Genomic DNA, 115343 nt, shown 5'->3' on the forward strand with positions numbered 1-115343 from the left:
GAGCTTCGTACGACCTACGTCGGCGACGGCTTGCAGAGCCTTCTCCAGGCTGCGCTCGATCTCCGTATCGGATCGAGTGCCACACTTGCCTGGCTGCCCACCGAACCTGGTGCTCACGTCTTTGTCTTCGGCGGAGCGGCCGAAGAGGTCAATGTCCAGATCCTCTTCCTTCGAGACGAGTATGCGAAGGATCCGTGGCAGGGAGCGCGGCGGCGCTGGGTCGGCAGGATCCGGGTGGACGCCTTTACAGCGGCGACGGCGAAGATGGCGCAGACGGTGCTGGAGCAGCATGGTGAGGTTGGATATCGGCGGGCGTGGGGCGACATACCGTTCCCGAGTCAGCAGCTAACCCTGCTCCAGCAGGCCATCACGAGCAGCTCAAACTGACGAGCGACTCTCAGCATGGCTTTCACCGGTCGAGCCATGCACTCTATTGCCGCAGACAAGACGAGGAGCGTACTTGTGTGCTGGTGGCGCGTTTCCCGTCGGTTGTCGTGGCGGCACCCGTGTAGGAGCACCTCGACGCTGACGAGATCAGCACTCAGCCGTCGCTGAGGTCGCTGCGGCAGAGGGAGCCGTCACCGGTCTTTGGGCGTGACCGGTCCATGCACGATGATCTGCGGCAGCGTGTGCGGTCCGGAAATGGGCCGGCGCCGCACCGTGCTGTCAGCGATTCGGGGTGCGCAGCACGGTGTCAAGCTTCCCGTCGTGGTCGGTGTCGAGGTAGGTGAGGTCGGGCACCCCGTCACCGTCGAGGTCGAGCTGCACCACGTCGGCGATGCCGTCACCGTCAAGGTCGGTGACCACCTCAATCGATCCGTCCGGGCGCCGACTGACAATCGAGTTAGCGGCGGTGGCGACCCGGCCTGCCGGTCCGGGGATGGGCGGCGATCCAGGCGCGGAGGCTGGTAGCGGGCCGGGCCGGCTGGCGTACGCCCCAACCGGGCCGTCGGTGCCGGCCGGATCGATCTCCTCTTCAGAAGGGTAGACATCGCCGTGCAAGGCCGGATCAGGATAGGTACTCATCTCCTTAAGATTCCCTGACGGAGCCAGCGGTAACCGTCGGCGCAGGAAGAAGCACAGCACCGCACCAAGCGCGGCAGCCGGCGGTGAGCAAGTCACGCGGCGTGACGCTCGCCGGAGGGGCCCGAGGCGCGCTCGTGCCGAGAAGAGGGCGTTAAAGGCGGGTTGATCCGTCGTGTCATTGCCGGCTTCGGACCGAATCTGCTGGGCTGGCGGGGCGTGTGAGCCCGGCCGGTTAGGTTGTGGCGGTGGTTCTCACCGCTGGCGCTGCGCGGGGCTGGCGCATCGCCCGCCGCTACGCGGTGCCCGCCCCGATGATCCGCCGGGCGACGGAGCGTCGCCTCGCCGGCGATTGGCGGGGCGCCTGCGCCGCCGCCGACGTCGCGGTTGATTTCAACCTTTCCCTGGGTACGGCCACCACCGACCGCATCGAGGAGGATCTCCGGCACCTCGCCCCCGAACTGCTGCGCTGGCATCTGCCTCGACGCCCGAGTACCGGCCACACCGCGTTGACGCCGAGGCGCCTGTCGGTGCTCGCCCGCTACGACGACGACCTGGTCCTCGCGGTCGGCAGCCCGCGCACCGGCTACGGCCGTCAGCAGCTACGCCTGGTCCTGACGTCCGGGCCTCCGCGGACGTCCGGCCCGCCGATGGTCTATCGCGGCGACGCCGACCACGAGCCCTGCACGTGGCACAGGTACGTGGACCCCGACCTGCCCCGCCACGTGTGGGACACCCGCCACACCGGCGAGCTGCTGACCTGGTACGGCCTGGGCCCGGCCCCACATGACCATCTGATCTGGGACCTGCACGACACCGACCGTTTCCGGCAGGCGTGGGCGGACCTGGGAGCCGATGTCCCCGAGCAGCATCTGCAGGTCAATCGAAGGCTGGTCGCCGGCTACTGGTACCGGCTGCCGGAGATCGTGCACGCGGTCCGCGAAACCGCCGCGACCACCTCCGGCCGGATCGCCGCCGGCCCGAATCTGGCGTTCACCCCGGCCGGGGACGGGCGGTTCGCCGTGGACTTCCGGGACTACCCCGGCCCGCCGTATATCTGCCTCTGAACCGTCTCGGGCTGCCGCTCGACGCCGTACTGATCGGTCTCGGACTGCTCGACCCGGACCATCTGCATCCCCTGATCCACGCGGCGCTGTTCCCGTCCGCGACCGAACCACCGGCCGGCCCACCGCGTCCCGCTCCCCCGGCGGCGCGACCGGTCCGGGTGCGCTGCGGCGGGGTGTGGCACGAGGTCCGCTGGCGGGACGGACGGGTCCACATTCCGCACACCGAGCAGGAGGAACAGCGCGAGGCCACACTGGCCGCCCTCGGTGGCGGCCGGAGTGGCTGCTTCGCCGCCAAGGTCGCCATGGAGAACGGTCCCGCTGGGCGGCCCCCTCGGTCGCGGGACCACATCACCTTCGACGACCCGTGGGCACCGGTGCCCACGGCACCGGTCGTGGCCCCGGCCCCGGCCGCCCGTCAGGCCCGGCTACCGCGACGCCTGCACGAGCAGCGCCGCGAACTGATGCGGCTCGCCTTGCACGGCGACACCGAGGGTGTGGTGTCGCTGCTCGACGCCGGTGTCTCCGCACACACCCGCGACCATCGGGGCCGCACCCTCCTGCACTTCCTGGCCCACCTGCGTGATCTCACCCTGCTGCAACGGCTGCTCGCCGAGGGCCTCGACATCGACGGCGCCGACGTGGCTGGGGTGACCCCGCTGGTCGCCGCCGCCTACGGGATGGGCGACATCGAGTTGATCCGAGCCCTGATCACGGCCGGCGCCCGCCTGGACGCGACGTTGGAACGCACTCGCGAACCGATCACGGCCTGGCTGGAGAAGGCCCGGCCGGACGTCTTCGCCGCGATCAGCGACCTGGAGGACACCGCAGCGATCACGGCCCGTCTCGGCTGGCGGCGCCTCTGGGAGCAGTGGCCCCGCGAGCAGGCCGAATTAGACGGCCGCAACCCTTAACCGGTTGTCCCCAGGTGATCACCTTGATCTGATGACGACGATGTCCTCCACACCCCGTGCCGCGATGTCACCGTCACTGCGCACGCCTCGCCTGAACCTGCACACCTTCACCGCCGACGACACCGGCGAGCTGCATGCCCTCTTCGCCGACCCGGAGACGAACACCGTCGGGGCCGGGCCCTTCGCCGCCCGTCGAGCAACCGAGCGCTGGATTGCCCATCGGGTTGCCGCAGAGCGGGACCACGGCCTGTGCTGGTACGCGTTGCGGTGCTCCAGGACCGGCCTGCTGATCGGCAACTGCGGAATGTTCAAGGGCCGAACCGGTGCGGAGGAGCCCGAGATCGGTTACATGATCCGGGCTGCGCAGAGAGGCCGCGGTTACGCCGCCGAGGCAGCCGCCGCGGTGCTGCAGGAGGGCCGCGCGGCCGGTCTGCGTCGTGTGTGGGCCACCATCCGCCAGCACAACATCGCATCCCGCCACATCGTCACCCGGTTGGGTATGCATGTAGACCACACGGAAAACGACGAGAAGGGCGAGCTGCTCTTCTATCTCATCGACGTGCGCACCCGCTGACATCGCCTCCGCCTTCCAGACGGTGTGATGGATGTCAGTTGTTCTTCGTCAACGAAGTCCGTCCACGCCAGCGAAGAACGTGCGACGTGAGGTTGCCGCCAGAGAACGCCGTCCGTCGCGGGGCCGCAGAGGTCCGCGCAGAGCGCAAGCCGGCACCACAGACCTGCTCTGAGTACATGCTGGCCGTGCCGCCGCCCTCACATGCCGAGTTGAGTGCAACGGCTCCGTAGGCTCAGCACCCGCTGAACCTGACGCGTTTGGGGCGAAACTTGCTCTGCTGACGGCTACGTTGCAGCAGTGAGTCCCGGAACTGTAGTGCTCTATGGCGATGTCTTCACCGCCTACGGCCAGATCTACGTCAACAGGGCGGACGGCTCGGATATCGGCGCCTACCTCGGCGGACCCGACGGTACGGGCTTGATCGGTGCAGTCGGCAATGGGGCAGTCCTCGGCACCAGCCTGCACACCGGATACGTGCTGCTGACAGTGACCATGGACCGGCGAGATCCCGGTCCGGCGTCAAGCGACTTCGAGGACATCGCCGAGATCAGCATGACGACCGAAAATGAGCGGTTCATGCTGTTCTGCTGGGGCGGCGAGGAAAGCCACAACCTCTCGCCGCTACCGATGGGCGCGGCGACCTACCGCCTTCGTTACCACGCTCGCGGCATGGACCGCGCATCGAAGGAGAGCGGGCGCAGCATTGATGACCCGCCGCTCGACGAATATCTCCTCCAAGTCTGGCCCGCCCCGTACGAACCGCCGGCCCTTCCCAAGCTGACCAGCCGAGCGGCGCAGGCCCAGCAGAGCATGTGGCGGCGTTGAGCATCCGATTCTGCCGCGATCCGCGCTCGCGCCGGGCGCCGCCGGCACGGCTGGCAGCTGCTGTGCCGGGCCTGGCGTCTTGTCTTGTCTATGAGTGCGAACCGGGTCTTGTTGAGTTTGAAAACGTCGGTGCGGGTTCCATGTGCCCGGCCCTCGCCGTCGCTGACCGCCATGCTGGTGGCGTTCTCGATCTCGTGATGGTGTCGGACTGTAGGCCGAATTCCTGCGGTTCGACGTCGATCCGGCGTGCCACAGCGGCGCGGATCGTCCCGGCGTCGTCCCCGAACGGCCCCGAGTACTCGTGGTACAGCGCGCCCAGTCGCCACTCATAGTCTGGGTCCGAGTCGGTGTGAATCCGGCGGATCACGGCCGCGAGATCCGGCAGGCCGAGGTACTCGGCGCCGGCAGCCCCCGCTGCGACCAACTGCGGGGGCTGGTCCAAACGGACCCAGTCAACGCCGCCGGACATCACCGCGTTATGCAGCAGCGTGAGATTGCCGAGGTGGCGCAGCCCCGCCGGCCCGCCTTCAACGCCCGCCAGCACCAGCTCGTAGGCCTTGTCGATCGCCTCCTCGACGACATCACCAAGTCGCTCATGCAGTGGGTCATCGCGCCACTCCGGCAGCTTTCGCCACGCACTTACCGCTTGCAGCCGCTCCACGTCACCCACGCTCCGCAGTGCCTCGAGACCATGCCCACGAGGCAGCACAGCGCCGCGTGGCATGGCAACCCGCGCGCCCCGCATCGTCACGACCACATCGCCGTCCACACCGGGCTGAACAAGAAACTGGCTCGGTCCCCGCTTGCGCAGGACGACCAAGCATCGGTCCTCACCGATGATCGACACGACGACCCCCACATACGGCAGGGCCTCCGATCGGCGCTCCCAGCGAAACACACTGTCCGGACCGGCCTCCGGCGAGTTGTAGACGGTCTCAAGTTCGTCCATGCGCAGAAATCGTTGCCGCCCGGGGTTGCCGAGCGGACGGAAGGTGAACGATGAACTTCCGCCTGACATGCAGCACAGCTTTCCACTCGGCATCCTCATTTGTCGCTGAGACCCGCTCGGTCCGCCGTCATGCGGGTGCCGCGATGGTAAGTCAGTGGGGAGGCCATTCCTTGTAGATCCGACGGTGCCACCAAGGCAGCGGTTCGCCTGCCCAGCTCGTCCTGGAGACGGGGTCAGCAAGTGTGCGGCGTCGAAAGTCGGCGTCGAGGCGGTTGAGTAGCTGGCGCATCTCGGCGCGGGCCGGCGGCGGCAAGGACCGGGTGACCGCCTCCAAGGCGTCTCGCACCTCGGCTACGTCCTCATATTGACAGCCAGGACACGCGGGGCAGCCCGACGCTTCGAGGCGAAGCTGCCGTCCGGGTTGGCGTAGGAACTTTCGATATTCCAGAAGGAAGGCGGCAGTACGCCCGGGCCGGACGTGTTCATGGAACGGGTCAGGGTCGTAGCACTCTGCGCTACGGTGATGCCGACCGAGATTGCCGCTGTGTTCGACGGCTCGGACAACCGCGGTTGTAGCGGGAGAGAGACGGTCAATCGGCTCTCCGCCCTCACGGAGCCACTGGCGGACGGTGTGGCCGGCGGCGTGCTGAGTGGCGCGGATAGCGCCTGGCCGGTTACGCGGCATGAGCCTTTCTGTTGATCATCATGGCGCCATGCTGGCATTTCCGCGTCGGCCGCGCAAGGAGTCGGCCGTGACGGTACGTGGCCATCACTTACGGCGTACTGTTCTGCTGCGATCCGATCGTCGCCGTCATCGGCGCGGCTGTCAGCCGCCGGACGGCGACCGCTTGTGCCGATGACAGTGCACGCGCTCGGGCCGTCGGTGATGCGCCATGATCATGCCCGTCACACGGGGTAAACGCGGTACCGCAGCTCTTCGTCGTACTGGAGACCGGTGACTGCTGTGATGATCGACCAGAGGAAGTCCTCGTCTGGGCCCCAGGACGGCAGGGCGATCTCGGCCTCGACCGGTAGCGGCGTTCCCTCGTCCTCGACGGCCACACCATCGGCGTAGACGTAATGCCGGGTTCGTTCGCCATTCGTGAACAGCGTGAAGCCGTATGTGCTCGAAACGCTGCTGAAGAAGACCACCAGAGCGTCGGCCGGGTCGGTCGGCTCCCAGCCCATGACCACATCCATCATCGGGTTCCAGACCTGCACCCAGCCACCGGACTCGGCGGCATAGAGGGCGTCGGGCTTGAGGCCGCTTGTGGCCTGGTCGGCTCCGACCAGTTCGCCGCTGAAATCCGTGATGGCGAGGTCGTCCACAGCCTCGTCCGCCGTCACGCCCTGACGGAAGAGCACCGAGGTGTTCCAACCCATGATCGAACCTTTCCTTGTACGGCGGGGCCGCCGCCCATTGTTCACGACCGCAAACCGGCGCCCTCACATGCCGCCGATTGCGGTTTGGCGCTGACGGAGGCTCGAACGAGCAGCCGGGTGACGGACTTGCCGATTCGCGTGTGTCTTCACCGGGCAGTGTCGGGTGGAGTTGTCGGCGTGCTCCGAGCGGATGGCCGAAGCGCGATGCCGAAAAGAGTGATCCACAGCGGGATGAAGGCCATCAACCACGTCCAGGACAGGCGCGAGCTCACCACCACGGTGACCTCCATGGCCTTGGTGGCGCTGGAATCGGCGGACAAGGGCGCGACCGCGGCGTCGATGATCGGGGCGACCATGATGCAGAGGAGCAACGCGCCGACCGCGGCTACCGAGGCCGCCTCGTAGAGGGCGTCACGCCAGTTGATCGAGGGCGGAATGCGGTAGAAGGAGATGAGCAGAATGGCTAGGACGACGCCGGAGATGGCATCGAAAGGCTCGTAGCGACCCTCGGCTGAGCTGATCGCGATGATTCCCGCGACGGCTACGCCGGCCAACGCGACCAGGTCGGTTCTTCGGCTCATGGACATAAGTTACTGGCCATCATCGATTGGCTGCTCCCGTGGCACGCTCGGGCTCGGCTGAGGACCAAGCTGGAGGGGCTCGTCCGCCCCGTCGCCAAAGACGACGGGGCGGATTCGCCGGGCGAGGCCACCGAGAGGTGGCCGTGCCGGTGTCAGCCGTAGACCTCGTTCTCGATGGTCTCCAGCGTGACCCGCTGGGCGGTTCCCCACGGGGTCTGGCGGATGCTCGCGGCGATCGAAGCCGGTGCCGGGCCGCCGGTCACCGCCGCCGACAGGGCGTCGGCCAGGGCGATCGGGGTCGGGCGCGTCCACTGGATGTACGGGTTGTCGATGCTCGCCTGCGCGTGTTCGGACTCGCCGACGATCGGGATGACACCGCACGCCAGCATCTCGTCGGGCACCAGCGACAGGTTCGTGAACGACATCGCCAGGCCGGCGGCGCATTCGTTGTACATCTCGCTGAGCTGCGCGGGGCGTACCGTGCCGTGGTTGGTGGCCGGGAACGGCGCCCGCACCGTGGCGTCGCCGAACAGGTGGATCTCGTGGTCCGGGTGGCGCCGGTGGAACTCGCGCAGCGCGACCAGCCCGAGCGCGAAGCCACGACGGGCGTAGTCGCGCTTGGTGTAGAAGACCACGCCGCGCCGCTTCTCCTGGTTGGTCAGCTGGTAGACGGCGGTGTCCACCCCGAACTCGGCGACCGCGCATGCCGTGCCGTACTTGTCGCCGAGCAGGTCGGCGAGCATCGGGCCGACCGTGATGGTGCGGAAGCCGAAGCGGTAGGTGTCCTCGGCGAGCACGTACTGCGAGCCGGCCGGGTAGAACCAGGGCTCGTAGTCCTGCACGAAGTACAGCCGGCGGGTCGGCAGGTCCGGGTAGCAGGCGAGGACGTGCGCCGACTCCCAGCCGGACGCCACGTACGCGTCCAGCGGCCCCAGACCGTCGGAGACCGACCGGATCTCGGCCTTCATGCCCGGCCAGCCCTCCCGGATGACGGCCTCGTGCCGGGCCAGCTCACCATGGAAGACGTCGTGGATGTAGAGCACACACTTGTGCCCGGCCGCTTCGAGGCCCTCCACCATCCGGAACAGGGTGGTGTGGCCGCCCGAGCCGGGTCGCGGCGGGGTGCACAGCCAGCCGACGGTGAGTGGGGTGCCGCGGGCCGGCCGCTGGGCGGGTGCGGTGAGCCGCAGGCCCTGCGAGTCGGCGATGTGGTCGAAGTCGAGCGGCGCTTCCAGGTCGGACGCGCTCAGCCGGTGGTAGGCGACGCGCACCATCCGCTGGGCGAGACCGCGGGGGCCGGCTTCGCGCAGCACCTTGAGGGCTTCGCGCTGCCGTGCCGATCCGAGCAGATTCATGACTTCCCCGCCGTCCTTCTCAGTTCGCCGACTCGACGAGCTTGCCGTCGTCCCACTTGTTGTTCGCCCAGCGGTTGCCGGGCTTGGCCGGGTCGAAGCTGGTCACCGGCCCGTACTGCCCGCACTTGGAGTTCTTGCCCCGCTGGATGACATTGCCGGTGAAGACGATGTCGCGGACCCCGCTGACGTGTTCCTTGTCCGACGTGGACCCGCCGTAGACGCAGTACGAGATGTCCTCGTTCGCCCCGAGCAGGTTGTCGGTGACCGTGATGTTGGAGACCGGCCCGAAGTCGGGGAACAGGTTGACGTTGCCGGAGCAGCCGCCGCCCGCCGAGTTGGACGGACTGTCGCAGACGATCGTGTTGTGGTCGAGGACGACCTTGGTGGTGCCGTCGGCGCCGGTGTCGTTGGCCAGGAAGCCGCCGAGGTGCCAGTCGGAGCCGGCGGGGAGCTCCTGGCCGTGCAGCCAGGAGTCCCGGATCGTGCAGTTGTACGAGCAGACGACCGCGGTCTGACCGCCCTGGATGTCCGAGCGCAGGATCGTCATGTTGGTGCTGCCGACGGCCGCGCCCTGGTAGACCCCGGCGTTCACCTCGGAGTCGGTGAGCGTGTACGAGTAGTTCGACTTCTCGGTGGTGACCAGCCGGCCGTTGATGCGGCTGTTGCTGATCTTCACGTCGGTGGCGCGGATCTCCAGGGCGTCACAGCCGACGATCTTGCCGTCGATGACCGTCCCGCTCTTGGAGATGGTGCACGGCCCCTTGTAGGTGGCGAGGGTGACACCGGACGGGACGCCCGTGTTGCCGGCGTTGGGGTGGCCGCCGCTGCGCCTCGGGGTCTCCGGCTTCTTGGACGCCGACGGTGACGGCGAGGGCGCCGACGCCGACGGGCTCACCGGCAGGCTGGCCGACGGCAGCACCGACCCGGACGGGGCGGGCGCCGGGAGCGTCGCGCTCTCCGGTGTCGCGGAGGCGGTGCCGGCGACGGCTTCGGCGTCAGGTGACGTCCGGTAGGCATTGATCAGGTATCCGGCGGCGGCGAGCGTGGCCACACCCAGGACGGCAATCACTGCCACACGGGCACGCCGGGGCGCTTTCCGGTGGGTGGTGATGGGACCCGTACTCGGATCGGTCAACGTTCTTGCCCTTCTACTAAGGAGGCCCAGGTCTACCAAGGAGGCTCAGGGACGGACGATTGCGGGCGACCAGGCGTCGCGGATGAGGATCCGCGGTTGCCCGGTGCCGTCGGCGGGGACCTGCCACACGTCACTGGAGGCCGAACCGGCGGTCTCCCGCGGCAGGCCGTAGACGATGGTGTCGTCGTCGAGCCATTCGACCTGGTCGTCGACGCTGTTGGTCTCGGCGAGCAGGGTCTCGGCGCCGGTCTTCAGGTCGTGGACCGCGAGCCGCCACCTGCCGGAGGGCAGATCTCCGTGCTTCTTGAAAGCGACGCGTGTGCCGTCCGGGGAGAGGGACGGACACTCGACGTCACCGCGCAGCGCGGTCACAGTACGCGCGGACAGACTACCGCGGACCAGCCAGGTCCTACCGCCCGAGGCGGCGGTGGCGTAGAACCCGTCGTCATCGACGAAAGTGACTCCCCACATGTTCTTGTCGGAGGCCGTGACCACCTTGCCCTCGACGGTGAGGGTGAACTTCTCGATGTCGCCGATCACCTCGCCGGTGGTCCGCGACACCACGGTCCGGGTGGAGAACTGGCCGGGGTTGGCATACGAGTCGCCGAAGACGAACGTGGTGGTGGCCACCAGCGTGCCGTCCCGGGACAGCCGGGTGCGGCTGGGCAGGCCGGTCAGCGGCAGCTCGTTCGTCCGGTTCCACGAGGCGTCCAGCAGCAGCGCCTGGTAGGTGGTGACGAGGCCCCGGCTCGCGGCCAGGCAGATGGCGTCGGTGGCGGTGGCGTGGACACGGTCGCAGGAGGCCGGGGTGAACGCCCGGGGGCCGTCCGGCGCGGACAGCGGAACCACGGCCACACGGCCGTACTCGGCGCCCAGGGCGGTGCTGCGGAAGACGACGTGCGGCTGGTTGCGCAGTCCGGCCAGGTCACCGGCGGTGGCCACCGGGACGGCCTCGGCGATCGTACGGGCCTGGCTCGCCCGGGTCTGCCAGACGTATCCACCGGCGCCCAGCACGGCGACGAGGAGGATCACGACGAGCGCGATCACGCGTGACCGCAGGGTCACGGGGCGACCTCCGCCCGGTCGATGCCGCGCAGCAGCAGCCCGGCCACGGGGATGGCCACGGCCAGCACCGCCGCGAAGATGACGAGCGACGTGCCCGGCCCCTGCAGCGTCCACAACACGCCGAACATCAGCGACGACGCGAACCGGGTCAGGGCCACGGCGGTCTGCGCGGCGGCGATCCCGCTGCCCCGCGCCTCGGCCGGGACCAGACGGCTGATCAGCGCGGGCAGCACGCCGTCGGTCGCCGCGTAGAAGACGCCGAGCAGCAGCAGCGTGCCGACGGTCAGGCCGAGCCCGCCGGCCGGCAGAGCCGCCAGCAGATAGCAGGTGAGCAGCGCGCCGTGCCCGGCGATCAGGACCCGGCCGCGGCCGACCCGGTCGGCGAGCCGGCCCAGCGGCACGGCGAGCAGGAGGTACGCGACGTTGGTGCCGACGTACAGCAGGGGGAACCAGGTGGCCGCGAAGTCGTCGCGCTCCTGCAGAGCCAGGTAGACGAAGCCGTCCCCGACGGTCAGCAGGCCCAGGACCGACGCCGCCAGCAGCGGCTTGCGCAGCCGTTTCCCACTGATCTCCCGGAACATCCGGCGCAGCCCGATCCGGGCCTTCCCGGCGCTCGACTTGAGGTTGGGGACGAACAGGACGAGCACCGCCACGCCGACGATCGCGAACGCGAACGACACCACGAAGATCGAGTCGTAGCTGCCGGGCACCGCGGCGAGCAGCGCGAACGCGACCAGCGGGCCGATCGCGGCGCCGATCGTGTCGAGGGTGCGGTGTACGCCGTACGCCCGCCCCAGGTCTGCGGGGTCGGACGCCTCGGCGATCAGCGCGTCCCGGGGCGCGGTGCGCAGCCCCTTGCCGAGCCGGTCGGCCGTCACCACCGCGGAGATCGCCGCGAACCCGGCCGCCGGAAGCATGGCCAGCCGGCTGAGGGCCGACGCGCCGTACCCGGCCACGGCCACCCACTTGGGGTGGCCGCCGCGGTCGCCGGCATAACCGCCGGCGATCCGCACGAACGCGCTGACGCCCTGGTAGAGCCCGTCCATGAAGCCGTACGCCACCGGACTGAGCCCGACCACGGCGGTCAGGTAGAGCGGAAGGATCGACGCCACGCTCTCCGACGAGATGTCGGTGAGCATGCTGACCACTCCCAGGAGCACCACCGTCGACGAGATCCGCCGGGTGGCGCGCCCCCGCCCCGGAGCCGAGCCGGCTCCGGGGCGGTCACGTAACGACACGTACACGTGCTGCCTTTCAGCCTGCCGGGGTGAAGTAGACGTCGACCCAGTAGTTCGCCGTCGACGTCCCCTGCGGGAACCCGCCGCCGTACTGGTACCGGGCGCCGCCCGCGACCGTCCGCAGCGGCGAGTTCTCCGTCGCCGAGGCCAGACCGCCGCCGGTGACCGCGTAGTGGCCGTGCGGCGCGTAGTAGGAGACCACGTACTCGGTGCCCGCGGTGATGGTGACCGGCGAGTCGAAGACCAGGGTCTGCCAGCCCTCGGTGGTCTCGTTCACGAACGTTCCGGTACGCATGACTGACCCATCGGCCGACCAGAGCGTTCCGGTATGGGTTCCGGTGTTGCCGCTGCCCTTGTAGAAGCGGACACCGTGCACCTTGCCGGCCACATCCGAGCTGAACCGGGCGCCGACCTCGACGCCGTTGCTGTCGTCCCAGCTCGCGTGGGCCGGGACCGGAGCGCCCGGGAACAGGTTCACGGTGTTCGCCGGCAGTTGAGGGGTCTGCGGCTCCTCGGGCGCTTCGGCGGTGCTCGCGAAGAGCGGGTCGACCCAGTAGTTGCCACTGGACCAGGAGCTCTGCGGGAAGCCCTCGGCACCGTACAGGAAGACGCCGTTGTTGCCGGCCGGCGCGGTCAGCAGGCCGCGCTGACGTTCGGCCGAGAAGTAGCTGCCGGTCACCGCGTAGTCGCCCTGGGGCGCGTGGTACGAGACGGTGTAGGTGGTGCCCGCGGTCACGGTCAGCGCCTCCGAGAAGTAGACGTACTGCCAGCCGGTAGCAGTCTCGTTCACGAAGGTGGCGTTCCGCAGCCGGGAACCCGACGCCGACCAGACCGAGCCGGTGTGCGTGCCGGTGTTGCCCGGGCCCTTGAAGAACCGCATGCCGACCACCTTGCCGTCGGCCTGCGGCACGAACTTGACACCCAGGTTGACCGCGGCCGGCTCGTCGACCGCGGCGACCGCCGGGAGGTCGGTCTCGCCGAACAGGGTGTGCATCTCGACGTTGCCCGGGTTGGTGGTGAACGACCACGTGTACGGGCTGGCCATGGCGTTGCCGTTGGGGTCGGCGGCGGTCACCGCGACGGTGATCCGCTTTCCGGCCGGCAGTGCCGACGACGGGGTGAAGGTCGCCCGGCGGGTGTCGGCGTCGTAGTCGGCCGTGCCCGCGGCCGTGCCACCGGTCCAGGTCACGTCGAAGTCGACCGAGTCCGGGTCGACCGCCTTGTTGAAGGTGACCGCGGGCTTGGTGGAGGTCACCTGGTAGGCGGCGTTCGGCAGCGGGGCCATCGCGGTGACCGAGGGCGGGGTCACGTTGCCCACGTTGAAGAGCACGTCGACGTAGTAGTTGGTCGAGCTGTGCGACTTGGTGGGGAAGTGACCGGCGATCTCGTACACCCCGTTGCCGCCGGCCTCGTGGGTGCTCGGCGCGACCAGCGGGTCCGCCTCGTGCGGGCCGTAGATGAACGCCCACTTGTCACCGGCGTAGTGCCCGTTGGGGGCGGTGTACGACGCGATGTAGGTGACGTCCGCGGTGACCGGGACGGGCGAGGCGAAGACCAGCTCCTGCCAGCCGGTCGGGGTCTCGTCCTGGAACGTGCCGCGGGCCAGGACGTCGCCGTCGGCCGACCACAGCGTGCCGACGTGGGTGCCGGTGTTGCCCTCGCCCTTGTAGAAGCGGACGCCCTTGATGAAGCCGCTGGTCTGCGGGATCACCTTGACGCCCAGCTCGACGGCGTCGGAGTCGCTGATCGACGGGTTCTCCGGGACGGTCTTGCCGAACAGCGAGGTGGAGCCGCTCAGGGTCAGCACCCGCGACTTGACGGCGCCGATGTTGACGCTGTCGTCGGTGGCGCGCACCTTGATCGTCGCGGTCCCGTTGCCGGTCACCGCGCCCTTGTACGACCACTCGTCGGTGCCCTCGGCGGGGTGCCAGGTCTTGCCGCCGTTGAGCGACACCTCGACGCCGGCGACCCGGCCGCCGTCGTTGTCCTCGGCGGTGCCGGAGACGGTCACCAGCTTGCCGTTGGCGACCGTGCTGTCGGCGGCCGGCGTGGTGATGGTGGTGGTCGGCCCGACGGTGTCGGTCGACTTCGAGGCCGGCTCCAGCGTGCCCATCAGGGTGGCCGGCTGGACGCCCATGTCGGCGAGCAGGTTCACGGTCGCCTGCTGGAGCTGCTTGTCGGCGGGCTCCTGGGCGAACTCGGTGTCGTGCTCGGCGTCCAGGCCCCACCCGTACTGCACGGTGCCGGCGCCGAAGACCAGCGCGCCGCTCGCCGCCTTGTAGAGGGTGAGGTGGTGGGTGGTGGTGCCGGGGGAGACGGTGTTGCCGAAGTCGCGCACGTACTCGGGGGTCTCGCCGACGGTCGTCGACAGGCGGATCAGGCCGGCCGGGCGGAAGCCGTTGTCGAGGTCCTCGTCGGACTCGTAGCCGACGGTGTGCGGCGACAGCGTCATCTTGGTGCCGGCGGCCTGCCCAGCCACGTCGGAGTTGCGCCAGAAGCGGTTCCTACCCTGCGCCGCCGGAACCTGGATGGCCAGGTCGTCGTGGTTGGCCATGAAGATCGTGCCGGTCAGCGCGTTCTCCGGCTTACCACCGTCGGACGGCGGCGAGAAGCGCGGGTCGCGCCAGGTGCCGGTCCATTCGTCGGACGGGTCGCTCTTGTCGTTGTCCCAGGTCTCCTTGTAGCAGACCAGGGTCCGGTGCGAGGTGTTCGAGCCGTCCTGGCTGGTCTCCCAGCGGGTCTTCCAGTAGACCTCGTTGCCGCTGAGGAAGGCGAGGCTGGTGCCGGCGTCCCGGGCCGCCTCGACGGCGGCGCGCTGCGGGCCGGACCAGTACTCGTCGTGGCCGACGGAGAGGAACACGTCGTGGTTCTTCAGCAGCGCGCCGTTGCGGTCGGCGTCGACGTCGGTGGTGTACGTGACGTCGTAGCCGTTGCGCTCCATGAAGCGGATCGTCGGGTACTCGTTGCTGAACAGGAAGTCACGCCCGTTGTTCCAGCCGCGGGTGGCGAACGGCCGGTTGTAGCTCAGCTTCGTGGCGCGCCCGTTGGGGCCGTCGTTGTAGAAGTCGGCGCCACCGTAGACGTTGTACGCCTGCCAGGTCGCATCCGAGGTCTTGAAGATCACGTCGGAGTGGCTGGAGTCCTTGCGCACGATGAACGTGACGTGGCTCTTGCCGCCGGTGTCGGTCCGCTTGAGCAGCGCGAAGTAGACGCCGGAGACCGCGGTGGCGGGCACCTCCCAGCTCGCCGACTGCGCCCAGGTGCCGCAGTCGTAGATGAGCGTGCTGGAGTCGGTGACGCAGGCGGTGTCCTGGTTCTGGGCGGGGAAGGTGCCTTCCAGCGACTGGATCTTGCGGGCGCCGTCGCCGTCGTAATAGCCGAGACGGTAGATGTCGATGGTGTACGCGTGCTCGGCCCGCACCTTGAACTTGACGGTCTCGCCCACGTCGACGCTCATGTCGGTGGCGAAGCCCTGCACGGTCTCGTCGCCGGCCTTGTAGATGTCCCACTCGCCGGACGGGCTGCCGTCCAGAGCGTTCTCGCACACGACCGGGTTCGGCTGGCAGTCGGCGACGGCGGCGTCCGACGAGTAGAGCGACCCGACGAGAGCGGCGGCGATCAGGATGCCGGCTGACCCGGCCGAGGTGATGATCCGCGTCTTCCGGTCACGGAAGCGCGGCAGGAATGCGAGCGCCCGTCGTCTGTCCATCTGGTGCAGGTGCCTCTCCGCCAAGAGTGATGTGCCCTCCAGGGACGAGGGCATCCGAGATCATCTGTGACTTTGCGCCGGACGTTAACGAAACGGGGGCGTCCTGTCCATCCACTGTCGAAATCATCTCGCCGACCGACCGAACGATGCGAATCAGCCGTTCAGGGGAATGGTGATCGCCCTGTTACGCAGGGCATATGTGCCCGCCCACAGTTTGCGTGGACGGGCACATTGAACAATTCGAGGAATTCGATTTAATTGATCAGCCGAGTGCGTCGGTAAGGGCCCGGACGACCCTTTCCTGCTGGTCCGGCGTGATCTGCGGGTAGATAGGGAGGGATAGGATCTCCGGCGCGGTGGCCTCCGCGTTCGGGAACGATCCGCCGAGCGACGCGAACGCGCCCGTCCGGTGCACCGGGATCGGGTAGTGGATGGCCGCACCGACACCCGCGGCGTTCAGCTTCGCCAGCACCTCGTCCCGGTTCGGCACCCGGACGCAGTAGATGTGCCACACGTGCACGTTGCCGTCCAGCGTCACCGGGCGCACCACCCGCTCCAGACCGGCCAGCAGCTCGTGGTAGCGGGCGGCGGCGGCGCGGCGCTGCTCGTTCCAGCCGGCCAGGCGGGCCAGCTTGGCGCGCAGCACGACCGCCTGCAGGCCGTCCAGGCGGCTGTTCACACCGACCAGGTCGTGGTGGTACTTGCGCAGACCACCGTGGCTGCCCAGGGTGCGGACCGTGGTCGCCCACTCCTCGACGGCGGTGGTCACGGCGCCGGCGTCACCATAGGCCCCCAGGTTCTTGCCCGGGTAGAAGCTGGTCGCGGCGATGCCGTCCACGCCGGAGCCGAGCCCGTGCCGGGTGGCGCCCTGCGACTGCGCGGCGTCCTCGACGATCACGATGTCCCGCCCGGCGAGACCGGCCTTCAGCTGGTCGACCGGGGCGAGCTGGCCGTACAGGTGGACCGGCGCGATGGCGCGGGTGCGCGGCGTGATCGCGGCGAGCGCGGCGTCCACGTCGATCAGGTACGTGCTCGGGTCGCAGTCCACCAGGACGACCTGCGCCCCGGTCCGGGCGACCGCCTCGGCCGTGGCGATGAACGTGTTGGCCGGCAGGATCACCTCGGTGCCCGGCCCCACGCCGACGGCCCGGAACGCCAGCTCCAGGGCGTCGGTGCCGTTGGCCACGCCGATCGCGTGCGGCAGCCCGGAGAACGCGGCGTACTCGCTCTCGAACGCGGCCACCTCCGCCCCGCCGATGAAGGCCGTGTCGGCGATGATGCGCTTGAAGCCGGCCTCGACCTCCTCGGCCACCTCCGCGTGGGCGGCGGCGAGGTCGACGAGCGGGATGCGGGTCATGAGGACTGCCTTTCCGGGACGGAAGCGTTACGCAGGAAGCGGGCCGGACTCCCGGCCCAGATCTCGCCGGGCGGGACGTCGTGCAGGACGACCGAGCCCATGCCGACCAGCGCCCAGGCGCCGACCGTGACGCCCTCGCGGATCAGGGCGCCGGAGCCGACGTACGCGCCGGTCTCGAGGATCGCCCCGCCGCCGAGCCGGACCCCGGAGGCGACGGTGGCGTAGGAGCCCACCAGGTCGTCGTGGGTGAGCACGACGTGCGGCATGACCGCCACGTGGGCGCCCACGGTCACGTCGGCGGTCAGCACGGTGCCGGCCAGCAGCACGGTGCCCTCGCCGACGGTGCTGCCCGCGCCGATCGACACCGACGGGTGCAGCACCGTGGCGTACCGGGCGGGGTCGAGGCCCAGCCGCTCCACGATCTGCTGCCGCACGGTGTAGTTACGCGGATTGCCCACGCAGACCACGACGTCGGCGTCCAGCCCGATGACACTGTCCACCGGGCCGAGGACGGGCAGGCCGGAGCGGACGGTTCCGTGCAGGTCCGGGTTGTCGTCGACGAACCCGAGGACCCGCCGGCCGCCCGCGAGCGCGGCCGAGGCCGTCTCCCGGGCGAACCCGCCCGCCCCGACGATGACCAGGTCTCTCACCGGATGGCCAGCTCGCGCAACACGCCGACGATGTGGTCCTGGTCTGCTTCGGTGAGCTTGTGGTGCAGCGGCAGGATCAGCGACTCCCGCGTGATCCGCTCGGTGACCGGCAGCGGTCCGGCCGCCATGTCCGCGTAGGCCGGCTCCAGGTGGGCCGCCATGATGCCGCGCCGCGCCGAGACGCCCTTCGCCGCGAGGGTGGAGAGCACCTCGTCCCGGCTGACCGGGAAGCCGTCGAGCAGCACCCAGAACGACTGGTAGTTCGTCTGCCCGTAGGCCGGGTCGCGAACCGGGACCAGCCCGTCGATGTCCGACAGCAGCTCCTGATAGCGGGCTGCGAACTGGCGGCGCTGGGCCACCAGACCCGCGAGCTTGCCGAGCTGCACCAGGCCGACAGCCGCCTGGATGTCGGTCATCCGGTAGTTGTAGGCCGTCTCCAGATAGGCCTCCAGCACCGGCTGCTTCGAAGCGTGCCGGTCGGCGGCGGAGACGTTCATGCCGTGCTCGCGGAGCCGCTTGAGGCGGGTGGCGGCCTCGACCGAGTCCACCGTCACCATGCCGCCCTCACCGGTGGTGATGAGCTTGCGCGGGTGGAACGACCACGCGGCCACCCGGGCCCCGGTGCCGGCCGGCGCGCCGTAGGCGGTCGAGCCGGCCGCGCACGCGGCGTCCTCGACCAGCCCGATGCCCCAGCCGTCGGTCGCCTTGCGCAGCGCCGCGGTGTCGAACGGCACGCCGCCCTGGTGCACCGCGATGACCGCGCGGGTCCGCTCGGTGCGCACCGCGTCGACCGTCTCCACCGTGACGTTGCCGGTGGCCAGCTCGACGTCGGCGAAGACGGGCGTGGCGCCCACGTAGCGAACGGCGTTGGCGGTGGCGATGAACGACAGCGACGGCACGACGACCTCGTCACCGGGCTTGATGTCGAGCAGCACCAGCGCCAGGTGCAGGCCGGTCGTGCAGGACGACACGGCGACACCGTGCCCGGCGCCGACGGCGGCCGCGAACTCCTGCTCGAACCGCGCCACCCGCGGACCCTGGGCGACCCAGCCGGAGCGGATCGCGTCGGCCGCGGCCTGGGCCTCCTCTTCCCCGAGGTCGGGGATCATCACCGGGATCACTGGGACGACCGCCACCAGTCGACGAGGCCCTGCAGGCCCTCGTGCAGGCTGAGCTGCGGCTTCCAGCCGAGCTTCTGCTCCGCCTGGGAGATGTCGGCCAGGCGCCGGGTGACACCGTTGACCGCGCGGGCCGGGCCGTGCTCCGGGACGAGGTCCGACTTCATCACGGCGCTGAGCGCGGCGGCCAGGTCCTTGAGGCTGGTCTCCTCGCTGGCGGCGATGTTGAAGACCTCGTCGGTGACGTCCGCCCGGGCCGCCAGGATGTTGGCGCGGGCGATGTCGGCCACGTGCACGAAGTCCATGGTGGCCAGGCCGTCACCGAGGATCAGCGGGGGAGTGCCCGACTCGATGCGCTCCATCCAGCGGATCAGCACCTCGGTGTAGAGGCCGTGGATGTCCATCCGCGGGCCGTACACGTTGAAGTAGCGCAGGGCGACGTAGTCCAGGTCCTTCATCGCCTTGAAGCTGCGCAGGGTGGCCTCGTTGAACGCCTTGGCCGCACCGTAGAACGTGTCGTTGTTGTACGGGTGGTGACGCTCGGTGGTCGGGAACTCCTCGGCCAGGCCGTAGACCGACGCCGACGACGACGCGATCACCTTCTTCACACCGGCCTCGGCGGCCGCCTCGACCACGTTGAAGGTGCCGTCGACCAGCACCTCGTTGGCCAGCCGGGGCTCCTCCGCGCACTGCGTGATGCGGATCGCCGCCAGGTGGAAGACCAGGTCCTTGCCCTCGGTGACGGAGCGGACCAGCTCCCGGTCGCGGATGTCGCCCTCGACGAGCTTCACCGTGGCGCCCTGCGACAGCGCCCAGGCCAGGTTCTCGCGCCGGCCGCGGACGAAGTTGTCGAGTACGACGATCTCCGCGGCCCCGCCACGGACGAGCTCGTCGACGACGTGCGAGCCGATCGTGCCCGCCCCGCCGGTGACCAGGGCTTTCGAGCCCTCGATCGATACGCCAGTCACGCCGTGTGCCCTTCGTTCAGCTTGATCATGGTCCCGCCCTCGGCGAGGCTACGCGAGGCGGCCTGGAGGATCTCCAGCACCCGAAGGCCGGAACGACCGTCGGTGAGGGCCGGAGTACCCGTGGTGATGGCCCGTGCGTACTCGTCGACCATGGTCCGCAGCGCCTCACGCTCGGTGAGAGCCGGGGAGACCACGTCACCGGACCGGTACGACACCAGGATGTCGCGCCGCTGCTCGTCGCCGAGCTCCTCCGGGGAGGCCACGTCGACACCGCGGTCGTAGATCGACAGGCGCTGGCTCGGGTTCAGGTCGTCCCACACCAGGGTCCGCTTCGACCCGCCGAAGATAGCGGTCCGCACCTTCACCGGGGAGAGCCAGTTGACATGGATGTGGGCGATCGCACCGGTGTTCAGCTGCAGCGTGAGATAGGCCACGCAGGCCCGGCCCGCGCCGATGCCGTCGGCCCCGTGGGCGGCGACCGCGACCGGGCGCACCGACGGCGGCAGCACGAAGTCCAGGATCGACAGGTCGTGCGGCGCCAGGTCCCAGATCACGTCGATGTCCCGCTGGACCAGGCCCAGGTTGATCCGTACCGAGTCCAGGAAGTGCAGCTCGCCCAGCTCGCCCGCCGCGAGCAGGTCGCGGATCCGCAGCACCGCCGGGGTGTAGCAGTAGGTGTGGTCGCACATCAGCGTCAGGCCGCGCTTGTCGGCCTCCTCGACCAGCTGCAGGCCCTCCTCGTGGGTGGCCGCGAGGGGCTTCTCGACCAGCACGTGCTTGCCGGCGCGCAGCGCGGCCATCGCGACCGGCAGGTGCGTGCCGGCTGGTGTGGCGATCGCCACGGCGTCGACCGACGGGTCGGCGAGGACCTCCTCGAGGTCGGCCGTGACCTGGACCGTCGAGTAGCCGCCGAGGACCCGCTGGGCCCGCTCGACGTCGAGGTCGCAGAGCCAGCGCAACCGGAAGTTGGGGCTGCTCTGGAAGTTGCGGACGAGGTTGGGGCCCCAGTAACCGGCGCCGACGACGGCCACACCGATGGGAGCGGGGAGCGGAGAAGTCACGAGCATCCGTTTCGTCGGAGATTGGGCGGGAACGCGTCCGCGCAGAGTGGACGGACGGTGCCGACGCAGTCCGTCGGGAAAGCTATCGATCCGCCGCAACCGAGCGCCAGTCGGCGACCGGATTTCCGACGGAGCTGCGGGGTCATCGCGTCCCTTCGGCTGATCGGGGTACGCCTGTCGGTCAGCGATCACGCAACCCAACGGTCAGTTCGGCCGGGAACGTCGTTTTGCTGACATCGGTTCGGACTCCCGGAGGCTAGCCTGTGCCCGGTTCTCGCCGATCTTCCGGAAGGCTCCACATGACCGTCAATGTCGCCCCGACCGCCGATGTGGACGAGCGGGCCTCCATCGGCGCCGGCACGCGTATCTGGCATCTCGCCCAGATCCGCGAGAATGCCACACTCGGCACGGACTGCAACGTCGGCCGCGGCGCGTACGTCGGTCCCGGCGTGGTCATCGGCGACAACGTCAAGCTGCAGAACCACGCGCTCGTCTACGAGCCGGCCCGCCTCGGCGACGGCGTCTTCATCGGCCCGGCCGCCGTGCTCACCAACGACGAGTACCCGCGCGCCGTCACCCCCGACGGCCGCCTCAAGACCGGCGACGACTGGACCGCCGTCGGCGTCACCATCGGTGACGGCGCCGCGATCGGCGCCCGCGCCGTCTGCGTCGCGCCGGTCACCGTCGGCCGGTGGGCCCTGGTCGCCGCCGGCGCCGTCGTCACCAAGGACGTCCCCGACTTCGCCCTGGTGGTCGGCGTCCCGGCCCGCCGCGTCGGCTGGGTCGGCCGGGCCGGCCGACCGTTGGTCGCCAAGGACGGAAACCTCTGGGTCTGCCCCGAGACGTCCGCCGAATACGTCGAGGAAGACGGCATCCTCACCGAACGCTGATCGGGTACGGCTACGCGGAGTCCCGTTCCCTACCCCGCGACGCAGCCGTCACTCCCGGCCGCACCGCGGGCGCCGGGCTGAATGCGGTGGTCCCGACCTCGGCCGGCCCCCGACGCTGCCTCCCCGCCCGTGGATACGACACGGGGCGCCGGCCCGGAGCTACTGGTGGGCCAGGCGGCGGGCCAGCACCCGTTCGGTGAGGGCGACCAGGACCGTCTTCACCGAATCGCGGTGGCGGGCGTCGCACTCCAGCAACGGCATGCCCTCCGCGACCCCCAGCGCGTCGCGGATCTCCGCCGGGTCGAAGCGGCGCGCCCCCTCGAAGGCGTTGATCCCGATGATGAACGGGATGTCGTGCTCCTCGAAGTAGTCGATCGCCGGGAAGCAGTCCTCGATCCGGCGGGTGTCGACCAGCACGATCGCGCCGAGCGCCCCGTGCACCAGGTCGTCCCAGAGGAACGCGAACCGGTCCTGCCCCGGCGTGCCGAACAGGTAGAGCAGCAGCGACTCGTCGAGGGTGATCCGGCCGAAGTCGAGGGCGACCGTGGTGGTGGTCTTCCCGGCGACCGCCGACGTGTCGTCCACCCCGATCGACCGCTCGGTCATCTCGGCCTCGGTCACCAGCGGCTCGATCTCCGAGATCGCGCCGACGAAGGTGGTCTTGCCCACCCCGAACCCACCGCTGATCACGATCTTGACGGCGACCGGTGACGGCGCCGCCACCGTGTTAGAGCGCCCGAACACGATCCCTGATCCTCTCGATCAACGCGGTGGTCAGCTCGCCGGGCATCTCGCCGGCTTGCAACAAGCCCTGCGTCATCAGGTCCGCGACGATCACCCGGACGACGCCCAGCGGAGCGTGCAACGCCGACGACAGATCGGCCATCGACATCGGGCGCTGGCAGAGCTCGACGATCCGGCGGGCCTCGAACCGCAGTGGCGCGGACAGGGCGGCCGGTGCGGCGTACAACTGGGTCTCGATCCGCAGCCCGTCCTGCAGTGGCTGGGTGCGCCCGTTGGTGAGCATGAACGGGCGGACCACCGGCTCCTCGGCGTCGTGGCTCATGACCGGGGCAGGTGCTGCCGCGATTCGGCGATCAGGGCCGGGGTCAGCAGGTCACCGAACCGTTCGGCGAGCATCGAGATCTCGTATCCGACCAGGCCCAGGTCGCTGTCGCCGGAGGCCACCACGCCCAGGCAGCTGCCGCCCGGGATCACCGAGATCACCAGGAAGCCCCGCAGCATCTCGATCATGATGAGTTTGAGGCCGTCGAAGTCGTACCGGCGGGAGGCGCTGCGGGCCAGGCTGGCCATGCTGGAGACGATCGCCCCGAGCTGGTCGGCCTCGGCACGGGCCAGTCCGTCGGACGCGGCGATCAGCAGGCCGTCGGAGGAGACCGCCACCGCGTCGCGTACACCGTCGGCCTGATGGACGAAGTTGCCGAGCAGCCAGTTGAACTGGTGCCGATCGGCCGGGGCCTCGACGCTCACAGGATCTCCTCACTGATGAAACTGCGTTCACGACGGCGAGGCAGGCTCGCGCCACCGGACTCGCCGTCGGGCGCAGAGGGGTTGACCGCGTGCCGGCCATTGCCGGTTCCACGCTGGATGCCCGCGCGCAGAGCGGTCAGGCGGTCGCGGACCGCCTCGGGCGACGTGGCGATCGGGACGGTCGGCTCGTTCGTGACGGCCGGGAGCGGCGCCGTCGTCTCGGACCGGTTCCGCTGCGACCGGGGGGTGCGCCGGCGCAGGCCGTTGACGGTGTGCTCGGCCGGCGGGAGCGCGGCCTCGGCCGGCCGTCGCGGCGCGGGCACGGACGGTTGCTCGCCCAGCACCACGTAGTCGATCTGCAGCGGTTGTGACGGGGGCTCCGGCGGTTGCAACGAGGGCAGCTCGACCGGTTCCGGCCCGGCGACGGCCGGGACGCCGCGCACCTCGGGGACGATCCTGGCCGGGGAGCCGGCGGGCGGGCCGTCGAGGGAGACGGCCGGGGGCGCGAGCATCTCGGTGGGCAGGCTGACCCGGGCGGTCACCCCGGTCACCGGCGAGCGGGCCAGCTGCACGCCGACGCCCATGTCGGCGGCGAGCCGGCCGACCACGTAGTGGCCGAGGAACCGGGCCGGCGCGGTGAGGAAGTCGCCCTCGCCCCGCAGCCGCCGGTTGGCCACCTCCAGCTCCTCCTCGCTCATCCCGACGCCCTGGTCGCAGACCGCGATCAGGTAGCCGTCGTCGACGATCCGCCCGTGCAACTCCACGTCGAGGTCCGGCGGGGAGAAGGCGAGTCCGTTCTCGATCAGCTCGGCGAGCATGTGGGCCAGGCCGCTGGCCGTGGAGCCGGACACCAGGGCCTCGTCGAGCCGGCGCAGTGACACCCGCCGGTACTCCTCGACCTCGGAGACCGCGGCCCGGATCACGTCGGTCAGCGGCAGCGGCCGGGACCACTGCCGGGGGCTGGCCGCGCCGACGAGCACCAGCAGGCTCTCCGCATTACGGCGCATGCGGGTGGCCAGGTGGTCCAGCTCGAACAGGTTGGCCAGGCCGGTGGGACTCGACTCCTCCTGTTCCAGCCGGGTGATGAAGCCGAGCTGGCGGCGCAGCAGGTTCTGGTTGCGGCGGCCCAGGTTGGCCAGCGACTCGGCGCCCGCCCGGCGCAGCTCGGCCTGCTCGGTGGCCAGCGCGTACGCGGTCGCCTGCACCCGGTCGAACGCGTCCGCCACGAGCCGCACCTCGGAACTGGCCGTCTCGGCCACCCGCACCGACCCCGGCGGCCCGGTCGCGTCTCCGGCCACCGCCCGCTGGACGGCCTCCGGCAGTCGCTCGCCGGCCAGCCGGTTCGCCTCGGCGGCGAGGTCGGATAGCGGGCTCGCGATCGAGCGGGCGGCGATCGTACCCAGGTAGACGGCGATGCCGATGCAGGCCGCGACCACCGCGCCGAGCCCGGCGAGCCGCAGGTTCGCCTCGTCGAGCAGCACCTTGGCGCGGGCCTGCAGGCTCGCGCCGATCGTCTGGGCCAGTGCCGACATGTCGTCGAGCACCGGCCCGGTCGAGGTCCACCAGAGCTGCGCGTCGGCCCGCAGCGCCTTGCCGTCGCCGGAGCGCAGCGCCCGGTTCTCCAGCTGCTGAGCGCGTTTGGCGGGGGCGCTCGCCAGGATCTGGTCGCGGGCGGCGAGGGCCTCCGGCGTCGCGTACTCCTCGAACTCGGCGTAGGCGGCGTTCAGGTCGGCGCGCAGCTGGACGTACCGCAGGAACTCGCCGTCGGCGAACCCGCCGGCCGAGAAGACGCCGTTGAGGAAGGCCCGCTGCCGTGCGGTGGCCTCCTTGGCCAGGTTGAGCATCGCCAGCGACTCCGAGCCCAGGCGCATGGTGGCGTCGGCGGCGTTGTCCAGCGCGAAGTAGACCTCGCCGAGCTCCGCGACGACCTCGTTGTACTCCTCGAAGACCTCGGTCCGGTCGGCTCCGCCGCCGTCAACCTCACCCCGGATCGACGCGAGCGCCTCCGCCTGCTCGAGCGCCTCGCCGACCTGCCCGTCCAGGTCGCCGCGCTCGTCGACCACCTGCTCGACGGCGGCGCGCCGGGTGTCGGTGCGCTGCCGCGCCGGTGCGATCTCGGCGGCGAAGTCCTGGTTGCCGGCGAGCAGGCCGACGGTGACGCCACGCTCGGTCTGCACCTCCTGGGCCAGCCCCTGCACGGCCAGGTCGAGGGTGATGGCGTGCCCGGTCCGGGAGGCCAGCCGATACTCGGCGAACTCCTCGGTGACGACCACCGCGAGCAGCAGCATCATGGCCGCGACCGGCAGCGCCAGCATGCGGACGATGCGGCTGCGGATGGTCCGGCTCCGGTCGGTGCGCCCGTCCCGCCCCATCAGGTCTCCTCTGCTCTCGCGACGCGGGACCTCAGCTCTCGCGACGCGGGACAGAATTGACGGACGCAAAGATGGCGGTCAACACCTCTATCGGGCGACAGGACCGCAGTGGGCTCCTCACCTCCGGTTCGAGCCGGGGCCGGAGCGCGACGTCCTACGAACGGGTGGTCAGGCGGTGAGCGTGGTGATCGCGCGATCGAGGAGCTCGGTCAGCTGCCGGCGCTCGGTGTCGGTGAACGCGGCGGCGAGTGAGCGCTCGATCCGGACGGCGGCCGCGTCGGCGCCGGTGAGGAGTGCGGCGCCGGCCGGGGTGACCCGGTTGACCACGACCTTCTGATGCAGCGGGGACTGGTCGCGCTCGATCAGGCCCTTGGCCTCCAGGTTGGTCAGCACGGTGGCCATCGTCTGCGGGGTTACCAGCGACTCCCGGGCCAGCTGGGCGGCGGACATGCCGTCGCCGCCGGAGAGCAGCAGGAGCGCCGCGTACTGCGGGACGGTCAGGCCGAACTCGCGCAGCGCGGCGGTCTTGCGGGCGATCAGGGCCTGCTCGGCGCGTTTGATGACGAGGCCCAGCCGGTCTTCGATCCCGCTCATGGGTCGCATTCTGCCACGGCCCGGGGTTGTGTGAGACCTCTGGTTTATGCCAGAGTGCTGTCACATGAGCATCATTCCGGACAGTCACATCGATCTGCTGGAGCGGCCCCTCTTCGGGCACCTCGGCACCGTGCGCGACGACGGCGAGCCGCAGGTCAACCCGATGTGGTTCGCGTTCGACGGCGAGTTCCTGCGGTTCACCAACACGACCACGCGCCGTAAGTACCGCAACGTGGTCGGGGAGCCGCGGATCAGCCTGTCGATCAACGATCCCGATCAGCCGTACCGCTATCTCGAGGTGCGCGGCACGGTCGAGCGGATCGAGCCGGACACCGAGGGCGTGTTCTTCGCCGAGCTCGCCGCGCGGTACCGGCTCGACATGCCGCTGCCGCCCGGCGACGTGGCGCACCGGGTCGTCTACGTGGTGCGCCCGACGGCGGTCAGCCATCAATGACGATTGTCCTCGATAAATATTGACCATAGTCTTTCTCGCATGATGATCGTCATCCCGACCGGGACGGATGATCTCTTTCAGCGAGGGGGAGTCTTGGACACACCAGGCCGGAATTCTTCACTGAGCCGACGGCGGATGCTGACGATCGCCCTGGGCGGCGCGGCCGGGGTCGCCCTGCCCGCGCCCGCCTGGGCGGTCGGCGACCGGCGGCCGGGGGCGCTGCGCCCACCGGCCCTGACCCCCGGCGACGAGCGCGTCGCGGCGCGGGTCTCGGCCGAGCGCGCGCTGCACCACCTGCGGGTGCTGTCCCAGGGCATCGGCCCGCGGATCGGCGGCACCGGCTCCGAGCACCGGGCCGCCGACTACCTCTCCGGCGTGCTGGACCATTACGGGTACGCCGTGACCAGGCAGCCGTTCACCGTGGGCGACAAGTTCCTGGCCCAGCTCTCGGGCCGTCCCGGCCTACCGCGTGACCTGTGCTGGCAGGCCGGGGCCTCGGCGCACGCCGCCCTGGACACGAAGGTCCGTGGTGACGTGGTGGACGTCCACGCCGGCACGGTCGCCGACTACCCGGCCGACGCGACCGGCAGGATCGTGCTCATCGACTACGTGGCCGCCGACCGGGAGGCCCTGGTCGCCACCGCCGTCGCGCGCGGCGCCGCGGCCGTGATCTTCCTGCCCGCCGACCTGGTCGAGCCGCGTCGCGCCGCGGCGTTCAGCCCCACCCTGCCCGGCTCGGCGACCACTCCCGTGCCGATCCCGGTGGTGGGCGTGGCCCAGGCGCAGAAGCACCGGCTGCGGGAGCGGCTCGCCGCGGGCCGGCTCCGGCTGACCGTCTCCACCACCGCGCACCGGGGCCTGACCTCGCACAACGTGCTCGCCGAGCGGCGCCGCGGCAGCACCGGCGGACCGGTCGTGATGGTGAGCGCCCACTACGACACGGTGATCGGCGCGCCCGGCGCCAACGACGACGGCTCGGGCACGGTCCTCTGTCTGGAGCTGGCCCGGGTGCTGCGCAAGCTGCCCACCGAGGCGACCGTGCGGTTCGCCCTGTGGGGCTCCGAGGAGCAGGGGCTGCTCGGCTCCCGCTACCACGTGGCCCAGCTCCCGCAGGCCGAGCGCGACCGGATCGTGGCCGTCTTCCAGAACGACATGGTCGCCACCAGCTGGGACCCGGCCACCCGGTACTGGCTGCTCTCCTTCACCGGCCTGGCCAACCGAGCCACCGACGAGGTCACGGCGGCCGCCACCCGGCTCGGCTACGACCCCCGGATCTCCCCGGTCACCCTGCGCGGCTCCAGCGACCACCAGTCGTTCCAGGAGGTGGGCATCGCCGCCGCCAACTTCTCCTGGCGCGGCGAGGCGAGCCCGGCCCTGCTGGAGCCGCCCTACCACAGCCCGGAGGACACCATCGCCAAGAACATCAGCCTGGAGCGCCTCCAGGTCTCGATGGAGCTGATCGGCTCGGCCGCGTACGCCACCGCCGGCCCCGCCTGATCACGCCCTGAGGGGACGCCGGCCGTCCCCGCGTCCCCTCAGGGCACCAGCCCCTCGGCGCGCAGCCACGCCCCGGTGCGCGCCATGCCCTCCTCGAGGTCCACCCTCGGCTGGTAGCCGAGCAGACGCCGCGCCTTCGCGATCGAGTAGGTGCCGGTGCGTGCGAAGTAGCGCATCGAGACGGCGTTGACCTCGGTCCGCGCCCCGGTCAGCCGGATCAGCCGGCCCGCCACGCGAGCCACGCCGACCGCCACCGGAGTGGGGGCGACGATCGGCCCGCGCCGCCCGAGCATCCGGTAGTAGTGGCCGAAGAACTCCCGGCAGGGCACGCCCACTCCGCCGGTGAGCGTGAAGGCCTGCCCGGCGCCGGCCGGTGACGACGCGGCCAGGATCAGCCCGTCGACCAGGTCGTCGACGTAGACGGGGCTGAAGACGCCGTGACCCATGGCCGGCAGCAGGAACTGGTACCGCTTGATCAGCCGCACCGGCAGGACCGTCCACGGCCGGGAGCCCGGCCCGTAGACGTCACCGGGCCGCACCACGGTCACCGCGATCCGGCCCTCGGCGTGTGCCTGCAGCGCCACCTGCTCACCGGCGATCTTCGTGTCCACGTACGGGTTGCCGTCCGGTCGTACCGGATGGTCCTCGGTCACCCCGTCCGGGAAGCCCAGGTCGGAGAAGGCACGGATCGACGACAACTGCACGAACCGGCCGGCTCCACCGCGTACCGCCGCGTCGAGGACCTTGTGGGTGCCGGCCACGTTGACCCGCCACTGGCCGTCCAGCCCCACCGCGTTGGACACCACGGCCGCCGTGTGGATCACCACGTCGGCGCCGGCCACCAGGTCCTGCCACGGGCCGTCCGCGGTGATGTCGCCGGCGACCACCCCGGCCGGCTCGTCGGCGCGCAGGTCCACGCCGTACACCTGATGTCCCTGTTCCCGCAGCCGGGCGGCGGTGGCGCGGGCGATGAAACCGCTGGCGCCGGTCAGAAAGACGCGCATCCATGGACGGTACCGCCCTATACCGAAAGGTAGAGGCGCCGTCCGCTTCCGGGTGGATCTCAGCGTTGCGCGGTGATGGCAGGCTCTCAACGGCCCCGGGCGATCCCCGGGCGCCGGTGGCCGAATCGGGGGAGGGCGACGTGGCGCGCAAGCGTGCCGAAATGCTGGAGAGACAGCGATGGGATTGGCGTCGCCGGGTGCCGATGGCGTTCGGCCTGCTCTACGCCGTCGTCGGGGCCCTGGGGATCCTGGCCGCCGTGGGCACCGTCGGCAAGGAGCTGGCCGGTGACGCCTCCCTGTGGACCGGGTTGCCCGCGATGACCTCGGCCGCCGGCGGCGTGCTCTACCTGATCGTCGCGCGTGGCCTGAGCCGCCGCGAGCACACCGCCTGGGTGTGGCTGGTGTCGCTGCTGACCCTCCAGATCGTCCTGGCCGCCGCCGGCATCGTGACCGATACGGCACACCCGATGCGGCACGGCGCCACTCTGCGGATCGGTGTCAGCGCGCTGCTGCTGGCCGTGGCCGTGGCCGCCGGGTCGGAGTTCACCACCGGGCGGCGACGGCCGCGCCGGTCGACGACCGTGCTGCTGGTGTCGCTCGTGCTGGTCGGGCCGCTGGCGAGCTGGCTGATGCTGACCGTGTTCAGCCCGGGCACCTCCGGCGGCGTCCGCCGTGCGCTCTGCGGCGCCTGGTTCCTGGTGCGCTGGCTGGTCGGGGTCCGTCAGCCGCACTTCGACGCGGCCCCGCCGGCGTGGATCCCGTTCACCGTGGGCCTGGCCGGTGCGTCCGCCGTCGTTCTCGCCGCGTGGCTGAGCCTGCGCCCCAGCCGCCGGGTCACCGACGGCGACAGCGAGGGCGAGGGGACGGCCCGGGTACGGGAGCTGCTCGCGGCCCACGGCGACCAGGACTCGCTCGGCTACTTCGCGCTGCGGCCGGACAAGGCGGCGGTCTTCTCCGCCAGCGGCAAGGCGGCCGTCTGCTACCGGCTGGTCAACGGGGTGAGCCTGGCCGCCGGTGACCCGATCGGCGCCTCGTCGGAGTGGCCGGGCGCCATCGCGGCGTGGCTCGACGAGGCGAAGGCACACGGCTGGACCCCGGCGGTGCTGGGCGCGGGCCCGGCCGGCGCACGCGCCTTCTCACGGGCCGGTCTGCGGGTGCTGGAGATCGGTGACGAGGCGATCCTGAACGCCGGTGAGTTCTCCCTGGACGGCCGGCCGATGCGGACCGTGCGGCAGGCGGTGCAGCGGGTCCGGCGGGCCGGCTACCAGGTGCGCGTCCACCGGGTCGGCGACGTCGCCCCGAGCACCATGGAGACGCTGGCGGGGTATGCCGAGCAGTGGCGCGACGGGCGTACCGAGCGGGGCTTCTCGATGGCTCTCGGCCGGTTCGCGCACCCGGACGACCTGGAGTACGTGGTGGTCGAGGCCCGCGACGCACAGGACCGGACGGTGGCCGTCCTCGGTTTCGTGCCGTGGGGCTCCGACGGTCTCTCGCTCGACCTGATGCGCCGTGACCCGGACGGGCCGAACGGCCTGATCGAGTTCATGATCGTCGAGCTGCTGGCGGCGTCCGCGACGATGGGCGTGCAGCGTCTGTCACTGAACTTCGCGATGTTCCGGTCGGTCTTCGCCCGCGGTGAGCGACTCGGCGCCGGTCCACTGCTGCGCTGGTGGTACGGCCTGCTCAAGCTCCTGTCCCGCTGGTGGCAGCTGGAGTCGCTGTACCGGGCGAACCAGAAGTACCAGCCGACGTGGCAGCCCCGCTTCATCTGCTACCCGCGCGGCCGGTCGTTCCCGAAGGTGGCGGTCGCCGCGGCCGTGGCCGAGGGCTTCGTGGCGACGCCGGGCCGCCGCCGGGCCGTGCCGTCGCCGCGCCGGCCGGTGACGAGCCTGGACACCGCTCCCGCGCCGGTCGGTACGCCCCGGTGAGCGGCATCGTCATCACCAGCGGCTGGGTGGTCGGCCTGCTGATCGGGCTGACCGTGGCGACGGCCGTGGCCACCGCCGCGTTCTGGGACCGGGGCCGGTTCCGCGTCGTGCACCGCGCGGCCGGGCTGATTCTCGTCCAGCTGCTGCTCCTGCTCAGCCTGGCCGCGGTGGTCAACAAGCAGGCCAACTTCTACGTCACGCTCGGTGAGCTGTTCGGGCAGGGCAGCGACACCTACGCCCAGACGATCCCGGCCGGCTCGCCGAGACTGTCCGCCGACGGCGGCGGGCAGGAGGACCTCGGCCGCTGGCTCGCCGAGCACCCCGCAGCTCCGGGCCGGGGTGTCCTGGTCCCGGCGACGCTGGCCGGCGCCGCCACCGGCTATGCGCTGCCGGCGCAGATCTACCTGCCCGCGGGTTACCGGGCGGACGGCCGGGAGCTTCCGGTGGTGATGTTCCTGGCCGGCTACCCCGGCACCGTGCACAGCTGGCCGGAGAGCGTGGGTGTCGTCACGGCGCTGGACGAGGCGATCGGCGCCGGGCGGCTCCCTCCGCTGATCGCCGTCATGGCCGAGCAGGACCCGGTCCGCGGCCGCGACAGCGAGTGCGTCGACTCGGTCCACGGCGTCCGGGCCGACACCTACCTGGCCGCGGACCTCCCGGAGATCATCCACCGGCATTTCCAGGCGGCCACGGGCCGGCAGAACTGGGCGCTGGTGGGCTACTCCACGGGCGGCTTCTGCGCGGTCAACCTGGCGTTGCGCCACCCGGACCGGTTCGCCGGCGCGGCATCGTTGTCCGGCTACTTCCGCCCGCTGATCGACCGCTCGACCGGCGACCTCTACCAGGGCGATCTGGAGCTGCGCCGGGCCAACGACCCGCGGATCCTGATCGGAGGCGCGAGGCCGGCCCCGCTGCGGCTGTTCCTCACCGCCGGGCTCGACGACCGGACGGCGCTGCGAGACCTCAAGGCCTTCGCGCCGCTGGTGCACGCGCCGGACACGGCCCGCATCGTCGCCGACCGGCCGGGCGGCCACAACTTCAAGACCTGGAACGCGGTCCTGCCCGACCTGTTCGCGTGGCTCGGCGAGCAGTTCGAGGCGACCTCCGGCACGGCGGCCTGACCTCAGGCACGGCGGCCGCTTTTCAGGCGCGGCGGCCCCGTCTCGAGCACGGTGGCCCGACCTCAGGCCGCCGCGGTCTGCGGGCCGCGGATCGCCCGCACGATGCTGCGGCCGTCGCCGAACACCGGCAGGAGGAAGATCAGGTGGGCGAGGTACCACCAGGTGACGGGGGAGCCGGCGGCCAGCAGCGCGAGACCGGCGAGGGCGCAGAGGCCGGGGCCGGCCAGGGCGGTCAGGATGCCCTCGGCGCGGGTGATCGAGCCGTGCGGGACGACCGAGAAGCGCAGCAGCCCGCTCCGGACCTCGATGTCGTGCACGCCGGAGCAGCCGCTGAGGACCAGCACGTGACCACTCTCGTGCAGCAGGTACGACCCGGTGGCGCCGCCCACGACGTGTGCCACGAGCAGCCACGACAGGGTCAGCAGCCCGCTCTCGCCGGAGACCAGGCGGTGGGTCGCGCCCGCCGCCAGCATGACGGCCACCGGGACGAGCGCCCACGAGAACCCGATCAGGACGCGGCGGGCGACCCGGGCGAGTGCCCGGGCCGCCCGGAGGGGCGCCTCAGCCACGCTTGGACGTCTCGAGGAGACGCTGCTTGTAGCCCTTGAGCCACGAGTAGGTCAGGTAGGTGGCGAACAGGGCGAGCGTCAGGACCGCCCAGAAGACGATCAGCGGGACCCAGTTGTCCAGGCCCGCCTCGACCGACAGCGAGCCGTCCGCATTCTTCACCGACTCGAACGACACGGCGCCGAACATGGCGGTCTTGCTGACCACCTCGGAGTCGCTGGAGAACATCATGTAGAGCAGGTTGAGGGTGGCCGCGCCGAGTGTCACCAGCGCCGTGATCAGCGAGCAGTTAAGCAGGGCGAACAGCAGCCGACGCATGACGTGCCTTTCGTTGGAGGGACCGGATCCCGAGAATCGAGTAGAAGACGGCGAGCACGTGCACGATGGCGACCGCGGCCCACAGCGCGGGGGCGGGCAGCTGCAGGACGGTGACCATGATGCCGAGCGAGACGATCAGCAGGACGCACACCGCGTAGCTGACGAACGCGGAGAACGGGTTGTCCCGGTCGTGCGGGAACAGGATGCCGACCAGGGTGGTGAGGATGATGGCGCTGACGCACGCCGCCATCACCTTGCCGGCGTCGGCGAGTGTCTCCGGGCGGGCCGCGACGAGGGCGAGGACCGGCAGCGCCGAGACGGCCAGCTGGATCGCCTGGGCCGACAGCAACAGCGTCACCTCCGAGCCGGCGGACCGGCGGAAACCCGGCAGCCGTCGCAGGGCGTCGGTCGCCGAGTACGCGTAGATGCCCTGGGTGACCAGTAGTCCGAGCGCGAAGAGGAAGGTGCCGCCGTCGCCGCGCACGAAGAACATGCCGGCGCAGACGTACGCCACCGCGACCGTCACCCAGTTCTCCCAACGGCGTGACAGGGCCGCGAGGTACGGCCAGACCGGCAGGTGGAAGCCGGGGATCGGGGTCCGGGTGAACTTGTGGACCTCGGGGTAGCGGTGCGGCGAGGAGGCCACCACGAGCGCCAGCAGCAGTGCGCCGACCCCGAGGAAGGCCAGCCACATGACCGGCTGGCCCCAGCGCGCCGAGAGGTACACGAAGGAGTCGACGTAGTGGTTGCTCACCCTGTCGGCGAGGTAGTCCTCACTGATGTCGCGGACCAGCGCGGTGAAGTTCGCGTTGTAGACGAAGATGCTCAGGGCCATCATCACCGCGGTGATCAGGTGCGCCTGCCGGCCGAGGCCGATCCGCAGCAGCGCCGACATGACGACGTTGAACGCCGTCGACGCCAGCAGGTAGGTGAGCACGGCCGGGATCGCGAGGCCGGTGGCCAGGTGCGGGATGCTGGCGATGCCGAGCAGGGCGACCAGCGCGCTGGAGAACGGCAGGAAGAGCACCCCGATGACGCTGAGCACCATCACCGCCTCGTAGATCATCAGAGCGGCGGTGCGTTCCCGGTGACTGGCCGGCAGTTGCAGGGTGAACTGGAGCAGCCGGTCCGCCTTCATGAACAGGATCTTGATGAAGAGGAAGGCGATCAGCGTCCAGAAGATCGTCGACACGGTGCTGAGCCGGGCCAGCAGCTCCAGCGACTCCGGGCCGATCAGCGAGTCGAGGAACTGGTAGGCCACCAGGAACATGCCGACCCCGGTCGCCGCGGCCAGCGCGATCAGGCCGAACAGCGCGGCGGGGTTGCGCAGCGGGCCGTACGAGAGCACCCGCCGGAAGAAGTAGACCAGGAACATCCGGGCCAGGGCGATGACATGCGACAGTCGCATCTAGTGTCCCCCGTAGACGAGCCGGTCGACGACGTCGCCGAGACGTTGGCCCTCATCGCGTAGCGCGGGTACGTCCAGACAGTCGAGCATCTCACCCCGCGCGAGCACCAGTACCCGGTCGGCGACGTCCTCCAGGAAGCTGAAGTCGTGCGTGCAGACCAGGTACGCCGGCCCGTCCTCGCGGTGGTCGAGCATCTGCATCTTGCAGGCCTTGACCGCGTCGAGGTCGATGCCGTTGAGCGTCTCGTCGATCACCGTGATCGGCCGGCGCAGCAGGAACGCCAGCATGAGCTGGACCTTCTTGCGCATGCCGTGCGAGTAGTCCTCGATCAGGTCGCGGGAGCGGCCGCGCATGCCGAACGTCTCGAACCGCGACTCGATGTCGTCGGCGGACGGGCGCGGAGCGCCGTACAGCTTGGTCACGAGCTCGACGTACTCCCGCCCGGACAGGAACTCGGGCAGGTAGTCGTCGCTCGGCAGGTAGAGGGCGTCCTGCTTCGCCGCGTGCGAGCGATGATCATTACCGGACACGCCGATCATGCCCGACTTGAGTTCGAGAAGGTCGAAGACGAGCTTGATGAGCGTCGACTTTCCCGAGCCGTTCGGGCCGACCAGGCCGACGATCTCACCGGGATCGACGTGAAGGTCGACGCCGTCGAGAGCAACATTGCCGACACCGTAGGAAAAGGTCACACCAGTGACCGACAGAACGGGAGAGAAAGGCGCTGTCATCAATTTCGCTCCTGGGGAGGAAGCCGGGCGGCCAGTGGCCGCCCGGCCTCAGTTCAATGCCGGACTATCGGCACTCGAGGTTGACCTTCAGGCCGAAGTTCTTGAACGAGAAGCTGCCGGTGAAGGAGCCGTGGCCCCGGGTGATGCACCAGACGGCGGCACCGAGCACCACGGTGGCGCCGAGGGCCAGGATGACCGCGGTGAACACCAGGAACCAGGCGTCGTAGCGCATCACGGCGGCGTCGAAACGCGACTTCGCGACCATCAGGTACGGCGCCACACCGGTCCGCATCGCCAGATCGTTCATCATTTTAGATCCTCCCCCAAAAAGGGCTATGTGGAATATTCCCTTACTCGCGAGGAGCGCTGCAGTGCTCCCTCGGACGAATAATTCAGCGGCCGCGAGTCGCCATTTTCCGTCCTTCTTGGAAATCAATCTATGCGAGCTGGGGGAGGATCCATATCGGACCTTGGTCTGCTGGAATGCGTCCCTTGGTCGGTGCTCTCCGCCGCTGATGCGACGAAAGGACGTCACACGCCGATGCCGCCGGTGAGAGGCAGGGCCGGGCCGCAGCCGGGGACCGTGACGCGGCACAGCCGGAGAGTCGCCGGGTTGACGACGGCGACGGTGTACTTGAAGGCGAAGCTCGCCGGCGTGGACCCGCAAGCCTGCGGCGAGTCGGTGGAGTGGGCCCCGGCGGTGAACCGGACGACGTAGCAGTCGGCCGATCCGCCGGCGCTGACCGTGCCGGTGACGGTGTAGGTGCGGCCGATCCCGAGTGGCTGCTGGACGACCGTGTAGTTGCCGGAGGCCTTGCCCTGCAGCCAGGTCAGCGTCCACGGACGCGGGACGGCCGAGGCTGCCGCCGGGGCGCCCATGGTCAGGGCCCCGACGGCGACCGCCGACACCACGGAAATGCACTGGGCGTGCAATTTCATTTCTGTCCTCCCGTGTTTGATATCCCCGGTTTACTGTCGCTCCGGGAAAGAGAAGGTCCAGAATGGCACGCTTGGTACACGACTGTGGATAAGACCAAAGTCGTAGTCCGCGAAGACGAATCGAGCTCATTTCTCGCTTTGATGTCGGGCAGGCGACACTCAGTCGGCGCTCGCGCGATGCGCCATGGCGACCAGGCCCGCCTGCAGGCGTGACTCCACCTCGAGTTTGGTGAGAATGCGGCCGACGTGGGCCTTGATGGTGCGCTCGGCCAGGTCGAGCTGGCTGGCGATGGCGTGGTTCGACAGGCCGTCGCCGATCAGGCCGAGCACCTCACGCTCGCGCACGCTGAGCAGAACGATCCGCTCGATCGCCCCGCGCCACAGTCGCAGCCCCACCCGGAGGCCGACCTCGGCGGACAGCGAAGCGGCCGCCACGGGCTGGCCATCGGTCCACTTGACCAGCACGGATGCGTCCACGATGACCGCGTCCAGATCGCCCAGCGCGAATTTCAGGTCGCCGTCGTCCAGGTCGGCGGCCTCCTCGATGATCGTGACCTCGGCGCTGGCCAGGGCGGCTGACAGGCCGGCCCGGACGAGTGCGCGAGGTGCCACGATCCCCAGCCGGATCACGACCGCGTGGCGGCGGTAGCGGGCTGGTGGGGAGTGGTCCGGCCCGCGACGGCGATGCCGCTGGGGGCCGATCTCATTCGGTGATTGCAGTTAATGTGCAACATTCGTGTCCCCCGTACTCGAAATGATCTTTCGCAGTTCTGGTGGATTGACGCCTCCGCGTCACGTCGACAACCGTGTATGTCGCGTCACACTATCAAAGATCAGCCATTGCACAGGTGCCGGAACTTGACAGCAAACTCCCGGCAACCTAACGGCCTTTTGGCGCGTCCCCCGGTCCGATATTTGCGGACGGGAAAATCAAGAGAGCGCGTACAGTTCGACGAGCAACTCCGACAGGGCGGCCGGATCAGCGGCTCCCATCGGGGTCCGCCGCTCCCGCTGCCAGTGGTCCGACCAGGTGTCGTCCACCCAGATCTCGGTGATCCGCTGTTCACCGGCCGGGGTCGGGTATGCCGACGTCGGCACTCCCGGGTCCAGTTCGGCCAGCAGCGTCAAGCCGCCCGGCATCCCGTGCCGCAGTTGGGTGTGCGTGCTGTTCGATGTCTCGTACCCGTTGCCGTGCCACCGCCCGCGCAGCAGCCCCTCGATCGCGTCCGGGGCCACCGGCCCGAACCCGGCCAGGCCCGTCGCCACCCGCTGCTCCGCGGTGAGCGCCACCGCCGGCCGGTTCACCTGCGCGAACGGCTGCAGGATCTCGTAGTCGGTGATGATCTGCGCCCACCCGGCCAGCTCGTCGCCCAGCTCGGCCGGGTGCACGATCCCCAGCGGCGTGTTCCCGGAGACCGCGACGGTCGTGTCGTGGACGTCGGCGAGACTGCCGTCCTCCGCCACCCGCAGCGCCCGGACCAGGCGGTTCGCCGTGTCGTACTCGCCCCACAGCAGCCGCCGCGCGATCGGCCCCAGGATCGGATGCGGCAGCAGCACCCCGGCGAGGTCGCGGGCCGGGCGCGTCCGGTGCGTGTGCATCTCCCGTTCCAGCCGTGCCGTCTGCGCCGCCGCGGTCGCCCGCAGATCCTTCTTGAACTGCAGGAACCACTGGTACGCGCCGGCGTCGGTGTCCTTCACGCCAGGCTTCGGCGGCCGCGTCAGGATCCGCCCGTCCGGGCCGGCCACGTGCGCCGTCAGATGCTCGTCGACGACCACCGGGAACCGGCGCGGCCCGTAGTCGACGGCGAGCCCCGTGTCGAGTCCGTGCGTGATCGCCAGCCGGTCGGCCAACTGCGTCACCGACAGCCCGCGCAGGGCCGCCGCCTGTGTCAGATAGTCGGCGGCCCGGTCGTTCGTCGACCCGCCCGACATGTTCGCCTCGATCGCCAGCAGATGCCGCAACGACACGTCCGAGCCCACCGTGGCCAGCACCGCGAAACCGTCTATCGCCCGCGCGTACCGGCTCTTCGCCGGCCACGACCGGACCAGCGGCCCCAGCTGATCCATCGTGGCGTCGTCACCGACGTGCGCCTGCGCGACCAGCGCCCACGACTCGGCCGCGGGCATCCCGTCGGCCAGCCACGCGTCCAGGAGCGCCCGCCCGAACGCCGCCAGGCTCTCGCGATCACAGCCCGCCAGCAGCCGGGCCGCCCGGTCGTCGAGGGCGGCCACCAGCGGCTGGGTGGCCGCCGACGACTCGACGACCACCGGCCGCGGACGATCCGGGTCACCGGGCGCCGGCTCCGGCGGATCGGCCGGACACGACCGCGTCAGCGCCTCCACCACCGCGGCTGTCTCGTCACCGGAGAGCACGCCGCCGCCGGCCCGGCGCAACGCCGGCAACACCTCGGGGCGCGCCCATCGCGGTGCTCCCGCCTTCCGGGCGGGTTGCGGCAGGGACGAACCCATGGGGGTACGAGTGTCAGCTGCTCGTTCACTGCGACGTCCAGCCCGAGGAGGTCCACCACCACGGCGAGCGCCCCGTGGCCGTACCCCTCCGCGGTTTTGTGGATCAACGCCCGGTGACCGCTCGCGGCGAGGTGGCGCAGTGCGTCTCCCGCGTTCTGCCGGGTCTTGCCCGGTCGCCCCACGGCGGCCGGGATCAGCGCCCGCGCCGCGGCCTCGGCGTGCCGGCTCAGCCAGAGCCGCGCCCACAGCCGTGCCGATCCGAGGTGCCGTAACCAGCCCGCGACCAGGGCCGCCGCCTGCGCAGCGCGGATCGGCAGCACCAGCAGGCCGAGGGAATCGGCGCTCTGACCGGCCTCGCTGAGCGCGAACGCGATCGCGTCCTTCTCGAACCGGGCGACCGCCACCCGGCCGAGATCGATCCGCTGCCGGTGGCGCAGCATCGGCGGATCGGCGAGCAGCGCCCGGGCCGGACCGTCCGGACCCTTCGCGATCAGCCACGAGATCTGCGGCGGCGCCAGGTCGGACAGCCGGTCGGCACCGGTCACCGCCAGTGGCCAGTCGGGCTGCTCCCGGCCGTGGTCGAGGGCGGCGGCCCGGGCCGCCCACCGCTCGCGCTCGCCGTCCGCCCACACCAGGAGCGGCTCGTCCGTGCAGAACAGGCCGTCGATCACGATCGGCCTGTTCCCGCTGCCCGCCGCCATCGTTGCGCCTCCCCGTCGACCCGCCCGACCGTATCGGAGCAGCGACGGCCGGCCCAATCGCAACCGTGGAGTCACCGTGCGTAGCCATCCACTTGCTATCGTCGACCGATGCGCGGGATGCGGGTGCTCGTCCTCACCGCACTCACCGTGCTCGGTGCCGCGGTCGTCGCCGGCGAGGCCGTCCAGCGTCCGGCCGCGACCCCCGCTCCCACGCCGTCGGCCGTCACCCCGTCGGTCACCGTCCCGCCGATGTCCGCCATGGACCGTCTCGCCGGCCCGGCCCGGGTCGCCGACCTGGAGGTGATGAGCTTCAACCTGCGGTTCGCGAGCATCACCCCACCGCACTCGTGGGGTCAGCGACGCCCGGTGACACGCGCCCTGCTGGCGGCCGAGCGGCCGGATCTGATCGGCACCCAGGAGGGCCTGGCCATCCAGTTGCGCGACATCGAGAGCGACCTGGGCCCCGACTACGACCGCATCGGCACCGGCCGCGACCCCGGCGGGCTCGGCGAGCACATGGAGATCTTCTACAACCGGACCAGGCTGCGCCCGCGCGGGCACGGCCACTTCTGGCTCTCCGAGACACCCGACGTCCCCGGGTCGACGAGCTGGCAGTCACATCGCGTACGCATGGTCACGTGGGTGCTGTTCGCCGACGAGCGGACCGGCGGCCGTTTCTACGCCGTCAACACCCACCTCGACAACGTCAGCGAGACCGCTCGCCGCCACTCCGCCCGCCTGATCACGGACCGCCTGGCCGGTCTGGCCCCGCTGCCGATCGTGCTGACCGGCGACTTCAACAGCCCCGCCGAACCGTCCGGCGAGGTCTACCGCGTCCTCACCGTCGAGGCCGGCCTCCGCGACAGCTGGACCGCGCCCGTCCGCGGCCCGGCCTGGGGCACGATCCACAACTACGACCCCCTGATCCCGGACGGCGAACGCGACGACTGGATCCTGACCAGCCCCGGCGTCACCGTGCGGGCCGCCCTGATGAACACCCACCAGCAGGGCGGCCAGTACCCGAGCGATCACCTGCCGATCCAGGCCCGCCTTCGCCTCCCGTCCTGATCAGCCGTCGATCACCAGGCGACGACGCCCTGCGTGGCCGGCTGCAGACTGCCGATCTGCAGCGACTTCATGGTGATGCCGCTCTTCTCGGCCGCCGGGAACCCGTCCAGCTTCGCCGCCGGCCCGGTGGCCGCTTTGGTCAGGTTGAAGCGGATCGTGTTGCCGACGTTGCACGCCGCATCGCTCTTGTCGCAGGCCGTCCACTTGATCCCGGCGAACGCGGTGGTGCCCGGCTTGAGCGTGACGTCCACGTCCGGGCCCGGCTCCTCGACCGTCTCCGTCGGCACGTCGACCGGTTGGTCCGCCGCGTTCACCAGCGTGATCGTCAGCCAGCCGCGGACCGTGCAGGACTGCTTCGCCGTGTTGGTGACGGCGACCAGCCCGCGCTGCACCCGGGGATCGTCGCCCGGCTGCGCCGTGATCGTGACCGCCACGTCCTTGGTGGTGCACTTCGCCTTCCCGCCGGTCTTCGGTGCGCCCGTGCTCGTCGCCGGCGCGGCGGACGTGGTCCCGCCCGCCGGCTGAGCTCCGGCCGAGGCCGACGTCCCGGTGCCGGCCGGGGCGGCCCTGGTCGTGTCATCGCCGGAATCGCCGCAGGCGGCCAGGGCGGTGAGCAGTACCAGGCCGGGAAGGGCCGTCTTCAGGACTCGCATGGTCTTCCTGTCTCCGAGGGGTCGCGAAGGATCAACGTGTCCCACCGTGCCCGATGCGGTGCGCGGCATGACGGCCAGGGCCGGAGCTGGCACGAACGCGGTAGGGCGGCAATGTCCGATTCGGGATGGTCGGGCGGGTTTTGCGACTGCGGGGACGAGGGCGGCGGGCAGCCCGGCCGGGCACGCTGGGCGCGTGGACGACGAGCAGCGTGGGATGGACCGCCGCCGGGTGCTGAGCCTGATGGCGATGGCGGCGCCGGCCGCGGTGCTGACCGCCGCCGTGGCCCACCCGGCCGAGGCGGCGACGACGTGGGGCGGCCCGGTCCGCTTCCGGCCGGGTAGGGCGATGCTCGGGTCGTACCTGTCGCTGCGCGGCCGGACGCTCACCGAGAGCCTGGCGTTGCGCCGCCGTCAGCTCGGCCGGGAGCAGCGGATCGTGCACCGTTACTACCCGTGGACGGGGTATGCGCCGGTCAGCGAGCCGGAGGTGCCGTCCGGCGCGGTGCTCATGGTGTCCTGGGACGGCACCTTCCACAAGCGGATCACCAGCGGGAAGTCGGACCGCGACATCGCCCTCATGGCGACCCGGCTGGCCGGCATGCAGCGTCCGATCATGCTGCGCTGGGGCTGGGAGATGAACGGCAACTGGTTCGACTGGGACGGCGCCCACAACGGGAGGAAGCCGGCCGGGTACATCAAGTCGTGGCGGCGGATGCACCGCATCTTCCGGGACGAGGGCGCCTCCAACGTCGCCTGGGTGTGGGGTCCCAACTGGAACTCCGGCCCCGACGTGTCCTGGAACAGGTTCCAGCGCTACTACCCGGGGGACGCCTACGTCGACTGGGTGGGGGTGTCCGGCTACAACTTCTCCAAGGAGTCGCCGAGGACCCTGTTCACGCCGATAGTCGACGCCTACGGCAAGCGCAAGCCGATCGTCCTGGCCGAGACGGCGGCGATCGGCCACGGGCGGAACACGAAGGCCCCGTGGATCCGCAGGCTGTCCGCCTACGTGGACGCGACGCCGTCGATCGGGGCGGTGGTCTGGTTCGACACCGACCAGCAGAAGGGCACCTCCCGCAACTTCCGGCCGGACACCGACGCCGAGGCGCTGGCCGCGTACCGCAAGATGGCCCGCAAGAGCCGCTTCTCCGGCTGAGAACCGGCAGCAATGGGAATATTTGCATGCATCGACTAAGACGGAGTGCATGCGTAGATCTCTGGCCGCCGCCGTCGCGGCGAGCACCCTGCTGCTGGGAGCGCCGGCGCCCGCTTCGGCGGATCCCCCGAGACCCGTGCCGAGCGTGCTGCCGCACGGCTGGTCGTTCGGCACCGGATCGCTGACCTGGACCAGCGAGGACGTGATCCCACCCGGTGACGCCCGGGTCGAGTTCTGGTCCGGTGACCGGCTGCTCGGCCACGCCCGTCAGAGCGCCGACCTGCGCACGTTCGTCCTGCCGGGCGGTGCGCGCGGGCGGCTGACCGATCTGCAGGTCCGGATCGGCGGTGACCGGGTCGACGCGGCCGCGCCGAAGGGCGGGCAGCGCCGGGCCGCCACCACACCCGCGACCCCACCCGCGTTGCCGGCCGCCGCGATCGACCCCGGTGTCAAGGGGCCGTACGCGACGACCACCGGCGAGTACACGCTGCCCGGCGTGAGACTGTCGACCTACCCGTCCCCGGTGGAGATGCAGGCCGTCGTGGTGGCGCCCAAGGGAGCGCCGGGCGCCCGGCCGCTCGCGGTGTTCCTGCACGGCCGCCACTGGACCTGCTTCGCCGGTGACGACCTCGATTCGATCAGCCTCCAGTGGCCGTGCCCGGCCGGTTCGGAGCCGGTGCCCAGTCACCGGGGCTACCTGGAGGCGCAGCGGCTGCTCGCCTCGCAGGGCTACGTCACCGTGTCGATCTCGGCCAACGGCGTCAACGCCCAGGACCTCGCCGACTCCGACGGTGGCGCGCAGGCCCGCTCGTCGCTGGTCCGGATGCATTTGGCCCGCTGGGCCGACTGGTCCGGCAGCGGCCGTGCCAAGGCACCCGCGATCGTCCGCGCGGCGCCGCGGGCCGACCTGTCCCGGGTCTTCCTGATGGGCCACTCGCGTGGTGGCGAAGGGGTCAACCGGGCCGCCGTCGACAGCCTCAACCCGCCCGCGAGCGACGACTACCGGGGCCGGGTCCGCTGGACGATCCGCGGACTGCTGCTGGTCGGGCCGACCCTCTTCGGCCAGAACCCGCAGCCCGACGTGCCGTCGGCGACGATCCTGCCCGGCTGCGACGGTGACGTGTCGGACCTGCAGGGGCAGATGTTCGTCGACGCCACCCGGGGGGTCAGCTCCGGCCGGGCGCTGCACAGCGCGCTCTACATGGTCGGCGCGAACCACAACTACTTCAACACCGAGTGGACGCCAGGGCAGGCGGTCGGGCCGGCGTTCGACGACTTCCAGGGCGAGGACGACCCGCTGTGCACCTCCGGGGTGGCCGCGGCCCGGCTCACCCCGCAGCAACAGCAGACCGCCGGGGCCACCTACATCGCGGCGGCGGCCCGGCTGTTCGCGGCCGGCGACGACCGGGCCCGGCCGTTGCTGGACGGCACCGGGGTGCGCGCCCCGTCAGCCGGCCCGGCCCGGGTGCTGAGCCACGCGATCGGGGCGAACCGCACGGCTGCCGTCGTCCCGGACGCGACGCTGACCGTACGGAATGCCCGTCTTTGTGACCAGGTGCCGGCGACGCCGGAGGAAGCCTGCCTCAGCGCGGACGATCCGGCGGCGGGATCGCCGCACTTCGTGCCGTTCGCGGTGCCCGAGCCCGACCGGAAGATGGTCGCGATCGACGGTCCCGCCACCGCCACGCTGGAACCGGCGAAGGCGCTTCCGGTGGCCGGCTCCCAGGCGCTCGCGATGCGCCTCATCGTGCCCCCGAACGCTCCGGCCACCGGGTTCGCCGTCGCGGTCACCGACGACCGGGGCCGGCGCACCGACCTCGGCACCGCCACCGTGACCGGACTGCCCGGCAGCGACTGGACCCGGTCGCACTGGGCGCAGGAGGTCCGGCTGCCGCTGCCGGCCGGCATCCGCTCGGTGGCCCGCCTCGACATCACCCCGCGGGGCGACGGGCCGGCCTGGCTGATCGACGCCTGGGGCTGGCGGCCCGGCACCCCCGCGCCACGACCGGCCGCACTCGACCGCGTCGACGTCGGCGAGATCGCCGTCGACGAGGGCGACTCCGGCACGGCCACCTACACGGTGCAGGTCACGTCGAAGGGGCCGCGCACGGCCACGATCCGGCTGTTCGTCATCGACGGGCGGACCTACCAGACGACGAGCTGGACGGCCGAGGTGAAACCGGGGACCACCCGGATCCCGGTGCCGGTCTCGGTGCCGGGCAACACCACCTACGGCGGTGACCGGCGCTGGACGGTGGCGGCGAAGGCACTGCGGAACGCGGTGGTCGGCGACTACGACGGCGGTGTCGCGGTACGGGAGGACGAGCCCGCGCCGGACGCCACGATCACACCGTCCGCCACGGCCGCCGAGGGGTCCCCGCTGAACTGGACGGTCACCCTGTCCACGCCGGTCGACGACTTCACGTACCTGATCTTCCTGCCGCAACCGCCGGCGGCCGGGCCCGAGCTGTCGTCGACCGACCTCGATCCGCAGTGGTTCGCCGACAACAGCGGGGAGGATCCCGAGCCGTCCCGGCCGCTGACGGCCACCAACCTCCAGCCGTTCGTGGAGATCCCGGCGGACACGACGTCGGTGCAGCTGAGCGTGCCGACCGTGGCCGACGGCGAGGCCGAGGGCACCGAGCACACCCGGTTGGAGGGCCTGCTGTTCCTGCCCGGAGCATGGGACCCGGTCTTCCTGCCGCCCGTCGACGGCGCCGTGACCGACTGACGACGCCGAGTGCCCGGGGCCACACGGTCCCGGGCACTTTGCGATCATGCTGCGGTGCGGGTTGTGGTGCTGGGACCGGTGACGGCCACATCGGACGACGGCGTGCCGGTGGACGTGCCCGGCGCCCGGCTGCGGATGCTGCTGGCCCGGCTCGCGCTGGCCGCCGGCCGCCCGGTGCAGGCCGACACCCTCATCGACGACCTGTGGGGTGAGCACCCGCCGGCCGGCGCCTCCGCCGCGCTGCAGGGCCTGGTCTCCCGGCTCCGGCGGGTCCTGGGCGCCACCGCGACCGTCGACTTCGCGGCCGGCGGCTACCGTCTGCCGATCCGCCCCGACGACGTCGACGCCCACCGGTTCGAGCAGCTGGCCACGCGGGGCCGCCGGGAGCTCGCGGCCGGACGCATCGAGGAGGCCGCCGCCACGCTCGGCGCGGCCGCCGGCCTCTGGCAGTCGTCGGCACTCTCCGACATCCTCGACGCCCCGTTCGCCCGCAACACCGCCGCCCGCCTCGACGAGCTGCGGACCGGCGCCGCCGACGACCGCTTCGAGGCCGAGCTGGCTCTGGGCCGGCACCTGCCGATCCTGGCCGACCTGAGCGCCGCCGCCGTCCACCGGCCGCTCAGTGAACGGCTCGCCATGCTGCGCATGCGCGCGCTGTCGGCGGCCGGCCGGCAGTCCGACGCACTCGCCGTCTACGAGCGGATCCGTGCCCGGCTCAGCGACGAGCTCGGCGTCGACCCGGCGCCGGAGCTGCGCGAACTGCATCTGTCCCTGCTGCGCGGCCAGCTCGAACGGCCCGCCGCCCCGGCCGCCTCGGTCACCCCGAGCCGCCTCCCGGCCGCCGTCACCAGCTTCGTCGGCCGCGAGGACGAGCTGGCCCGGATCGCCGCGCTGGCGGGCTCGGCCCGGCTCGTCACCGTCGTCGGGCCCGGCGGCGCCGGCAAGACCCGGCTGTCGCTGGAGGCGGCCCGCCGGGACCCGGCCCACGATCCGGGCCGGGTGTGGTTCGTGCCGCTGGCCTCGATCGGCGACGCCGCGCAGCTCACCGACGCCGTTCTCGGTGTGGTCGGCTCGTCGCACGGCCGGCTCTACGACAGCGGACAGCCGGCCGCGGCGATCGACCGGCTCACCGAGCTGCTCGATGTCGGCGACGCCCTGCTCATCCTGGACAACTGCGAGCATCTCGTGGACGCGGCCGCGCGACTGGCCGACGACCTGCTCGGCCGCCTCGCCCGGCTGCGGATCCTGGCGACCAGCCGGGAGCCGCTCGCCATCACCGGGGAGGCGCTGTGTCACCTCGGGCCACTGGCGCTGCCCACCGGCGAACCGGACCTCGCCACCGCCGCCGGCGCCGCCGCGGTACGCCTGTTCGCCGACCGGGCCGCCGTCGTCCGGCCCGGTTTCACCCTGGACGAGCAGACCGTCGACGCGGTGGTGGAGATCTGCTGGCGGCTCGACGGGATGCCACTGGCGCTGGAGTTGGCCGCGGTGAAGCTGCGGTCGATGCCGGTGGAGCGGATCGTCCGCGGCCTCGACGACCGGTTCCGGCTGCTGACCTCGGGCAGCCGCACCGCGATGCCACGCCAGCGCACCCTGCTGGCGATGGTCGAGTGGAGCTGGGACCTGCTCGACGAGGCGGAACGGACCCTGGCCCGCCGGCTGTCGATCTTCCCCGGTGGGGCCCGACCGGCCGCGCTGGAAGCGGTCTGCGCCGACGAGAGCCTCCCGGCCGACGACGTGCTCTACGTGCTGGACTCGCTGGTGGAGAAGTCGATCGTGCAGCAGTCCGGCGGGCGCTACCGGATGCTGGAGACGGTCCGGGCATACGGCGCGCAGCAACTGGCCGCGTCCTCCGACGACCTGACGGCCCGGTTCGCCGACCATCACCTGGAGCTGGCCGAGGAGCAGGAGCCACTGCTGCGCACCCGCGATCAGCTGACCGCGCTCGCCGTCCTCGACGCCGAGCACGACAATCTGACGGCCGCGCTGGGGGCCGCTCTGGACTCCGGGGACGCCGTCCGCGCGTACCGCTTCATCAAGGCCCTGTTCTGGTACTGGGCGAACCGGGGCCTCAACACCCGGCTGGAGACCCACCTCGCCGCGTTGTGCGACCTCGGCGACATCGCGCCGGACGGCGCCCGTCAAGCCCTTCAGTTGGTACGGTCCACGCTGCGCACCCGCGAGGTCCACCCCGCCCGTCTGCTGTGGATCTCCCAGCAGGCGTTCTCCCCCGAGTCGGGGCTGCGCGCGGCCCTGACCTCCGAGGATCCGTGGGTGCGGGCCAGCGCCCACTGGGCCCACAACTTCACCCTCGTCGAACAGGGCGACCTGGACGGCGGCGCCCGCGCCCGGGAGGAGGCGGTCCGTGGTTTCGAGGCGGCCGGCGACCGGTGGGGCCTGGTGATGAGCCTGCTCGCCATCGGTCGGCTCCCGTCGTTGCGCGGCGACTACGCCACCTCGATCGCCGCGTTCGAGCGGGCCGTCGCGATCAGCGCCGAACTCGGCACCGAAGACTTCCTGTACTGGTCACGCAACCGGCTGGCCCGCGAGCGCATGCGCGGCGGCGACCTCGACGGCGCCCACCGCGACCTGCGGGCCATGCAGCAGCGCGCCGGGCGACTCGGCCGGCGGCGGGAGGCGGCCCTGCTGTTCGGCGTCGCGGGCTGGCAGCGCCGTGCCGGTGACCTCGACGCGGCCGAGCGCACCCTCGACACGCTGCGGAGACGGGCGCACGATCTGCCGTACCCCGAAGAGATGGCCCATGATCTGATCGACGGCACCCGGATGATGAACCGGCTCGCCGCCCGCGACGCCGCCAGCGCCCGGGAGCTGCTGCCGCGGGCCGTGCGGCCCAACATCGCCCGCAACCAGAGCAACGGCCTGGCGTGGGTGGCCGAGCAGGTCGGCGAGTTGCTCGCCCTGGAGGACCGGCCGGACGACGCCGCGACCGCGCTGGGCTGGAGCCAGGCGATCCGCGGCGCCTTCGACCAGGGCGAACCGGTGCTGCGTGACCTGGTCGCCGGTCTGGTCACGGCTCTCGGTGACCAGACCTACCGGGCGGCGTACGGGACGGGCGCGCGACTGCCCCGCGAGGAGGCCCTGCGGCGGCTCACCGCAGCGATCTGAGCACCTCGTCCAGACGGGGCAGGCGCAGGCCCAGCTCGTCGACCGGGATCCCCGCCGCGTCCAGCCGCCGGACCAGCGCCGACACCAGCATCACGTCCCCGGCCGGCACGGTGAGCCGGCCCGTGCCGGAGTCCCGGTCCGGGACCGTCCCGGTCAGCTCGTGCAGGATCCGGCCCACCGCGTCGCCGTCGGCCGCGACCGTCGCCCGCACATGCAGCACCTGACCGCCGATCCGCCGTCGCAGCTCCCCGGCCCGGCCCGCGGCGACCACCCGGCCCCGGTCGAGGGCGGTGATCCGGTCGGCGAGCTGCACCGCCTCCTCCGGAAACCGGGTCGTCACCACCGCCGTAGCCCCGTCCCCGACCAGCCGGCGAATCTCCTCCCACCGCTCGTCCCTGGCCCGCGGGCCCAGCCCGGCGGTGGGCTCGTCGAACAACAGCACTTGCGGTCCGCCTCTTTCCGGCCCGTCTGCCGTTGGTCTGCCTTTTTCAGGCCCGCCTGCCGTCGGTCCGTCTCTTTCGGGCCCGCCTTCCGCCGGTCTGCCCATTTCCGGCGCGCGTTGCCTCGGCTCGTCTTTCTCCGGCTCGCCTTGCCTCAGCTTGCGTTGCCTCGGCTCGCCCTGCCCCGGGCCGCCTTTCTCCGGCTCGCCCTTCGCCGGCACGGTCCGGCTCTCCCCGATGATCGTGACCCGTCCCTCATCGGGGCTGGTCAGCCCGGCCAAGATGCGGATCAGGGTGGTCTTGCCCGCGCCGGGTGGGCCCAGCACCCCGGCGACACTGCCGGCCGGCACCCACAGGTCGACACCGTCCAGCGCGACCGTCTCTCCGTAGCGTTTGACCAGCCCCTCGACGTGGATCGCATACGCGGCGCCCACCCGGGCTCAGAGGCTGTGGGCGACGATGTCGCCGTACGAGCTGGTCGCGTGGATCTCCAACTCAGCCGTGCCGTCGTTCTTCAAACGGTTGTCGACCCGCCCGTACGAGACCCCCGCGTTCAGCACCGCCGGCACTCCCGCCGCCGCGCCGACCTCGATCGCCCCCGCCTGCACACGCAGCACGACCGTGCCCCGAACCGCCTCGGCGATCCGGATGTCTCCCTTGCTGACGCTGATCTCCGCGGGCCCGGTGAGCCGCCCGATCGTCACGTCCCCGGCGGCCACCCCGATCCGGGCGCCCCCGGTCTCGTCGATGTGGACGGGTCCCTGAGCGGTGTCGAAGGCGACGTCACCGAACCGGCCGGAACCCCGGAACTCGGCGGCCGCCGCCCGGCCCTCGACCCGTGACCCGGCGGGCACCCGGACCGTCACGTCGACGGACCCCGAGTTGCCGAAGATCATGTTCTTCGCCGACGAGGCCTCGATCCGCAGCACACCGTCGTCGTACGCGGTCGTGATCTGCTCCGCAGCCTTGACGTCACGCCCTTTCGAGGCGTCCGCCGGCCGAACCTCCACCGTGGCCCCGGCCTGATCCGCGCCGTTGACCGCGATCCGGCCGGCCGGAATGTCGAGGACGACGGTGATCGGGCCGGCGATGTCGAACGTCTGCATCATGCTCTCCCTGCTGTGTGCGCTGCTGACCCACAGACCTTGACCGCCGCCACTGACACGGCTCCGACAGCGCGCTGACACGCGCCCGCGATCCCGGTCGGCGCGTGTCAGGCCTGGCCCGCGGTCCCCGGCCTGGCCCGCGGTCGCTGGTTGGCGCGTGTCGGCCCGGCCCGCGGTCCGGTCGGCGCGTGTCAGGCCCGGCCCGCGAGCGCGCCGTGGGGCGGGTCGTGTCAGGTGCGCAGGAACTTCACGACCGCCAGGACACGGCGGTGGTCGGAGTCGGCGGCGGGTAGGTCGAGCTTGGTGAAGATGCTGCTGATGTATTTCTCGACGGCGCTGTGGCTGACCTTGAGGGTGTCGACGATGCCGTTGTTGGACCGGCCCTCGGCCATCAGCCGCAGCACTTCCGACTCTCGCGGGGTCAGCCGTCCCAGCGGGTCGGGACGATGCCGCACGATCAGCTGGGCGACGACCTCCGGGTCGAGCGCGGTGCCGCCGGCGGCCACCCGGCGTAGCGCGTCGAGGAAGTCGGTGACGTGCGCGACCCGGTCCTTCAGCAGGTATCCGATCCCACTGGTCCGCACGGACAGCAGGTCGGTGGCGTAGCGCTCCTCGACATACTGCGACAGGACGACCACGGCGACCGCCGGGAACTGGTGCCGGATGACGAGCGCGGCCCGGATGCCCTCGTCGGTATGGGTGGGTGGCATCCGCACGTCGACCAGCGCCACGTCGGGGCGATGCTCGTCGACCGCGCGGAGTAGATGATCAGCGTCGGCAACGGCCTCGACGACATCGAAACCGCCGTCGCCGAGCAGCCGGGTCAGGCCGGCCCGCAGCAGCACCGAGTCCTCGGCGATCACAATGCGCACGGCAGCTCCTCGGTGATCACGATGCACATGGCAGCTCCTCGGTGATCACGATGCACATGGCAGCTCCACGGTGATCACGATGCACACGGCAGCTCCACGGTGATCACGATGCACACGGCAAGGCCCGGTGATCATGATGCGCACGACAGCTCCAGGGTGATCACGATGCGCATGGCAGCTCCTCGGCGATCATGATGCGCACGGTAGCTCCACGGTGATCGTCGTCGGGCCGCCGGCCGGGCTGTGCAGGGCGAACGTGCCGTCGACCGAGGCGGCGCGCTGAGCCAGGCCGCGTAGCCCGGTGCCGTCGCCGTCGACCGTGGCGCCGCCCCGGCCGTCGTCGGTGACGACGATGCGCAGCCGGTCGGCCGCACGATTGACGGTGACCTCGGCCCCGGTGGCGCTCGCATGCTTGGTGATGTTGGTGAGGGCCTCAGAGACGACGAAGTAGGCGATCGCCTCGATCACCGGCGAGCACCGGGCCGGCACGGTGACGGTCAGGCGCACCGGTAGGGGGACGCGGGCGGTGATCCCGGACAGGGCCGCGTCGAGGCCCCGGTCGTCGAGCACGGCCGGATGCAGGCCGCGGACGAACTCACGCAGCTCGGCGAGCGCCTGGGTGGCCTCGTCGTGGGCGGCCTCGATGGCCTGCATGGCCGGTCCGGGCGCATCGGTGAGGGAGGCGCGGGCCATGCCCAGGTTCATCGCAAGTGAGACCAGCCGCTGCTGGGCGCCGTCGTGCAGGTCGCGCTCGATCCGGCGGCGCTCGGCGTCGGTGGCGGCGACGACGTCGGCCCGGCTCCGGGCCAGGGACTCCACCCGCAGCGACAGCTCCTCGTTGCGGCTCGGGCCGAGCAGCGCCCGTGCCGCAGCCGTGTCGGTGTGGGCCACGCCCCGGGCCACCCACGGCGCCGCCAGCAGTGCCGCCAACCCGAGAGCGCCGGTCGGCGCGGTGACCGCCCACGGTCCCTCGGCCGCCCACAGACCCAGGGCCTGCAGCGGAAGGAGCACAACGACGCCGATCCCGGCCGACCAGAGAGCGGCTGTCAGGGCAGCCCCGCCCACGCCGATGAACAACGCGAGCACGTGGTAACCGATCTGCCGCCACGTGCCGGGCGCCCGCGCCGCACGGGCGAGACGGGCCGGCCACGAGCCGTCGTAGGCGGAGCGCGGCAGGGGTGGGATCTCGACGCCCAGCACCACCCGGAAACGTCGGCGCTGGAGTGCGGTCAGGCCGGGCACGGACCACAGCGCGACCGGGGGAGTGACCAGCGTGAGCAGCACGAACGTGACGGTCGATGCCCAGTCGCCGGCGGGGGCGTAGAGCAGGCTCCACGCCGCGCAGTAGGCGGCCGCGACCGGCAGGCCACAGATGATCGCGAACGCCACCACGCCGATCGGCAGCCCCGCGATCGCGTGGACGGTGGCACGCCGGGAGCGGGCCGCCCACAGGGTCGCCGGCGCCGCACGAAGTCTCACCACTGATGCCGAGGTCACGTGATCAAGGTAAACACCGCGCAGCTCAGCAGCCATGGGGCTACCCCTCCGTCGAGGGTGCGGATAACCGCACCCTCAACCGGCGGCTGGCCCCACCGACAATGCGGCCCGCTTCCGGCAGCGTTGTCCCGGAGCGGCCCGCGGGCCGCAATCGATCCGCCACGAGACCGAGAGAGATCAAATGATCAAGAGCTTCCCCGCTGCGGTACGGCCACTGCGCCGCCGCACGCTGCTGACGGCTGCCCTGGCCTCGGGTCTCGGGCTGGCCGCTGCCGCACCCGCGGTCGCGCACCGTCGGTTCACCGGTGGATACGCCCTGCCCGCGCCGACCGGCCCGGAGTGCCTCGGCACCGTCGCGCTGCACCTGAGGGACACCACGCGCATCGATCCGTGGGTGCCTTCCCACCCGGTCCGCGAGATCATGGTCCAGGTCTGGTATCCGGCGCGGAGCACCCGTGGCCACCTGCCGGCGCCCTGGTTGTCGCCCGGAGCGGTGCCGCACTTCTCCGAGGTCTTCGGTCTGCCCGCCGATCGGGTCCGCACCACCGCCACGCACGGGCGGGTGGGCGCGCCGGTCGCCCGGAAGGCGGGCGGTCACCCGGTCCTGCTGTATTCACCCGGTCTCGGCGGCGACCGCGGCACCAGCACCGTCCTCGCCGAGGATCTGGCCGCTCATGGGTTCATCGTCGTCACCGTCGATCACACTCACGACGCGTCCGAGGTGGAGTTCCCCGACGGGCGGGTCGAGGTCGCCGCCCTCCCGCCGGAGCTCGACGACGAGGTCATCGCCCGGGTCGCCGACGTCCGCGCCGCCGACATCAGGTTCGTCCTCGACCAGCTGGCCGCCCTCGACGCCGGGCGCAACCCCGATGCCGGGCGCCGCCCGCTGCCCGACGGTCTGCGCGGCGCGTTCGACCTGGACCGGGTCGGCATGTTCGGCCACTCCCTGGGCGGGAGCACCGCCGCCGCCGTGATGCACGCCGACCGGCGTCTGAAGGCCGGTGTCAACCTCGACGGCACCCTCGTCGGCGCCCACGCGGTCGCCGGCTCGGACCGGCCGTTCCTGCTGCTCAGCAGCGACCACGGCCCGGGCGCCGAGGACCCGACCTGGAATACCTTCTGGGCCAGTCAGCGTGGCTGGAAACGCGAGCTGAGACTGAGTGGGGCGGTTCACGGGTCGTTCAACGACGGCGTCGTCCTCTATCCCCAGGCCGCCGCGGAGCTCGGGCTCACTCCGGAGCAGCTGGCCGAGATGGTCGGCACTCTCGAGCCGCAACGGTCCGTCGCCGTCCAGCGCGCCTACCTGCGGGCCTTCTTCGACCAGCACCTGCGCCGGCGGGACGGCCACCTGATGCGCGCGCCGCACCCGCGATACCCCGAGATCGAGTTCGTCCGGTGACGCGGACCCGGCTGCGGCGCCCCAGCGGGCCGCCGCAGCCTTCGCCGAGCCGGTCAGCGGGCGCAGGTCAGCTGGAATGCCAGCTCCGGCACCTCGCGGGCCCACTCCTCCGCGGTGAGGCCCCGGCCGGTGATCGTGCAGCCGAACGCGCCCGGATCGGTGCGGAGAGCGTTGAGATCGGTGAGATCCCAGAGCGCGATCCGCCCGTCCCAGCCGTAATCGGTACCGACGGCCAGGGTGCCGCCGTCGGAGCTGAACGCCATGTCGACCGGCCTGTGGTATTGATCGAGCTTCATCCGGGCCAGCTGCACCGGCTTGGACGGCTGCGAGACGTCCCACAGGATCGCCCACGAGCCGTCCTCGGCGGTCGCCACCGTGGCGCCGTCGGAGCTGAACGCCACCGCGCCCACCTTGTAATCGTGGCCGGTCAGGGTGGTCAGCCGGCGTGGTTTGGCCGGGTCCTTGACGTCCCAGAGGATCGCCGTGTGGTCGTAACTGCCGGTCATCACGGTCGTGCCGTCCGGGCTGAACTTCACCGTCAGCACCGTGTTGCCGTGACCGGCCAGCTCGGACAGCTGCTTCGGCTTCGCCCGGTCGCTGACGTCCCACAGGCTGACCGTCGTGATGGCGGTGACGGCCATCGTGTGCCCGTCCGGGCCGAACACCACGTCACCGACCGAGGAGATGGTGAAGGTCAGGGTGGTGATCCGGGTGATGCCGGTCGTGCCGGCCAGATCCCACAACTCCACCTTGCCGTCGCCGCCGATGGCGAAGGTTCGCCCGTCCGGGCTGAACGACAGCACGCTCGGCGACTCCACGGCCGACCGCAGCGTGACCGGCGCCGACGGGTTCGCCGGGTCGGTGACGTCGGTCAGCGCCACCACGTTGTCCTCGGCGCCCGCGCCGGCGATGCGGCGGCCGTCGGGGCTGATCGCGGCCCGGCCCCAGCCGCCGTGCCCGGGGACCGGCAGACTGACCCGCTGGGTGGGCCGCTGCCGGTCGGTGGTGTCCCAGAACACCGCGAGGCCGTCCGCTCCGATCGTGGTCATCGACTTGCCGTCGCCGCCGTAGGACAACGCGAGCAGCTGGTCGGTGTGTGCGGCCGTCTCGGAGAGCTTGCGCGGCGCGGCGAACTCGGTGGTGTTCCACAGCACCGCGGTGTCGGCGCTGTCGGCCGTCACGAGCGTCCGCCCGTCGCCGCTGAAGCTCAGCGACTCGACGCCGCCGGTGCCGGTCACCTCGGCGATCTCGCGCGGGTAGGCGCCCATCTGCCAGAGCTTGGCCCGCCCGTCGTGGTCACCGGACGCCAGGACGCTGCCGTCGGCGCTGAACGCCAGGGAGAGCATCAGGGTCGTGGCGTCGTACTGCAGCCGCGCGGTCCGGACCGGCTCGGCGGTGTCCGTCAGGTCGTAGAGGTCGAGCTCGCCGAGGCTGTTGCCGATCGCCAGCAGCGGCGCGGTCGGGCTGAGCGCGATCGCGAACACGGTGCCGGTCTCGGGGATCGTGGCCCGCTCGACCGGTTCGGCCGGGGTGCTGATGTCCCAGATGTGGGTGTCGCCAATGCTGTCCACCAGAGTCTTGCCGTCGGCGCTGAACACGAAGTCGTCACCGGAGAAGATGTTGCTGGTCAGGGTCGACAGCTCCCTCGGCCGGGTCCGGTCGGCCACGTCCCAGAGCGTGGCGTAGCCGTCCGGGCCGGTGCGGTCACCGGTGACCAGGATGCGGCCGTCCGGGCTGAAAACGGCCGAGTGGTAGTAGCGGTCGTCGGGCAGCGCGGCGATCAGGGCGGGGCTCGCCGGGGTGCTGACGTCCCACAGTCGCGCGACGCCGTCCCGTACCACCACCAGGGCTTTTCCGTCGTCGGTCAGAGACATCTGGTTGTTCAGCGGGCCGGGCGTGCCGATCGTGGCGAGCAGCGCCGCGTCGGCCCGGGTGGCCGTGTCCCACAGCGACACCACGCCGACCTCGTTGAGGGTGACGAGCAGCGTGCCCGGGCCGTGCTCTACCGCGGTCACGTCGTCGATGGCGCCGGCGTACCGGGTCGACGCGATGAGGCTGGCGACCGCGCGGCGGGTCTCCGCCTCCGGGTGGATCCGCTGCGCCGCGATGCCCATCCGCAACGCCGTCTGCGGCTCGTCCTGCAGGGTGGCCTTGGCCTCGTTGATCAGCCGCCGGCTGATGGCGATCCGCTGTTGCTGATCGGCGTTGGCCTTCTCGCGTTCGGCGTTGGCCCTCTCCCGCTCGGCGTTCGCCTTCTCCCGTTCGGCGTTCGCCTTCTCCTGCTCCGCGTTGGCCTTCTCGCGTTCGGCGTTCGCCTTCTCGCGTTCGGCGTCGGCTTTCGCGGCCTCGGCACGCTGCTCCTGCTCGCGGGCGATCTTCTCCTGCTTGCGGGCTTCTGTGGCGGCCTCGACGGCGAGCTTCTCCTGCTCCCCGGCGAGCCTCTCCTGCCGGCGGGCCTCGGCGCCGGCCTCCTTGGCCAGCTTCTCCTGCCGCTCGGCGATTCTCTGTTGCTTGCGCGCCTCCGTGGTCGCCGTGCCCGCCAGCCTCTGCTGCGCCCGGGCGATCTGCGCCTGCTCCTCGGCCCGCTCCTGCTGACGGCGCATCTCCCGCGCCGACTCGCGGGCCAGAGCGTTCTGCCGTTCAGCGAGCCGCTGCTGCTCGGCCGCCCGGGCCGCCGCGCTGTCCGCCCGGCTCAACTGCCGTTGCGCCTCGTCGGCCGCGTCCCGAGCCCGTGCCTCCTGACGCTCGGCCATCTCCTGCTGCCGCTGCGCCTCACCGGCGAACTTCGCCGCGCTCCCGCGCTGCACCGTCGCCTCCTGCTGCTGGCGGACCGCTTCCATCGCCGACGCGTTGGCCTGGTCCGCGTTGTGTACCGCGAACACACCGGTCACCGACGCCAGCAGGGCCAGCAGCGCCAGCGACGTGACCGCGGCCCATCGCAGCCGGCCGGCGCGACGATGCTGCCGTACGTCCTCGCCCTCGAGATCGTCCTTGGTGACCCCGTGCATCGGGGCGGCGAGCTGTGCGATCGCGTCCCGGAACCGGGAGTGCCGCAGGGTCAGATGCCGATCGTCACGGGCCCAGCGCAGGTCCAGATGCAGCGGTTCCTCGTCGAAGACACCGCGCAGAGCCGGCGGCACCGCCGTCGACGACTCGTCGAAGTCCCGCGTGTCGCGGTCCCACCGCCACTCGCCGTCGGTCACCACCGGCAGGATCCGGGCCGCCGACTTGGTCGCCACCCAGTGCTCGATCTCCCGGTTGACCCACGGGGATTGCGCCGCCTCGGGCGAGGCCATCAGCACGAACCAGTCGGAGCCGTCTATCGCCCGCTGGATCGACGACCACAGCGCGGGCGTGACCGACAGCCCGGTCTGATCTCGGAAGATCCACAGTGCCCGGCGGCGGTTCCACGGTCGCGCCAGGTGATGCAGGCCCCGCTGTACGGCCGGCGCCAGCCGCCCGTCTGCCGCATGGCTGTACGAGATGAAGCCGTTGTAGGACACGGTCGTCGATTGTGCACGATCGATGCCCGGACGGACCGGTGTAGTACTTACACCGTTTTCAAGAACGCGCTCAATCGGGCCCGCACCTGCGGGTGCACCTCCACGAACAGCATCCGCACGTCACCCGGCTCGTCGCCCCCGCCGCCGACCTGGCAGCTGACGTCCACCGGCCCGTCCGGCAGCAGGAACTCGACGCTCACCCGCTCACCCCGCGTCAGATCCTCGGCCAGGGTCATCAGAGCGTCGTCGCCCACCTCGTCCAGATCGACGACGACGTGCGCGCCGCCGACCGACAGGTTCATCGTCCGCCCGGGGAAGAGATGGCCGGACGGCAGCGCCACCACGACCGGCACGTGCACATCGACCCGCTCGGAGCGCCGCCGCTCGATGCCGCCCGCGGTCTCGTCCACCCGCAGATACACGCCGGGGATGCTGTTCGCCGGCTCCGGCACGACGGTGCCCTCGATGCTGAAGCCGCGGCCGTTCTGCGTCCAGAGCAGGGTGGCGTCGACACCGACCATGGCGAAACTCGTGATTCCCAGGCGCAGGGTGCCGTTGGGCTCCCGGGTGACCCGGCAGGTCTGCGCCGGGCCGCCGCCGATGGAGACGGTCACGGTCGGGACAGCCCACGGCTGCGGCTTCTCAGAGGTGCTGATCATGAATCGTCGGCTCTTTCCGTGCGGGCTCTTCCCTTGCTGACGTTATCGGCACGGTGGGTCCGCAGATGTAGGATCACCGCGACAGATCGGACAGCTTGCCGCGGACGTCGGCGGTTTCGGCGTGGTCCAGGTCGTCGAGGATCGCCAGCGCCCGTGACCACGACCCTGCCCGCACCGGCTGACCGGGCGTCTCCTGGCACAGCACGCCGAGGTGGGCTTCGGTCCCCGGTTCGACGCCGAGGCCCCCGCACGACACGGCCGCGGACCTCCGCGAAGTGCCGCAGCGCGTCGGCCGCCGCCCCGACCCGGCCGGCGCCGTCACAACCCCGGGCGTGCAGCCCTCGTGCAACGGCCCGGCGGGGCTCAAGGGGCCGAGCCGGCGGATCGCCGCGTCATGGCGCCGCAGCCCGATCGCCGGATCGGCGAAGGCCGGCGTCGCGGCCGGTGACGCGGGGGCTCATGGGCCCCGGCGGTCACGTCAGCCGAGACGCCTGATGTCGCCGTAGGCCCGGTAGAAACCACCGCGCGACGCCTCACGGATGCCGGTGACCACGTAGCGGGTGCCGCTCTCCCGGATGCCCTTGGGGAACTGAACCTGCCAGTCGCGGTGGTAACCGGAGCTGACCACGCGGATCCGGAGGCGGCCGGACTCCTCGACGCACTCGACGACCACGCCGTCGGCCGGGTCGTGGACGATCTCGACAGTGGTGGAGGGCGCGACCTCGGCCATCCGCGGCGCCTTGACGTCCATCACCTGTGGAACCGTGCCGTCGACCGCCGACCGGACGGCCTGCTCGCTGGCGTCGATGCAGGCCAGCGAGCCGTCGGTGGTGACGATGTAGAGCCGCTCGTCGTGATACTGCATGGAGTAGGCGGACCCGCACCCGGTGGCGAGCTTCCACAACCGGTTCCCGGAGGCGTCGAAGCAGTACACCGACGAGGCGCTGTCACCGGCGAAGACATACCGGCCGTCCTCGGCGGCGGCGCAGGAGAAGACGGCGGCGTCACACCGGTAGGCCTGCCGGTGCGTGCCGTCCTTGCCGAGCTCCACGACCTGCCGGTCGGCCGTGCCGGCGTAGACGGTGTCGCGCTCCTGCCAGCCGAAGAGGACCGCCCCACGAGTGCCGGTGTGCCACAGCTCCCGCCCGGTACGCCAGTCGTAGCTGGTGACACCGGCGCTGTGCCCGTGGTGCACGGCGTTGTCGTCGCAGCGCACCATCCAGGCCGACGAGCCCCGGCCGGGCCGCTGCCACAGGAACTCGTCCTCGTGGTCGATGGCCGAGATGCCCCCGTTGGCGTCGGAGACACCCAGCACGCCGTCGTGGATGTCCAGCCAGTAGATGTCGATCTCCGGAGCGATCCGGTAGGCCAGGCGGGGCACCTTGCCGGACAGGTCGTACACGTTGCCGTCGTCGCACCCGGCGTAGATCCACCGGTCGTCGGCGACGATGCACTTCACCCCGTCGGGAAGCCGGAACTGCTGCTGCACCTCGGCCCGATGATCGAGCGTCGTGATGAGCCCGGCCTCGTTGCCCACCATGCAGACGTCGTCGTCGACGAACACCCCGAAGGCCGGGCTGCCGCTGCGGTAGCGCCACAGCACCGGAGCACGCTTGGCGGTGGAGCGGGTGCTGACGATCTGCCGGCGGGTGACCGAGCGCGGCTGGCGCTGCCCGATGACGGCGGGCGCATACCCCTTGCGAACCTTGTCGCCGATCTTCTTGGCCGCCTCGGACCGGGCCTTGTCCGCGCTGGTGTACGAGGACTGCTTCACCTGCCCCCGATCCCCGATCCGCCCATACCGGACGGTGAGATCGACGCCGTCGACGGTCACCTCGTAGAACTTGTGCGAGCTGCCGCTGTCTTCGGAGAGCTCGAGGTACGTCGTTTCGGCCGGCATCCGGGCCACCTTTCGGCAGAGGGAGGAACGCCGATGAAGATAGACCGGGGGTACGACATCCCCGAGCCGTCGTCCGGGTGTCGCGGGTCGGGTGGTTGGCATCGGCTCGCCGGGCGGGGAAAGTGACTTCATGACGTGCATCGTGGGGATCACGGATGGGCGGACCGTCACCGTCGGCGGTGACTCGGCGGGGAGCGACGGGTGGCACGTGGCGGTGCGGTCGGACTCCAAGGTGTTCCAGGTGGGGCCGTACGTTATGGGCTTCACGACCAGCTACCGGATGGGTCAGCTCCTGCGCTACTCGCTGACCGTCGGTGAGCCCGACACCTGGGATGTCGACCGGTTCATGGCCACCACGTTCATCGATGCAGTCCGCGACTGTCTCTCCACGGGCGGCTACGCGCGGACCGAGGACGGCCAGGAGCAGGGTGGACAGTTCCTGGTGGGCATCCACGGCCGCCTCTACGTCGTCGGCGACGACTACCAGATCGGGCACACGATCTCGGGTTATGCCGCGGTGGGGTCCGGCTATCTCGTCGCCCTGGGGTCGCTACACTCCACCGCCAGGTCACCCGCCGGTAGCCGGGACCGTGCGGTGATGGCCCTGGAGGCGGCGGCCGAGCTCACCGAGGGCGTGCGGCCGCCTTTCACGGTCGTGGAGTCCGACTGACGCCCGGTCCGTCGATGGGGTAGTCCTCGGACCCTCCCCGGGCCGAAGGTGACAGGCGCGGCGATGCGGAGGACCGGACATGGACGATGAGCACCTCGACGTGATGCCCGGCGAGCGCCGATCCGGCCGCGGGGTCGTCGCCGGCGGAACGGTCCTCCTCGGGTTCGCCGCCCTGGCGGTCCTGATCGCGCTGCTGGTGGTGAGCCCGGCTGCGTTCGTCAGTCTGCTGCCGGAGTGGCTCACGAAGGACCATCCCGCGGGGACGGTCGCGTGGCTCGTCGCCGGTCTCAGCGCCGGCCTCGCCGCGGTCGTCGCCGTTCGCCGCGGTCCTGTGCAGTGGTTCCGCGGCGCGGTGATCACGGTCCTGGTCACGGTGGCGGCGTTGTGCGCGATCTATGCGCTCACGAGCGACTCCGCACGGAGAGACCCGGCCCCGGAGAGTACGTGCGTGGCCTACAGCGGGGGTCGCCACACCTGCCCCGGCGGCTGAGCCGTCAGCCCCGCCGCGACGGTGCGGGCGGGTCGCCGCGGAGGTCGTCCAGCTCGGCGAGATACATCGCCTGCATCCGGTCGTAGTGCCGGGCCAGCAGCGTGATCTCCTCGACGCTGTAGCCGTGGACGAGCCGCCCCGCCCGCTCGGCGAACCGCGCGTAGGGTCGCTCCAACTCGGCGGCGCGCTCCGGCCGCAGGGTGACGATCACCCGTCGCCGGTCCGCCGGATCGCGCTCGGCCGTGACCCAGCCGGCCTGCTGGAGCCGGCGGAGCATGCTGGTCACGGCCCCGGTGGTGACGTTGGCCCGCTCGGCGATCTGCCCCGCGGTGGCGGATCCGACGTCGGCCAGGAAGTCCAGGCACTCCAGGTCGCTCACGGCGAGGCCCAGCCGGTCCGCGATGGCATACCGGAACACCGTCGACAGCCGGGTGGTCTCCCGCCCGGCGCGCATCAGGTCGGCGATCGCGGACGCACGGGCCGGCTCGTCGGACATGCAGGCAATCATGCCTCCGGTACGGTGACCCGGTGCAGCCGAGGTAGAACCCGTGTCAGCACCCAGTGCGGCGCGACGGCGTCACCGGTGAGGCGGCGCATCAGCCCGGCGGCGGTGTCGACGGCGCGGAACGCGTACGGCACCATCTCGTCCTCGTAGGCGGCGATCGCCTCCTCCACCGGGGTGTCGCTCACCCAGGCGTCGACGATCCTGCGGCCGAGCAGGGCGGCGTCGCGGAGCGCGGTGTTGCCGCCCTGCGCTCCGAACGGCGGCATGACGTGCACGGCGTCACCCATCATCGTCGCCCGGGGCACCGCCCACTGTTGCGGGCGCCGGCCGGTGGCGAACGGGTTGAGCACCGTGGTGTCCAGCTCGCCGGTGCCGACCAGTCGCCGGATCAGCGGATGGAAGTCGGCGCTCATCCGGACGGCCAGATCCCGCAGCGCCAGCAGATCCCCACGGGCCGCAGCGGGCACCTCCTCCCGCCGCAGCAGGAGCCCCCACATGACGTAGTCGTCGCTGGTCGGCGCATAGCTGCCCGGGGCCACCCGGGCGAACGCCGCCCGTGGACTCTCGCCGAACCGCATCGAGGTGAAGAAGAACGCCCGGCCCGGCCGGTCGGCGATGGACAGGACCCCGCTGGTCCGCAGCGCCTCGGGGATGATGCTCACGCCCTTGTACGTCAGGGGCGAGCGGGCGTAGATGCCCACCATCGGGGCACTCGCCGGGTCGGTGTCCGGAATGAGCTGCGCGCGCAGCGCCGAGCCGACACCGTCCGCGCCCACCACGACCGACGCCGCGACGGCCCCGCCGTCGGCGAACCGCAGCCGCAGCCCGGCCGGACCGCCCTTGTCGACCGCGACGGCCGCCCGCCCGTAGTGGATGCGCCCGTCCAGCCCGGTCATCAGGATCGACCGCAGGGTGGCCCGGTCGACCTGGCGCGTCGCGTCCGGCTCGTCCTTGAAGGTGATGGTGAAGGCGTCCCGCAGCCGGCTGTCGGTGAATCGCAGGCGCCCGCCGGGCTCGTCGCCGGTGGCCAGCGCCAGGCGGTACAGCGGGCGGGGCAGGCTCTCACGCAGCGCCTCCAGCCCGTACCGGTCGAGGATGATCCGATAGCCCTGCTGCCGGACGAAGGGACTCTGATCCCGCTCGTAGACGTGCACGTCGATGCCGGCGCGCGTCAGGTACTGGGCGAGACAGAGGCCGGAGAGCCCGGCGCCGGCGATCGCCACGGAGAAGTCGGTCGATATGGCCATGCGATTACCTTAATGACTAAGATAATTTGAGCAAGGCCGTCGACGTGCCATGGTCGGCCCTACCGTGCTTGGAGACTCGTGATGCCGCGCTGCCAAGCCGCGTCGAGATCGGCGCTGTGGCCGCGGTCGCCGTCGTCGCCGGCGGCTGCATCCGAGCTCTTATCAATTGTTACTCATCGATGTACGGTGGGAGCGCTCCCGGAATTCCCCCACCACTCTGTTGAGGAGCCGAAGATGGTGCGATGGCGCTGTCCCACCGCCGCCATGACGGCCGGCCTGGTCGCTCTCGTCTCGTCCGCGCTGCTGTCCGCCTCCGGGCCGGCGGCCGGTGCCGCCACGCCAGGCGGGTCCGGTGCCGCCCCGGTGCCACTCACCGAGCTGACCGTGGTGTCCGAGCAGGTGGCCTTCGGCCTGCAGCGTCCCATCGCGATCACCGGGCTGCCCGACGGCCGGATGCTGATCGCGGAGAAGGACGGCACCGTCCGCTCCTATCGTCCCGACACCGGGCTGGCAGCCGAGCCGGTGCTCGACCTGACCGCCCGGATCGACACCTCGGACAACGAGCGGGGCCTTCTCGGCATCACGCCCGCGCCGGACTTCGTACGGACCGGCATGCTCTATGTGTCCTACACGAGCCTGCCGGCCGGGGCGCTGACCCTGGCGCGACTGCCGATCGGCGCCCCGGACCGGCTACAGGTGCTGCTCACCCAGGAGCATGCCGAGTACGGCAACCACAACGGCGGGCAGGTGGCGTTCGGCCGCGACGGCTACCTCTACTGGTCCACCGGCGACGGCGGCCACGCGAACGACCCGTTCAAAGCCGGTCAGGACCTCGGCACCCTGCTGGGCAAGATCGTGCGGATCGACGTCGGCCGGGCCTGCGGGTCCAAGCCCTACTGCGTGCCCGCGGGCAACCCGTTCGTCCGTAAGCCCGGCGCCCGGCCCGAGATCTGGCTCTACGGGCTGCGCAACCCGTGGCGGTTCTCCGTCGACGTCGACAACTCCCTGTGGATCGGCGACGTGGGCCAGGGCCTGGTCGAGGAGGTCAACCACGTCCGCCCGTGGCAGGGCGGCGCCAATCTCGGCTGGTCCTGCAAGGAGGGCACCCCGGTGTTCGACCCGGACCAGTGCCGCCCGGGCGTGCGGTATGTCGACCCCGTCTTCGAGTACGAGCACTTCATGACCGACGGCTGCTCGGTCACCGGCGGCGTGGTGTACCGAGGATCGCGAACCCCCGAGGCGCGGGGCGTCTACCTCGCCAGCGACTACTGCTCGACCCTCGCGTTCGCCGTACGTCCCAAGGCCGGCGGCGGTTACGAGTCCGCCACCATCGGCGACCTCCCCACCCAGCCGACCGCCTTCGGCGTGGACGTGCACGGGGAGTTGTACGTGCTCAGCGACCTGCCGGGCTACCTGAGCACGGTGCGCTTCGAGCGCGTGCCACCGACCGCCGGCGGTGTGGCGGTGCCGTAGTGACCGGGCAGGCCGGAAGCCGGCTCCGCACAGATCGATGAATGTGGTTGCTTTTGGTCCCGTCGAGCGATGAGAGTATGTGGACGGTAGAGCCAGTCGCTCGACGGGGGGACGAGTGGGGAAGAGCCGAGGCATCAGCCGGTTCCCCCACCGTTGCGATTGATCCGCCGGGCATCGCATCGAGGGGGAGATGCTGCCGTGACGTCCTTGTTCGTGCGCCTGACAGCAGCGGCGGTCACGGTCGGCGTGGTCGTGGCGGGCACAGCCGTACCATCAGCGGCTTCCGGTATGCAGCACGACGGCGGCTATGCGGCTCTGATTCGCCGTGCCTCCTACGGTGTCCCGCACATCACCGCCGCCGACTTCGGGAGCCTCGGCTTCGGCACCGGGTATGTGCAGGCCGAGGACAACATCTGCGTCATCGCCGAGAGTGTGGTGACGGCCAACGGCGAGCGGTCGCGGTGGTTCGGTGCGGCCGGGCCGGACGACGCCAACGTGCGCAGCGACCTCTTCTACCGCAAGGCGATCGACGACCGCGTCGCCGAGCGACTGCTCGAGGGCCGCCGCGACGGTGTGCAGTCGCCGTCCGACGACGTCCGTGACCAGATCCGCGGCTTCGTCGCCGGCTACAACCACTTCCTGCGGCGCACCGGCGTACAACGCCTGACCGACCCGGCGTGCCGCGGCAAGGCCTGGGTGCGCCCGCTCTCCGAGATCGACTTCTGGCGTACCTCGTGGGACAGCATGGTCCGGGCCGGTTCCCGGGCACTGCTCGACGGCATCGTCACCGCAATGCCACCGACAGCAGCCGGGCCCGCGGAGTCCCCGGAGACTCCCGACGCCGCCGCGGTCGTCGCCGCCCTCGACGGGGCGAGCGCGGGCATCGGCAGCAACGCCTACGGCCTCGGCGGACAGGCCACCACCGACGGCAGCGGCATGCTGCTGGCCAACCCCCACTTCCCGTGGCAGGGCGCCGAGCGCTTCTACCGGATGCATCTCAAGGTGCCCGGCCGCTACGACGTCGAGGGCGCGGCGCTGATCGGCGACCCGATCGTCGAGATCGGCCACAACCGCACCCTCGCCTGGAGCCACACGGTCTCCACCGCACGCCGGTTCGTGTGGCACCGTCTGAGTCTCGTTCCGGGCGATCCCACCTCCTACTACGTCGATGGCCGGCCCGAGAGGATGCGCACCCGCACGGTCACCGTGCAGACCGGCAGCGGCCTCGTCAGCCGCACCTTCCACGACACCCGCTACGGCCCGGTGGTCGTGGTGCCGGGCGCCTTCGACTGGACGTCGGCCACCGCGTACGCCATCACCGACGTCAACGCGGGCAACAACCGCGCCTTCGACGGATGGTTGCGGATGGGCCAGGCCAAGGATGTCCGGGCGCTCAAGGCGGTCCTCGACCGGCACCAGTTCCTCCCCTGGGTCAACGTGATCGCGGCCGACGCGCGCGGCGAGGCGCTCTACGGCGATCATTCGGTCGTGCCCCGGGTGACCGATGCGCTCGCGGCCGCCTGCATCCCGGCGCCGTTCCAGCCGCTCTACGCCTCCAGTGGCCAGGCGGTCCTGGACGGCTCCCGGTCGGACTGCGCGCTCGGCGCCGACCCCGACGCCGCGGTCCCGGGCATCCTCGGCCCGGCCGACCTGCCGCTGCGGTTCCGCGACGATTACGTCACCAACTCCAACGACAGTCACTGGCTGGCCAGCCCGGCCGCGCCGCTGGAGGGCTTCCCGCGGATCCTCGGCAACGAACGCACCCAGCGCAGCCTGCGTACCCGGCTGGGGCTCGACCAGATCCGGCAGCGCCTCGCCGGCACCGACGGCCTGCCCGGCAGGGGCTTCACCACCGCCCGTCTCTGGAACGTCATGTTCGGCAACCGGGTGTACGGCGCCGAGCTCGTCCGCGACGACCTCGTCGCGCTCTGCCGGCGGCAGCCGACCGCGACCGCCTCGAACGGCGCGACCGTCGAGCTCACCCCGGCCTGCGAGGCGCTGTCCCGCTTCGACCAGCATGTCGACCTGGACAGCCGGGGCGCACACCTGTTCGCCGAGTTCGCCCTATCGGGCGGCATCAGGTTCGCCGACACCTTCGACGCCACCGATCCGGTGCGCACCCCACGCCGTCTCGACACCACAGATCCACGGGTACGGACAGCGCTCGCCGACGCCGTGCAACGGCTAGCCGGCATCCCGCTCGACGCGAAACTGGGTGACATCCACACCGACCGCCGCGGCGAACAGCGCATCCCCATCCACGGCGGCCGCGGTGAGGCCGGCGCCTTCAACGTGATCACCAACCCGCTCGTACCGGGCGTGGGGTACCCGCAGGTCGTACACGGAACGTCGTTCGTGATGGCCGTCGAGCTCGGCCGCCACGGCCCGTCGGGACGGCAGATCCTGACCTATGCGCAGTCGACGAACCCGAACTCACCCTGGTACGCCGACCAGACCCGGCTCTACTCACGCAAGGGCTGGGACACCATCAAGTACACCGAGGCGCAGATCACGGCCGACCCCCACCTGCGTACCTACCGGGTGGCGCAACGGGGACGCTGACGCATCTCACCCGGCCCGCCGGCATCACAGCACCCGATCGCTCAATGCGACAGCGCCGTCAAGGTCGTGCGGCATCGTGGTCATATGATCTTCGGCCTTCCTGATGGGGCGAAGACAGGCGACAATCTGTGGTCGCCGAACGTCTTTGATCGCCAGGGGACCAGTAGTGACCTTCAACGGTTTCATTTCGTACAGCCATGCCGCGGACGGCCGGCTGGCTCCCGCCGTGCAACGGGGCCTGCACCGCCTGGCCAAACCCTGGCATCGCCGGCGCGCCCTGTGGATCTTCCGGGATCAGACCGGACTGGCGGTGACCCCGGGGCTGTGGTCCTCCATCCAGACCGCGTTGGACGGCTCGGAGTACTTCGTGCTGCTCGCCTCGCCCGAGGCCGCGCAATCGCGGTGGGTGAACCGGGAGATCGAGCACTGGATCGCCACCAAGTCGGCCAATCGGATCCTTCCCGTGGTGACCGACGGGGAGTGGGCGTGGGACCAGGAACGTCACGACTTCACCGAGGACTCGACGGCGGTGCCCGCGACACTGCGGGGTGTGTTCGCCGAGGAGCCGCTTTTCCTGGATCTGCGGTGGGCGCGGGGCAGCGAGCATCTCAGCCTGCAGCATTCCCGCTTCCGGGACGGGATCGCCCAACTGGCCGCCCCGATGCACGGGGTGAGCAAGGACGAACTGGAGGGTGAGGACGTCCGGCACCATCGCCGGGCACGCCGGCTCGGGTCCGGGGCGCTGGCGACGCTGGTGGTGCTGACCCTGTGGGCGGTGCTGACCAGCGTGTCGTCGGTGCGCAACGCGGACCGGGCGACCGCCGCGGCAGCCGAGGCGTTGCATCAGCAAGAGGTGGCGGAGGTGCAACGCGGCAGCGCCGAGCGGTTCGCGCAGGAGGCGACCCGGCAGCAGGAGGTGGCGAAGGAGCAGCAGGCCCTGGCGGTGTCCGCGGCGACTGAGGCGAGGCGGTCGGAGCAGTCGGCGCAAGAGAAGCAATGGCTGGCGGATCAGGCGACCGCCGAGGCCCGGCGGCAGCAGCGGATCGCCGATCAGGCGGCGAAGCGGACCCGGACACTGCAGCGGCTGTCGAAGGAGGCCGGCCAGCGGACGCAGCAGCTGGAGCAGGAGGCGCAGCAGCTGGAGGCGGAGGCGCGGCGGTTGACGAAGATCGCCGAGGAGAAGCAGCAGGAGGCCGCAGCGGCGACTGCGGAAGCCACCAGGCAACAGGCCAAAGCGGACCAGCAGCAGCGGATCGCGATCAGTCGACGGCTGACGACTCAGAGCAAGGCGACGATCAGCAGCGATCCGAAGACGGCCCTGATGCTGGGGGCCGCAGCCCAGGAACTGCTGCCCGACGCCGTGACGCTCAGCGAAGTAACCGGTGTCGTCACCACGACGAAGTACGCCGGCACGATCAGCGACGTGACATCGGCCGTCTACGGGCCGGACGGCGTCTTGGCGGCTCTCGGCACCGACGGCAAGGTGTCGCTGTGGGACACGACCGACCGTGTGAATCCGACCCGGATCACCACACTCAACGGCCCGGTCGCGGCCGACACCCCGCTGGTGTTCAGCTCGGACGGGCGGACCCTGGTCGTTGTCGACCGGGAGGGCGCCGCGGTCCTGTGGGATGTGACCGACCGGTCCCGGCCGGCCCGGCTCGCCACGGTGGATCCCGACGGCTACGTGCAAGCGGTGGCATTCAGCGGGGACGGGATCACTCTCGCCACGGGCGACGGACGCGGGATCACGACCCTTTGGGACATGGCCGACCGATCCCAGCCCCGGGAACTCGCCACGATGGACAATTGGGTGCCCTATACGGCGGTCGATCTCGCGTTCAGCCCGGACGGCGCCACCCTTGTCGTGAACAAGACCCGATTCGTCGGGGCCTTCGACCTGAGCGATCGGACCGATCCCGTCTTCCTCCGCGCGATGGAGAGCTTCAGCGTCGAGTCGATGGCGTTCGATCCGACCGGCTCGACACTGGCCGCTGGGGCCTTCGACGGCGTGGTGAATCTGTACGACATGAAGCGTACGGCCACCGCCCAGGCCGAGCAGGACCGGATTGCGCCGCCGCCCATGCCACCCGAGGAGCCGGACACCGATCCGTACCGCCGCATGACCGGCCTTGCGGGTGCCGTCGACGCGATCTCCTACAGCGCGGACGGACACTATCTGGCCGCCGGTGACGGGCAGGGCACAGCGATGGTGTGGGACATGACGTACGCGGAGGGGCCCAGGCCGGTCATCACCGTGCGGGCCAGCGGCGCGATCACCGCAGTCTCCTTCGACCCGGACGCGCAAACACTGATCACCACCGACACCTCGGAGACGGCAACCCTCTGGAACGTCAGGCGGATCGGAGTTCCGGACCCGCTCGCCGCGCTCACCGTCCAGGGCGGGCAGATCCAGGCGGCGGCGTTCCGGCCGGACGGACGTTCCCTGATCGCCGCCGGCCCCGACGGCACGGCGAGCTCCTGGGACGTGACCGACCCCTCCCGGCCCGTCCCAGGCGCCGACCTGTCCATCCGCAGCGCACAGGTGCGGGCGGTGGCATTCAGCCCCGACGGCCGTACGGCGGCGGCCGTCGGGCGCCAGGACGGACAGGTGACGCTGACCGATGTGGCCCACCCGGACCAGCCGGTCGCGCTCCCGGGCCCGACCGAGCCCGCGTCAGAGACCAACGCGATGGTGTTCAGCCCGGACGGGCGCACCCTCGCCGTCGTCGCCGGCCCCACCCGACTGCTGCTGTGGAACGTCGCCGACCGGACCCGCCCCGCCCTGCTGGCCGAGCTGAACGGCGTCACCTTCGGGGCGGCGGTGGCCTTCAGTCCGGACGGGCGCACGCTGGCCACCGGCGGCGGCGATCGCGGCTTGACGCTGTGGGACGTGACCGACCGCACCACCCCCGTACGGCTCGGCACGCTGGCCGGCCACAACGGGCTGGTGGTCACCGTGGCCTTCAGCCCGGACGGGCACACCGTTGTCAGCGGCGGCTCCGACGGCCTGGCGTTGCTGTGGGACATCACCGACCGAGCCCGTCCGCTCCGGCTCGCCACGCTGACCGGCCACAAGGGCGAGGTGGCCACGGCGGCCTTCAGCCCCGACGGGCGCACCCTGGTAACCGGGGACGAAGACTACGAAGCGTTCCTGTGGGACACCGCCAACCCTGCCGGACCGATCCGGCTCGTCTCGATGCGTGGCCTCGGTGGCAAGGCGAAGGCGGTGCTGTTCAAGGGCGACGGGCGCACCCTGGCCGTCGCCGCCCAGTCCAGCAGCAAAGGGGCGACCGTCACGCTGTGGAACTACACGAAGCTGACCAAGCTCCGCGCTGACCCGGCCGTACACGCCTGCGCCATCACCGGCCGCGGCCTCGGTGCCGACGAATGGGCCCGCTTCATTCCCGAGCTTCCGTACCGGCGTACGTGCACCGGCTGACGGCTCGCCGCGAGTGCGCCGACCACGAACGCTCGCCGGGTCATGGTGCAGGCGGCGTGCAGGCGAAGGCGTCCCTCCTGATCGCCGGAGCTCCGAGGCGCGGCGGTGACACCGCGTTCGGAAATTCGGGCCGTGAACTGTCGGACCTTCCCGGTATGGTGAACGCCGCTCAGACATCGACGGGGAGAAACGTATGAGTTTGCAACGGTTGGCCGCCGCAATGATGGCGCTTACCGCCGCCATCGCGATCGGTGGCTGCACGACCGGCTCGGCCGGGTCTGGAGCGACCGGGCCCGGACGTACCGGGCCCGCACCGATCATCTCGGCTACTCCGACCGCCGACCCGCTCGACGAGTTCGTCGCCGCGACGGAAGCGCTCCAGAAGGAGTCGATGAAGGTCTCCATGTCGATGGCCTCCGTGCTGGAGGCGAGCGGGTCGTTCGACATGCCGGGCGGCAAGGCCGACATGACCATGCGTATGACGTCCGGCGGCGACACCGAGGAGTTCTCGATCCGCCTCGTCGGCAAGAAGCTCTACATGAAGATGGAGGAGATCTCGGGGCCGGACTGGATGTCCCTCGACGTGTCGGCGCTGCCGGCCGGCAACTCGCTGAATCCGAAGAACATGGTCAACACGCAGCTCTACGTCGACGCCGCCGTCGACGTGACCCGCACCGGCGACTCGTTCCAGGGCAAACTCGACCTCTCCAAGGCGCCGGACAGCGCCGACGCCGGGTTGCGAGCGCTGGGCAAGAAGGGGACCGTCGTTCCGTTCACCGCCGAGGTCGACGACAAGGGCCGGCTCACCGAGATCTCCCTCGACCTGACCGTGCTGCATGCGCAGGCGGGCAAGATGATCGCGAAGTACTCCGACTTCGGCACCGAGGTCAAGGTGGCCGCACCGCCCGCGGCCGAGGTGGCCCCCATGCCGAAGGAGATGCTCAAGATGCTGGCCGCCGAGGGGCAGACAGCCACGGCGTGATCGCCGGACTGATACCCGGATGGCGTGCACTCTTCTGGCGCCCCTCTGTGTCGAGAGACGAGGAGGAGCGGTGCTCTGAGGTGGCCTTCGGCGGGTCCGGGAAAGCGCCGGTCGTGTCCGGTGGCGGCTCGAGTCAGAGCAGCACCAGCTCCTGGGCGAGGGTGTCGGTCCACGTACGGCGGACGAAGTTGCAGCCGGAATGTTCGGCGAACTGCCGGGGTGTGCGCACCGTGCCGATGCCGAGCCGTTCGACGGGTGGGGTGTGCAGCATGTAGAGCACCCTCCGGCGGCTCAGTTCCTCGAGCCGGGCGCAGTCCTCGGCGGCATGGTCGCTCCAGTGCCGCGGCTTGTCCTCGCGAATGTAGTAGTGCCAGGTCAGGACCTCGGTCGGGTGGAACAGGTCGTAGCCCCAGGTGAAGGCCCGCAGCGCCAGGGTGATCTCCTCGCCGTGGAAGTAGATGTTCGGGTCGTAGGGCACCTCGACGGCGAACGAGCCCGGCGCGAAGAGGAAACCGGCGGCCAGGAAGTTCGCCGGCTTGGGCGGTACGCCCGGCGCGGCGCCCTCGATCAGGCGCTGACCGAACATGGGTATGCCGAAAGCCGTCCAGTCGTTGACGATGATCTCGGCCGGCTGCCCCTCGCCGGTGAACTCCTGATCCGGCTCGTAACTGGCCGGATACGCGGTGAGGACGGGTTTCGCCGCGCCGGTCTCGGCCGCCATCCGGAGCATCCGCGCGTCCCAGCCCGGGGCGAACCGGGTGTGGCTGTCCACCTGCAGCAGCCAGTCCTCGCCGCGGTACTGCTGGAACGTCTTGTCGCGGGCCCAGCAGGCGCCCCGGCTCTCCCTGGCGTCGTACTCCTCGATGTCGACCTGGGGTAGATCCCGGATCGCGGAGATGTCCTCGTCGCCGAGGTGCTGCCAGCAGACCGCGATGCGGATCTCGTCCGGCCTCGCCGCCTTGGCGATGCAGTCCAGCACCGTCGGGACCAGTTCCGGGTCGCGGTACGACGCGATGGCCACGAAGATCGTCACGGCACCGCCACCATCGCGTGCGACTGGAACAGCACCGCCAGGGCGCGATGCTCGTCGGCGGGGTCGGTCACCGGAAGCAGCCGGCCCCGCGACCGGATGTGCTCGGTGAGCTCCGGCTGCGGCGCCAGACCGTACTCCCGGGCGTAGTAGGCGACCGACTCGGGCCACAGCCACCGGCCGTCGGTGCGATAGGTCATCGGGACGACCGGGCCGCGATCCGGTCGCATCACGTCGGTCGTACGGGACGTGGTGGCCAGCACCGGGGCACCCGCGTCCAGGTAGGCCACCACCCGCGCGAGCTCCTCGCCGGACAGTCGCTCGCGCCCGTCGGTGAAACGTGCCCCGGCATCGTCCACGACGTCGAAGACCCGGGCGACCCGAAGCGGTTCGGTGTCCCGGTCGGCCCACAGCAGAGCGCTGGAGTTGCGGGCCGCGGCCTGGTACGGCGGCAACTTGTCACCGGTGACGTACGCCTCGACCAGGGGCGCCGTGATCCCGGCCGTGAGCAGCGCGCGCATCACCATGGCCGCCGCCGTGGCCGGTGAGCCCGACGTCTCGAGGACGTAGACCGGGGCGGGCGGGATCACCTGCGACGCCCAGTCCGGGGCGATCCGCCAGCTGCGCCACAGGGCCACCGCCCCGGGCAGGTCCGCGACGGTCCGTACCGCGACCTGGTCGGGCCCCTCCATCAGGCCGGCCCGGCCGATCAGATCGATCAGAGGCGGCGCCTGCCCGCCGAAGGCACGTTTGCCCGGCTGGGAGACGGTGAACGTGAACGCCAGTTCGAGAGTGCTCTCCGGCTCGGGAAGCGCGACCGTGCCGGTGTCGGCCAGTCGCAGCCTGGCCTCGGCCAGCATCGCGTCGGGGACCCGGCCGCCGAGGTTCAGCAAGGCGGTATGGAGCTGGTCCTGGTCGGTCATCCCGGCATTCGACCACGCCGGTCCGCGACCGTGCGGACCCGGGCGCAGCGCCGTGCCCCAACGGACCGCAAGCGGTCCCGTTCGTACCCGGCCTGCCCGGGCGCGGCGCCGTAACGGACCGCAAGCGGTCCGCCCTACCCCGCCTCGGCCTCTCGCGAGGAAGGGTGCGGGAGGGGAGGCGGGAGCGGGAGAGGAAGGGGAAGCGGCAGAGGAGGAGGGGGCGGGAGAGGGAGAAGAGGGCTAGGGCCCGGGCGTGGTCAGCGCGACCATGGCGCGGTGCTCGGCGACCGGAGACGGCTCGGTGAAGACGTGGTCGCGTTCGCGGATGTGCGCGAGCAGGTCCTCGTCGGGGCTGAGCGCGTAGGCGTTCAGATAGTGGATGACCGCGTCCGTCCAGATCCACGTGCCGTCGGTGCGGAAGCTCATCGGGATCACACCACCGGCGCCGGGATCGAACACGTCCGGCTCGGTGACGGCGGTGGCCGTCAGTACCCGCCCCTGCCGCAGGTAGTTCAGCACCCGGACCATCTCGTCACCGGCGCCCAGCAGCGGATGGCCGGCGTCGAAACGGCCGCCCGCAGCCGGATCCCAGGAATCGAAGACCCGTGCCACGGTCACCGGCCGCACCGGCTCGGCGGCCCACAGCAGGGCCGAGCGGCCCAGAGCCAGGCGCTGGTACGGCGGCAGGTCGACGCCGGGACCCCACACCTCGACCTGCGGGTCGGTGACGCCCGCCCGGGCCAGTTCGCCCTGCACCCAGTCGGCCGCGCCGGGCAGGCTCGCGGCGTCCGCACCGGCGTGTACCAGATAGACCGGGACGTCACGGCCCCCGGTGGTGGACCGCCAGGAACGCCACAGGCCGAGGGGACGGGTCACCTGGCCGAGCGCCTCCCGCGCGGCGCGATCCGCGCGACTGACCGTGTCGGCGGCGCTCAGGTCCAGAACCGTCGGCGTGGTCCGGGCGGGAGCGAGCACCGGCGCGAACAGGTAGGCCGGGCGCTGCGTCCCGTCCGCCGGCACAGCCCCGGCGAGCAGCGCGATCTCCGGCACGTCCGGCAGCATCCGGGCGAGCAGCCCGGCGTCCTCGGGACGGATCGGGATCCGGTCGGCGAGCACCACACCCAGCAGCGTGCGGGCGACCTCGGAGAGCCGGCCCTCGGCGAGCCGGGCACGCAGCAGGCAGACGACGTCGTCGGAGGTCCAGCCCGCCACCCGGAGCAGAAGCAGATGCAGGCGCGGCAGGACCCGGTCGCCGGGGGACATCAGGTGACCACTCCGGCACGCACCAGCGAGGCCAGCGCCCGGTGGACGGCGACGGCGTCCGCCGGGTCGTGCGGTTCGCGCAGGCGGGACCGCAAATGACTCAGTAGATCAGGATCGGTCAGCGCGGCCTCTTCGAGCACCCGGTCGGCCGCCGACGCCGGCCAGACCCACTCGCCGTCGGTGTGCAGGCCGGGCACCACGGCGGGCGCCGACCGCAAATAGGTGACCAGCGGCAGGACGTCGTCGTCGTCCACCGGCACGGAGGCCGGGCCGTCGGTGGCCAGCCGCACCTCACCGGCCGGCCACGGGGCCCAGATCAGGGCGGCCCGGGACCGCGCCGCCCACTGGTAGGACGGGAGCGGCAGACCGGGCTGGAAGACCTCGACCGGCGCGGCGTGACCGGCGGCCGCGAGCGCCCGCTGTCCCCGGACGGCGACCGTCGGCAGTTCCTCGACGGACTCCATCGTCTCGACCAGGTAGACCCGGACCGCGCTCGCCTCGTCGCCCGGCCCGACGGTGATCCGCCAGCAGCGCCACACTCCCGTCGTACGCCGGAGGTCCAGCACGTCGAGCAGGGCGTGGTCGAGGTCGTCGACCACACCGCCCGCCGTCTCGTCGACGACCGTGGGAGCCGACATCGTGTAGTACGGCAGGTCGGCCGGGGGGAACGGGATGAAGGGTGTCGCCACGGCGGCGTCCAGGTCGTCGTCGGCGGCCGGCGCGGGCAGCGGCGTACCGGGTGGCAGCAGCCCGGCCAGCGCGGTGATCTCCTCGGCCGCCTGCGGGAAGGCCCCGAGGAGACGGGCGGCACAGGTCACCTCGTCACCGTCGGCGACCAGCTCGCGCAGCTCGGCCAGCTCGTCGTCGGGGATCCGGCCGGCGGCGCGCAGGCAGAGCAGGTGCAGCATTCCGGCGCTCATCCGGCCGTCTCCCGCAGGAAGTCCACGGTCAGCCGGGCCGGGGCCGGTCCGCCCGGGTTGAACAGCGCGTCGTACCCCTCCCCGGCGGTGAGGGCGAGCAGCTGATCGAGGTCGGTCAGCCGCCAGTCCGGCGCGGCCACCCGCGATCGGTGCGGCGCACTGGTCGCCACGATCACGCAGCGCACGTCGTCGGGGGAGCGGTCCACCAGGGGATTACCGTCCCCGTTCATCGCCAGCTCGAACGTCGAGTCACGCAGCACGGTCCGCAGGCGCGTCATCTCCGTGTCACCGTCCAGGGCGAGCCGCAGCATCGCGTCGATCGGATCGGACGGGGACTCCTCGAAGTGCGGGAAGTACTCCGGGTTGCTGCGGAACCGGCCGGTCGTACCGTCCGGGCCGACCGGCCACATCCCGACGACCGCCTCGAACGGCGGCTCGGCGCCGTCCTCGTCGCTCTCCCACTCCGGGTCGACCAGCAGCACGACGTCGCCGGTCGGGGAGTCACCGGTCAGAGACTCCACGGCACCACCTCCAGGCGCTGGTCGCTCAACGACTCGCGGACCGTCCGGTACGCCTCGGTGATCTCCTCGTCGCTCATCAGCAGCGCCTCCCGGACGAAGTCGCCGATCAGCCGGAACGGCACCGCGCTGCCCGGGTTGAACAGCACGTCCACCCGGTCCGGCAGCAGCGACACCAACTCGGTCAGATCGATCCGGCGCCACTGCGGCGCGGTGGCCTGCTCCCGGCGGGGGCCGCTGGTGGCGATCACCATGCACGGAACGTCGTCCGGCGAACGCATGATCAGCGGACGGCCGTCGCCGTTGAGAGCCACCTCGAACAGCGAGTCGCGCAGGACCAGCTGAATCTGCTCGGCCCCGGCCCGCCCCTGAACAGCCAGCCGGAACAGCGCGTCGAGCGGGTCGGCGACGGCGTCGGCGTCGCGCGGAAGATAGTCCGGGTTGCCGCGGAACGAGCCGACGGTGCCGTCCCCGGCCACCGGCCAGACCCCGATGACCGCCTCGAACGCCGGGATCGTCGACGGCCCGTCCGGCGCCCAGTCCGGATCCATCAGGAGGAAGTAGTTCTCCGTGCTCATCGGGTGCCCATCTCCCAGGGGACGACCGCGACGCCCTCGGAGTCCCGGAACACCTCCTGCAACTCGGCGACCTGCTCGTCGCTGAGCTGTGCGGTGTGCCGCAGGAAGTCGCCGGTGAGACGGACCGGCGCGGGGCCGTTCGGGTTGATCATGACGTCGATGCCGTCCGCGAGCCGCTCGACGAGCGTCTCCAGCTCGATCCGGTGCCACTCCGGCGCGAACACCCGCTGCTGGTGCTGCCCCGACGTGGCGATGACCACGCACGGCACGTCGTCGGGGGAGCGGACCACCAGGGGGCGGCCGTCACCGTTCATCGCCAGGTCGATCAGGGTGTCCCGCAGCACCAGTTGCACCTGCTCCATCCGGGCGTCACCGCGCATCGCCAGGCGCAGCAGCGCGTCGATCGGGTCGGTCGGCGACTCCGGGCGCAGCGGAACGTACTCCGGGTTGCTGCGGAACCGGCCCATCGAGCCGTCCGCGTGCATCGGCCACAGGCCGACGACCGACCGCATCGGCGGCGTCTCGTCACCCTCCCGCCGCTCCCACTCCGGATCCATCAGCAGGAAATACGACTCTTCCGGCTGGTCAGTCATGATTCTCCGATCAGCCGCGCGTCAGCAGCAGGGCGAGCGCGCGGTGCTCCGCGGCCGCGTCCACGTCGACGGCGGCGTATTCGTTGGCGCGGATGTGGCCGAGGAGCTCGCGGTCCGGGGCCAGCGAGTATTCCCGCAGGTAGTAGGTGACGGTCTCGGTCCAGATCCATCGACCATCGGTGCGGAAGCTCAAGGGTACGACCGTGCCCCGCTCCGGTGAGACGACGTCGGTGGCACTCCTCGTGGTGACCAGAACCGGCTCACCGCCCTCCAGGTAAGCGGCGACCCGGTCCTTCTCGATCACGGACAGCCGCTCGTGGCCGGGGTCGAACCCCACTCCGGCGGCGCCACCCCGGTCGAAGACCCGTGCCAGCCGCAGCGGCGGCCGTTCATCACGGGTCCAGATCAGGGCGGAGGCCCCGCGCGCGGCGTGCTGATAAGGCGGCAGATCACCACCGATGGGGTACGTCTCCACCTGCGGCGCGGTGAGTCCCGCGTCGCGCAGGGCGGTCATCACCGTCGCGGTCAGCCTCGGCAGCGTGGCCTCGGCGGCTCCCGCTTCGAGGACGTAGACCCGGACCGGCGGGGCGGCCGGTGTCGGCATCCGCCACGCCCGCCACAACGCGCGTGCCGCGGGTTCGCCGGCGGCGGCGTCCGCGGCGGCCCGGTCCACCGGATCCAGGTCAGCGGCGGACAGGTCCAGCAGCGCGGGACCGCCCGGGTCGATCGAGGCGGCGAACGACCACGGGGTGACCACCGACTCCCGCAGGTCCGGGAGCGCCCCTTCGGCCAGCCGGAACCGGGCGGTGGCCAGCACCTCGTCCGGCACCCGGCCGGCGAGCCCGAGAAGCGCCCGATGGGCCCGCGCCACGGCGTCATCGTGGTCGACCATCGTTCTCCTCACCGCTTCGCCTGACCCGTCGGAAACGTATTCGACCACACCGGGGTCACCGAGCCGGTCGCTCACCGCGGGCTCTTGCCCGTACGGCACGCCTTCCTACCTCCTTGTCCCTCGCGGCGGCGCGGGCTCCTTCGCGAGGCGTACGAACTTGCCGTCCTGGATGCGCAGCCAGTTCTCCGGGTGCCGCGACGACGGCTTGAACCGCAGATCACCGGTCGGACCGTAGACCGTGCCGAGATGGCCCAGCTCCCGCAGCCGCCGGATGAACCGCCGCGCCGGGGCGCCCGGGTCGTCGTCACCGTGCCCGGCGTTGCCGACGAGCAGCACGATCGGCTTGCGCCGGTAGTCGGCGACCAGCTCCGGGACGGTGTTGACGAGCAGGTCGGCGACCTGGGTGCCGCTCGCCGCGTTGGCCACCACGTCCATGTCGGGGTCGCTGTCGCGCAGCATGTTCCGAGTGTCCACCCAGAACGGCCGGGTCGCGTTCCGGCCGGCCCACGGGACCACCCGGGACGTGGTCATCTGCCCGCGCCGGTCCAGACGGGCATACGTCTGGGGCCTCTCGCTGTCGATCCTGCCGACCTCGTCGCCGATCTGTGCGGCGTCGCGGTCGCCGTAGGGCATGCCGAAGCCGTACGCCCGGCCGTGCCGGTCGACCACCCGCACGACCTGATGCTGGGGCGCCGGGGGAGCGACGGGCTCCGGCGCGCTCGCCGCGGGCGGGGCGTCGTCGTCATCGGTCTCGTCGTCGCTGTCCTCGACCTCGACGATGATCTCGTCGTCCGCGGGCGGAGCAGGCTGCGGAACCGGGTTGTAGCTGATCGACTGAGCGGGAGGTTCGTCCGGGAAGACGGGCGGGGCCGTGGGTCCGCCGGCGCCGCTCGCCGCATCCTCCTGGCTGTCCTCGGTGTGGCTGTCCTCGGGGTCGCTGTCCTCGGCCTCGCTCTGCTCCGCCTCGTCGTCGGATCCGGGCTCGCTGTCGTCGGCGGGGGTGGCGGGCCGGGGTGGCGGGTTGTAGTTGATCGACTGGGCCGGTGGCTCGTCCGGGAAGCTCGACTCGGCCGCGGGCTCGTCGTCGCTCTCGTCGTCGGAGGCGGACTCGTCGTCGGACGGCTCCGGGGTGTACACCGGCGTGGGCCGGTACGCGGCATCCGGACGCCACGGATAGTCCTGCTCCTCCGCGTCGTGGTCGGCCGTCTCGACCGGCGGCATCATCACCGCTTCCGGTCCGGGGACCGCCTCGTCGCCCGGCGGTCGCCCGTACGCCCGCATCCGTCCGCCGTCGTTGAGCGCCGCACCGGTCTCGCTCATCTTCAGGGCGGTGCCGGGGCCGAAGACCTGTCCCCGGTGGCCGCCCTCGCGCAGGGCGTCGCCGAGCTCCCGGATCGGCCCGGAGTCCGGGTCGGCGCCGGCCAGCGAGGTCCAGACCACGAACGGCGTGTACGCGGTGACGCCGGGCATCCGGAACAGGCCACCCTCGACCAGAACCGCGCCCAGCTGAGCCCGGGGGATCTCGATGATCCCGTCCCGGCGGTGCAGCACCCGGACGCCGGAGCCGGTCCGCAGGGGTGGCACGAACAGCGAGAAGTGCGGCTGCTGCCCGGCCCACGGAACCGGGCGGACGACCGGCGAGCCCTCGTCGAAGCGTCCCGGGAAGGACCGGTAGGTCGATGCGCCCGCCCCCTCGGAGAGGGTCCGGAACCGTTGCGCCATGTCGTCACCGATCGGGAACCCGAGGGCGTTGACCCGTCCGGCGTCGTCCAGATACTCGATGACCCGCAGATCGGCCAGAGTGAGACCGTCGCGCCACCGTATGCCCGGCATCTGTCCGTTCTGGTTGTCCGGTGCCGGGCCGAGCCGCTTCACCGGCGGCAGCACCGGGAGGATGCCCGGCTGCGCCGGATCGGTCGGGTGCACCACACCGGCGGGCGGGAACGCCGAGTACTTGCCGTCGCGGTAGACGCCCAGGGTGCCGCGGACGAAGCCCATCGACACGGTGTCGCTGCCGGCCGTGATGCTGCGCTTGTCGCCCAGCTCGTGCAGGCGCCGCCCGAAGGCCGCGGCGGGGCCGTCGGGCCACGGCTGGTTGCCGACGTGGCAGACCACGCCCAGGTATCCCCGGAACTTGTCCGGCGAGAACCGGGCCAGGTAGCGGCCGTTGTTCAGCAGGTCGGCGAGCACGTCGCCGTTGACCCCGAACCGGTCGGGTTTACGCCCGTTGCGCATCTGGATCCAGAACGCGGCCTTCATGCCGTGCGTCAGGATCAGCGCGTCCCACTTCTCGTCCTTGCGGCGCAGGTCGTACTCGGGTGCGCCGACGCTGCTGTCGCCGATGTAGCTGGTGTACGTCAGCGGTCCGCCGGGGCGGGTGTTGTAGACGAACTGCCGGTCCAGCGCGGGGTCGTCCAGCGTCGCGGGCAGCGAGACGCCGGCGAGCTGCCCGCCCGCGTAGTACAGCGGCCGCATCTCGACGTCGCGCGGCATCAGCGGTGCCGGCTGGTCGGTGCGGATCCAGCTCGGCGGGGTGAGCCGGCCCCATTCGGTCATCCGGGAGCCGACGACGGTGTGGACCGTACGGTAGAGGCCGTGCCGCCGCAGGTCGTCGCGCACACTGTCGGCCACCTGGTTCGCGCTGGTCTCGGAGAAGCCGGCCGGGAGCAGCACCAGCACCTGCCGGAGGTTCGCACCGGTGGCCGAAGCGCTGGTGATCAGGTGCCCGTTGTTCTCCGCCGCGGCGTCGAGGAACGCCTTGGAGGCCAGGGCCAGCCGGCCGGCGTCGGCGGCGGCGACCGTGATGCTTGTGCCGAGACCGTCCTCGTCGCGCACCAGAATGGTCTGGTCGTCGGCCGAGCCGAACCGGACCACGGCGGGCAGCGCGTTGCCCCACGGTGTCTTGTTCGACGAGGCGAACCCGGCCTCGTCCGCCCAGACGTCCATGGAGTAGTCGGTGACGTTCGCCAGCCACTTGTCCGTCTCGGTCGGCAGGATGATGTGGTACTCGTCCGGTGTCGGGAAGAACGCGCCCACCGGGCCGGTGTAGGACTGCCCGCTGACCAGGGGAATGGACCGGACCTCCTCGAACCGGACCTCGGCCACCCGCGGTGCCGGTCCGGAGACCGGCAGGACGCCGGAGGTGGCGGTGACCGTGACGGGGCCGCCCGGCGCCTTCAGCCCGATCGCGAAGTCGTAGCCGGTGTATCCCCGTTCGTTGCGGGCGCCGGCCAGCGGCGAGACCAGACGGATGCCTCCGGAGGGCGGCCGGCTCAGGGCCTGGGACAGCGCGGGGTGACCGGCCACGGCCTCGGCGAAGGCGTCGCCGTCCAGCTCGACGCGGCGTCCTCCGTTCCCGGTGGCCGCCCAGATCCGGTGACCGTCACCGGCCACGCCCACCAGGAAGGCCCCGCCCTGTGCCGAGGCGGAGGCGGACCGTACCGCGGGAGCCACGTCGGCGGGGTCACCGGGCAGCGGCAGCACGATGCCCCGTCCGCCGGGCAGCGTCTCCACGGTGAGGTCCTCCGGGCGCGGGCCGCGGGCCATCCGGTATTCGCCGCTCTCCAGGTAGAGATGGCTGGCGCTGTGGTGCTTCTGCAGGTACGCCGTACCGGTCGGGTAGTAGACCTTGCGGTATCCGCTGACGGCGATCATGCCGTCCAGGAACTCCTCGGCGACCTGCCGGGGAGCGGGGGCGCCCAGGGCACCGACGAGGACCAGGACGATCGGCCGGTTGAACGGCCCGGCGTCGACCTTCTGCCAGTCCGGGTTACGGGCCAGCTCGCGCGCCAGCTCACGCGGTGCCAGCAGGTCGTCGGTGCCGTCCCGCCGGGGGATCTGGAAGTCCTGGCTCAGGTAGCCGTTGCGCACGAAGACGAAGAGTGGCCGGTCGCCCTCACGGGGTGAGTTTCGGGCCCAGGGCGCCAGGACGGCCTTGTCCTTGCTGTTGTCGGCCGCGCGCACCGTGTCGAGCGCGTAGTAGCTGGTGTCCTGTGCGAACAGGCGCAGTTTGTCGCGGTCTTCGCCCGGGTGAGCAGGGAGATGCCGAAGACCTCGCCGAGCGGGTCGAGGACGGGCCGGGCCTCCACCATCGAGGAGGACGGCGGTGCCGGGTGGCCGCCCTGGAGCGGATGCTGGAAGTCCGCCGACGTGTACAGCGGCGGGTCGTAGTGGCGCTCCTCGTCCAGGATCTCCAGGCCGGCGCGGAGGTCGGCCTCCTCGTCGGCGCGGGGTTTCGGCTCGGGCTTCGGTTCCGGCACGTCGTCGGTGCCGGACGATTCCGGCGAGAAGCCCGGCGGGGCCGCGAAGAAGTGGGCGAAGTCGCCGCCGAAGTCCAGCGCCAGCCGGCCGCCGGTGAACGACGGGGCGGTCTGCGCGGCGTACAGGTCACCGCGGTAGTCGTAGACGCGCTGCGCCGCCGCCATCAGGTCGTAGCCCAGGTTGCCCGGCTCGGGGTGCGAGCCCGGGAAAGCGGACAGCAGGACCAGGGACGTGGCCGGCGCGGCGCCCCGTACGTCGAGCAGACCGGTGCCGTTGACCAGTTTGATGACGTCCTCGCCGCGGAGCGCGCGCCGGCCGCCACCGGCGGTGGGCACCGAGGCCTCGACGCCGTCCGAGCGGTCGAAGTGGACGACGAACGGCTTGCGTCCGCGGCTCGGCGCCCAGCCCGCCGTGCCGCGCTCCGGGGCGCCCCGGCCGGCGGTGGCCTCGTAGGTGTCGACAGTCCCGTGGGACTCCAGCGGCTTGCTGCTCGCCCACGCCGTGACCGGCCCGCTGTTCTTCGCGTAGCTCACCCCGAAGACGCGGCCGGTGGAGTCACGCAGTTCGATCGGCGGAAGGATCTCGCCCGGGGTGCTGTCCGGCGCGGCGGGTTCGGGCGCGGGGGCCGGTACGGGTGCCGGGGCGCTGCCGTCGACCGGGACCGGCGCCAGATCGGCGTCGTCCTCCAGGTGGCCGTGCTCGTTCCAGACGACCGGCCCGGGCAGGCCGAGCACCTGATGGTGGGCGGGATCCAACCCCAGGCCCCGACCGAAGTCGCGGCCCAGACCGGCCCGTGCCGAATCCGGTGAGGCGAGCAGGACACGCAGACCGGGATCGTCGGCGAGCGCCTGGCGCAGTGCCGGGTGCCGCGCGACGACCCGGCCGAGCGCCGCACCGGTCAGCTCCAGCTTGCGGTTGCCGAAGGTCATCGCCCAGACCCTGTCGCCGTCACCGTTGACCGCGACCACGAACGGCGCGCTTCCCCGCCCGGAGCCGGACACCATGGCCGGCGGGACCAGGTCGCCGGGGTGTCGGTGCAGGGGCATCGCCAGCCCCCGGCCGCCGGGCAGCCGGCGCATGTCCAGGTCGGGCAGCCCGGGCTCGGCGAGTAGGGCGAACTCGCCGCCGGTCACGGTCAGCGACGATTCCCCGGCCGAGGACGCCAGCGTGATGCGTGCCCGGTCGCCGGTGGTCGCATAGAACGGGCGGTAGCCCTCGTCGAGCAGGCCGTCACTGATCTCGGCGGCCTCCCGGTCACCGACGCCGGCCGGGGAACCGAGCACGACCAGCAGGATCGGCGCGGCCCACTCCGGGTCGTCGATCGACGGGAACCCGGTCTCCCGGTTCAGATACCGCATCAGGTCGTTCGGCCGGACCCGCCGCGGAGTGCCGTCGGAGCCGGGGATCAGGAAGTCCCGCCCGTTCGGCGCGCGCTCGACGAAGACGGTGATCGGGCGGGCGCCCGGCCGGTCCGTGTCCGCCGCCCACGGCGTGCCGGCGGGCAGAAGCGAGCTCAGCCCGCCGGGGCGCAGCCGGGAGGCGAACTCCGCGACCTCCGCGTGCCGCTCGGCGGTGACCGCCGAGTAGCCGAACGTGGAGCCGGCCCGGTCACGGAGCCGGCGGGCACCGAGCGGGACGACGGCGGGCGGGTCACCGGCCGGGGCCGGCGGGGACACCGGGGGCGGCGGCACGGACGAGGACGGCCGGGAGTCGAAGTCCGTCGTACCGCTGCCGTTGCCGAACCGTCCCGCGGCCACCCGGACCGGGCGGGCGTCACCGGTGACGTCGAGACGGCCGTCGGCGCGCCACCGTACGTCACCCGGAACCGCCCAGACCGCGCGGATCTCCGGGTCGATCGGCAGCGCGTCGGCCACGTCACGGCCCACGTTGCCGGGCAGGTCCACGCGGCCCGCCCGCGGCGAGAGGACGACGAGACCGGTGTCCGGCTCGGTCGCCATGATGCGGTCGACCGCCGGGTGAGCGGCCAGCACCCGGCCCAGCTCGGATCCGGTCAGCTCGACCGGACGGCCCCGCGGCGGTTTGGTCCACACCCGGGTGCCGTCGCCGTTCACCGCGATGCCGAAGTCCCGCTCGCCGCGCGGCCCGGGGTGCACCAGCGCGCCGGCCGTGACATCACCCGGTTGACCGGTGGGCAGCACGAGGCCCCGGTCGCCGGGCATCGCGGAGATCTCGAAGTCGTCCAGCAGCGGAGGCCGTACCAGGGCGAACGCGCCTTCGCTGAGGGTCAGAACGGTGCCGTCGGAGGGCCGTACGCCCACGCGCACCGTCACCTCGGCGCCGCGCGGGTAGAAGATCCGCCGGTAACCGCCGGTCTCGATCTGGCCCTCGAGGATCTGCTCGGCCTCGGTGTCGGTCAGCCCGCCGTTGCGGCCGAGCACCACCAGCACCAGCGGCCGGTTGAAGGTGGAGGCGTCAAGGGTCCGGAAACCGGGATCGCCGGCCAGATGCCGGGCCAGGTCCCGGGGCCGGACCGTCCGAGACGTGCCGTCCGGGGAACCGACCGAGAAGCCGGTGCCGTCCGCCGACCGTTGCAGGAACACCGTGACCGGGCGCCCGGCCTCGCGATGCGCCTCGGCACCCCACGGTGAGCCGAGCATCTGCCGGTCGACCTGCCCGCCGCCCAGTGACGTCTCCAGGACGATGTGCCGCATCCCCGGATCCCGCAGGTCCCCGGCGAACGCGGTGACCTCGCGCGACAGTTGCGGGTCGGTGACGGCCGAGAAGACCGCCGGGTTCCCGTCCGGGCCGGACAGCACGCGGGACGGCGGCGTCGGCTCGACCGGGGCCTCCGGGACGATCGTGTCGTCGCTGGGCGAGTCGGACACGACGCTGGTCGCGGTGACGCTCTCGATCTCGAGATCGAACGCGGCCGGGCGGTAGCGCTGGAACGAGCCGCCCTGCGGCAGCACCACGCCGGCGAAACCGGTGAAGTCCGTCATCGTGTCCGGCGCGAAGACCGGCGCCTCGTGGCCGGCCTGCTCGTACACGTACTGGGCGAAGTCGTTAGCGAGGCCGCCCGGAAAGTGGTCGCGGCCCTGGAATCCACCCCACAGAACGACTGACGCGTCGGCGCCGTCCGGTCCGTCGTAGAGTCCCGCCTCGACCGCCAGCCGGGCCAGGGTGGCACCGCCGACCTGCACCAGACGGCCACTGTGGAGACGGATGACGGCGAAGCCGGAGCCGGAGCTGACCGCGTTCACCGTCCGGGGTGGCACGGTGAAGCCGGCCCAGGGCACCGTGACCCGGTCGTAGGTGCCCGGGTAGTACGGGTTCGGGACGTGGTAGACGTCGGCGTACGCATAGCCGGCGGCCCGCCGCATCCATCGATCGGTCGGCACGTCCAGGGGGAAGAACAGGCCGAAGGTGTCGCCGTACCGGTCGCGCCGGCTGTCGTGGATGACATCCTGGATCGACACGTTGTCGACGACCGGCAGGCGCGGATCCGGCGGTATCGACGGCCGGGCCCGATCGGTCCAGACGTCCTCGGCGGGGTCGGCGGACCTGGCCGTCCGGGGAGCCTCGGCGGCGAATCCGACCCGTCGGCGCGGGGCGTCGCCGAACCGGACGAAACGGCCACCGTCGCCGACGGCCAGGTGCACCTGGCCCTGCCCGACCGGGTTGGTGTATGTGCGGGTGGTGGACGCGTACGTCTCGCCCAGGTGACTCTCCCGCAGCTGTTCCCGGAAGTCGAAGGCGGCGCCGCCCTGTTCCTGGAGCGCGGCCACGTCGCAGGAGAGCAGCACGACGGGCGACCTGGTGCCGTTGCGGGCGTAGCGCAGCGACGTGGTCTGCGCCGCGAGCCGGGCGAACTGCGTGCCGGAGAGGCTGAGCTCGCGCCCGTCCCGGAGCGTGACCGCGAAGCCGCGCTGATCACCGTGCACGTCGAAGTAGACCGGCCGGCCCGTCCACGGGGTCGCCTCGTCGGTGTGCCCGGACTCCGGCCCCTCCTCGAAGCGGCGATACGTTCCCAGGTCGGCGTCGTCCACCGCGGCCGCGAACCGGGGCATGGTCGTGGTGTCGCCGTCGCGACTGGGGAAGCCGTGCCCGACCAGCTCACCGCGCGCGTTGATCAGCGGGACGGTCACCACGTCGTCGATGCTCAGCGCGGCGGGCAGCTCCGGGTCGTCCGGTCCGGCCACCGCGGCCTCGTGCGCCCGGTACGCCTCCCACCAGGCCCGCTCGGCCTCCCGGTACGCCTGTTCGGCCTCGGTCGGCGTCTCGGCGCGCGAGGTGACGGCGTCGAGTCTCGCGGCCGCCTCGGTCCAGGTCTTGCCCGCGGCGGCCACCGCGGCCGCCGTGGCGCGCACGGCCGGGGGCACCTCCCGGCCGGTACGGGCGGTGGCGGACGCCTCGTCCATCCGGATCACGTAGCCACCCGGGACCCGCACCTCGGTGCCGGCGCGATGCCTGCCGGCCCGGTCCCGGGAGCGGGCGACGAAGCGGAACTCCACCCCGTACTCCAGGGCCTGGGTCAGGTCGTTGTCGTCGTCCGTACGCTCGCCGGGCTGCTGTGTGGCCTTGGCCGTATCGAGCTTGCCCTCGTCCTTGACCACCGAGGCCGCGTCGGTGCGGTAGAGAGGCTGCTCGACGAAGGTGGTGCCGCTGACCGCGTTGAAGGTCTCCCGCTCACCGACCCGGCTGGCGCCGCCCGGGTGGTTGGCGCCGGCGGTGACCATCGGCCCGGTCATCCGCAGCGTGAACGAGTGCCCGGCGGTGTTCTCGAACTTGTCGTCGCGGACACGTTTCGCCGTGCCACCGATCTTCACGTCGGCGTCGGTGCGGAGCACCTTCGGCCGCGCGACCAGCCGGGCGTCGAGGAAGAGATCACGGCCCAGCGACGCCGGCATCGGCACGTGCAGGACACCGCCCTGCATTGCAGGCAGGGCCTTGGCCTGGGTGACGGTCAGGCCGTTACGGATGGCGGCGCGGATCTCGTCGTTCACCCGTACGCCCGAGGCGGCCAGCGCCTGTGCGGCGGCCTCATGCAGGTCGGGCAGGTCGACCAGCACGTCCTCGACCGCGAAACGGCCGGGCTCGGGCAGCCGGTCGAAGCCGTGGGCCTCGCGCCACATCCGCCGGGCCGGGTCGGAGGTCTGCGCCACCGGGATCGACGTGACCGGGTCGGACACCGCGAGCGGACGGCCCTCGGACGCCGACAGCGAGGTGACCTCGTGGACGTCCTGAACCGACACGCCCTCCGGTGGCAGGCCCGGGCCCTCGACGGTCAGGGTGAAGCGCATGCCGCCCTGGTAGGTCGGCACCGGCCCGGTGACGGTCAGCGACTGCTCGACGGTGCGCTCGTGTCCACGGATCTGTTTGGTGGCACGCTCGTCCAGGTTGGCGGTGCCGGTCAGACCACCCCCGATCGTGACGCTGGTCGGGCCGTGCCCGGTGGTGTTCGCGGCGTCACCGTCGACCCGGTCGGTCTCGGCGCCCTGCGCGCGGACGCCCACCGTCACCGACCCCACGGTCCGGGATCCGGATGCGGTGTCCGACTCGCCGATCGTGGTGCGGTCGGTGATCGACAGCTCGTCGACCAGCGTGATGCCGGTGAACCGGGGCTCGTGCACCGGCTCGGCGGTCAGCGTCACCCGGTAGGTCGCCCCGCGGAAGCGCCGTTCCATCCGGACCGTCTGAGTCCGGCCGCCGTTGAGGGCGCTGCCCAGGTGCAGGTTCGCGGCGCCGATGAAGCTGGCGGCGGTCAGGCCGCGGACGTTGTCGTACGCGCTGCGCCCCAGCTCGACGGGGAAGAGCGCGTTGGCCAGGTCCTCGGTGGAGGCCTCGGCCAGCCGGCGCCGCAGCCGGGGGATACGGCCACTGAGGTCGACCGGGGTGACGACACCGCCGATGCCCAGCGACCGTTGCGGTCCCGGCCGGAACTCCGGCTGGACCGCCTCGGCCGGGACGTCCGCGGCGGCCGCTTCGCTGACCCGCTGTTGCCGTTCTCGCGCCCGGCGGACCAGGTCACGTTCGCCCTGCTGGTGGGCGGCGAGGACATCGCGCTCCCGCGCCTGTGCCTCGTACAGGCGCTGGGTGGCCTCGGTGTGCTCGGCGGTCAGCCGGGTCAGTTCCTGCCGGTGCCGGGCGGGCAGGTCGGTGCCCCCGGCGTGCCCCATGGCGTCGTTGGCCTCGGCGCGCTGGCGCCGGAGCAGGTTGCGGCGCTCACGGGTCTGGGCCTCGGACAGGCGCGTGCGCTGCTCGTGGTGCCCGGCGCGTTGAGCCTCCGCCCGCTCCGCGTGCTGGAGTTGCCGGCGCACGTCGGACATCTGTTGGTCTCGTAGCCGGTCGTGGTCCTGCAGCGCGGTCAACTCGGCGGTGGTCATCGGGATGATCGCCGAACGGGTCAGGGTGAGCCGGCGACCGGCCCGGCGGGTCGGCGAGGCAGGCCACAGCCGCAGCGGCATGTTGCTGTCGTGTCGCGCCTCGACGACGATCTCGGCGTCCACGTCGACCTGTACCAGCAGCTCACGCTCCGGCCGGCCGGTGACGCGCAGCTTGGAGACACCGGCGAGGCTCTGCTCACGGACCGTGCCCCAGACCCGTCGCCACGGGGTGACCGCGAGCGTGACGACGGCGCCGGGGGTGCCGGTGCTGCCGCCGTGGTCCAGGGGGCCGCCTCGCGCCACGGCCGTCCCGGACAGCGAGGCGCTGAGCTCGATCGACCGCCCGTGCCTGCTCTTGCTGGACGAGCCGCTGGCGAAGGTCCGCTTGATCCGGGCGAACTCGGTCTCGTCCAGCACCGTGGGCCTGGTCGGCGTCAGCCGTATCCGCACCTCGGCGCCGGCGTCCTCGGCCCGGCGCCCGTGCCACAGGTTGCTGAGCGTCAGTGGACGGCTGAACAGCTCGGCGTCGCCGGTCAGGCGCTCCGGCGACAGCTCGTCGGCGATGACGGTGGAGATCCGGCCGTCCTCGAACGTGTAGATCGGATCCTCGCTCGCCTCGGCGAGCGCCTCGATCACGGCGTCCTGCAGATGGCCGGCGCCGAGGAACGACACCACCCGGCGGTTGTCGAGGCGGTGTGGATAGCCGCCGGTCAGCAGGCCGATCGGCGGGGGGTGCTCGATGCGCTCCGCCTCCCGCCAGGCCGACGCGGGCCGGGCAGCCGGTGGGCGCCGGGAGACCTGGCTCTCCGGAACGAGCATGCGGACGTCGAGCCGCCGGGTTCGCGGCGCCTGCCGCATGCTGCCGATGGTGGAGGGCACTCCACGGCCGTACGAGCCGACGGAGAGCAACCGGCCGGTCTGGTTGGCCCGGGCGAAGGTGTGCGTCGTGATGGTGATGTCGAGACTGCCGGCGAACTCGCGGAGCTGGATGCCGGTGGGCCGGCCCTTGTCGTCCAGTGCCGGGCCGTGGCCGCTCTCCGTCGCGTACCCGCCGGTGAGCCCGTGCTCGTCGGTGTCACCCCAGCTGACACCGGCACGGGGTCCGCCGAGCAGCGTCGAGGCGGCCCGGCCGAGCGGGCCGAGCACGCGTGCCTCCAGGCTCAGCTCCACCGAACGGCTGGTGTCCACGGCGCCGGTGACGGTGGACCTGCTGCGCTTCTTGTCGGACATCCCGGCCGTGCCACGATCGATCACGTCACCGTCGGAAAGGCTGGTCAGCTGACCCTGGATGGTGACCACGGTGGTGTGGTCGACGAACGTGCCGGTACGGATCAGCGGGATCTTCAGTCCGGGGCCGACGATGCGGTTCGCCAGATGACGAAGCTGGTCGGGGGAGAGCTGGGTACGGGTCTCCGCGTCCCGGGCCAGTGCCGTCTGCACCTCCGGACTCAGTCCGCGGGCGAACTCCGGGTCGTCGAAGTGGCGCAGCAGCTCGTCCGGGCTGGGCAGCCGGAAGCCACCGGTGCCGGGCTGCGACCGTACGGCGTCCACGACGGCGTCGTAGAGCCCGCCGTCACCGAGCCGGGTGATGAACGCGCCCCCGAACGACTCGCCCCGCTCGATGCGGGCGGGCGCGTAGTGGGTGCGGTTCTCTCCGGTCCGTCCGTGCCACGCCTCGGCCCGCCGGCGCACGTCCGGGTCGAGGGCGGTGTCGCGCAGCCTGTCCCGGGTGGTCCACTGGAACGTCTCCACCACGCCCGACAGCATTCTCGGCCGGCGGCCGAGGACGCGCACCTGCACGCCGTACCGGCCCCGGTAGCGCACGCCGGGGGCGGTGGCCGTCAGGGTCTGCTTCGCGCCGGTCTGCTCGACGATCGACTGGGTGAAACCGCGCTCGTGGCTGCCGGCCAGCCGTGGGGCGATGACGAGGCTGAGCGGGGGCACGTCGGTGCCGCCGCCGACACTGCCCCACAGATTCCACAGGCGCTTGGCGGCGTTGGTGTCGGTGCTCTCCCCGGACAGCGCGGAGGTGTCGGTGTGCGAGGCGTCGTCGGTGCCCTGCACCTCGTCCAGGCTGCGGGCGACCAGCCGTACCTCGATCTGCTGGCTTCGTCCCGGGAAGTACCGTTTCCAGCCCTTCTCCGCGGCCCGCGGCAGCGCACCGGAGCGCACCCAGCCGCCGTGCCGGTCGCCCGGATCGGTCACCACCATCTTCGGCAGGTTGCCCGAGAAGCCTGCCGCGCTGAACAGCTGCTGGATCGCCGGGCGGCCGGGCGCGCCGATGCGGACGAGGTCGCCCATGCCGTCCGCGATGAGCAGCGCCTCCACCTGGTCGAAGAATGTCTCGCCGGGCAGGCTGTGACGGCTCTGCACGCTTTCCACGCCGAACTGCGCCGGGACCGGCGCGCTCAGCGCCGCGGTGTGATCGGGCAGGTCGTCCGGCGGCGGGTTCGTCAACGCCGACGGCACGCCGAGAGCGACGGTGCCGGTGGCCTCGACCGGATCGGACACCGGCTGTCCCGGCACCGACAACCGCGCGACGAAACGGACCGGCACCTCGACCTCGGCCAGGTCGGCGACCTTGACCGTGGTGGTGGACGTGTACCTGCTCTTGTGGGCGGTGGAGTGGTCGACCGACGGCGCGAGCGGCACCGCCCCACCCACCCCGATGACCAGGCCGGGGGCGGCGCTGACGATCGCCTTCGGTTCGAGCCGTCGGTCACGGTTGTGCTTGAGCGTGTGGGTGACGGTCTCCTGGACCTTGGAGCTCAACTTGCCGGGTTTGTCCCGCAGTCGGTCGACGCTCATGGCGTCGAAGTCCAGGACGGCCGTCACCCGTAGTTCGGCCGGGCGGCCGTCGACGGTGACCGGATAGGGCCGGCCCTCGCCGAGGAACTGGTCCACGTCGTCGACGGCGTCGTTCTGCACGTCGCGGACCACGTCGTCGGGCAGGCGGGCGCCGAGGGTGCGCAGCGCGGCGTCCAGGGCCAGGTTCCCGGTGGCGCGCAGTTGCTCGGCGATGCCGAGGGTGTGGCTGTCGAGCAGATACCGCGGCAGTTTCTCGCGGATCCCGGCCGGTGTGGGGAGGGTGGTGTCCTTCTCCGCGGCCTTCTGCGGGGCTGCCGCGGGTGCCGGCGTGGACTCCGGGGCGGTCTCCGGCTGCGGGGCCGGTGCCGGCGGGCGGGCGTCCAGATCGGCCAGCCGGTCGGCGGCGTCCTCGATACGGTGGACCGCGCGCTCATAGGCGCCGATGGCCGCGGACTCGCGCTCCACGGTGCCGGTGACCACGGCGCGGGTGTCCCCCAGTTGGTCGGCGATGGTGTCCGCCGCCCCGGCGAGCGGTCCGTGCCGGAACTGCACGGCGAGCGCCACCGCCTCGTCGCGAGCCTGGCGGGCGGAGGCCGCGGCGAAATTGGACCGTGCGAACGCCTCGGCCATGGTCAGGTGCAGCAGGGCACGCTGCTGCGTCCGGTCGGCCGCGGTGGAGGTGAGCTCCCGGCGCGCCTGCTGCGCGGTGCGGGCGGCCTCGGCGGCCTGTGCCGCATACCGGCGGCTCTGGGTCAGCAGATGGCTGAACCGCTGGCTGACCTCACCGAGCGACTCCAGCACGCCGAGCGTCCGTGCGGTCATGGTCCGGGCCTGGACGGCGCTGTCCCGGAAGCCGCCGACCACGTCGCGCTCGTGGCGTGCCTCGGCGAGGAACCGCTGGACCGTCCGGTCCCGGCGGGCGTTGCCGGGCCGGTCGATGCCGGTGATGGCGGTGCCGATGTCCGAGAGCATCGTCTCGGCCGACGCGGCGATCTCGGTCGCCTCGCCATGCCACTGCCGGGCGTTCTCGGTCAACGGCAGGACCGGGCCGATGCGGTCCACGATCCGCTGGGCGTCCGGCGAGAGCTCGTCCAGGTCGGCGACGGTCAGAGCGGCGTACTCGTCGATCACCGCGGTGAGACCGTCCGGGTCCGGCTCACCGATCTCGGTGGCCGGGCTCAGCACCTGGCCGAGCTCGGTGACCGTCACCCCGGTGCCCGGGCCGGCGCCGGCGACCAGTGACAGCCATCGGCTGTCCGCGGTGACCGCACCCGGTGCCGGCAGGCCGAACTCGTCGTAGGTGTCGGGGTCCGAGACCACCACGTGGCCACCGGCGCCGGCGAAGGCGGTGCCTCGCGGCGCGACGATCCGGGTGCCCGGAAGCTGTCTCGCCAGCCGTGCCGCGAAGCCGTCCCGTACGTCCACACCGGTGTCGCAGGCGACCAGGACGACCGGCTGCCCGCGCCAGTCCGGGCTCGCCCGGATCATCGCGGCGAGCTGTTCCGGGCTCACCCGTTCGGCGCCGACGTGCAGGCTGGTGCTGTCGGCGTGCGCGAAGACGTGGAAGCGGTCCGGGGTGGCCGGGAACTTCGCGGCGATCGTCGGCGTGGCGGTGTCGTCCGGGCCGGCCAGCAGCAGGCCGGCGCCGACCCGCCGTGGCGAGACCTCTGCGGGCGTCTCGGTGGCCGGGCCCGGCGCGAACCGGTACCGGCTGGGATCCGGGCTCGGTACGGCAGAAACCGGCGCGTAGGAGACCCGGCCCTGTACGTCGATCGTGCGCTCGAGCTCAAGGCCACCCAGCGGCCGTGCGCCCTTGACCGGGTACGTCCGTGGCGGGTTGCCGCTGCCGTCGTGGATGGTGAGCTGGATCCTGGTGCCGGTGGCGGCGGCCAGTTCGACGACGTCGTGTGCGGCGGCGATCCGGGCGATCTCGGCCGCGTCGAGGGGGCCGGCGCGCCGGTTGTCCACCGGCACGTCCGGCGTCAGGGCCGCTTTGACGAAGTGCGCGTTGTCGTACGGGGCGGTCTGCCGCATCTCGACAGCGGTCTCCAACGGCATCCGGTCGCGGCCGGCGGTGATCGTGTCGGTGCGCAGGACGGCCGGATCGGTGCCGGGCCGGACGGTCGCGATGGCGTGGTACAGCGAGCCCGGTTGCAGGCTGAGCCCACCACGGCCGTTCATCACCGCCGCCGCGTCGAACTCCTGCTGGATCGTGCCGGAGTCGTTGGAGGTGGCGACCAGGTGCGCGGCGACCAGTCGCTGGCTGTCCGGCACACCGATCGTCCGGGCGGGCTTCGCCGGATCCAGGTTCGGATCGACGGTGAAACCCTTCTTCCGCGGCTCGCTGGCGGCGGGCTCGGTGGCGGGCTGCGAGACGGTCCGCAGCATCCGGTTGTGCGGTTGCGCGCCGAGCTGCTTGAGCTGACGTTCCGACAGCGACCGCTGCCACGTCCGGGAGTCGCTCGCGGGCGTGGTGAACGGGGTGGCGGGCGCTTTCCGTGGATTGCGCAGCTCGGCCTTGTACTCCTTGAATCCGGTGCCCTCGGTGTTGAAGAGCTGCCGGTTGACGGTGGTGGGTACGGCGTGTGATTGGGGCAGGAAGTTGCCGGCGGCGAAGTCGGCGGCGAGGCGGGACAGGTCGGTGGGGGTGGCGGCGCCGACGAAGTCGGTGAGGAAGGCCTGGTCGCGGTCGGGATGCCGGTTGTTCTGCGAGTCGACCTGGACCTCGGTGCCGAGCACGTCGTCGTTCAGGTCGGCCAGGGTCGGCACCCCGTGCGCGTTGGCGAGTTCGAGACCGTACGTGTCCTGCAGGGTCTCGCTGAGCATGAGGAACTCGGCCCCGGCATCGCCGAAGCGGATGTTCGGGCGGCCGAGGGTGAGCAGGCCGTCGATGAAGAGGTTCGGTTCCGGTGAGTAGGGCAGCATCGGGTGGACGGTGGCCTGCCGGTCGCGGGAGCGCATGTCCTCGTCGACGGCGGTGCTGAAGTCCCGGACGAACTGTTGCCGTCCGGCGTCGGTGGCCAGCTTCTCGATGCCCTTCTCGACACCGCGCAGCTTCTGCCGCTCGACGTCCAGTTCGACGGTGGCGTCGCCCCGGTCCGCCAGCTCGGCGATCACGGCCTCGTGTTCACCCCGCCGCTGTTCCAAACGCTCCCGGGTGCGGTGGACCAGACCGTCGGGGTCGCCGACGCGGTAGCCGCCGGAGATCATCATCGGCCGGGCGGGGGAGTCGGCGACCCCGCGGGTCCTGGTCGCCAGGTGGTCGAAGACGTGGGTGCCGTTGTGGAGGGTACGGGCGCCGGTGTCGAAGTCCTGGATGGAGAGGTACGGGTAGGTGCCGTCGGCGGCGAGTCCTTGGATGACGGCGGTGGTGTCGGGGTCGCGCAGGACCTGGTTGCGCGTACGGCCGTAGGGGAATTTGCCGTTCTTGGTGCCGACGGCGTAGCCGTTGATCGCGATGGGGACGTCGAGATCCTGGATGAGCCGGGTGGCTTCGGCGATCCTGTCCTGGAAGTCCGGGTCCGGTGTCTCGGCGGTGGTGTTGATGCCGAAGACGAAGGCGACCTTGGTGTTGTCGTCGAGGCCGTCGGTGATCGACCTGATCACTTCGGGGATCTGGTCGATGTCGGTGGCGGGCATCATCGAGTTGACGACGAAGGCCAGTGGGGCGCCGTCGTTCTTGAGCTCGATGGTCGTCTGGCGGTAGTTGGCCGGGGTGACCTCGCGGGACTGCCGGGTCAGCGCGTCGAACGCGGCGTTACGGCCGCCCTCCACCCGTACCGGCTGGAAGGTCGCCCACCGGTGCGCGAAATGCATGTCCGGGGTCAGCGACCGATCCGCGGTCGCGCCCGACAGGTAGGGGCCGCTCCGCTTCCCGTCGACCCCCGTCTCCACCGGTGACCGGTAGGTGCGCCACGTTCCGGTCGGCGGCAGCTGTGGCGGTTTCGGCCGTCCGTCGGGCCCGTAGGCCGACACCGCGCTGACGAAGGCCTCGCCGCTGCGGGTCGTCCAGACCGGCCCGTCGGGAGCGTGGACGTCGGTGCCGGGCAGCAGATCGGCGAGCTGCTGTGCCAGGCCACCCGGGACACCGGAGTCGCAGATGATCAGAGTGATCGGCTGCCCCATGTACTGGGGATCGTGGCGGATCTGATCGGCCAGGTCCTGCGCCGTGATCGGCCGGCCGTCGTCGAGTGTGTCGTGCGAGACGACGGTGAAATGGCCGGGCGGCGCGGTCACGGTGGTCGCGGCGGCGGCGTCCGCCGAAGACCCGGGGACGAGGGTACGGATCACCGTCGGCCCGGCCACCGGAGCCGGCGCGGGCGCGGGGGCGACGAGGGCCGGCCGGTCGTCGGCGGGCATGTCGAGTCCGGCCCGGCGCACCTCGTCGTAGAGCTGCCCGGCCGAGGTGATCTCGGCGGCCGGGGTCTCGGTGAGCTGGACTCCGGCGATCTCGGCGCCCCGGAGAACCTCGTAGAGCGAGTGGTTGTCGGCGGCCAGCATCCAGCCGGTGGCGGCGGCGAGGAAGTCCCGCTCCGTCACCCCGGGGACGTTGAGCATCCGGAACATGGTGAGCAGGCGGGCCGACGTCAGCGAGGTCCCGGACGTCACCGGGATCTCGCGGTCCCCGTTGACCTCCTGGAACCAGGCACTGTCCGGGTCGAGGCGGTAGAAGGCCCGGCCGCTCACCCAGGGCAGCGGCAGCTCGGGGCCCTGCTCGTCCGGGCCGAGCCAGGATCTCCACGGCTCCGGGTGTTTCGCGGTGCCGAAGACCTCCCGGGTCACCCGGCGCACGGACGGGCGGCCGTTGACCTCGGGCCCGAACTCGACGGTCACCGCGGCGGTGTTCCTGGCGCCCAGCGCGGCAGTCAGGTCCGGCCTGCCGTCCGGGCCGTAGGTGACCTGGTCGAGCGGCACGTCCTCGGTGCTCATCGTGTCGACCGTGAACGGGCCGGCGGACTTGCTCCGCAGGAACGCGGTCTCGAAGGCGCCGAGCTCCGTGCCCGCCAGCCGCAGCTGCCGGGGCGTGACCGCGTACGGGCCGCGTACCTGGTCCCGGGAGCCGCGCGCGGTCCGCCCGCTCTCGTTCTGCTCCCGGACCGCCAGGTCGGCCTTGCGCCGGTCCCCCGAGCGGGCGATCAGATTGAACGCCCGGAACGGGTCGTCGTCCCCGTCGAACTCCCGCTCCGCCGGCAGCTCCTGCTTGACGGCTTGACGCAGCGGGTTGTCCAGGAACTCGGCGTACGCCTTCAGCTCTGCGGTGTCGAGGCCGAGCCGATCCGACCGCGCCCAGTCCCGGTTCCGGATGATGTCCAGCGCCAGCAGCTTGAACGTGGTCTCACCCGGGCCCGGCTTCTTGTTGTAGTAGGCGGCGTTGTAGAGCGCCGTCATGACCTCACGCAGGTTGCCGTCCCGCAGCAGTGACGCGATCTCGGCGTCCTTCAGGCCGGTGCCGGCCTGACCGGCGCTGTCGGCCTTGCGCTGGACGAACGCCTTGCCGGGGGCGCCGGTCGGCGACGGCTTGGCCTTGGCGCCGTTCAGGACCTCGTTGAGCCGGGCGGCGACCTTGACCGCGGTGTCCCGGACCTGTGGGGACCGGGACAGGTGGGCGCCGAGTCGTCGCTCGAACTGTTCGTTCGACTCCTGCGGGTCCTTCGGGCGCAGCGGGGCGGGCGGCTCCGGCGCCGTCCCGAACGGGACCAGCCGGCCCCGGTCATCGGTCTCCACGAGCAGGTCGGCGGGTGGCTCCAGATCCGAGTCGGAGTCGTCGAGCGTCGTCTCCACGAGCAGGTCGGCGGGTGGCTCCAGGTCGGAGTCCGGGTCCGTCCCGATCGGATCCGGTGACACACCCAACCGGTCGGCCGCGTCGTAGACGTCGGTGAGCAGCTGCTCCGACGCGGTCAGCGAGTCGTGGGCGGCCTCCATGTGCGCCACCGACGCGGCATGGGCGGCCTGGGCCCGCGGCTGCTGGAACGTCACCTCCGCCACCCGGTCGGCCGCGTCCTGGGCGTCGGCGCGGATGTCACGGACCGCCGTCGGTAGATCGCCGAGCATGCCCAGTTCGGAGAGGACCCGCTGGGTCTCGGTGAGCCGCTCCGACGTGCCGTTCAGCGCCGGGTAGGCCCGTAGCAGCGCATCCGCCAGCGCGACGTCCCGCTGGGGGCCGGGTGGCAGCTTGAGCGCGGCGTCGGCGTCGGCGGCCGCCTGAGTCGCCCGATCGGCCCGGTCGCGTGCCTCGGTGGCGAGAGTGGTGAGCCGGTCGTGGGCCGACTGCAGGTATTGGAGGTCCTCGGCCGCGCGGCCCGCCGTCGCCTCGGCCCGGGCGGCGTCGTCACGGAAGTCGCGTACGGTGACGGCCTCGCGTGCCGCACCGGTGAGCGACCGACGTACCGGTCCGGCCTGATCGCGGACCCGGTTCTGGGCCTCGGTGGCGATCCGGCGAAGGTGCCGTGCGTCCGGCGAGTCTCCTGCCCGGTTGCCCGCATCGACGCCGGCCTGTGCCAGCTTCGGCGCCTGATCCGCGCGCTGTTCGAGGTCGAGCCGGTTGGTCGCGAGGTCGGTGTGGTCGGCCTGCGCGTCCCGGCTGATGTCGCGTGCGGTCTGGTGCACCGACGCGGCGGTGGGCACGTCCGCCAGGGCCGGGGCGATCGTGTCGACTGCCGGCTGCACATCGGTCGCCAGCCGGTTGGCATCCGACTGGGCCCACCTCGCGAGCTGGTCGATGGCCCGGGCCATCCGGTCGGGGTCGACGTCGCCGGGGGTCGCGTTCGAGTCCAGGACGTGCCCCAGGTCGGTGACCGTGAGCTGCGCCGGGTCGGTGGCCGACGCCTCGAACCGCACGAAGTGATGGCCCTGCTCGGGCGGGGTGATCGGCTCGCCGTCCGGTCCGCGCAACTCCGACGCGGTGACGACGGCGTGGCCGGTCGGGCCGGCCCAGACCACACCGTTGGGCGCGATGATCGGTGTGCCGGGCAGTTCCCTGGCCAGCTGGGCGGCGAAGCCGTTCTGCCGGTCGATGCCGCTGTCACACACGATCAGGACGATCGGCCGGCCGGCCCAGCGCGTACCGTCGGCCCGGATCTGCGCCGCCAGCTCGGCCGGGCTGACCCGGGCGGTGCCGACCCGCAGCGCCTGCTGCTCCCCGTGCGCGAACACGTGGTAGCGGTCCGACCGGTCGGGGTACGCCTCGGCGACCGACCGGGTGGCGTCATCGTCCGGCGTGGCGAGGACCAGACCGGAACCGACCGGCTCGGCCGTGGGCGCGGGCACCGTTGCGCTGGTGGTGGCGGTGTCGTCGGCCGGGGCGAACGACCCGAAGACGTCCAGGCCGTCGCGGTCGCTGTCGGAGTCCTCATCACCGAACATGCCGAAGCCGGGGCCGTCGTCCTCGGAGTCGCTGTCGGCTGCCGGTGTGACCGGCGGCGTGTACGGGGCGTAGGTGGCGTGACCGTGGGCGTCGACGGTGCGCTTGAGCTCCAGCCGGCCCAGCGGCCGGGAGCCCTGAACCGGGTACGTCCGTGGTGGGTTGCCGCTGTCGTCGTGGATGGTGAGCTGGATCTTGGTGCCGGTGGCGGCGGCCAGTTCGACCACGTCGTGTGCGGCGGCGATCCGGGCGATCTCGGTCGCGTCGAGCGGATCGGGGCGCCGGTTGTTCGCCGGGACGTCGGGTGCCAGGGCTGCCCGGACGATGTGCGCGTTGTCGTACGGGCCGGTCCGCCGCATCTCGGCCGCGGTGTCGAGGTTGACGCGGTCACGGCCGGCCCGGAGGGTGGCCGCGCGGTTGCCGTCCGGGCCGGTGTCCGGCAGGGCTTCGGCGATGGCGTGGTAGAGCGAGCCCGGCTGCAGGCTGAGCCCACCACGGTCGGCCATCATCGCGGCGGCGGCGAACTGCTGCTGGATCGTGCCGGAGTCGTTGGAGGTGGCGACCAGGTGCGCGGCGACCAGCCGCTGACTGTCCGGCACACCGATCGTCCGGGCCTCCTCGGTCGACTCCACCCGCGGATCGACCCCGGTGAACGTCTCCTTGTCCGCCGGCGGCTGCGGCACCGGCCCGGCGTCCGGTGCGGGCAGCGAGATCGCCGTGACCAGCTGGTTGTGCGGCTGCGCGCCGAGCTGCTTCAGTTGGCGCTCGGAGAGTGTCTGCTGCCAGGTCCGCGTGTCGCCGCCGGACGTGTGGTCGATCGGGGCGGCGAACGGCCTGCCGTCGGCGAGCTCCGGATTGCGCAGGTCGGCCTTGTACTCCTTGAATCCGGTGCCGACGGTGTTGAACAGCTGCCGGTTGACGGTGGTGGGTACGGCGTGCGACTGCGGGAGGAAGTTGGTGGCGGCGAAGTCGGCGGCGAGGCGGGACAGGTCGGTGGGGGTGGCGGCGCCGACGAAGTCGGTGCGGAAGGCCTGGTCGCGGTCGGGGTGCCGGTTGTTCTGCGAGTCGACCTGCACGGCGGACGGCGCCTCGGCCCCGTGCGCGGTCGTCAGCTCCTCGCCGTACGTCTGGTGCAGGGTCTCGCTGAGCATGAGGAATTCGGCGCCGGCGTCACCGAAGCGGATGTTCGGGCGGCCGAGGGTGAGCAGGCCGTCGATGAACAGGTTCGGTTCGGGTGAGTAGGGCAGCATCGGGTGGACGGTGGCCTGCCGGTCGCGGGAGCGCATGTCCTCGTCGACGGCGGTGCTGAAGTCCCGGACGAACTGTTGCCGTCCGGCGTCGGTGGCCAGCTTCTCGATGCCCTTCTCGACACCGCGCAGCTTCTGCCGCTCGACGGTGAGTTCCTTGCGGGACTCCGGATCGTCCTTCGCCTCCAGGTCCGCGATCGTCGTCTCATGATCGAGAACCCGTTTCTCCAGGCGTTGGCGGGTGCGTTCGACGAGGGTGTCGGGATCGCCGACGCGGTAGCCGCCGGAGATCATCAGGGGGCGGGCGGGGGAGTCGGTGTCGCCGCGGGTGGTGGTGTCGAGGTGGTCGAAGATGTGGGTGCCGTTGTGGAGGGTGCGGGCGCCGGTGTCGAAGTCCTGGATGGAGAGGTACGGGTAGGTGCCGTCGGCGGCGAGTCCTTGGATGACGGCGGTGGTGTCGGGGTCGCGCAGGACCTGGTTGCGCGTACGGCCGTAGGGGAATTTGCCGTTCTTGGTGCCGACGGCGTAGCCGTTGATCGCGATGGGGACGTCGAGATCCTGGATGAGCCGGGTGGCTTCGGCGATCCTGTCCTGGAAGTCCGGGTCCGGTGTCTCGGCGGTGGTGTTGATGCCGAAGACGAAGGCGACCTTGGTGTTGTCGTCGAGGCCGTCGGTGATCGACCTGATCACTTCGGGGATCTGGTCGATGTCGGTGGCGGGCATCATCGAGTTGACGACGAAGGCCAGTGGGGCGCCGTCGTTCTTGAGCTCGATGGTCGTCTGGCGGTAGTTGGCCGGGGTGACCTCGCGGGACTGCCGGGTCAGCGCGTCGAACGCGGCGTTCCGGCCACCCTCCACCCGCACCGGCGTGAACGGCGGGATGTCCACCGCGGTGACCGGCGCCGGCGCCGGTGGAGGCGGAGCCGCCGAGGGGGTGTGCGGGTTGGCGGCCAGCGCGGAGTGCGTCGCCCCAGCCACCTGGATGAGCGTCCTGGTCCCCGAGCCACGGTTGTTCTTCAGCTCGGTGGCGATGTTCTGCTGCGTGGTGGGGCTGATCGGAGTGACGCTCTTGAACGCGAGCTGAGTCAGGCCCTCGACCTGGTTCGCGTCCATGTCCGGGTAGAACGTCTGGATGTAGTTCTGGACCTGCTTCTTCCAGGTCTCGCGGTCGGCGTGGCTCTGCGGGATGCCGTCCGGGTTGCTCGGGTCGTAGTTCTGCAGCAGCCGCCCGGCCTGGGTCTGCAGTGAGACGTTCGGGTCGAAGGCACCGAACGCCACCGGGTCCATGCCTTGGAAGAGGCGTTGCTGGGCGGCGGATTGGGCGAGTCCGCGGCCTTCTTTGGAGGTGTATTTGGGGTCGCTGTGGGGGTCGTTGCGGACGCCGAAGGTGATGTCGGTTTCGAGGCTGCGGTTGTCGACGCGCAGGAAGGTGTTGGGTTCGGGCATGTAGACCGAGCGGGGATCCACCCCGGCCATCGCCTTACGGACTTCCTGATCCCGGCGATTGGCCTGCTCCGCCGCCGGAGAGGGGGCGCTGTCCAAGGTGTAGCCGCCGCTGATGATCTGGATGTCGGGGCGGTTGGTGATGGCGGTGTCGGCGTTGTTGAACAGGTTGGTCATGGAGGCGACGTCGGCGTCGCCGGTGTGGATGAAGGTGGGGTTGTCGCCGGCTTGGTCCTGCAGGTTCTGTAGTTGTTGTTCGGCGTGGGGGTGGCGGACGAGGGTTTCGCGGATGGCGGCGTACGGGATGGTGTCCTGGCCGGGGTTGTCGCCGGGTGCGATGCGGGTGTTGTTCCAGGAGAAGCCGATGACGGTGACCGGGAACGGTGGGTTGAGGTTGCGGACCTGGTCGATGGTGTTCTGGATGTCGGTGTCGGGGTAGTTGCGGGTGAAGCCGTTGACGCCGATGACGAGCCCGAATCGGCCGTCGGCGGTGCCGGGGCGGAAACCTTGGGCGTACGTGTTGATCAGGTTTTGGATGTTGTCGTTCGGGGTGACCGGGACCGTGGCGAGGTAGGCCGGCTTGTCGGCGGTCTCGGCGTTACGCGGGCCGAGTCGTCCGATCGTGACAGGCTCGCCGACCTGCTTGAACTGGTAGGTGTTCTGCGCGTTCTGGAACGCGCGACTGCCCCGACCGCCCAGCATCGGCGCCCTCGACTTGGGTGCCGGCGAATCCGTGTGCGCGTCGCCACGGGGTGCCGGGTCCACGGCGGCCGGGGCGGGAGCCGTCCGCGGGACCGGCCCGGCGGTCTCCGACACGTTCTCGATGAGCTGCAGATCGTGGTCGTTCAGATAGGTCGTGGGCCTGCCCGGATCGGCGGCCGCCTCCTCCGTGGTCGACGGCAGGTCGTAGACCTCGGTGCCCATGACACCCGGCCGGTCCTGAGTGTTGAACAGGTGATGATCGGCGTGGTAGCCCTCTTTGGCGCCGAGGTAGTGCATGACCTCGTGCACCAGGACGGCCGCGTTGTTGTTGATGTTCCAGCGGTGCTGCTGGGTGGTGTTGCCGTCGTTGCTGTGGTCGTCCGGCCGGGCTGGATCCGGCAGCGGCTCGGAGGTGACCTGCACCGGAGGGCGGCCACCCTGCCGGTCCTGCCAGGTGTCCATCAGATCGGCTGACCACGGAACGGTGTCGACGGTCAGCTGCACGTGCAACTCCCGGCCGTTGGGCAGGGTGTGCTTGCCGTTGACCATCTGATCGATGGTGTTCTGGACCGTGTCCGCGACCTGCCGGAGCTGATCCGGGGTCATCTGATCGTTCTTCGAGGTCAGGTCCAGCTTCACCTCGAACGACCGGTAGTCCTTGCCGTTCACGGTGAAGTCACGGCTGGTGAAGTCGATGGTGGTGATCTCGCCGCGGAGCAGGTGGGTGCCGGGGACGATGGTGTCCTTCGACGGGTTGTAGCGCTCGGTCCGGAGCTGCTTCTGCTCGGCGTTGTCGTAGGCCGCGCGCCACTCGGGACTCTTCGTGGCCGGCGGGCCGCTCGGGGGCAGGTCCACCCCGGTGGTGACGGCGCCCGGGTTCGGTGGCGGTGACTGCGACGTGGTGTGCGGATTGCCGGACAGCGCGGTGTGGGTCGCCCCGGCGACCTGGATCAGCGTCTTCGCGCCGTTCGGCAGGTCAGCCTTGAAATCGTTGAGGATGCTCTTCTGCGTGGTGGGGCTGACCGGCTCCACACTCTTGAAGGCCAGCCGGGTGAGACCGTCGGCCTTGTTCGCGTCGATGCCGGGGTAGAACGTCTGGATGTAGTTCTGGACCTGCTTCTTCCAGGTCTCGCGGTCGGCGTGGCTCTGCGGGATGCCGTCCGGGTTGCTCGGGTCGTAGTTCTGGAGCAGCCGCTCGGCCTGGGTCTGCAGTGAGACGTTCGGGTCGAAGGCGCCGAACGCCAGCGGGTCCATGCCTTGGAAGAGGCGTTGCTGGGCGGCGGATTGGGCGAGTCCGCGGCCTTCTTTGGAGGTGTATTTGGGGTCGCTGTGGGGGTCGTTGCGGACGCCGAAGGTGATGTCGGTTTCGAGGCTGGGGTTGTCGACGCGGAGGAAGGTGTTGGGTTCGGGCATGTAGACCGAGCGGGGGTCTACGTCGGCCATGGCTTTGCGGACCTGGCGGTCGCGGTGGTTGGCCTGGATGGCTGTGGTGGGTGCGGTGTCGAAGGTGTAGCCGCCGCTGATGATCTGGATGTCGGGGCGGTTGGTGATGGCGGTGTCGGCGTTGTTGAACAGGTTGGTCATGGAGGCGACGTCGGCGTCGCCGGTGTGGATGAAGGTGGGGTTGCCGTCGGCTTGGTCCTGCAGGTCCTGGAGTAGTTGTTCGGATTGTGGGTGCCGGACGAGGGTTTCGCGGATGGCGGCGTACGGGATGGTGTCCTGGCCGGGGTTGTCGCCGGGTGCGATGCGGGTGTTGTTCCAGGAGAAGCCGATGACGGTGACCGGGAACGGTGGGTTGAGGTTGCGGATCTGGTCGATGGTGTTCTGGATGTCGGTGTCGGGGTAGTTGCGGGTGAAGCCGTTGACGCCGATGACGAGCCCGAATCGGCCGTCGGCGGTGCCGGGGCGGAAACCTTGGGCGTACGTGTTGATCAGGTTTTGGATGTTGTCGTTCGGGGTGACCGGGACCGTGGCGAGGTAGGCCGGCTTGTCGGCGGTCTCGGCGTTACGCGGACCGAGTCGTCCGATCGTGACAGGCTCGCCGACCTGCTTGAACTGGAACTGGTTCTGCGCATTCTGGAACGGCTGGCCGCCCCGGTTTCCCAGAACCTCACGCATCGGCCGGGTCGCGGGACGCGAACCCGACGGAACCGGGGCGGCGCGCCGGGGCGCCTGCGACGGCGTGTGCACCCCGACCGGCGGTAGGGCGGCCGGTACGGGGTCGGATTTGACCTCGGTGCCGGTCTCGGTCGCGTCGTCCTCGAACAGGGACTCGGTTTCGGAATCGACGTCGGAATCCGCCCGGCTGAAGATCGAATCGGTGTCGCTGTCCTCGCTGAAGACCGAGTCGGTGTCGCTGTCGAAGTCCGGGCCCGCGACCTCGACAATGATGGGTTCCGCTGCCCCGGGATAGGTCGCCGCGGGGATGCCGGGCGGAGGGGTCTGAGCGGTGGACCTCTCCGGATTGCCGGGGGTTGCGGTGGGGGTCTGGGCCGGCGGATTGCCGGGCGTTGCGGTGGGGGTCTGGGCCGGCGGGATCTGCGTGGCGGGGGACTGCGTCGCCGGTACGGCGGGCGGCGCGAACGCCGTGTTCGTCGTGGGCGTGTCCGCGAGAGGGACATCGACGGTGATGCCGCTAATCGGACCCTGCGCCGAAGGCGGCACCGAACGATCGGCCGCCGTCGCCGGCGAGGTCTGGGCCTGGGATTGCTGTGTGCCCGGCTGCTGTGTGCCGGGCGGAGGCGACGGTGTCTGAGGGCTCGGGGATGACGCGATCGGGGCCTGCGTGGTCGGCGTCTGGACGCTCGGCGCTTGAGCGCCGGGAACCTGGACGCCGGGCGTCTGAGTCGTCTGGCCCGGCCCGGACGGGGTCGGGGATGTGGAGGGCTCGACGTTCGGCGACGGGATCTGCGTGGTCGACATCTGCGTCACGGGGGACGGCACCGCCGTCGGCGTCGAGCCCGTGACATCGGTGGTCGGAGGGGCCGGCTGGGCCGTCACCGGCGTGTTCGCCGACGGAGTCCCGGTGGAGGGAGCGTTCGTCGAGGGCGTGCCGGCCGTCGGCGTGCCGACGGGTGTGTCGGTGGTCGGCGTGCCGGTGGTGGGTGTGTTGGCGGGGGGAGCGTTCGTCGAGGGCGTTGCTGCCGCTGGCGTGCCCGTGGCGGGTGTGTTGGTGGTGGGTGTGTTGGTGGTCGGCGTACCGGTCGCGGGTCCGCTGGTTGCCGGAGCGTTTGTCGAAGGGGAAGCGGTTACCGGTGCGTTCGTCGCGGGCGTGCCCGTCGACGGTGTGTCCGTTGACGGCGTGCCCGTTGAGGTAGTACCGGGAGTCGGGCTGGTGGAGGGCTGTGCCGAAGGCGAGCCGCCGGGAGACGAAGTCTCGAAACCGGGCAGGCCGCCGTCCTGGGGAACGGCAACGCCGGTGGAACTTCCCGCGGCCGGCGCACTTCCGGTTGCCGGGGTGCCGGTCTGGGTTCCGGCTCCCGGTTGGATGCCGGCTCCTGGTTGTGTTTCGCTGCCGATCTGGGTCCCGGGGCCGATTTCAGTCTGGTTGCCGGTGGCGGCCGGGATTCCGGTGCCGGTCTGAGGGCCTGCGCCCGTCGGGTTGCCTGTGCCGGTCGGATTTCCGGCCCCTGTGTCGATACCTGAACCGGTCGCGCCGCCCACGCCGGTCGCGCCGCCCACGCCGGTCGCGCCGCCCACGCCGGTCGCGCCGCCCACGCCGGTCGCGCCGCCCACGCCGGTCGCGCCGCCCACGCCGGTCGCGCCGCCCACGCCGGTCGCGCCGCCCACGCCGGTACCGACGCCCGTGCTCGTGCCCACGCCGGTGCCTACACCGGTTCCGGTTCCAACGCCGGTCCCGGTGCCGACGCCGCTTCCGGTGCCGGGACCAGTGTTGGTACCAATGCCCGTTCCGGTATCAACGCCTGTCTCGGTGCCGACGCCCGTTCCGGTTCCCGTGCCGACGCCTGCGCCCGTGCCGGTTCCGGGCCCGTCGCTCACACCCTCGCCGGTGTCTCCGGTGTTGCCGCCGGTCTGGCCGCCGCCTCCGGCCCCCGGTCCGGTGGATGAACCGCCTCCGGTCTGGGGACCACCGCCCTGAACTCCGGGCCCAGTCTGCGGCCCCCCGCCTCCGGCGCCCGCGTCGACCGGTGAGCCGCCGCCCGTCGGGATGTCCGGTCCGTCCACTCCGACCGATGGGGGTGTGTTGACGGTGGGAGTATCGAGGGGGTTGCCGGTGCCGGGTGGCGGCAGTTGGTTGGCACCGGGGCCGTAACTGTTGCCGATCTCTGTCGCGTAATGATGGGCGAATCCGCCGATCAGCGACGAGCTCATGGTGGCCCACGGATTGAAGCCGCCGCCGCCCACCATCATGGTGAACAGGCCTTCCAAAAACGTTTCGGCGGCTGCCGACAGGGTTTCCCGGGAGATCACATTGGTATTGATCTTCGGGAAGAACTTTCCACCGATCATCTGGAAGCCGCTGACGCCGCCGCCGATGAAGGCGCCGCCGGCGAAAGAGAGCAGCAGTTCCTTGTATTTCAGGGTGTCGGTGTTGCCCTCGGCGATCTGGGTCAGGCCGGCGGCGGCGCTCTGCCACAGTTCTTCGAGGCCTTCCTGGAATGCTTCCCAGGCGAGCCGCATCAGCATGTTCTGCAAACGCTGACGCAGGAAATCGATCAGCGTCTGAACGATTTCCTGTCCGATCTTGATCAGGGCGGGAACGGCGGCCGCACCGAAGCCCGAGGCCATCGCGATGGCGATCTCCACGACCTGCGTGAAGGCCGCGATGATGATGTTGTACTGGGTGTTCTCGGAGTCGAGCGCGAAGTTGTAGGCCGACCCGCCCAGAGCCAGCGAGATGTTGCCGCCCGCCGGGACGTTCTTGGTGATGCCGACCTGGAACTGCTGGAACGCGTCCATCGCCGGTCCCTGCAGGCTGCCGGCCAGCCCGTACCCGAGGTTGGCGGTGGCGCCCATCCCGTTCAGGATGGTGCTGCTGAGCTGGTACAGCTCGTCGCCCATGGCCCGCAGGGCGGCGGGGTCGGCCTTCGGGAACTCCCCGCCGGTGGTGACGAGGATCAGGTCGTACGCCCACTGCCACTGCGGGTCGTTGGGGATGTGGAAGTCGGGCATGTCCGGCCGGGGTGGGTCAGTGGCTCAGAAGCCGGGAATGAGCGGGGTGGGCGTGCCGTCGGGGGCGTAGCTCAGCACCAGCGGTTCGTAGCCGGGTGCCGTCGGGTCGACGTTCGGGTTCTCCTTGACGACGAAGAACTGGCCGCGGCCCGGGTCGATGACGGTGCCCTCCGGGGTGGTGACGGTCGTCCCGGCCAGCGGGGTGACCGAGTCGTAGAGGTTCGCGTCGACCCGGGTGCTGCCGTCCTCGAACGTGTTCAGGGAGATCAGCTGGTAGCCCGCGGGGAGTGCCTGGCCGCCGACGTACGCCGTCGTGTACTCGGGCTTCATGAACATCGACGAGATGGCCGGCATGGCCGGTTGCGCGGGGCTCGTCGCGTACGCCCGGGCCGGGACGGTCTCGGAGGCGGCCCGTTCGTGGACGGTCATCGCCCGCATGGCCAGAGGCTTGCCCGGCTCGATCTCGGGATCGGCGACTCTTGCCCGGACCGCGTGCTGCTTGGCCAGGCGGGCGGGCTGGAGCGGGGTCGTCGTGCCCTCGGTGGCGGCGGCCGCGTACAACGGTTGCCCGAGGGTCTCGAAGTTCTTGGCCATCTTGTGCCCGACCTCGGCGGCGGCCTCGTCGGCTTCCCGGTACGCGAGGGCGCTCTGGGTCAGGCCCTGAGCGGTGTACGCCAGTGTGCCCTTGACCCCGCCGATGATCGCTTCGAGGTTGTCCATGCCTTCGAGGAACTTGGTGGAGAACTGCTCGCCCATGTCGTCGTCACCCCACGCGTTGGCGTACCGGGAGCGCAGGGCGGTCAGCTGGGCCAGGTACGTGTCGTACAGCTCGACGTGCCCCTGGTAGGCCTGGCCGAGCCCCTCGACGCCGTCCGGATCGACCCAGAGCCGGCCGCCGGGATTGTTGTTGATCATAGTTCGCTCGTCCCTCGGGTGAGGAGCTCCCGGACGCTGGTCACCATGCGGGGCTGTTCGGGCAGGAACGCGTCGGCGCCGGCCTGACCGCGGACGAGCTTGTGGGCGTCGAGACCGTCGGGCAGCATCGGCGCGAGCACCGCGGCGGCCTGGTTCATCACCTGTTCCTTGGCCTCCGCGTACGTCTCCATGATCATTTTTGTGAGGTCTGCGGTGGTCAGCCGTTTGTGCGCGGAAGACGGGAACTGGATGTCGGTCAGCACGCCGTTCTGGCCCACGGTGACGCTGACCTCACGGCGCGGGGAAACGGCGGTGGCCGAGAGGGCGCCCATCTTCGCCTGCATCTCGGTGAGGCTGCTGCGCTGCTTCTCGTATTCCTGGAACAGGCTCTCGATGCGTTCGCTGTAGTTCAACCCGGACCACTCCTTCGACGTCGCCGTCTGAAAGACGCCGGGTCCAGTGAAGATCCTCGCGAGGGTCATCGGAACCGTGCCCGTCCCTTCGTGCCTGAAAGTGCAACCGGTCTTCCCGGCTTTCGGCGCGTGGCCGCGGGAGCGGGGCGCTGCCGTGCAATGTTCGGCGACGTTCGGACATCGAGGCCGAAACGGAGTTGTCGGCGGGTACGTCCTTCGATCAACTCTTCACTGCCAAGTTCGCGACGTGAGGAGTCCGGCCGTGTCGATGCCTGCCGTTAGTACTACCGAACCGGGTATGCAGAGGGCTGCCCAGGAGTTTTCCGACAAGGCGACCCTGTTCACCGGTGACCTGCGCGCGGTGAACGGCCAGATGGCCATCCTGCTCGCCTCCTGGACCGGTGACGCGTCCAGGGGCTTCAACCAGGCGATGGACAACTGGGAGCGCTCGTTCCAGCAGGTCATCAACGAGCTCCTCAAGATGCTCGAGGTCATGGGTGTCACCACCAAGGGCTACCAGGCCGCCGAGGACGAGGCCGCCAGCGTGGCGCAGTCGTTCGGTGCCGCCCTGCCCGGCTTCTGAGCCGGCGAAGTCAGACTCCCCGACATCCCGAAAGGACTGACATGTCCAACTACACCTTCGACTTCGTGCAGGCAGACGCCGTTCTGACCGACATGAACAATATCAACAAGAAGATCCAGACCTCCATCGACGAGATGGAGGCGACGGTCGAGGCCAGCCTCAAGGACTGGACCGGTGCGGCGCGGGACCAGTACGCCGTCTCGAAGCTCGCCTGGAACAACGCGGCCGACAACATGGTCCTCTACCTCGAGCAGGCGCGGCAGACGCTGCTGACCATCTCGGACAACTACGGCACCACCGAGCAGCGCCACGCGATGATCTGGAACGACGTCCGCGGCGGCTGAGCCACGTCGCGTGGCTGCCGCGCCTATCGGGCGCGGCAGCCCCAGCTGTCCGACTCCGGCCCGGTGAGCTCGACGACCCGGGCCGCTGGGCTTTCCCGCCTCTGATCAGTACGCCGAAGAGCGAGTGGAGTGAACGTCATGGCAAGTATCGACTGGGGTTACCCGAACCAAGAAGCAATCACCGCGATGCACGCCTATTCCACACACGATGAGGCCAAGGGCTATCCGGCCGGCACCACGCAGGCGGCGTACGACTCCTGGATGGCGTACTACAACAAGCACTCGAACAGCCGCACCGGTGTCGACTACGACAAGTGGAAGGACTCGGTCCGGGCCGAGCATCCGGAGTGGGTCGAGGCCCGCGACTGGTACACCTCGAACATCACCGACACCAACGGTTGGAAGAAGCTGGTCAGCGACTACAAGGGGCAGATCACCGACCCCTCGAACGTGAAGCCGCCGGCCTTCAACTCGCAGGGCGACTGGATCGACGAGACCAAGACCCCCACGGGCTCGGGCTTCAAGCCGCCCACCATCGACGGCTTCAAGGGTGACGCCGCCGCGACCAAGGGCGTGGCCGTCAACACCGCCGCGCTGGAGTGGTTCGCCAAGGAGGTGCTCCAGAAGATCACCGGACCGGGCAACGTCCTGCTCTCGACAGTGGACCAGCTCAACCTGGTGGACCCGAAGCCGGGTGGCTTCGCGCGGGCCGAGGTGCTGCGCCAGGCGATCGTCGGGGCGACGGCCCAGGACGGCGGGGTCAAGGGCGACATGAAGGACATGCTGGTCAACATGAACACGTCCCTCATCGCGGTGGCCGACGCCCTGCTGAAGATGGCCGGTGACTACAAGAACCTCGAGGAGCTCAACAAGCTCACCAACGACAAGCTCAACGAGATCATGGGCGAGTCGTTCAAGGGCCTCGACGGCCTCGGCACCTACGGAACGAAGACCGTCAAGACCGACGGCAACTAGCGGCGTCGTACGGTCGCAGGGGTTTTCCGGGCGCTCGAAGCCGCTTGGGTAGTGCTCGCATTGAGGACAGGTAATGGGCAACGGTCTCGGTGACAGCAAGCTCGACGGGTGGAACGACCCGTCGGAGTCGGCATCCACATTCCCGCCGAAGGTGATCCCGGTCGGGGATCTGTACGACTACAAGACCTGGGCGACCGAGACCCGCGGGTGGCGGAAGCTCGAGGCCGCCATCAACGGCGGTGCGGCGCTCACGACCGAGGCGGGGGCGAACTACGCGGCCGGCCGGGTCAGCGTGGCGTCCGTCGTCGAGGCCGCGCGTGCCTTCCAGGCGACGCAGGACCTGTTGATCTGGCTGGAGCAGACCATCCGGTCCGCGACGAAGTCGATGATCGGCGAGGACAAGGCCTGGAAGGGCCCGGCCGCCACCGCCTTCCAGGACAAGATGAACTTCTACGCCGATCTGCTGGGCAAGCAGGCCGAGCACCTGGCCGGCGGGTCGATCCCACACTCCGACACACCCGCCAACGCCATCAACTCCTCGACCAACCTCAACTCGTTGCCGTCGCAGCTCTACGATGCCGCCAACTATCTGTCGTGGGCGCAGCAGACGATCTCCTATCTGGACCGGGCCTGGGCGACGATCGCCTCCCAGAACGGCGTCGGTGACAATCCCGGGCCGGTTCCGATCAGCGGCACCGAGTACGAGAAGCCGATGGCCCAGCAGATGGCGCAGGTCGTCGACACGGTGGCCACCCAGTACAAGATGACCACCGACAAGGCGGCGACCTCCGGGGTGACCATGCCCACGTCGGCCATCACCACGCCGACCAAGCCGAACATGACGACGCCCAACCTGACCACCGTCGCCTTCACCACCCAGTCGCTGACGACTCCGGTGTTCACGACGCCCAACATCAGCGGGGTCACCACACCGAACATCACGACGCCGAACCTCAAGAGCGTCACGACGCCGAACCTGAACAGCATCACCACCCCCAACCTGAACAGCGTCACGACGCCCAACCTGAACAGCGTCACCACCCCGAATCTGGCCGGCATCACGACGCCGGGTCTCAACGGCGGGCCGGGCGGCGGCATCACCGCACCCGTGTTCAAGGGCCCGGGGGAGATCGGTGGCTCCCCGAATGGCGGTACGGGAGGCGGGACCGGAACCGGCCTCCCCGGTTTCGAGGCGCCGGCCATCAACGGCCCGGGCGGCTCCGGCGGGGGCCTCGGCAACGCAGCGGTCGTCCCGCCGGTCATCAAGCCGCCCTCGAACGGCAACAGCGGCGGTACCGGCGGCAATGCGGTGAAGGCACCGACCATCACCGGTCCGGGCGAGGTCGGTGGCTTGACTCCCGGTGGTGGGGCCACCGGCGGCGGTGGCCCCGGGTTCAACGCGCCGAGCATCCCTGGCTTCAACTCTCCGGGGGGCGGTGGCACGGGCGGCAGCGGCGGCGGTGTCGGCCTCCCCGAGACCCCGGACTCCAACGGACTGCTCGGTGGCGACGAGGACTTCAAACCCGGCGGGATCGCCGGAGTGGACATCCCCGCCTCGCCCGGTGGTGCCTCGCCGGGTGTGGGTGGTGGTTTGCAGCCGCCGATGATGCCGGGTATGCCGGGTGGGGGTCCGGCGGGTGGCGGTGCTGGTGGTGGTTCGGGTGTTCCTGAGGCGCCGGACTCGAAGGGTCTGGTGGAGGGGGATGCCTCGGATTGGAAGCCGCCGTCGTTCGGTGGTGTGGAGGGTCCGGGTTCGTCGTCGGGTGCTTCGCCGGGTGTGGGTGGTGGTTTGCAGCCGCCGATGATGCCGGGTATGCCGGGTGGGGGTCCGGCGGGTGGCGGTGCTGGTGGTGGTTCGGGTGTTCCTGAGGCGCCGGACTCGAAGGGTCTGGTGGAGGGGGATGCCTCGGATTGGAAGCCGCCGTCGTTCGGTGGTGTGGAGGGTCCGGGTTCGTCGTCGGGTGCTTCGCCGGGTGTGGGTGGTGGTTTGCAGCCGCCGATGATGCCGGGTATGCCGGGTGGGGGTCCGGCGGGTGGCGGTGCTGGTGGTGGTTCGGGTGTTCCCGAGGCGCCGGACTCGAAGGGTCTGGTCCAGAGTGACGGCTCCGACTGGAAGCCGTCCGTACCCGAGGTGGGCCTTCCGGACGGTCTCGGCGGTGCGGTACCCGGTGGTGACGGCTTCGCGGGAGTCACCGCTCCGGGCGGCTCGGATCTCCCGTCCGCCGGTTTCGTGCCGGAGGTGGAGACCTCCCCCGGCACGACCACGCCGGCCGCCGGTACACCAGGGGCGGGACTGCCGGGTGCGGGGATGCCGGGTGCGGGGATGCCGGGCTCGCCGGGCGGAGGTACGCCGGGTGGCGGGGTTCCGGAATCACCGGAGTCCTCGGGGCTGATCGGCGCGGACGCCGGTGACTGGAAGCCGTCCGGTGGTTCGGGATCGGGGATGCCGGAGGCGCCGGCGGGCGCGGGTGCGGGCGGTGCGGGGCTGGAAGCGCCGGGCTGGTCCGCCGGCGGCGACGGGCCGACGGGGGCGGACGCTTCCGTCGAGGTGCCGGCCACCGTTGACGTGCCCTCGTGGGAGAGCCCGGTGGCCGATGCCGGGGCGCCCGCCTCGGCCCCCGCCGGGGTCGGAGGCATGCCGCCCATGCCCGGCCTTCCGGGCAGCAATGCGCCGGGTGACGCCACGCCACCCGGCGCGACCGACGCGTCCGCCCTCGTGGAACAGGATGGGACGGACTGGTCGCGGCCCAGCCCCGTGGACGGGACACCGGGAGCCGCCGGCGGTACCGCGGCCGGTGGTGCGGGCCTGGACGGCCCTGCCCCGACGGTCCCGGACCTGAGCGTGCCGGTGGACTACAGCGCGGTCCTCGGTGTGCCTGATATCGGCGCACCGAACATTCCGGTCGCCGTGCAGCCGGAGCCGGTCGCATCGATGGTGGACACGCCAGTCGTGGGAAACCCGGAGGGCGGAGGGAACGCCGAGGTCATCGCGCCCGAGGCGACCGTTCCGGAGATCACCGTTCCGGAGACCGCTATTCCGGAGACCACCGTGCCGGTGGTGCCGGTGGCCGAGCCCGAGACGATCGTCCCGGATGTGGCGGTTCCGGACGTGACAGCGCCCGGGGTGCCGGTACCGGATGTGCCCGTTCCCGAAGCGACGATTCCCGAGGCCATGGCGCCACCGGAGACTGTCGCGCCACCGGTGGATCTTCCGCCGCCGCCCGTGGCGGTCGATCTTCCGACCACCGTGGATCTTCCGGGTGCGCCCGTCGTGGAGGCACCGGCCGGCGAGGCAGCCGTGGGCGGTGCCCCTCCGATCGCTCCGGTCATCATCGGTGCTCCGGGCCCGGCCGGCACGTCCGGCCCCGTCGGCCAAATGGCGCCGCCGGGCACGCCCGCGCCATCGGGCCAGTCCGGCTCGGCAGCCCCGTCCGGTTCGGCGGCTCCGTCGGGCCCGGCAGCCCAGTCCGGCGCGCCCGGACAGCCGGGACAGGCCGGTCCGGCCGGTCAGCCGTCCGGCGGGAGCATGGCCGACACGATCCCGAAGAAGCCCGGTGTCGTCGCGATGGCCGAGACGGAGGAGGAGGTGGTCGTCGTGGTGCCCGGTGTGGCCGCCGGCGGGGTGGCGGGAGTCGGACTCGCCGCCGGTCTCGGCAGAGCGGGTGCCTCTCTCACCGGCGAGGATCGGAACGGTACAGTCCCCCGGCGATCCGATCGAGACGGCGACCGCGAGACAGAGGACCGCCCGAACTACGCCGAGTTGCTGCACGCGGACGGTGCCGCCTGGGGTGACGACGGCAATCCGCGTCCGCGACCGGTGGGCGACGACCATGTTCCGCTCGTCCGCCCGGATGACGAACCCGACGACATGTCGGGATGGGACGACGTCAGCGACTCGGATTGGCTGATCGGTGACAAGCCGTCCGACGACGGCACGGAGAGGTGACCATGTCCGAGACCCCGCAACCCCCACGGGCCGTGTGGCGGAGGGTCGCTCCGCCGAAGGCGCCCGCGCCGGCGGCCGGTGGCGTGCCCGATTTCTTCAGCGCCGACCGGGACAGGATGCGCGTCTGTGGCGAGGAGGGGGTCAGCGACGCCGAGTTCATGACGTCGCTGGCGAAGGCCGAGGAGGAGCAGTCCGAGCGGGCGAGGGCGTACTGGGCCGAGCAGGAGCGTCTCCGCACGGAGGAGGAAGAGGCCCGGAAGAAGGAGGAGAAGCGGGCGGCCGAGGAGGACGACGACGTCAAGGTGGCCGAGCGGTACCGCAACGACCGCTACTCGGTGAAGCTGCTGCGCCAGGAGAACACCGCCTGGGGCGGTAGCGGCGACGACTCGGGGATGCTCGGATGAGCACCGTCACGGTCAAGCGTCCGCCCCGCGCGGCCGGTCCCGAGGCGCCGGAGGGCTCTGTCGAGTTGCAGGAGCCGCCGCTGATGGCGGAGGAGGCCCCTCTCGACTTCCGCTCGTTCGCGATGGTTGTGCCGATGGGCCTCGGCATGGGCGCGATGCTCGCCATGTTCGGCCTCTACAACCGGACCCCGGTGATGTACGTCATGGGTGGTGCCATGGCCGGTGGCATGCTGCTCATGGGCGTCATGCAGATCGGCCGGGCGGCTGCCGAGCGCAAGCGCAAGATGCGTGGCGAGCGCCGGGACTTTCTCCGCTACATCGGACAGCTGCGCAAGCAGGCCCGGGAGGCGGCCGATCAGCAGCGCCGGTTCGTGCTGTGGAACAACCCACAGCCCAGCTGGCTCTGGTCGATCGCCATGGGCAGCCGGCTCTGGGAGCGCAGGCCCAGCCACGACGACTTCGGCCGGGTCCGGATCGGCCTGGGCCGGCAGAAGGCGATGCTGAAGTTCAACCCGCCGTCTACCAAGCCGATCGAGGACCTGGAGCCGCTGTCCTCGATCTCGCTGCGGCGCTTCTCCGAGGCGTACCAGACGGTCTCCGGCATTCCCACCTCGGTCGGCTTGACCAGTTTCACCAGCATCGAGTTCGAGGGCGCGATCGACCCGGCCATCGATCTGGCCCGCGCCATGGTGGCCCAGCTGGCGACCTTCCACGCCCCCGACGAGCTGCGGATCGCGGTGCTGGCCGCCGAGGTCCACCGTGGCCCCTGGGAGTGGATCAAGTGGTTGCCGCACAACGCGCACCCGACGGCGTT

79 protein-coding genes (2 of these 79 only partly in view) are annotated in these 115343 nt (G+C 71.2%); 27 read left to right on the forward strand and 52 right to left on the reverse strand.

Going from position 1 to position 115343, the window contains the following annotated elements; all coding sequences use genetic code 11:
* Nucleotides 1–387, forward strand: the 3' portion of a protein-coding gene (locus tag ACQPZW_RS10920) for a hypothetical protein (protein WP_433794721.1). Its footprint begins 87 nt before the window's first position; 387 of the gene's 474 nt are visible here — the last part of the coding sequence; its start codon lies beyond the left edge, outside the window; the stop codon is at nt 385–387.
* Between the two features lie 279 nt (nt 388–666).
* Here the strand turns inward: ACQPZW_RS10920 and ACQPZW_RS10925 are convergent, their stop codons facing one another.
* Nucleotides 667–1026 (reverse strand): thrombospondin type 3 repeat-containing protein, encoded by a 360-nt coding sequence (locus tag ACQPZW_RS10925; protein ID WP_433794722.1) that lies wholly within the window; start codon nt 1024–1026, stop codon nt 667–669.
* 245 nt (nt 1027–1271) lie between these two features.
* Between ACQPZW_RS10925 and ACQPZW_RS10930 the strand changes: the two genes are divergently transcribed.
* From ACQPZW_RS10930 to ACQPZW_RS10945, 4 genes are all read left to right on the forward strand, one after another.
* On the forward strand, nt 1272–2090 hold the full coding sequence (locus ACQPZW_RS10930) for a hypothetical protein (RefSeq protein ID WP_433794723.1): 819 nt from the start codon (nt 1272–1274) through the stop codon (nt 2088–2090).
* A gap of 173 nt (nt 2091–2263) precedes the next feature.
* On the forward strand, nt 2264–3001 hold the full coding sequence (locus ACQPZW_RS10935; protein WP_433794724.1) for an ankyrin repeat domain-containing protein: 738 nt from the start codon (nt 2264–2266) through the stop codon (nt 2999–3001).
* Between the two features lie 31 nt (nt 3002–3032).
* Nucleotides 3033–3575: a GNAT family N-acetyltransferase gene (locus ACQPZW_RS10940; protein ID WP_433794725.1), complete on the forward strand. Its 543-nt coding sequence runs from the start codon at nt 3033–3035 to the stop codon at nt 3573–3575.
* A gap of 315 nt (nt 3576–3890) precedes the next feature.
* Nucleotides 3891–4400, forward strand: coding sequence for a hypothetical protein (locus ACQPZW_RS10945; protein WP_433794726.1), 510 nt, complete (start codon nt 3891–3893; stop codon nt 4398–4400).
* Between the two features lie 88 nt (nt 4401–4488).
* Here the strand turns inward: ACQPZW_RS10945 and ACQPZW_RS10950 are convergent, their stop codons facing one another.
* From ACQPZW_RS10950 to ACQPZW_RS11010, 13 genes are all read right to left on the reverse strand, one after another.
* Complete coding sequence (locus tag ACQPZW_RS10950; protein ID WP_433794727.1) at nt 4489–5349, reverse strand: hypothetical protein; 861 nt, start codon at nt 5347–5349, stop codon at nt 4489–4491.
* A 906-nt stretch (nt 5350–6255) separates the two neighbouring features.
* Nucleotides 6256–6732 carry a hypothetical protein gene (locus ACQPZW_RS10955; protein WP_433794728.1) on the reverse strand — a complete coding sequence of 159 codons (477 nt, stop codon included), beginning with the start codon at nt 6730–6732 and terminating at the stop codon, nt 6256–6258.
* A 146-nt stretch (nt 6733–6878) separates the two neighbouring features.
* Entirely contained in the window at nt 6879–7313 is a 435-nt protein-coding gene (locus tag ACQPZW_RS10960; RefSeq protein WP_433794729.1) for a hypothetical protein, read from the reverse strand.
* Nucleotides 7314–7465: 152 nt separating this feature from the next.
* Nucleotides 7466–8668 carry a rhamnosyltransferase WsaF family glycosyltransferase gene (locus ACQPZW_RS10965; RefSeq protein WP_433794730.1) on the reverse strand — a complete coding sequence of 401 codons (1203 nt, stop codon included), beginning with the start codon at nt 8666–8668 and terminating at the stop codon, nt 7466–7468.
* A 19-nt stretch (nt 8669–8687) separates the two neighbouring features.
* Entirely contained in the window at nt 8688–9743 is a 1056-nt protein-coding gene (locus ACQPZW_RS10970) for a hypothetical protein (RefSeq protein WP_433794732.1), read from the reverse strand.
* Nucleotides 9744–9848: 105 nt separating this feature from the next.
* Nucleotides 9849–10868 (reverse strand): TolB family protein, encoded by a 1020-nt coding sequence (locus ACQPZW_RS10975; RefSeq protein WP_433794733.1) that lies wholly within the window; start codon nt 10866–10868, stop codon nt 9849–9851.
* The gene (locus ACQPZW_RS10980) at nt 10865–12106 is read right to left on the reverse strand and encodes an MFS transporter (RefSeq protein ID WP_433794734.1); all 1242 of its coding nucleotides are present in this window, start codon (nt 12104–12106) and stop codon (nt 10865–10867) included. Before ACQPZW_RS10980 ends, ACQPZW_RS10975 begins: the two co-directional genes overlap by 4 nt.
* 16 nt (nt 12107–12122) lie before the next feature.
* Nucleotides 12123–15815 (reverse strand): DUF4082 domain-containing protein, encoded by a 3693-nt coding sequence (locus tag ACQPZW_RS10985; RefSeq protein ID WP_433794735.1) that lies wholly within the window; start codon nt 15813–15815, stop codon nt 12123–12125.
* 262 nt (nt 15816–16077) lie between these two features.
* Nucleotides 16078–17172, reverse strand: coding sequence for a DegT/DnrJ/EryC1/StrS family aminotransferase (locus ACQPZW_RS10990; protein WP_433794736.1), 1095 nt, complete (start codon nt 17170–17172; stop codon nt 16078–16080).
* Nucleotides 17169–17822 carry an acetyltransferase gene (locus ACQPZW_RS10995; protein WP_433794737.1) on the reverse strand — a complete coding sequence of 218 codons (654 nt, stop codon included), beginning with the start codon at nt 17820–17822 and terminating at the stop codon, nt 17169–17171. Before ACQPZW_RS10995 ends, ACQPZW_RS10990 begins: the two co-directional genes overlap by 4 nt.
* Complete coding sequence (locus ACQPZW_RS11000) at nt 17819–18958, reverse strand: DegT/DnrJ/EryC1/StrS family aminotransferase (RefSeq protein ID WP_433794738.1); 1140 nt, start codon at nt 18956–18958, stop codon at nt 17819–17821. Before ACQPZW_RS11000 ends, ACQPZW_RS10995 begins: the two co-directional genes overlap by 4 nt.
* A complete protein-coding gene (locus ACQPZW_RS11005; protein ID WP_433794739.1) occupies nt 18940–19908 on the reverse strand; it encodes an NAD-dependent epimerase/dehydratase family protein in 969 nt (322 codons plus the stop codon). Before ACQPZW_RS11005 ends, ACQPZW_RS11000 begins: the two co-directional genes overlap by 19 nt.
* Nucleotides 19905–20969, reverse strand: a complete 1065-nt coding sequence (locus tag ACQPZW_RS11010; protein ID WP_433794740.1) for a Gfo/Idh/MocA family protein — start codon at nt 20967–20969, stop codon at nt 19905–19907. Before ACQPZW_RS11010 ends, ACQPZW_RS11005 begins: the two co-directional genes overlap by 4 nt.
* 299 nt (nt 20970–21268) lie before the next feature.
* On the opposite strand from ACQPZW_RS11010, the gene ACQPZW_RS11015 reads away from it, so the two are divergent.
* Nucleotides 21269–21859, forward strand: coding sequence for an acyltransferase (locus ACQPZW_RS11015; RefSeq protein WP_433794741.1), 591 nt, complete (start codon nt 21269–21271; stop codon nt 21857–21859).
* A 159-nt stretch (nt 21860–22018) separates the two neighbouring features.
* Here ACQPZW_RS11015 and ACQPZW_RS11020 read toward each other — a convergent pair whose 3' ends face one another.
* From ACQPZW_RS11020 to ACQPZW_RS11040, 5 genes are all read right to left on the reverse strand, one after another.
* The gene (locus tag ACQPZW_RS11020) at nt 22019–22603 is read right to left on the reverse strand and encodes a GTP-binding protein (RefSeq protein WP_433794742.1); all 585 of its coding nucleotides are present in this window, start codon (nt 22601–22603) and stop codon (nt 22019–22021) included.
* Nucleotides 22587–22925 carry a DUF742 domain-containing protein gene (locus tag ACQPZW_RS11025; protein WP_433794743.1) on the reverse strand — a complete coding sequence of 113 codons (339 nt, stop codon included), beginning with the start codon at nt 22923–22925 and terminating at the stop codon, nt 22587–22589. Before ACQPZW_RS11025 ends, ACQPZW_RS11020 begins: the two co-directional genes overlap by 17 nt.
* Entirely contained in the window at nt 22922–23350 is a 429-nt protein-coding gene (locus ACQPZW_RS11030; RefSeq protein ID WP_433794744.1) for a roadblock/LC7 domain-containing protein, read from the reverse strand. The genes ACQPZW_RS11025 and ACQPZW_RS11030 overlap by 4 nt, the downstream gene beginning before the upstream one ends.
* Entirely contained in the window at nt 23347–25722 is a 2376-nt protein-coding gene (locus tag ACQPZW_RS11035; RefSeq protein WP_433794745.1) for a sensor histidine kinase, read from the reverse strand. The genes ACQPZW_RS11030 and ACQPZW_RS11035 overlap by 4 nt, the downstream gene beginning before the upstream one ends.
* A 168-nt stretch (nt 25723–25890) precedes the next feature.
* Nucleotides 25891–26316 carry a MarR family winged helix-turn-helix transcriptional regulator gene (locus tag ACQPZW_RS11040; protein ID WP_433794746.1) on the reverse strand — a complete coding sequence of 142 codons (426 nt, stop codon included), beginning with the start codon at nt 26314–26316 and terminating at the stop codon, nt 25891–25893.
* Nucleotides 26317–26380: 64 nt separating this feature from the next.
* Here ACQPZW_RS11040 and ACQPZW_RS11045 point away from each other — a divergent pair, with 64 nt between their 5' ends.
* Both ACQPZW_RS11045 and ACQPZW_RS11050 read left to right on the forward strand, forming a co-directional pair.
* A complete protein-coding gene (locus ACQPZW_RS11045) occupies nt 26381–26770 on the forward strand; it encodes a PPOX class F420-dependent oxidoreductase (protein WP_433794747.1) in 390 nt (129 codons plus the stop codon).
* Nucleotides 26771–26905: 135 nt separating this feature from the next.
* A complete protein-coding gene (locus ACQPZW_RS11050; RefSeq protein ID WP_433794748.1) occupies nt 26906–28267 on the forward strand; it encodes a M20/M25/M40 family metallo-hydrolase in 1362 nt (453 codons plus the stop codon).
* 38 nt (nt 28268–28305) lie between these two features.
* On the opposite strand, the gene ACQPZW_RS11055 is transcribed toward ACQPZW_RS11050, so the two are convergent.
* Nucleotides 28306–29271, reverse strand: a complete 966-nt coding sequence (locus ACQPZW_RS11055) for an NAD-dependent epimerase/dehydratase family protein (RefSeq protein WP_433794749.1) — start codon at nt 29269–29271, stop codon at nt 28306–28308.
* Between the two features lie 140 nt (nt 29272–29411).
* Here ACQPZW_RS11055 and ACQPZW_RS11060 point away from each other — a divergent pair, with 140 nt between their 5' ends.
* Together ACQPZW_RS11060 and ACQPZW_RS11065 are read left to right on the forward strand one after the other, a co-directional pair.
* Complete coding sequence (locus tag ACQPZW_RS11060; protein ID WP_433794750.1) at nt 29412–31199, forward strand: phosphatidylglycerol lysyltransferase domain-containing protein; 1788 nt, start codon at nt 29412–29414, stop codon at nt 31197–31199.
* Nucleotides 31196–32320: an alpha/beta hydrolase gene (locus tag ACQPZW_RS11065; RefSeq protein ID WP_433794751.1), complete on the forward strand. Its 1125-nt coding sequence runs from the start codon at nt 31196–31198 to the stop codon at nt 32318–32320. The genes ACQPZW_RS11060 and ACQPZW_RS11065 overlap by 4 nt, the downstream gene beginning before the upstream one ends.
* A 62-nt stretch (nt 32321–32382) precedes the next feature.
* Here ACQPZW_RS11065 and ACQPZW_RS11070 read toward each other — a convergent pair whose 3' ends face one another.
* The 9 genes from ACQPZW_RS11070 to ACQPZW_RS11110 all read right to left on the reverse strand — a co-directional run bounded on the left by ACQPZW_RS11070 (nt 32383) and on the right by ACQPZW_RS11110 (nt 39454).
* The gene (locus ACQPZW_RS11070; RefSeq protein ID WP_433794752.1) at nt 32383–32889 is read right to left on the reverse strand and encodes a hypothetical protein; all 507 of its coding nucleotides are present in this window, start codon (nt 32887–32889) and stop codon (nt 32383–32385) included.
* The gene (locus ACQPZW_RS11075) at nt 32882–33205 is read right to left on the reverse strand and encodes a hypothetical protein (protein WP_433794753.1); all 324 of its coding nucleotides are present in this window, start codon (nt 33203–33205) and stop codon (nt 32882–32884) included. The genes ACQPZW_RS11070 and ACQPZW_RS11075 overlap by 8 nt, the downstream gene beginning before the upstream one ends.
* Entirely contained in the window at nt 33177–34613 is a 1437-nt protein-coding gene (locus ACQPZW_RS11080; protein ID WP_433794754.1) for a hypothetical protein, read from the reverse strand. Before ACQPZW_RS11080 ends, ACQPZW_RS11075 begins: the two co-directional genes overlap by 29 nt.
* A complete protein-coding gene (locus ACQPZW_RS11085) occupies nt 34614–35306 on the reverse strand; it encodes an ATP-binding cassette domain-containing protein (protein ID WP_433794755.1) in 693 nt (230 codons plus the stop codon).
* A gap of 103 nt (nt 35307–35409) precedes the next feature.
* Nucleotides 35410–35655 (reverse strand): hypothetical protein, encoded by a 246-nt coding sequence (locus ACQPZW_RS11090; RefSeq protein WP_433794756.1) that lies wholly within the window; start codon nt 35653–35655, stop codon nt 35410–35412.
* Between the two features lie 221 nt (nt 35656–35876).
* Nucleotides 35877–36284, reverse strand: coding sequence for a hypothetical protein (locus tag ACQPZW_RS11095; protein ID WP_433794757.1), 408 nt, complete (start codon nt 36282–36284; stop codon nt 35877–35879).
* A gap of 159 nt (nt 36285–36443) precedes the next feature.
* Entirely contained in the window at nt 36444–36896 is a 453-nt protein-coding gene (locus tag ACQPZW_RS11100; protein ID WP_433794758.1) for a helix-turn-helix transcriptional regulator, read from the reverse strand.
* Nucleotides 36897–37214: 318 nt separating this feature from the next.
* Nucleotides 37215–38678 (reverse strand): DUF4132 domain-containing protein, encoded by a 1464-nt coding sequence (locus ACQPZW_RS11105; RefSeq protein ID WP_433794759.1) that lies wholly within the window; start codon nt 38676–38678, stop codon nt 37215–37217.
* Nucleotides 38615–39454 (reverse strand): hypothetical protein, encoded by an 840-nt coding sequence (locus ACQPZW_RS11110; RefSeq protein WP_433794760.1) that lies wholly within the window; start codon nt 39452–39454, stop codon nt 38615–38617. The genes ACQPZW_RS11105 and ACQPZW_RS11110 overlap by 64 nt, the downstream gene beginning before the upstream one ends.
* 108 nt (nt 39455–39562) lie before the next feature.
* On the opposite strand from ACQPZW_RS11110, the gene ACQPZW_RS11115 reads away from it, so the two are divergent.
* Nucleotides 39563–40522, forward strand: a complete 960-nt coding sequence (locus tag ACQPZW_RS11115) for an endonuclease/exonuclease/phosphatase family protein (RefSeq protein ID WP_433794761.1) — start codon at nt 39563–39565, stop codon at nt 40520–40522.
* 11 nt (nt 40523–40533) lie between these two features.
* Here ACQPZW_RS11115 and ACQPZW_RS11120 read toward each other — a convergent pair whose 3' ends face one another.
* Nucleotides 40534–41175 (reverse strand): DUF4232 domain-containing protein, encoded by a 642-nt coding sequence (locus tag ACQPZW_RS11120; protein ID WP_433794762.1) that lies wholly within the window; start codon nt 41173–41175, stop codon nt 40534–40536.
* A 193-nt stretch (nt 41176–41368) separates the two neighbouring features.
* Here ACQPZW_RS11120 and ACQPZW_RS11125 point away from each other — a divergent pair, with 193 nt between their 5' ends.
* From ACQPZW_RS11125 to ACQPZW_RS11135, 3 genes are read left to right on the forward strand one after another with little or no spacing between them, the layout of a single operon-like run.
* Complete coding sequence (locus ACQPZW_RS11125; protein ID WP_433794763.1) at nt 41369–42331, forward strand: glycoside hydrolase family 26 protein; 963 nt, start codon at nt 41369–41371, stop codon at nt 42329–42331.
* Nucleotides 42332–42380: 49 nt separating this feature from the next.
* On the forward strand, nt 42381–45062 hold the full coding sequence (locus ACQPZW_RS11130) for a hypothetical protein (protein ID WP_433794764.1): 2682 nt from the start codon (nt 42381–42383) through the stop codon (nt 45060–45062).
* A gap of 54 nt (nt 45063–45116) precedes the next feature.
* Nucleotides 45117–48188: a BTAD domain-containing putative transcriptional regulator gene (locus tag ACQPZW_RS11135; protein WP_433794765.1), complete on the forward strand. Its 3072-nt coding sequence runs from the start codon at nt 45117–45119 to the stop codon at nt 48186–48188.
* On the opposite strand, the gene ACQPZW_RS11140 is transcribed toward ACQPZW_RS11135, so the two are convergent.
* From ACQPZW_RS11140 to ACQPZW_RS11155, 4 genes are all read right to left on the reverse strand, one after another.
* Nucleotides 48172–49062 carry an ATP-binding cassette domain-containing protein gene (locus ACQPZW_RS11140; RefSeq protein WP_433794766.1) on the reverse strand — a complete coding sequence of 297 codons (891 nt, stop codon included), beginning with the start codon at nt 49060–49062 and terminating at the stop codon, nt 48172–48174. The two genes, ACQPZW_RS11135 and ACQPZW_RS11140, sit on opposite strands and share 17 nt — an antisense overlap.
* Nucleotides 49063–49068: 6 nt before the next feature.
* Nucleotides 49069–49737 carry a DUF4097 family beta strand repeat-containing protein gene (locus ACQPZW_RS11145; RefSeq protein ID WP_433794767.1) on the reverse strand — a complete coding sequence of 223 codons (669 nt, stop codon included), beginning with the start codon at nt 49735–49737 and terminating at the stop codon, nt 49069–49071.
* A gap of 227 nt (nt 49738–49964) precedes the next feature.
* Entirely contained in the window at nt 49965–50606 is a 642-nt protein-coding gene (locus ACQPZW_RS11150; protein WP_433794768.1) for a response regulator transcription factor, read from the reverse strand.
* Nucleotides 50607–50795: 189 nt separating this feature from the next.
* On the reverse strand, nt 50796–52103 hold the full coding sequence (locus ACQPZW_RS11155) for a histidine kinase (RefSeq protein WP_433794769.1): 1308 nt from the start codon (nt 52101–52103) through the stop codon (nt 50796–50798).
* Nucleotides 52104–52284: 181 nt separating this feature from the next.
* Between ACQPZW_RS11155 and ACQPZW_RS11160 the strand changes: the two genes are divergently transcribed.
* Nucleotides 52285–53502 (forward strand): alpha/beta hydrolase family protein, encoded by a 1218-nt coding sequence (locus ACQPZW_RS11160; protein ID WP_433794770.1) that lies wholly within the window; start codon nt 52285–52287, stop codon nt 53500–53502.
* A gap of 53 nt (nt 53503–53555) precedes the next feature.
* Here the strand turns inward: ACQPZW_RS11160 and ACQPZW_RS11165 are convergent, their stop codons facing one another.
* The 4 genes from ACQPZW_RS11165 to ACQPZW_RS11180 all read right to left on the reverse strand — a co-directional run bounded on the left by ACQPZW_RS11165 (nt 53556) and on the right by ACQPZW_RS11180 (nt 59564).
* Complete coding sequence (locus tag ACQPZW_RS11165) at nt 53556–57005, reverse strand: TIR domain-containing protein (protein ID WP_433794771.1); 3450 nt, start codon at nt 57003–57005, stop codon at nt 53556–53558.
* A 47-nt stretch (nt 57006–57052) separates the two neighbouring features.
* Nucleotides 57053–57664 carry a PilZ domain-containing protein gene (locus ACQPZW_RS11170; RefSeq protein ID WP_433794772.1) on the reverse strand — a complete coding sequence of 204 codons (612 nt, stop codon included), beginning with the start codon at nt 57662–57664 and terminating at the stop codon, nt 57053–57055.
* Between the two features lie 73 nt (nt 57665–57737).
* Nucleotides 57738–57920, reverse strand: coding sequence for a hypothetical protein (locus ACQPZW_RS11175; protein ID WP_433794773.1), 183 nt, complete (start codon nt 57918–57920; stop codon nt 57738–57740).
* A gap of 222 nt (nt 57921–58142) precedes the next feature.
* Complete coding sequence (locus tag ACQPZW_RS11180) at nt 58143–59564, reverse strand: WGR domain-containing protein (protein ID WP_433794774.1); 1422 nt, start codon at nt 59562–59564, stop codon at nt 58143–58145.
* Nucleotides 59565–59694: 130 nt separating this feature from the next.
* On the opposite strand from ACQPZW_RS11180, the gene ACQPZW_RS11185 reads away from it, so the two are divergent.
* Complete coding sequence (locus ACQPZW_RS11185; protein ID WP_433794775.1) at nt 59695–60234, forward strand: hypothetical protein; 540 nt, start codon at nt 59695–59697, stop codon at nt 60232–60234.
* 79 nt (nt 60235–60313) lie between these two features.
* Nucleotides 60314–60724 (forward strand): hypothetical protein, encoded by a 411-nt coding sequence (locus ACQPZW_RS11190; RefSeq protein ID WP_433794776.1) that lies wholly within the window; start codon nt 60314–60316, stop codon nt 60722–60724.
* 4 nt (nt 60725–60728) lie between these two features.
* Here the strand turns inward: ACQPZW_RS11190 and ACQPZW_RS11195 are convergent, their stop codons facing one another.
* Complete coding sequence (locus tag ACQPZW_RS11195; protein WP_433794777.1) at nt 60729–61220, reverse strand: MarR family transcriptional regulator; 492 nt, start codon at nt 61218–61220, stop codon at nt 60729–60731.
* Nucleotides 61221–61228: 8 nt separating this feature from the next.
* Complete coding sequence (locus ACQPZW_RS11200) at nt 61229–62476, reverse strand: FAD-dependent oxidoreductase (protein ID WP_433794778.1); 1248 nt, start codon at nt 62474–62476, stop codon at nt 61229–61231.
* A gap of 234 nt (nt 62477–62710) precedes the next feature.
* Between ACQPZW_RS11200 and ACQPZW_RS11205 the strand changes: the two genes are divergently transcribed.
* The 4 genes from ACQPZW_RS11205 to ACQPZW_RS11220 all read left to right on the forward strand — a co-directional run bounded on the left by ACQPZW_RS11205 (nt 62711) and on the right by ACQPZW_RS11220 (nt 70935).
* Nucleotides 62711–63949, forward strand: a complete 1239-nt coding sequence (locus ACQPZW_RS11205) for a PQQ-dependent sugar dehydrogenase (RefSeq protein ID WP_433794779.1) — start codon at nt 62711–62713, stop codon at nt 63947–63949.
* Between the two features lie 198 nt (nt 63950–64147).
* Nucleotides 64148–66511, forward strand: a complete 2364-nt coding sequence (locus ACQPZW_RS11210; RefSeq protein ID WP_433794780.1) for an acylase — start codon at nt 64148–64150, stop codon at nt 66509–66511.
* A gap of 166 nt (nt 66512–66677) precedes the next feature.
* Complete coding sequence (locus ACQPZW_RS11215) at nt 66678–69953, forward strand: TIR domain-containing protein (protein ID WP_433794781.1); 3276 nt, start codon at nt 66678–66680, stop codon at nt 69951–69953.
* 193 nt (nt 69954–70146) lie between these two features.
* Nucleotides 70147–70935, forward strand: a complete 789-nt coding sequence (locus ACQPZW_RS11220) for a hypothetical protein (RefSeq protein WP_433794782.1) — start codon at nt 70147–70149, stop codon at nt 70933–70935.
* 133 nt (nt 70936–71068) lie between these two features.
* Here the strand turns inward: ACQPZW_RS11220 and ACQPZW_RS11225 are convergent, their stop codons facing one another.
* From ACQPZW_RS11225 to ACQPZW_RS11280, 12 genes are all read right to left on the reverse strand, one after another.
* Entirely contained in the window at nt 71069–71968 is a 900-nt protein-coding gene (locus tag ACQPZW_RS11225) for a GlcNAc-transferase family protein (protein WP_433794783.1), read from the reverse strand.
* Nucleotides 71965–72888: a hypothetical protein gene (locus ACQPZW_RS11230; RefSeq protein ID WP_433794784.1), complete on the reverse strand. Its 924-nt coding sequence runs from the start codon at nt 72886–72888 to the stop codon at nt 71965–71967. Before ACQPZW_RS11230 ends, ACQPZW_RS11225 begins: the two co-directional genes overlap by 4 nt.
* A 240-nt stretch (nt 72889–73128) precedes the next feature.
* Nucleotides 73129–74151, reverse strand: a complete 1023-nt coding sequence (locus ACQPZW_RS11235; RefSeq protein WP_433794785.1) for a hypothetical protein — start codon at nt 74149–74151, stop codon at nt 73129–73131.
* Nucleotides 74151–75071 (reverse strand): hypothetical protein, encoded by a 921-nt coding sequence (locus tag ACQPZW_RS11240; RefSeq protein ID WP_433794786.1) that lies wholly within the window; start codon nt 75069–75071, stop codon nt 74151–74153. Before ACQPZW_RS11240 ends, ACQPZW_RS11235 begins: the two co-directional genes overlap by 1 nt.
* Nucleotides 75068–75592, reverse strand: coding sequence for a type VII secretion system-associated protein (locus tag ACQPZW_RS11245; RefSeq protein ID WP_433794787.1), 525 nt, complete (start codon nt 75590–75592; stop codon nt 75068–75070). The genes ACQPZW_RS11240 and ACQPZW_RS11245 overlap by 4 nt, the downstream gene beginning before the upstream one ends.
* Nucleotides 75580–76167, reverse strand: coding sequence for a type VII secretion system-associated protein (locus tag ACQPZW_RS11250; RefSeq protein WP_433794788.1), 588 nt, complete (start codon nt 76165–76167; stop codon nt 75580–75582). Before ACQPZW_RS11250 ends, ACQPZW_RS11245 begins: the two co-directional genes overlap by 13 nt.
* Nucleotides 76164–76760: a type VII secretion system-associated protein gene (locus ACQPZW_RS11255; RefSeq protein WP_433794789.1), complete on the reverse strand. Its 597-nt coding sequence runs from the start codon at nt 76758–76760 to the stop codon at nt 76164–76166. Before ACQPZW_RS11255 ends, ACQPZW_RS11250 begins: the two co-directional genes overlap by 4 nt.
* Before the next feature lie 10 nt (nt 76761–76770).
* Nucleotides 76771–77652 (reverse strand): hypothetical protein, encoded by an 882-nt coding sequence (locus tag ACQPZW_RS11260; protein WP_433794790.1) that lies wholly within the window; start codon nt 77650–77652, stop codon nt 76771–76773.
* Nucleotides 77653–77757: 105 nt separating this feature from the next.
* Nucleotides 77758–81615, reverse strand: coding sequence for a hypothetical protein (locus ACQPZW_RS11265; RefSeq protein ID WP_433794791.1), 3858 nt, complete (start codon nt 81613–81615; stop codon nt 77758–77760).
* Nucleotides 81504–106949, reverse strand: coding sequence for a hypothetical protein (locus ACQPZW_RS11270; RefSeq protein ID WP_433794792.1), 25446 nt, complete (start codon nt 106947–106949; stop codon nt 81504–81506). The genes ACQPZW_RS11265 and ACQPZW_RS11270 overlap by 112 nt, the downstream gene beginning before the upstream one ends.
* 24 nt (nt 106950–106973) lie before the next feature.
* The gene (locus ACQPZW_RS11275; protein ID WP_433794793.1) at nt 106974–107864 is read right to left on the reverse strand and encodes a WXG100 family type VII secretion target; all 891 of its coding nucleotides are present in this window, start codon (nt 107862–107864) and stop codon (nt 106974–106976) included.
* Nucleotides 107861–108277: a YbaB/EbfC family nucleoid-associated protein gene (locus ACQPZW_RS11280; RefSeq protein WP_433794794.1), complete on the reverse strand. Its 417-nt coding sequence runs from the start codon at nt 108275–108277 to the stop codon at nt 107861–107863. Before ACQPZW_RS11280 ends, ACQPZW_RS11275 begins: the two co-directional genes overlap by 4 nt.
* 262 nt (nt 108278–108539) lie before the next feature.
* Here ACQPZW_RS11280 and ACQPZW_RS11285 point away from each other — a divergent pair, with 262 nt between their 5' ends.
* From ACQPZW_RS11285 to eccCa, 6 genes are all read left to right on the forward strand, one after another.
* Nucleotides 108540–108860: a WXG100 family type VII secretion target gene (locus tag ACQPZW_RS11285; RefSeq protein WP_433794795.1), complete on the forward strand. Its 321-nt coding sequence runs from the start codon at nt 108540–108542 to the stop codon at nt 108858–108860.
* A 41-nt stretch (nt 108861–108901) separates the two neighbouring features.
* Complete coding sequence (locus ACQPZW_RS11290) at nt 108902–109204, forward strand: WXG100 family type VII secretion target (RefSeq protein ID WP_433794796.1); 303 nt, start codon at nt 108902–108904, stop codon at nt 109202–109204.
* Nucleotides 109205–109342: 138 nt separating this feature from the next.
* Nucleotides 109343–110179: a hypothetical protein gene (locus tag ACQPZW_RS11295; protein WP_433794797.1), complete on the forward strand. Its 837-nt coding sequence runs from the start codon at nt 109343–109345 to the stop codon at nt 110177–110179.
* Nucleotides 110180–110252: 73 nt separating this feature from the next.
* Complete coding sequence (locus ACQPZW_RS11300) at nt 110253–114125, forward strand: hypothetical protein (RefSeq protein ID WP_433794798.1); 3873 nt, start codon at nt 110253–110255, stop codon at nt 114123–114125.
* A gap of 2 nt (nt 114126–114127) precedes the next feature.
* Nucleotides 114128–114529, forward strand: coding sequence for a hypothetical protein (locus ACQPZW_RS11305; RefSeq protein WP_433794799.1), 402 nt, complete (start codon nt 114128–114130; stop codon nt 114527–114529).
* On the forward strand, nt 114526–115343 hold the beginning of the coding sequence (gene eccCa / locus ACQPZW_RS11310) for a type VII secretion protein EccCa (RefSeq protein ID WP_433794800.1). 3142 nt of this gene lie beyond the right edge of the window; 818 of the gene's 3960 nt are visible here — the first part of the coding sequence; its start codon is at nt 114526–114528; its stop codon lies off the right edge, out of view. Before ACQPZW_RS11305 ends, eccCa begins: the two co-directional genes overlap by 4 nt.

Source organism: Actinoplanes sp. CA-252034 (assembly GCF_050956125.1).
GTDB lineage: Bacteria > Actinomycetota > Actinomycetes > Mycobacteriales > Micromonosporaceae > Actinoplanes.

Coding starts and splice junctions, on each gene's coding strand:
- ACQPZW_RS10925 (WP_433794722.1), bottom strand. CDS start 1,026: ATGAGTACCTATCCTGATCCGGCCTTGCACGGCGATGTCTACCCTTCT.
- ACQPZW_RS10940 (WP_433794725.1), top strand. CDS start 3,033: ATGACGACGATGTCCTCCACACCCCGTGCCGCGATGTCACCGTCACTG.
- ACQPZW_RS10950 (WP_433794727.1), bottom strand. CDS start 5,349: ATGGACGAACTTGAGACCGTCTACAACTCGCCGGAGGCCGGTCCGGAC.
- ACQPZW_RS10955 (WP_433794728.1), bottom strand. CDS start 6,732: ATGGGTTGGAACACCTCGGTGCTCTTCCGTCAGGGCGTGACGGCGGAC.
- ACQPZW_RS10960 (WP_433794729.1), bottom strand. CDS start 7,313: ATGAGCCGAAGAACCGACCTGGTCGCGTTGGCCGGCGTAGCCGTCGCG.
- ACQPZW_RS10965 (WP_433794730.1), bottom strand. CDS start 8,668: ATGAATCTGCTCGGATCGGCACGGCAGCGCGAAGCCCTCAAGGTGCTG.
- ACQPZW_RS10985 (WP_433794735.1), bottom strand. CDS start 15,815: ATGGACAGACGACGGGCGCTCGCATTCCTGCCGCGCTTCCGTGACCGG.
- ACQPZW_RS10990 (WP_433794736.1), bottom strand. CDS start 17,172: ATGACCCGCATCCCGCTCGTCGACCTCGCCGCCGCCCACGCGGAGGTG.
- ACQPZW_RS11015 (WP_433794741.1), top strand. CDS start 21,269: ATGACCGTCAATGTCGCCCCGACCGCCGATGTGGACGAGCGGGCCTCC.
- ACQPZW_RS11025 (WP_433794743.1), bottom strand. CDS start 22,925: ATGAGCCACGACGCCGAGGAGCCGGTGGTCCGCCCGTTCATGCTCACC.
- ACQPZW_RS11035 (WP_433794745.1), bottom strand. CDS start 25,722: ATGGGGCGGGACGGGCGCACCGACCGGAGCCGGACCATCCGCAGCCGC.
- ACQPZW_RS11040 (WP_433794746.1), bottom strand. CDS start 26,316: ATGAGCGGGATCGAAGACCGGCTGGGCCTCGTCATCAAACGCGCCGAG.
- ACQPZW_RS11045 (WP_433794747.1), top strand. CDS start 26,381: ATGAGCATCATTCCGGACAGTCACATCGATCTGCTGGAGCGGCCCCTC.
- ACQPZW_RS11050 (WP_433794748.1), top strand. CDS start 26,906: ATGCTGACGATCGCCCTGGGCGGCGCGGCCGGGGTCGCCCTGCCCGCG.
- ACQPZW_RS11055 (WP_433794749.1), bottom strand. CDS start 29,271: ATGCGCGTCTTTCTGACCGGCGCCAGCGGTTTCATCGCCCGCGCCACC.
- ACQPZW_RS11075 (WP_433794753.1), bottom strand. CDS start 33,205: ATGCGTCGGCTGCTGTTCGCCCTGCTTAACTGCTCGCTGATCACGGCG.
- ACQPZW_RS11080 (WP_433794754.1), bottom strand. CDS start 34,613: ATGCGACTGTCGCATGTCATCGCCCTGGCCCGGATGTTCCTGGTCTAC.
- ACQPZW_RS11090 (WP_433794756.1), bottom strand. CDS start 35,655: ATGATGAACGATCTGGCGATGCGGACCGGTGTGGCGCCGTACCTGATG.
- ACQPZW_RS11095 (WP_433794757.1), bottom strand. CDS start 36,284: ATGAAATTGCACGCCCAGTGCATTTCCGTGGTGTCGGCGGTCGCCGTC.
- ACQPZW_RS11110 (WP_433794760.1), bottom strand. CDS start 39,454: ATGGCGGCGGGCAGCGGGAACAGGCCGATCGTGATCGACGGCCTGTTC.
- ACQPZW_RS11115 (WP_433794761.1), top strand. CDS start 39,563: ATGCGCGGGATGCGGGTGCTCGTCCTCACCGCACTCACCGTGCTCGGT.
- ACQPZW_RS11120 (WP_433794762.1), bottom strand. CDS start 41,175: ATGCGAGTCCTGAAGACGGCCCTTCCCGGCCTGGTACTGCTCACCGCC.
- ACQPZW_RS11130 (WP_433794764.1), top strand. CDS start 42,381: ATGCGTAGATCTCTGGCCGCCGCCGTCGCGGCGAGCACCCTGCTGCTG.
- ACQPZW_RS11145 (WP_433794767.1), bottom strand. CDS start 49,737: ATGATGCAGACGTTCGACATCGCCGGCCCGATCACCGTCGTCCTCGAC.
- ACQPZW_RS11160 (WP_433794770.1), top strand. CDS start 52,285: ATGATCAAGAGCTTCCCCGCTGCGGTACGGCCACTGCGCCGCCGCACG.
- ACQPZW_RS11170 (WP_433794772.1), bottom strand. CDS start 57,664: ATGATCAGCACCTCTGAGAAGCCGCAGCCGTGGGCTGTCCCGACCGTG.
- ACQPZW_RS11180 (WP_433794774.1), bottom strand. CDS start 59,564: ATGCCGGCCGAAACGACGTACCTCGAGCTCTCCGAAGACAGCGGCAGC.
- ACQPZW_RS11185 (WP_433794775.1), top strand. CDS start 59,695: ATGACGTGCATCGTGGGGATCACGGATGGGCGGACCGTCACCGTCGGC.
- ACQPZW_RS11190 (WP_433794776.1), top strand. CDS start 60,314: ATGGACGATGAGCACCTCGACGTGATGCCCGGCGAGCGCCGATCCGGC.
- ACQPZW_RS11195 (WP_433794777.1), bottom strand. CDS start 61,220: ATGTCCGACGAGCCGGCCCGTGCGTCCGCGATCGCCGACCTGATGCGC.
- ACQPZW_RS11200 (WP_433794778.1), bottom strand. CDS start 62,476: ATGGCCATATCGACCGACTTCTCCGTGGCGATCGCCGGCGCCGGGCTC.
- ACQPZW_RS11205 (WP_433794779.1), top strand. CDS start 62,711: ATGGTGCGATGGCGCTGTCCCACCGCCGCCATGACGGCCGGCCTGGTC.
- ACQPZW_RS11220 (WP_433794782.1), top strand. CDS start 70,147: ATGAGTTTGCAACGGTTGGCCGCCGCAATGATGGCGCTTACCGCCGCC.
- ACQPZW_RS11230 (WP_433794784.1), bottom strand. CDS start 72,888: ATGACCGACCAGGACCAGCTCCATACCGCCTTGCTGAACCTCGGCGGC.
- ACQPZW_RS11235 (WP_433794785.1), bottom strand. CDS start 74,151: ATGTCCCCCGGCGACCGGGTCCTGCCGCGCCTGCATCTGCTTCTGCTC.
- ACQPZW_RS11240 (WP_433794786.1), bottom strand. CDS start 75,071: ATGAGCGCCGGAATGCTGCACCTGCTCTGCCTGCGCGCCGCCGGCCGG.
- ACQPZW_RS11250 (WP_433794788.1), bottom strand. CDS start 76,167: ATGAGCACGGAGAACTACTTCCTCCTGATGGATCCGGACTGGGCGCCG.
- ACQPZW_RS11255 (WP_433794789.1), bottom strand. CDS start 76,760: ATGACTGACCAGCCGGAAGAGTCGTATTTCCTGCTGATGGATCCGGAG.
- ACQPZW_RS11260 (WP_433794790.1), bottom strand. CDS start 77,652: ATGGTCGACCACGATGACGCCGTGGCGCGGGCCCATCGGGCGCTTCTC.
- ACQPZW_RS11270 (WP_433794792.1), bottom strand. CDS start 106,949: ATGCCCGACTTCCACATCCCCAACGACCCGCAGTGGCAGTGGGCGTAC.
- ACQPZW_RS11275 (WP_433794793.1), bottom strand. CDS start 107,864: ATGATCAACAACAATCCCGGCGGCCGGCTCTGGGTCGATCCGGACGGC.
- ACQPZW_RS11290 (WP_433794796.1), top strand. CDS start 108,902: ATGTCCAACTACACCTTCGACTTCGTGCAGGCAGACGCCGTTCTGACC.
- ACQPZW_RS11295 (WP_433794797.1), top strand. CDS start 109,343: ATGGCAAGTATCGACTGGGGTTACCCGAACCAAGAAGCAATCACCGCG.
- ACQPZW_RS11300 (WP_433794798.1), top strand. CDS start 110,253: ATGGGCAACGGTCTCGGTGACAGCAAGCTCGACGGGTGGAACGACCCG.
- ACQPZW_RS11305 (WP_433794799.1), top strand. CDS start 114,128: ATGTCCGAGACCCCGCAACCCCCACGGGCCGTGTGGCGGAGGGTCGCT.